The organism is Sphingobium sp. AS12 (assembly GCF_019097845.1).
GTDB lineage: Bacteria > Pseudomonadota > Alphaproteobacteria > Sphingomonadales > Sphingomonadaceae > Sphingobium.
The window spans coordinates 229,109-320,252 of the sequence record NZ_JAHRGM010000056.1; the positions used below are offsets into that span (position 1 = coordinate 229,109).

At 61.5% G+C, this 91,144-nt stretch carries 95 protein-coding genes (1 of these 95 only partly in view); 50 read left to right on the forward strand and 45 right to left on the reverse strand.

Going from position 1 to position 91,144, the window contains the following annotated elements:
- From KRZ98_RS19225 to KRZ98_RS19245, 5 genes are all read right to left on the reverse strand, one after another.
- Positions 1-149: the beginning of a hypothetical protein gene (locus KRZ98_RS19225; protein ID WP_279727753.1), read on the reverse strand. 289 nt of this gene lie to the left of the window's left edge; only the first 149 of its 438 coding nucleotides appear in the window; the start codon lies at positions 147-149; its stop codon lies off the left edge, out of view.
- A gap of 480 nt (positions 150-629) precedes the next feature.
- Entirely contained in the window at positions 630-1,580 is a 951-nt protein-coding gene (locus KRZ98_RS19230; protein WP_066768575.1) for a hypothetical protein, read from the reverse strand.
- The gene (locus tag KRZ98_RS19235) at positions 1,577-1,786 is read right to left on the reverse strand and encodes a hypothetical protein (RefSeq protein ID WP_253204227.1); all 210 of its coding nucleotides are present in this window, start codon (positions 1,784-1,786) and stop codon (positions 1,577-1,579) included. Before KRZ98_RS19235 ends, KRZ98_RS19230 begins: the two co-directional genes overlap by 4 nt.
- 20 nt (positions 1,787-1,806) lie before the next feature.
- Positions 1,807-3,117: a hypothetical protein gene (locus KRZ98_RS19240; RefSeq protein WP_253204228.1), complete on the reverse strand. Its 1,311-nt coding sequence runs from the start codon at positions 3,115-3,117 to the stop codon at positions 1,807-1,809.
- Positions 3,118-4,320, reverse strand: a complete 1,203-nt coding sequence (locus KRZ98_RS19245; protein WP_216313469.1) for an ATP-binding protein — start codon at positions 4,318-4,320, stop codon at positions 3,118-3,120.
- Between the two features lie 372 nt (positions 4,321-4,692).
- Between KRZ98_RS19245 and KRZ98_RS19250 the strand changes: the two genes are divergently transcribed.
- On the forward strand, positions 4,693-6,081 hold the full coding sequence (locus tag KRZ98_RS19250) for a DUF6880 family protein (protein WP_066768565.1): 1,389 nt from the start codon (positions 4,693-4,695) through the stop codon (positions 6,079-6,081).
- Positions 6,082-6,101: 20 nt separating this feature from the next.
- Here KRZ98_RS19250 and KRZ98_RS19255 read toward each other — a convergent pair whose 3' ends face one another.
- From KRZ98_RS19255 to KRZ98_RS19275, 5 genes are all read right to left on the reverse strand, one after another.
- Positions 6,102-7,181 (reverse strand): hypothetical protein, encoded by a 1,080-nt coding sequence (locus tag KRZ98_RS19255; protein ID WP_066768563.1) that lies wholly within the window; start codon positions 7,179-7,181, stop codon positions 6,102-6,104.
- A 16-nt stretch (positions 7,182-7,197) separates the two neighbouring features.
- Positions 7,198-7,659: a hypothetical protein gene (locus KRZ98_RS19260; RefSeq protein WP_066768561.1), complete on the reverse strand. Its 462-nt coding sequence runs from the start codon at positions 7,657-7,659 to the stop codon at positions 7,198-7,200.
- Between the two features lie 166 nt (positions 7,660-7,825).
- Complete coding sequence (locus tag KRZ98_RS19265; protein WP_254798698.1) at positions 7,826-8,368, reverse strand: hypothetical protein; 543 nt, start codon at positions 8,366-8,368, stop codon at positions 7,826-7,828.
- Entirely contained in the window at positions 8,358-8,741 is a 384-nt protein-coding gene (locus KRZ98_RS19270) for a hypothetical protein (RefSeq protein ID WP_066768557.1), read from the reverse strand. Before KRZ98_RS19270 ends, KRZ98_RS19265 begins: the two co-directional genes overlap by 11 nt.
- Positions 8,742-8,781: 40 nt before the next feature.
- Positions 8,782-9,381, reverse strand: a complete 600-nt coding sequence (locus KRZ98_RS19275) for a hypothetical protein (RefSeq protein ID WP_217674956.1) — start codon at positions 9,379-9,381, stop codon at positions 8,782-8,784.
- Between the two features lie 144 nt (positions 9,382-9,525).
- Here KRZ98_RS19275 and KRZ98_RS19280 point away from each other — a divergent pair, with 144 nt between their 5' ends.
- From KRZ98_RS19280 to KRZ98_RS19295, 4 genes are read left to right on the forward strand one after another with little or no spacing between them, the layout of a single operon-like run.
- On the forward strand, positions 9,526-9,798 hold the full coding sequence (locus KRZ98_RS19280; protein ID WP_217674957.1) for a hypothetical protein: 273 nt from the start codon (positions 9,526-9,528) through the stop codon (positions 9,796-9,798).
- A 19-nt stretch (positions 9,799-9,817) separates the two neighbouring features.
- Entirely contained in the window at positions 9,818-11,050 is a 1,233-nt protein-coding gene (locus KRZ98_RS19285; protein WP_048578767.1) for a site-specific integrase, read from the forward strand.
- Complete coding sequence (locus tag KRZ98_RS19290) at positions 11,047-12,405, forward strand: tyrosine-type recombinase/integrase (RefSeq protein ID WP_048578766.1); 1,359 nt, start codon at positions 11,047-11,049, stop codon at positions 12,403-12,405. The genes KRZ98_RS19285 and KRZ98_RS19290 overlap by 4 nt, the downstream gene beginning before the upstream one ends.
- The gene (locus tag KRZ98_RS19295; protein WP_048578765.1) at positions 12,402-13,406 is read left to right on the forward strand and encodes a tyrosine-type recombinase/integrase; all 1,005 of its coding nucleotides are present in this window, start codon (positions 12,402-12,404) and stop codon (positions 13,404-13,406) included. Before KRZ98_RS19290 ends, KRZ98_RS19295 begins: the two co-directional genes overlap by 4 nt.
- Position 13,407: 1 nt before the next feature.
- Here the strand turns inward: KRZ98_RS19295 and KRZ98_RS19300 are convergent, their stop codons facing one another.
- From KRZ98_RS19300 to KRZ98_RS19355, 12 genes are all read right to left on the reverse strand, one after another.
- Positions 13,408-13,911: a hypothetical protein gene (locus tag KRZ98_RS19300; protein WP_217674958.1), complete on the reverse strand. Its 504-nt coding sequence runs from the start codon at positions 13,909-13,911 to the stop codon at positions 13,408-13,410.
- Between the two features lie 237 nt (positions 13,912-14,148).
- Entirely contained in the window at positions 14,149-14,562 is a 414-nt protein-coding gene (locus KRZ98_RS19305; protein WP_066768553.1) for a type II toxin-antitoxin system VapC family toxin, read from the reverse strand.
- A complete protein-coding gene (locus KRZ98_RS19310; RefSeq protein ID WP_066768550.1) occupies positions 14,559-14,825 on the reverse strand; it encodes an antitoxin in 267 nt (88 codons plus the stop codon). The genes KRZ98_RS19305 and KRZ98_RS19310 overlap by 4 nt, the downstream gene beginning before the upstream one ends.
- 100 nt (positions 14,826-14,925) lie before the next feature.
- Positions 14,926-15,702, reverse strand: coding sequence for a PRTRC system ThiF family protein (locus KRZ98_RS19315; RefSeq protein WP_066768548.1), 777 nt, complete (start codon positions 15,700-15,702; stop codon positions 14,926-14,928).
- Positions 15,692-16,351 carry a PRTRC system protein A gene (locus KRZ98_RS19320; RefSeq protein WP_066768543.1) on the reverse strand — a complete coding sequence of 220 codons (660 nt, stop codon included), beginning with the start codon at positions 16,349-16,351 and terminating at the stop codon, positions 15,692-15,694. The genes KRZ98_RS19315 and KRZ98_RS19320 overlap by 11 nt, the downstream gene beginning before the upstream one ends.
- Complete coding sequence (locus KRZ98_RS19325; RefSeq protein ID WP_066768541.1) at positions 16,348-17,184, reverse strand: PRTRC system protein B; 837 nt, start codon at positions 17,182-17,184, stop codon at positions 16,348-16,350. Before KRZ98_RS19325 ends, KRZ98_RS19320 begins: the two co-directional genes overlap by 4 nt.
- Before the next feature lie 8 nt (positions 17,185-17,192).
- Positions 17,193-18,023, reverse strand: coding sequence for a hypothetical protein (locus KRZ98_RS19330; RefSeq protein ID WP_082733577.1), 831 nt, complete (start codon positions 18,021-18,023; stop codon positions 17,193-17,195).
- Between the two features lie 339 nt (positions 18,024-18,362).
- Positions 18,363-18,569 carry a PRTRC system protein C gene (locus KRZ98_RS19335; protein WP_066768529.1) on the reverse strand — a complete coding sequence of 69 codons (207 nt, stop codon included), beginning with the start codon at positions 18,567-18,569 and terminating at the stop codon, positions 18,363-18,365.
- Positions 18,570-18,614: 45 nt separating this feature from the next.
- Positions 18,615-19,040 carry a PRTRC system protein E gene (locus KRZ98_RS19340; RefSeq protein ID WP_066768525.1) on the reverse strand — a complete coding sequence of 142 codons (426 nt, stop codon included), beginning with the start codon at positions 19,038-19,040 and terminating at the stop codon, positions 18,615-18,617.
- 35 nt (positions 19,041-19,075) lie between these two features.
- Complete coding sequence (locus KRZ98_RS19345; protein ID WP_082733575.1) at positions 19,076-20,767, reverse strand: PRTRC system ParB family protein; 1,692 nt, start codon at positions 20,765-20,767, stop codon at positions 19,076-19,078.
- Positions 20,764-20,979: a hypothetical protein gene (locus tag KRZ98_RS19350; RefSeq protein WP_088184949.1), complete on the reverse strand. Its 216-nt coding sequence runs from the start codon at positions 20,977-20,979 to the stop codon at positions 20,764-20,766. The genes KRZ98_RS19345 and KRZ98_RS19350 overlap by 4 nt, the downstream gene beginning before the upstream one ends.
- A gap of 88 nt (positions 20,980-21,067) precedes the next feature.
- Entirely contained in the window at positions 21,068-22,264 is a 1,197-nt protein-coding gene (locus KRZ98_RS19355) for a hypothetical protein (protein WP_066768521.1), read from the reverse strand.
- Between the two features lie 187 nt (positions 22,265-22,451).
- Here KRZ98_RS19355 and KRZ98_RS19360 point away from each other — a divergent pair, with 187 nt between their 5' ends.
- From KRZ98_RS19360 to KRZ98_RS19370, 3 genes are all read left to right on the forward strand, one after another.
- Positions 22,452-24,182: an ABC transporter ATP-binding protein gene (locus tag KRZ98_RS19360; RefSeq protein WP_066768519.1), complete on the forward strand. Its 1,731-nt coding sequence runs from the start codon at positions 22,452-22,454 to the stop codon at positions 24,180-24,182.
- 127 nt (positions 24,183-24,309) lie between these two features.
- Entirely contained in the window at positions 24,310-24,534 is a 225-nt protein-coding gene (locus KRZ98_RS19365; RefSeq protein ID WP_253204230.1) for a hypothetical protein, read from the forward strand.
- On the forward strand, positions 24,524-25,075 hold the full coding sequence (locus tag KRZ98_RS19370) for a type II toxin-antitoxin system VapC family toxin (protein WP_253204231.1): 552 nt from the start codon (positions 24,524-24,526) through the stop codon (positions 25,073-25,075). Before KRZ98_RS19365 ends, KRZ98_RS19370 begins: the two co-directional genes overlap by 11 nt.
- A 21-nt stretch (positions 25,076-25,096) precedes the next feature.
- Here the strand turns inward: KRZ98_RS19370 and KRZ98_RS24465 are convergent, their stop codons facing one another.
- On the reverse strand, positions 25,097-25,222 hold the full coding sequence (locus KRZ98_RS24465; RefSeq protein ID WP_269454166.1) for a hypothetical protein: 126 nt from the start codon (positions 25,220-25,222) through the stop codon (positions 25,097-25,099).
- Between the two features lie 155 nt (positions 25,223-25,377).
- Here KRZ98_RS24465 and KRZ98_RS19375 point away from each other — a divergent pair, with 155 nt between their 5' ends.
- Positions 25,378-28,965 carry a DEAD/DEAH box helicase gene (locus KRZ98_RS19375; RefSeq protein WP_066768510.1) on the forward strand — a complete coding sequence of 1,196 codons (3,588 nt, stop codon included), beginning with the start codon at positions 25,378-25,380 and terminating at the stop codon, positions 28,963-28,965.
- Between the two features lie 120 nt (positions 28,966-29,085).
- Here KRZ98_RS19375 and KRZ98_RS19380 read toward each other — a convergent pair whose 3' ends face one another.
- The 3 genes from KRZ98_RS19380 to KRZ98_RS19390 form a co-directional block, all read right to left on the reverse strand.
- Complete coding sequence (locus tag KRZ98_RS19380; protein WP_066768507.1) at positions 29,086-29,781, reverse strand: hypothetical protein; 696 nt, start codon at positions 29,779-29,781, stop codon at positions 29,086-29,088.
- A 103-nt stretch (positions 29,782-29,884) separates the two neighbouring features.
- A complete protein-coding gene (locus KRZ98_RS19385) occupies positions 29,885-30,520 on the reverse strand; it encodes a hypothetical protein (RefSeq protein WP_088184955.1) in 636 nt (211 codons plus the stop codon).
- Positions 30,513-30,998, reverse strand: coding sequence for a hypothetical protein (locus KRZ98_RS19390; RefSeq protein ID WP_066766189.1), 486 nt, complete (start codon positions 30,996-30,998; stop codon positions 30,513-30,515). Before KRZ98_RS19390 ends, KRZ98_RS19385 begins: the two co-directional genes overlap by 8 nt.
- Positions 30,999-31,147: 149 nt before the next feature.
- Here KRZ98_RS19390 and KRZ98_RS19395 point away from each other — a divergent pair, with 149 nt between their 5' ends.
- Positions 31,148-31,957: a MucR family transcriptional regulator gene (locus KRZ98_RS19395; RefSeq protein WP_231736638.1), complete on the forward strand. Its 810-nt coding sequence runs from the start codon at positions 31,148-31,150 to the stop codon at positions 31,955-31,957.
- A gap of 47 nt (positions 31,958-32,004) precedes the next feature.
- Here the strand turns inward: KRZ98_RS19395 and KRZ98_RS24670 are convergent, their stop codons facing one another.
- The 3 genes from KRZ98_RS24670 to KRZ98_RS19410 form a co-directional block, all read right to left on the reverse strand.
- Complete coding sequence (locus KRZ98_RS24670; RefSeq protein ID WP_082733483.1) at positions 32,005-32,169, reverse strand: type II toxin-antitoxin system RelE/ParE family toxin; 165 nt, start codon at positions 32,167-32,169, stop codon at positions 32,005-32,007.
- A 65-nt stretch (positions 32,170-32,234) separates the two neighbouring features.
- Entirely contained in the window at positions 32,235-32,420 is a 186-nt protein-coding gene (locus KRZ98_RS19405; RefSeq protein WP_066766188.1) for a hypothetical protein, read from the reverse strand.
- Positions 32,421-32,541: 121 nt separating this feature from the next.
- Positions 32,542-33,432: a LysR family transcriptional regulator gene (locus tag KRZ98_RS19410; protein WP_066766185.1), complete on the reverse strand. Its 891-nt coding sequence runs from the start codon at positions 33,430-33,432 to the stop codon at positions 32,542-32,544.
- A 91-nt stretch (positions 33,433-33,523) separates the two neighbouring features.
- Between KRZ98_RS19410 and KRZ98_RS19415 the strand changes: the two genes are divergently transcribed.
- The gene (locus tag KRZ98_RS19415) at positions 33,524-34,495 is read left to right on the forward strand and encodes an NAD-dependent epimerase/dehydratase family protein (protein WP_066766192.1); all 972 of its coding nucleotides are present in this window, start codon (positions 33,524-33,526) and stop codon (positions 34,493-34,495) included.
- 22 nt (positions 34,496-34,517) lie between these two features.
- On the opposite strand, the gene KRZ98_RS19420 is transcribed toward KRZ98_RS19415, so the two are convergent.
- Both KRZ98_RS19420 and KRZ98_RS19425 read right to left on the reverse strand, forming a co-directional pair.
- On the reverse strand, positions 34,518-35,432 hold the full coding sequence (locus KRZ98_RS19420; protein ID WP_066766183.1) for a helix-turn-helix domain-containing GNAT family N-acetyltransferase: 915 nt from the start codon (positions 35,430-35,432) through the stop codon (positions 34,518-34,520).
- Positions 35,433-35,524: 92 nt separating this feature from the next.
- Positions 35,525-36,433: an AraC family transcriptional regulator gene (locus tag KRZ98_RS19425; RefSeq protein WP_066766181.1), complete on the reverse strand. Its 909-nt coding sequence runs from the start codon at positions 36,431-36,433 to the stop codon at positions 35,525-35,527.
- Positions 36,434-36,582: 149 nt separating this feature from the next.
- Between KRZ98_RS19425 and KRZ98_RS19430 the strand changes: the two genes are divergently transcribed.
- Together KRZ98_RS19430 and KRZ98_RS19435 are read left to right on the forward strand one after the other, a co-directional pair.
- Entirely contained in the window at positions 36,583-37,620 is a 1,038-nt protein-coding gene (locus KRZ98_RS19430) for an aldo/keto reductase (RefSeq protein WP_066766179.1), read from the forward strand.
- Complete coding sequence (locus tag KRZ98_RS19435) at positions 37,617-38,363, forward strand: SDR family oxidoreductase (protein ID WP_231736634.1); 747 nt, start codon at positions 37,617-37,619, stop codon at positions 38,361-38,363. Before KRZ98_RS19430 ends, KRZ98_RS19435 begins: the two co-directional genes overlap by 4 nt.
- Positions 38,364-38,835: 472 nt before the next feature.
- Here the strand turns inward: KRZ98_RS19435 and KRZ98_RS19440 are convergent, their stop codons facing one another.
- The 4 genes from KRZ98_RS19440 to KRZ98_RS19455 all read right to left on the reverse strand — a co-directional run bounded on the left by KRZ98_RS19440 (position 38,836) and on the right by KRZ98_RS19455 (position 45,873).
- On the reverse strand, positions 38,836-40,536 hold the full coding sequence (locus KRZ98_RS19440) for an IS66 family transposase (protein WP_066766177.1): 1,701 nt from the start codon (positions 40,534-40,536) through the stop codon (positions 38,836-38,838).
- A 120-nt stretch (positions 40,537-40,656) separates the two neighbouring features.
- Complete coding sequence (gene tnpB, locus KRZ98_RS19445; protein ID WP_066766176.1) at positions 40,657-41,004, reverse strand: IS66 family insertion sequence element accessory protein TnpB; 348 nt, start codon at positions 41,002-41,004, stop codon at positions 40,657-40,659.
- Complete coding sequence (locus KRZ98_RS19450) at positions 41,001-41,372, reverse strand: transposase (protein ID WP_066766175.1); 372 nt, start codon at positions 41,370-41,372, stop codon at positions 41,001-41,003. Before KRZ98_RS19450 ends, tnpB begins: the two co-directional genes overlap by 4 nt.
- Before the next feature lie 349 nt (positions 41,373-41,721).
- Entirely contained in the window at positions 41,722-45,873 is a 4,152-nt protein-coding gene (locus KRZ98_RS19455; protein ID WP_367303970.1) for a strawberry notch-like NTP hydrolase domain-containing protein, read from the reverse strand.
- Here KRZ98_RS19455 and KRZ98_RS24290 point away from each other — a divergent pair.
- Both KRZ98_RS24290 and KRZ98_RS19460 read left to right on the forward strand, forming a co-directional pair.
- The gene (locus tag KRZ98_RS24290; RefSeq protein WP_231736485.1) at positions 45,872-46,069 is read left to right on the forward strand and encodes a hypothetical protein; all 198 of its coding nucleotides are present in this window, start codon (positions 45,872-45,874) and stop codon (positions 46,067-46,069) included. The two genes, KRZ98_RS19455 and KRZ98_RS24290, sit on opposite strands and share 2 nt — an antisense overlap.
- A 63-nt stretch (positions 46,070-46,132) precedes the next feature.
- Complete coding sequence (locus KRZ98_RS19460; protein ID WP_216313476.1) at positions 46,133-46,798, forward strand: UPF0149 family protein; 666 nt, start codon at positions 46,133-46,135, stop codon at positions 46,796-46,798.
- Positions 46,799-46,850: 52 nt separating this feature from the next.
- Here the strand turns inward: KRZ98_RS19460 and KRZ98_RS19465 are convergent, their stop codons facing one another.
- Entirely contained in the window at positions 46,851-48,851 is a 2,001-nt protein-coding gene (locus KRZ98_RS19465; protein WP_254914503.1) for a ParB/RepB/Spo0J family partition protein, read from the reverse strand.
- A 165-nt stretch (positions 48,852-49,016) separates the two neighbouring features.
- Here KRZ98_RS19465 and KRZ98_RS19470 point away from each other — a divergent pair, with 165 nt between their 5' ends.
- Complete coding sequence (locus KRZ98_RS19470) at positions 49,017-49,292, forward strand: HU family DNA-binding protein (protein ID WP_066764236.1); 276 nt, start codon at positions 49,017-49,019, stop codon at positions 49,290-49,292.
- 53 nt (positions 49,293-49,345) lie between these two features.
- On the opposite strand, the gene KRZ98_RS24675 is transcribed toward KRZ98_RS19470, so the two are convergent.
- Together KRZ98_RS24675 and KRZ98_RS19480 are read right to left on the reverse strand one after the other, a co-directional pair.
- A complete protein-coding gene (locus tag KRZ98_RS24675) occupies positions 49,346-49,894 on the reverse strand; it encodes a toprim domain-containing protein (protein WP_231736484.1) in 549 nt (182 codons plus the stop codon).
- Positions 49,895-50,253: 359 nt separating this feature from the next.
- Positions 50,254-50,739, reverse strand: a complete 486-nt coding sequence (locus KRZ98_RS19480; protein ID WP_066764232.1) for a sigma factor-like helix-turn-helix DNA-binding protein — start codon at positions 50,737-50,739, stop codon at positions 50,254-50,256.
- Between the two features lie 371 nt (positions 50,740-51,110).
- On the opposite strand from KRZ98_RS19480, the gene KRZ98_RS19485 reads away from it, so the two are divergent.
- The 12 genes from KRZ98_RS19485 to KRZ98_RS19540 all read left to right on the forward strand — a co-directional run bounded on the left by KRZ98_RS19485 (position 51,111) and on the right by KRZ98_RS19540 (position 63,434).
- Positions 51,111-51,662, forward strand: a complete 552-nt coding sequence (locus tag KRZ98_RS19485; RefSeq protein ID WP_197421479.1) for a helix-turn-helix transcriptional regulator — start codon at positions 51,111-51,113, stop codon at positions 51,660-51,662.
- 61 nt (positions 51,663-51,723) lie between these two features.
- Complete coding sequence (locus KRZ98_RS19490; protein WP_066764229.1) at positions 51,724-52,068, forward strand: hypothetical protein; 345 nt, start codon at positions 51,724-51,726, stop codon at positions 52,066-52,068.
- A gap of 89 nt (positions 52,069-52,157) precedes the next feature.
- Positions 52,158-52,562, forward strand: a complete 405-nt coding sequence (locus KRZ98_RS19495) for a hypothetical protein (protein WP_231736482.1) — start codon at positions 52,158-52,160, stop codon at positions 52,560-52,562.
- Complete coding sequence (locus KRZ98_RS19500) at positions 52,505-53,134, forward strand: RadC family protein (RefSeq protein ID WP_197421478.1); 630 nt, start codon at positions 52,505-52,507, stop codon at positions 53,132-53,134. Before KRZ98_RS19495 ends, KRZ98_RS19500 begins: the two co-directional genes overlap by 58 nt.
- Before the next feature lie 204 nt (positions 53,135-53,338).
- Positions 53,339-53,956: an AbrB/MazE/SpoVT family DNA-binding domain-containing protein gene (locus tag KRZ98_RS19505; protein WP_197421477.1), complete on the forward strand. Its 618-nt coding sequence runs from the start codon at positions 53,339-53,341 to the stop codon at positions 53,954-53,956.
- Entirely contained in the window at positions 53,949-54,350 is a 402-nt protein-coding gene (locus KRZ98_RS19510) for a type II toxin-antitoxin system VapC family toxin (protein WP_253204234.1), read from the forward strand. Before KRZ98_RS19505 ends, KRZ98_RS19510 begins: the two co-directional genes overlap by 8 nt.
- 44 nt (positions 54,351-54,394) lie before the next feature.
- A complete protein-coding gene (locus KRZ98_RS19515; protein ID WP_066764223.1) occupies positions 54,395-55,345 on the forward strand; it encodes a nucleotidyltransferase domain-containing protein in 951 nt (316 codons plus the stop codon).
- Between the two features lie 195 nt (positions 55,346-55,540).
- Entirely contained in the window at positions 55,541-56,659 is a 1,119-nt protein-coding gene (locus KRZ98_RS19520; RefSeq protein ID WP_066764221.1) for a Fic family protein, read from the forward strand.
- Between the two features lie 321 nt (positions 56,660-56,980).
- The gene (locus KRZ98_RS19525; protein ID WP_066764219.1) at positions 56,981-57,547 is read left to right on the forward strand and encodes an RNA polymerase sigma factor; all 567 of its coding nucleotides are present in this window, start codon (positions 56,981-56,983) and stop codon (positions 57,545-57,547) included.
- Positions 57,544-58,653 (forward strand): FecR domain-containing protein, encoded by a 1,110-nt coding sequence (locus tag KRZ98_RS19530; RefSeq protein ID WP_082733412.1) that lies wholly within the window; start codon positions 57,544-57,546, stop codon positions 58,651-58,653. The genes KRZ98_RS19525 and KRZ98_RS19530 overlap by 4 nt, the downstream gene beginning before the upstream one ends.
- Entirely contained in the window at positions 58,635-61,310 is a 2,676-nt protein-coding gene (locus KRZ98_RS19535) for a TonB-dependent receptor (protein WP_066764214.1), read from the forward strand. Before KRZ98_RS19530 ends, KRZ98_RS19535 begins: the two co-directional genes overlap by 19 nt.
- Complete coding sequence (locus tag KRZ98_RS19540) at positions 61,311-63,434, forward strand: Atxe2 family lasso peptide isopeptidase (protein ID WP_082733411.1); 2,124 nt, start codon at positions 61,311-61,313, stop codon at positions 63,432-63,434. It abuts the gene before it with no gap.
- 30 nt (positions 63,435-63,464) lie between these two features.
- Here KRZ98_RS19540 and KRZ98_RS19545 read toward each other — a convergent pair whose 3' ends face one another.
- The 6 genes from KRZ98_RS19545 to KRZ98_RS19570 all read right to left on the reverse strand — a co-directional run bounded on the left by KRZ98_RS19545 (position 63,465) and on the right by KRZ98_RS19570 (position 67,890).
- Entirely contained in the window at positions 63,465-65,213 is a 1,749-nt protein-coding gene (locus tag KRZ98_RS19545; protein ID WP_216313481.1) for an asparagine synthetase B family protein, read from the reverse strand.
- A gap of 2 nt (positions 65,214-65,215) precedes the next feature.
- Positions 65,216-65,890, reverse strand: coding sequence for a lasso peptide biosynthesis B2 protein (locus tag KRZ98_RS19550; RefSeq protein ID WP_082733409.1), 675 nt, complete (start codon positions 65,888-65,890; stop codon positions 65,216-65,218).
- 57 nt (positions 65,891-65,947) lie between these two features.
- Positions 65,948-66,082, reverse strand: a complete 135-nt coding sequence (locus KRZ98_RS19555; RefSeq protein ID WP_156448003.1) for a benenodin family lasso peptide — start codon at positions 66,080-66,082, stop codon at positions 65,948-65,950.
- Between the two features lie 175 nt (positions 66,083-66,257).
- Positions 66,258-66,872 carry a GntR family transcriptional regulator gene (locus KRZ98_RS19560; protein ID WP_066764208.1) on the reverse strand — a complete coding sequence of 205 codons (615 nt, stop codon included), beginning with the start codon at positions 66,870-66,872 and terminating at the stop codon, positions 66,258-66,260.
- Between the two features lie 18 nt (positions 66,873-66,890).
- Positions 66,891-67,301, reverse strand: a complete 411-nt coding sequence (locus KRZ98_RS19565; RefSeq protein ID WP_066764206.1) for a helix-turn-helix domain-containing protein — start codon at positions 67,299-67,301, stop codon at positions 66,891-66,893.
- A gap of 151 nt (positions 67,302-67,452) precedes the next feature.
- Positions 67,453-67,890 carry a hypothetical protein gene (locus KRZ98_RS19570; protein WP_066764204.1) on the reverse strand — a complete coding sequence of 146 codons (438 nt, stop codon included), beginning with the start codon at positions 67,888-67,890 and terminating at the stop codon, positions 67,453-67,455.
- 400 nt (positions 67,891-68,290) lie between these two features.
- On the opposite strand from KRZ98_RS19570, the gene KRZ98_RS19575 reads away from it, so the two are divergent.
- The 22 genes from KRZ98_RS19575 to KRZ98_RS19680 all read left to right on the forward strand — a co-directional run bounded on the left by KRZ98_RS19575 (position 68,291) and on the right by KRZ98_RS19680 (position 89,973).
- The gene (locus KRZ98_RS19575; protein WP_066764243.1) at positions 68,291-69,040 is read left to right on the forward strand and encodes a DsbC family protein; all 750 of its coding nucleotides are present in this window, start codon (positions 68,291-68,293) and stop codon (positions 69,038-69,040) included.
- A 196-nt stretch (positions 69,041-69,236) separates the two neighbouring features.
- A complete protein-coding gene (locus KRZ98_RS19580) occupies positions 69,237-69,551 on the forward strand; it encodes a hypothetical protein (protein ID WP_197421474.1) in 315 nt (104 codons plus the stop codon).
- Positions 69,552-69,681: 130 nt separating this feature from the next.
- Positions 69,682-69,948 (forward strand): type IV conjugative transfer system protein TraL, encoded by a 267-nt coding sequence (locus KRZ98_RS19585; protein ID WP_066764200.1) that lies wholly within the window; start codon positions 69,682-69,684, stop codon positions 69,946-69,948.
- A gap of 5 nt (positions 69,949-69,953) precedes the next feature.
- Positions 69,954-70,589: a TraE/TraK family type IV conjugative transfer system protein gene (locus tag KRZ98_RS19590; RefSeq protein WP_066764198.1), complete on the forward strand. Its 636-nt coding sequence runs from the start codon at positions 69,954-69,956 to the stop codon at positions 70,587-70,589.
- A 13-nt stretch (positions 70,590-70,602) separates the two neighbouring features.
- On the forward strand, positions 70,603-71,349 hold the full coding sequence (locus tag KRZ98_RS19595) for a type-F conjugative transfer system secretin TraK (protein WP_066764241.1): 747 nt from the start codon (positions 70,603-70,605) through the stop codon (positions 71,347-71,349).
- Positions 71,346-72,680 carry a TraB/VirB10 family protein gene (locus KRZ98_RS19600; RefSeq protein WP_066764197.1) on the forward strand — a complete coding sequence of 445 codons (1,335 nt, stop codon included), beginning with the start codon at positions 71,346-71,348 and terminating at the stop codon, positions 72,678-72,680. The genes KRZ98_RS19595 and KRZ98_RS19600 overlap by 4 nt, the downstream gene beginning before the upstream one ends.
- Before the next feature lie 23 nt (positions 72,681-72,703).
- Positions 72,704-73,351 (forward strand): TraV family lipoprotein, encoded by a 648-nt coding sequence (locus KRZ98_RS19605; protein ID WP_066764192.1) that lies wholly within the window; start codon positions 72,704-72,706, stop codon positions 73,349-73,351.
- A complete protein-coding gene (locus KRZ98_RS19610; protein WP_066764190.1) occupies positions 73,348-75,870 on the forward strand; it encodes a TraC family protein in 2,523 nt (840 codons plus the stop codon). The genes KRZ98_RS19605 and KRZ98_RS19610 overlap by 4 nt, the downstream gene beginning before the upstream one ends.
- Positions 75,867-76,196: a hypothetical protein gene (locus KRZ98_RS19615; RefSeq protein ID WP_066764188.1), complete on the forward strand. Its 330-nt coding sequence runs from the start codon at positions 75,867-75,869 to the stop codon at positions 76,194-76,196. Before KRZ98_RS19610 ends, KRZ98_RS19615 begins: the two co-directional genes overlap by 4 nt.
- Positions 76,193-76,603 carry a hypothetical protein gene (locus KRZ98_RS19620; RefSeq protein WP_066764185.1) on the forward strand — a complete coding sequence of 137 codons (411 nt, stop codon included), beginning with the start codon at positions 76,193-76,195 and terminating at the stop codon, positions 76,601-76,603. The genes KRZ98_RS19615 and KRZ98_RS19620 overlap by 4 nt, the downstream gene beginning before the upstream one ends.
- Complete coding sequence (locus tag KRZ98_RS19625) at positions 76,600-76,836, forward strand: hypothetical protein (protein ID WP_066764182.1); 237 nt, start codon at positions 76,600-76,602, stop codon at positions 76,834-76,836. Before KRZ98_RS19620 ends, KRZ98_RS19625 begins: the two co-directional genes overlap by 4 nt.
- Positions 76,837-76,876: 40 nt before the next feature.
- Positions 76,877-77,485 (forward strand): conjugal transfer protein TraW, encoded by a 609-nt coding sequence (locus tag KRZ98_RS19630; protein WP_066764180.1) that lies wholly within the window; start codon positions 76,877-76,879, stop codon positions 77,483-77,485.
- The gene (locus KRZ98_RS19635) at positions 77,482-78,495 is read left to right on the forward strand and encodes a TraU family protein (RefSeq protein ID WP_066764178.1); all 1,014 of its coding nucleotides are present in this window, start codon (positions 77,482-77,484) and stop codon (positions 78,493-78,495) included. Before KRZ98_RS19630 ends, KRZ98_RS19635 begins: the two co-directional genes overlap by 4 nt.
- A 137-nt stretch (positions 78,496-78,632) precedes the next feature.
- Entirely contained in the window at positions 78,633-78,818 is a 186-nt protein-coding gene (locus KRZ98_RS19640) for a hypothetical protein (protein ID WP_253204236.1), read from the forward strand.
- On the forward strand, positions 78,815-80,746 hold the full coding sequence (locus KRZ98_RS19645) for a hypothetical protein (protein ID WP_066764177.1): 1,932 nt from the start codon (positions 78,815-78,817) through the stop codon (positions 80,744-80,746). Before KRZ98_RS19640 ends, KRZ98_RS19645 begins: the two co-directional genes overlap by 4 nt.
- A gap of 23 nt (positions 80,747-80,769) precedes the next feature.
- A complete protein-coding gene (gene traN, locus KRZ98_RS19650) occupies positions 80,770-81,837 on the forward strand; it encodes a conjugal transfer protein TraN (RefSeq protein ID WP_231736480.1) in 1,068 nt (355 codons plus the stop codon).
- Positions 81,809-82,699, forward strand: coding sequence for a type-F conjugative transfer system pilin assembly protein TrbC (locus KRZ98_RS19655; RefSeq protein ID WP_082733406.1), 891 nt, complete (start codon positions 81,809-81,811; stop codon positions 82,697-82,699). The genes traN and KRZ98_RS19655 overlap by 29 nt, the downstream gene beginning before the upstream one ends.
- Complete coding sequence (locus tag KRZ98_RS19660) at positions 82,671-83,267, forward strand: S26 family signal peptidase (protein ID WP_066764172.1); 597 nt, start codon at positions 82,671-82,673, stop codon at positions 83,265-83,267. The genes KRZ98_RS19655 and KRZ98_RS19660 overlap by 29 nt, the downstream gene beginning before the upstream one ends.
- Positions 83,264-84,151, forward strand: coding sequence for a conjugal transfer protein TraF (locus KRZ98_RS19665; protein ID WP_066764171.1), 888 nt, complete (start codon positions 83,264-83,266; stop codon positions 84,149-84,151). The genes KRZ98_RS19660 and KRZ98_RS19665 overlap by 4 nt, the downstream gene beginning before the upstream one ends.
- A 14-nt stretch (positions 84,152-84,165) precedes the next feature.
- Entirely contained in the window at positions 84,166-84,750 is a 585-nt protein-coding gene (locus tag KRZ98_RS19670; protein ID WP_231736479.1) for a hypothetical protein, read from the forward strand.
- A 46-nt stretch (positions 84,751-84,796) separates the two neighbouring features.
- On the forward strand, positions 84,797-86,221 hold the full coding sequence (locus tag KRZ98_RS19675; RefSeq protein WP_066764167.1) for a conjugal transfer protein TraH: 1,425 nt from the start codon (positions 84,797-84,799) through the stop codon (positions 86,219-86,221).
- 8 nt (positions 86,222-86,229) lie between these two features.
- Entirely contained in the window at positions 86,230-89,973 is a 3,744-nt protein-coding gene (locus KRZ98_RS19680) for a conjugal transfer protein TraG N-terminal domain-containing protein (protein ID WP_216313483.1), read from the forward strand.
- 2 nt (positions 89,974-89,975) lie between these two features.
- On the opposite strand, the gene KRZ98_RS19685 is transcribed toward KRZ98_RS19680, so the two are convergent.
- Complete coding sequence (locus KRZ98_RS19685; protein WP_066764166.1) at positions 89,976-90,368, reverse strand: hypothetical protein; 393 nt, start codon at positions 90,366-90,368, stop codon at positions 89,976-89,978.
- Positions 90,369-91,144: the final 776 nt, after the last annotated feature.

Genomic DNA, 91,144 nt, shown 5'->3' on the forward strand with positions numbered 1-91,144 from the left:
AGATCGGGCACGATCGGCGCGGGTCGATCTGCCTGGAGGAAGGCCTCGAACTCCTGCCGCTCTTCAATGGTCTCCAGGATTACGGGATAATAGCGCCCGAGTGGCAGGCTGGTAGACGCAAAGGCCAGGGGAACATCGATCAGCAGCACATCGGGCAGAGTCGCGATAGCCCGTGTATAAAGATGTCGGTTTATCGCGAGATCGTCAGAAAGACGCATCGGGGGATGGACAACTCATAACCAGCGGGAAAGCCTTAGCTGCATGCTCTTCACCCAGATCCGAAATCTCCCATGGCCTCGAAGCACAAGCTGAATTGAGGCGGGCCGACTTTCCGGTTCGACGTCGAATTCGCCGGCCTGGCGGGCGGACGTACCTCGACGGGTAGACGGCAGATCATCCTCGGTAAAAAGGCTGGCTTGCCGCGCGTCAGACATCAGGGGTCAATCCCATGTTCCAGCCCGTTCCCTCTATCAAGATATTGCAGTCGGCGCGTCCGGATACTGCAAGGCTAAGGGATAGAATGATTCAACGCAAATGACAGCCTTCACACCGATCATGCCAGGGACAAGGCATGGTGAATATCATTGAAATGCGCCGTTTCCCGCTCACCAGCGGTCGGGGCCGATACATCAGTTAGCCTCTCTGACCTCGTCCAGGTCGTTGGCAATATTTGAAGCGTATGCCAGCCCCGCGTTGAAGCGTTCGATCCATGTCTGGATATGTGATCGCTGCTCGATCGGGACGGCTGCTGCGGCCCGCTGGAACTCGAGAAGATCGAGGGGCGCGCTGGCAATGATCGAATCGATCTCGGCGACATCGAGCAGCCTCTCGTTGCGGATGAACGCGGTCATCGATCCGGGACGCTTTTTCGTCGATTTGCGCCACAGCCCTTCGACGGTTCGAAGCCGCGGTGCGGCGCGCGCTTCAAGCAGAACGATGAGGCGCAACTCCTCGCGCGTCAGCGCGCGGACCTCTGAAATCTGCATGGCCGCGCAGAAGAAACATGAGCTTTTATAGAAACTTGGCAGGCCAGCATCCGCGATAATGCGCTCGCAATCCTCGCGAGTGAAACCCCACTCCCGAAGAGGATATCTGTACTCATAGAGGTCCGAGATATTCCCTTCGCGATGGGCGTAGCGCTGATTGTCACGCGTTGAGCAGTCGTAGCCGATCAGGCGGGTGACCTTATGCCCGTTCGCCCAGGCATGCTGTGCCGGAGGCCAGGCCTTAACCCATTTATCCTGGGGCGAGATTTTATGACGGGCACTGCAGCTATGCTGGCCGAAGCTGATCGACGGCAATGTGCCATTCGTCAAACAGGCGTCGAGCAGCGACGTATAGGGCGGCCAATGTTTGAAGAAGCGGGCCTGATACTCGACGATCTCGTTGGGAACACCATGATCGTCCATCCACTGACGGAAGACGGGGATGAGCCGTCGCGTATGAGGCTGCTCGGGCATCGCAGCCAGCAACGTCATGTCCGGGATTTCGCCGCGACGGACAAGCTCGATGATCATCGCGGTGGAGTTGGTGCCCGCGCCCCATGCCGCGACGACGGGCGCGCACTTACCCGCGCTCATGCGACCATGGCCAGCCAGCGGTCCGGCCAGGCCGGCGGTCGCATCGTAACCTTGAATGCCTGCAGGGGCGCAATGCCATGCACGACATAATGCGGCACGCCGGTCGCACGTCGCAGTTGCTGTGCCGTTCTGAGGGCATGATCGAAGGAACATAAACGGCCGCGAAACGGCGACAACCGGGCGGGCAGATCGGGCAGCGGCATCATGGCCTCCATGCGAGACAGGGTCAGGCGGCGAACGGAAGATCGGCATCGACCGCTGCAGCGGGCTCGAGCGCAAGCAGGCTCTGAAGCGTCACAGGCGTTCGCTTTGCCCGGCGGGTTCTGGGGCCTCGGGCGGGCCTCGCCGGATCGTTGAACCGGCAGCCGATACGCGCGGCGTGCTTGCCGATAACGGCGGGATCGCGGCCAAGCGCCTGGGCGACATCGACCATCGACACGCCATGGGTCCAGGCATTACGGATCGCCCTGTCCTCCGCAGGGATGAACGCGCGCATGAAGCCGTGCGTGAGGCCCATCCGATTGGCATGGTAGAGGACGGCGCGCGCACCGCGACCCAGATTTTCGGCAATTGCACGTGTCGGCACCTTGCCGTAGTCCGCTCGCAGCCGGGCTTCTTCCTCGGCCGTCCAGACAGGGCCCTGCCGGAACCCATCCCGATGGACATGGGTGCCACGCAAACCCAGCGCTTCCGCACGCCATCTGATCGAGTGCGAAGTGCGCCCAAGACGCTCGCGCAGCGGCGTCAGGCTCTTGCCGGTCGCATAGGCGTGGCGGAGGAACTCGTCTTCCTCGGTGATCCAGGGACGGCCCCAGCCCCTACCGTAACCCAGTTTGCGAAGGCGCTGCCCGAGGCTGCGGCTGTTCCGGGACGGGAAACCTTCAGCCGTCAGAACCTGCACGATGGCAACATAGCGTGCACCGGTGGCCGCCAGTTCGAGCGCGCGCGTCATTTCCGCGTCGCTCCAGTCGCCCGGCTGGCAGGCATGACGTAGTCCCAATGCCGAAGCGCGCGAAATGACGCCGGCAAAGGGACGGCCGATCAGGCTGGCAATCTGGGCGACGGGAACGCCGTTCTCGTACCCGGCGCGCAGTTGTGCGTCCTCCCAGCCACCGTAAGGCGGGGATCCGGGCTCGGACAGGTCGAGCAAGCGTGCGCGCGCATAAAGCGCATTCACGCCCCGCCCGAGCCGTGTCGCCAGCATCGCAGTCGGCTCTTGCGCGTAGCATCGCGTCAGTTCCTGGTCGTCCCAGCCGCTCCATGAACGCCTCGAGTTCCGGCGCAGACCAAGATCATGGATACGCGTGGCGACGCCTGCTCGGGGCCTGCCGAGCATGGCCGCGATCTCGTCGATCGTGCGATCTTGGGCGAAGGCGTCGCGCAAGCGCGCTGTTTCATCGGGAAGCCACGCGTCGGCGCGAAACGCCACTTCGGCAAGCGGCGCTGCGTCGAGCGCCGTCGGGCGAGGAATGAAGGGAACGAGTTCAACAATATCCGCGTCGAGATCGAAAGACGGCTGGGGCATGGCGATCTCCATTCACACAAGGCCAACGACGGGCGTGTCGACGACGCGCAGCCGCAGCCGCGCCGACAGACGCGCAATCCGCGTGTTCCCGCGGGGCATGGTGTCGGACGCGCCGATGGCAGCAAGCAGGTCGAGCCCGGCGTCGATGTCGTTGGCCGGCAGCGCCAGATGACGGGCAAGATCGTCCGCGGTCGTGGCATTGGGTGCGATATGCCCCAGGGCGCCGATAATGCGTGCGGCAGCCGGAGCGGCGGGGTCGATGAGGAAGGCGTCGAGCGCACGTTGGCCGCGCATGACCATCGATTTCGCTCGTGCCGGTGTAACTTCGCGCAGGGCGTCGAGGTCTAGCAGGCTGCGGCTTTCGTCGGGGTCGAGATCGGCGGCGGCGACCAGATCGGGCGTTCGCCCGATATGCGGGGTGATGGTGGGATCTATCTTCGCCAGCACAGGCGTTGCCGCCAGCGCAGGACCGAAGGCGAAAAACTCGCCGGGTGGAAGCTGGCGCAGAAGCGCAGCCTGGTCGCTCCCGAAGCCGAGCAGATCGGCGGCGCGCGCGACATCACGGTCGAAGACGTTGAGGCCGATCAGGTGATTGTGCAGTTCGGAGACCACGGAACTGGCGAGCTTGGCAAGGCGCTGGGTGGCGACGATCGTGCCGATGCCGCGCTTGCGACCTCGGGCGCACATGTCGGTGAGCGTGGCGACGCCGAGGCGGCGGGTCTCGGCATCGCGCGCAGAGGCGGCCATGTGCGGCGCGAGCAGATGCGCCTCGTCGATGCAGACCAGCACCGTGTTGCCCCAATGCTCGCGCGGCGCCGAAAGCAGCCCGGCGAAAAAGGCGGCGGACTTCTCGATGCGATGATCCGGCTCCAGGTCGTTCAGATCAAGGTGCAGCGCAATCCGATGCTGGCGGGTCCGCAGCGCCAACCCGGTCAGGCCATCATTGGCATAGTCGCGGGCTATGACGGTGGTCGCGCCGATATGGGCTGCAAGGTTGGCGAACTCGCCTTCCGGGTCGATGATGATCGTGGTGAGATAATCGAAGGCTTCCTCGACGATCCGGCGCAGCGTCTGGCTCTTGCCAGCGCCGGATGATCCCTGGATGAGACAGCGCCCGGACATGAGCTTGCCGAGATCGAGTTCGAGCTGGCCGGTCGAGCAATGGCCGAGCGGGACGCGGGCGTCGCGCGTAAAATTGCTGGAGGCGACGTTCATCGGGCGTACTCCTTCACCGGCCGCCCAAGACGGCTATTCATGTGGAGTGTGGCGGGAACCATCATGGCGATCTCCTTCCGGGGCTGTCCGAATTGACCCTCGCTTCCATTCACCCCCTTCCCTCCGGTCGGATTGCATGGCGGACAGATTTACGTTCCGGTTTTCAGACGCATGCCGTTGCGGCAAATAGACGGGCATGCCTGATTCTCCGGATTCGAAACTGAACCAACTGCTTCGTCGCTTGCCTGACTGGATACGCCGCGATCTCGCTTCCACAGACGCTTCACGCCGAGCGCGTGCGGAAGACTCGCTGCACGCCATGCTGATGCCTCTGATCGCCGCCGAGCGCGCGGCGGGGAAAGACGCAGGTTGATGGCAGCAAGCGGGAAGGCCTCGCGCAGTTCGACCAGGCTGACGCTCGAAAATCTGGAGAGCCTGGGCGCGGCCCGGCTGGCGCGGCTGGTGCTGAACCAGGCCGAGGCCGATCCGATCTTTGCGCGTGCCGCGCGGATGGAACTGGCGGCAAAGGATGACAGCGGCGCGCTGGCGCATGAGATCGAGAAGCGCTTGAAGACCATCCGTAGGTCGCGCAGTTTCATCGAATGGGACAAGGTGCGGCCGCTCGCCCAGGAGCTCGACCAGCTGCGCGCCAGCATAACAGGACCGCTGGCCGAAGCATCGGCGGCTCGGGCGATCGATCTCATGCGCCTGTTCCTCAGCCTTGCCGAGCCAGTGTTCGAACGCGCCGATGACAGCAGCGGTACTTTGGGCGTCGTGTTTCGGCAGGGCGGCGAAGATCTGGGAAAAATCTGGTGCCGCGCCGGAGCGCCGGAACCAGCAATCCTCGCTGATGATATACTCACGCTGATCGAGAGCGACGGCTATGGCGTGTTCGATGAGTTGCCTGAGGCCGCCTCGCCTGCGCTGGGCAAGGAGGGCCGGGCGGCATTGCGACAGCTGCTATTGGACCGTCAGGAGACGCTGACGGGAACGGAACGGCGCAGCTTCGACTATAAGGCCGGTTGGCTCCTGCCCAAACTCGCCGACCTCGATGACGATGTCGATGCCTATATCGCCACGGTCGATCCTGAGCGGCGTAACGCGCTGCTCAATGCGAAGGTCGCTGAGCGACTGATCGCGCATGGACGCGCCGAGGAAGCGCTCGGCTGGATCGATGCGCCGACCGAACGCGGGCATAACGAGCGTGAGCTTTCCGACCTCAGGCTACGCGCTTTCATCGCCTTGGGCCGCAGGGAAGACGCGCAGGCGCAGCGCAAGGCGATTTTCGATCGCTGGCTGGATGAGACAGCGCTGCGCGACTGGCTTAAGTACCTGCCCGATTTCGAGGATCTCGACGCAGAGCAGCAGGCGCTCGATCAGGCAATGGCGTTCGATCCGAGCGTTAGCGCGCTCGCATTTCTGGTCGAATGGCCGGATCTAAAGCGCGCCGGCCAACTGATCCGGGCTCGGATCGATCGGCTGGACCCGCGGGCCTATGAGGTCCTGCGGCCCTGCGCCGAGGCCCTGTCGTCGAGCGATCCGGTTGCTGCCACCCTTCTTTACCGCAGACTGGTCACTGGCGTGCTCGATCGCGGCGCTTCAAAATATTACGCCTATGCCGTGCGGGATTTCGTGGCTGCGGGCAAGCTTGTGGACGGCGTTGATGGCGGGTCAGATACCATGTGCCATACTGACTGGGTTGATTTTCTGCGCAAGAGCCATGGGCGCAAAATGGGCTTTTGGAGCCAGATTCCAGCCTGAGGGATGATACCCGGCCAGTTCTACCAGTCGTGGACCGGTAGGACATCAAGGCTGCCTGCGTCGCAATCGAGCAGGACGAAACGGAAACCCCGATCGCGGCCGAACGCGATCAGCCGCAGCAGGTCCTCCGGCAATTGCGCGCGGCATTCCTCAGCCAGTTCGCGTGTCGGCACGAACCAGCCATAGACCGAGGCGGCAATATCGATCGGACGCTCGCTTGGTGGCCAGGACGCCCATTTGTCGAGGCGGTCGGCGGTCTGAAAGGTCAGATGGGCGGTCGACAGGACGCAATAGGTTCCGGTTTCGGGGAGTTGCGGGATGCGAAGGGGAATTATCGGCGGTTCCAACGTCACGCGATCGGTTGAACAGCTCTCATGCCCATGATCGTCGAAATAGGTCTCGATGATATCCCTGTCTGAAAGACTATGCGGATCCCTGTTGTCGCCGATCTCCCTCCACCATTCGCGGCAATAGGCAGCGACTTGTGCGTCAAGCGCCTTCGCATCGAGAGCGACATGCAGGTTCGTGCCGTGCCGGTGTTCGATGACCGCGACATGGACATCGGTCGGCCAGGGCAAGGGCGCGGCCGACAGCCGTCTCTCGGCGTGGGCAATGTCCCAGATCAGCGCATTGGAGCCGTCGGCGGTGAGACCGGCCGGCGTCTCCAACGCGGCGCGTGCTCGTGCCAACAGCGCGAGATGTTCGGGCCGACCGACGGGCACAGGGGCCTTTACGGATGCCCCCTTCCGGACGGCGGCGCGCTCACCCCCGGGGACGTCCCGGTGGGCGCTATCGGTTCGGATGTCAGGATGGCGCGGATCCGACCAGTCGATCGTGTCGACGATCCACTGCGGCACGAAATCCCAGTCGAAGGAGAAGGGAGAGCTCTCCTGAGCCTTGTACCAGGCGGCATCGACCGCATCTGTCCAACCTACGACCATCAGGCGCAGTCCAGACGTGCCAAGAACGTCGAAGGTTTTGCGGATTGCCAGCGCTCGTTCGATCGCGTGAGGTTCGGCATCGGGGCGGTCGCGCAACTCAAGGACCGCTTCCCACAAACAAGCAGCCGCTTCGAGATGGGATAGCGTGTAATGGTTCATGGATAGGGTCCCTGTGTTAGGCCGCACGGCGATCGGCACCTAGGTGGAGACCGAGGTCGGGAGGCATCAGCACGTCGATGCGGGGAGCGATGGCATCGAAGGCCGCGTTGAGATCGATGGTCGCGAACCGATGAACGGCACTTCCCGGATCATGATCGAGAAGAAGGGCGAGCGGTGCCAGGTGGGTCATCATCTCGGGAAATACCGAGCGCAGGATTATGCCTTCGACGCGCCTGCCGACGAGGTTGAGCCGGGCGGCAAGACCGCAGGGGACGGCAAGGTTCCGCTCGAACCAGCGATCGGGCGCCATCGTGTCGGCGATCCGGGTACAGGGCAGACGAGTGGTCGGGGTCTGGACCTGCAGGATGGCGACACGATGCCGGCGCGCGGGATTGACCTCATCCAGCGGGACCAGTGCGCGATAACAATAACGGGGAGCCGATCCGGTTATACGCGTCCGTGAAGCGATGATGTCCATCGGAGAATCTCCTGTGGTGAGGGAATGGCGGCATTCTGCCGCCCGGCTTCCTCACCAATTCCCCCTCTCCTTTTGCGACCATGTCCCTGCGAGGTCCCACCCTCTGACGGGCGCGGGCCCAACGCGGTGCCGGATGGCTAGAGACCGGAAGGCCGGATAGCCGGGATCATGGGGCGGATGTCGCGCTCCAATTGTCGTAAAGAGGCTTGTCGCCAGGGTGCCACGGTCCTGCGCGCCAGATCCTGCCGTTATAGCTGATTCGGGCTACGACCCTGTCGCCGATGGCGAGCTCGCCCTCGGGGAATTCGCTGGCGCCCAGACCGCTGTGATCGCGCCGACCGCAATAGCAGTGCGAGGCGTCGGCCCAATCGCGTGCCGCAATATCGGGAAATCCCGGCTGGCGCACTACCAGCGGCATCCTGCCGCGATCACTGCCTGCTCTACCAAGGGCGCGCAGGATGTGGCCCGCATAGGTAGCAACCGATGCCCAGTAGGCAGCCGTGAATGCCTTGCGCCGATCCCAGCTTTGCCGGGACTTCGACCGTGCGTCCTGCCGAAGATCACGAAGCAGCCATGCAAGGACTGTCCGTATATCGGGATCAATAGCAGCGAGAACACGGGCAGCTGGAAGGGCCAGGACAGGATTGCGGACTTCGGCCCGGGTCGATCTGGGCGCGTGCCGTTCATTCCCGGCCGGATCAGTGGTCATCGTCCGTCGGTCCGGATAGAAGGATGACTGCGATCGACGGTTTGCTCGTCAGCTCTTCGGAGCGACTGTCGTAGGCGCGTGTGTCGCCATGGCCGATCGTGAAGATATCGAAGACGGGTGTCGGCGCGCCGCGCGCATCGGGCACGGTGGCGGCTGCATCATGATATTGGATATCGACGAAGCGAGCCGGCCCGCCCGTGACATAGGGCCCGAAATAGAAGGTTATGCGCCTTCCTTCGCTGGTTCTAGCCGAAAGGGTGAACCCGCCGTCAGGGATGTCTATGGGCAAGGTCGGAACGGCGTTGAAGGCCGCGAAACCGATCGCCTGCGCGTCGCCGGCGGTCATGACAGGCAAAGAGGTGATGTCGTTCATCTGAGTTTCCATTGTGATCGGATGCAAGGGTCAGGAGATGTCAGGCGGCTATCGCGTGATGCTGCGGGATGGCGGCTGCGAACCGACGCAGCATGATGGTCATGGCCTTTCGCAAATGAGCCTTGTTGGTGATGACCGTCTCGGGAACCAGCGGTTCGCCCTGCGGTGTCATGAAGCCCAATGCGGGGGTTCCGTTACGCAGTTCCACAACGATTCGGTGCCCGCGAGGCTCGGCTGGTCCTGCAGAGCGCGTCACGAACTCGCCAAGGCGCCCCGAGAGGCCCTGAGCGATTTTGGTCCAGCGGATATGCCCGCTGGCCATCATCTCACCGTCGCCCAATCCACGATCGAGCCAGGCGCGGAACTGCACACGCTGCTGGATCGGCGAATTGCGCGTGCGCTCCATCGTTCGGCAGAGTGGCAGCAGGCTGGCATGGCCATCGATCCAGGCAAGATCATCGCCTTCTGCCATCACCAGCAAATCGTCAGGCTCGACCCCGGCAAGCAGAGCGCGCAACTGATCGGAGGGTTTCGCAATCTCGGCGGAAAGACCCGCTTGCCATAGATGGAAGCCACGCGCAGCAGCGGCGATGATGATCTTTCCCGCCTGATGCCCATCCTGCGCCTGCAGCATTTCCATCAAGCCCCTGGAGGCATCGGATGCGATGGTCGCGCCGATGATCAAAATGCGCTTCGACCAACGGCTGGGGCGCGGTCCGTCCGTCGGGAGCGGCCAACTGCTGGGAAGGGGTCTTGAAAGCGCGGGATGTAGAGGAAACGCCAATTGTTCTGCCTTACGCGCGGCGGCAGCGTAGGCGCGCCTCGCCGCATCGAACAGATCATCGAAACAGCCACCGCCGTCACGGAAACCCTGAGCATAGGCGGGCGATATCTCACCTTGTCGAGTGGAAAAATCCCGAGGCGGCCAGCCTGCATGTGCTGCATATTATCGCGAGGTTGGAATAATGCGAAGGAAGTCAGCTATGCACGAGAATTACGCCGTTTTCTAACCGCGTTGCTGCGCATTATTTTTGTTGCGAACGTCTCCGGTGTCTGAAACGACCGAGGAGACAAACGTGCTGAATATCCATGATGAGCTGATCGCTGACCTGTCCAGATCTTTGACCGAGAAGCGCTACAATCCAGTGGCTGCCCAGAACAATGTTCTCTACGCGTCCGAATTTCTGATTTATCTTTCGGAGATTGATCTGCCGATTGAGGTTGTGACCCCGTCACATGTCGATCAGTATATTCGGTATGCGACTGAGTGCTTCGAAGCCAAATATGGTCGGTATCCTTCGCCACGATGGGATAGGCTTCCCCGAACAGCGATTTGTAAAATCCTCAGCCTTGCACAGGGGCAATGGCCGCCGCAGTCAGAAGTTGCGGAGGAGTCCGCCAAGCTGCACGGTGATTTAGCTAATGGCTACAGAAGATGGATGGAAGACGAACGAGGATTTACCGATCAAACCGTTCGAGGAAATATGTGGGAAGCAAGAACCTTCCTTAAATGGCAATTGGACCGGGGGTCGGATAATAGCGTCTTATCGTTGAGTGTAAGTGACATAGACGCATATATGGACATGCGTAGCTCCAATATGAGCCGTAAATCGATTTCAGGAATTGCGGCGCGGCTCCGCTCGTTGCTCCGATACCTGTATCAAGCAAGGCTTGTTTTGACCGATCTTGCTCCCCTTGTCATCGGGCCGAGCATCTATGCCTATGAGGGCGTACCTTCGATAATCGATAGCACCCAGATCAGGGCCGTCCTGGAAGAAACTGCGAAGGACAAGTCGCCCCGGGGTTTGCGCGATTATGCCATACTCCAAATCCTGGCCACATATGGGCTCAGGGATCGTGAAATTGTTAGAATCTCAATAGATGACTTGGATTGGCGAGCGGCGACATTGCGCGTTAGCCACCGGAAAACAGGAACATTTTCTATTCTCCCACTATCCGATGCGGTCGGAGAGGCTTTAATCGAATATCTGCGGCATGGACGCCCGCAAGTAGAATCACGCAATATATTTGTTCTGGCGTTGGCGCCCTACACCCCGATGACGACTGTTTACAACGTGGCGTCGAGGCGATTGGCGGCGGCAGGCGTCCATCTGCCCGGCAGGCGAGGGCCGCATGTCTTTCGGCACGCGCGCGCGACCGAGTTGCTTCGCGCTTCGGTTCCGCAAAAGATCATTGGGGATCTGCTTGGGCATCGGTCGGTCGAATCCTCAAATACCTACCTCAAGCTTGCGACTGAGGATCTCAGGGGGGTGGCGCTTGAAGTACCGGGATCGGGGGTGCGGTCATGAGCGCGTGGCTGGATACCGACGATACAGTGGCCGAGGAATTTCTGAAGACGCGCAAATTGACGGAGAAGCGCTTCAGAGCTTATCGGTCCGTTATCCGCAGCTTTGAGCGAGTATCTCAAAGGCATCAGGCGTTAAGCCGCGAGATGCTCTCCGAATGGATGAGGGAGCGTAAGGTAAACTTTTGGCCGAAGTCGTCCCAGGTACAGGAAATACATATCGTCGACGACTTCATCGATTATCTGCTTAAACGTGGCCTGATTGACAAAAATCCCATTGCTGACCTTCGGTTAAAACATGGTGCAAGGGGCAATAGACCAGTGTGGCGGGCTATTGCGTCTCCAAATCCGGATGATGCCCTCGTGGCGCTTCGTCGGCCGGCTCCCTTCGGGAGCTTCTTGGGCGATTTTATGCAGAACCATGTGACGCTGATGCGCAATCGTGGTTACAAATACACGACAGAGGCGGACCTTCTGCTCAGATTTGATCGCTTTCTTCAGGCTAGTCCGCATTTGGCGGGAGAGAGTATTGAGAAGATGGTAGCCGCATGGGCGGCCGCCAAGCGCACACCGCATCACGCTGCACAATGCCAAAAAGCGGAGCGGATGCTCACCAAGGCCCGATATCGCATCGATGCAAAGATGCTCCCAAGACCGTGCGATCCGCGAGTTGGGCAACAGGTCGCGCGGATTTATCGGAAACCTCATATTCTCAGCCCTGGTGACGTACGGTTGATGCTCGACGTGTCACGCTCCTACTCGACGCGGACGTTTTCCTACCGTCCGCTATGTGCGCGGCACATGATAATTCTGGCCTATTGTGCTGGATTGCGCCGCGGGGAGATTGCCAGGCTGAATCTCGGCGACGTGGACTTCAATTCCGGGACGATCACGATCCGGGACACGAAGTTCTACAAGACCAGAATTCTACCTTTGTCCGACAGCGCCTTGAGCGAGCTGGGCGCTTTTGTCGACGCGAGACGAGGCGCCGGCGCCTCGCAAGATCCGCAGTCTGCGCTGTTCTGGCATGATCATCCGAGTGGCCGCCACAGCTCGTATATGGTCTCCAAAATGATCACCGAAGTCATGCGCCAAGCCGGGCTTAAACCTCTTTCTGGGAGGGCGGGGCCACGCGTTCATGATCTTCGGCACTCAATGGTCGTGAACCGGATTCTCGAATGGTACAGAACCGGCGTAAATCCTCAGGAAAGGCTGCGCTTCCTTTCCACCTATATGGGCCACCGCGACATCAATTCCACGCTGGTCTACATAACCGTCACGCGCGATCTCCTGCACGAAGCGAACGAGCGCTTCCGCGCCATTGGCATCCGATGCCTTAACCTGGAGGTGGCGTCATGAAAAAGGGCGATCCCTTTCCGACGTTGTTGCGAGCGTTCTTCCAGGAGTGGCTGGCTGAGCAACGCAACGCATCGATCCACACGATCCGGTCTTATCGGGATACCTGGAGGCTGTTGCTCCGATTCGTTGCAGAACGAAAGAAGAGCGTGGTCGCGCGGCTGACCTTGGCTGATATTTCAGCCAGCGAGGTGCGGGCGTTTCTCAATCATGCCGAGAATGAACGCAAAGGCACGATCGGCACACGCAATTGCCGGCTCTCCGCAATCCGTAGCTTTTTCAGCTTCGTATCGGGCAAGGACCCCGAGTTGATTGTTCATTGTGCGGAAGTTCTTGCGGTGCCGGTGAAACGGGAACCCACCTCTGCCCCGTTCTACCTCGAACCTAACGAGGTCGAGGCCATTCTTGCACAGCCTGACCGGTCAACTCTCGCGGGGCTTCGCGACCATGTGCTGCTTTCGTTTCTTTATAACACGGGAGCGCGTATCCAGGAGGCGCTGGACCTATGCCCAGACGCAATCCGGTTGGACGCCCCTAATTTCGTGCGGCTCTATGGGAAGGGCCAGAAGGAACGCATCTGCCCGCTTTGGCCGGAAACGGTCATGCTGCTCGAAACGCTGCTGGCAAGGCAGCCTCGAGCGCCCCATGAACGTATCTTCGTCAACCGCTATGGCGAGCCCTTGGGCGCCTCAGGGGTGCGGTTCAAGCTCGCCGCCTATGTGAAGGAAGCAGCGAAAACCGTACCGACCCTGCGATCGAAGCATATAACCCCGCACAGTTTTCGGCACGCGACGGCAGTTCATCTTGTTGCTGCCGGGGTCGATATCACTGTCATCCGCAGTTGGCTTGGCCACGTCAGCCTCGACACGACTAACCACTACGCCCAGGCCGATTTGGAAACGAAGCGCAAGGCGCTGGAGCGGGTTGGCGTTCCAGTAACAGGCACCGCTACTCCTTCGTGGAAACGAGAGGCCAGTTTGATGGAGTGGCTGGACACCCTGTAAATTAATGCGAAGGAGCGTGGCAAAATATGGCGGTTTTGCACTTATGTCCCGCGCTCCTTCGCATTATTACAACCTCGCGATAATATGCGTTATGCCCAGCTGCGCATAAGGCATACCAACCGTTTGCGTAACGGACGGCGGCGTTCCAATCATAGCCGTGTAGATCGCGCCCGTTCAGAATTGCCTGGTCACATGGCTGTTCGCTGCCTTTGGCGACACGGTTCTCGATACAGGCAAAGTTTGCCCGCTGTCTGTCGCGCTCGGCTTCCTTGCGGATCGTGTCGTTGAACGGACGCAGCGCCGCAACCCGCGCCCGGCTCCGCGCCATGCGTTCGTCAAGCGGCGCATGGGACGGCAGGTCCGGATAATCCGTCCATACCGACGCCAGTATCTGGGCATGATCTGCACGGCGGCCATGTGCGATCCAGCAAGCCGCGTCTGCGGGGTCAAAGGCACCAACGTCGGCCGTCACAACACAAGGCCCGGCGGAAACGGCGCGGTGCATTCTCCGGTCGATAGCTGCGGGCTGCAAGACCGACTATGCCGACGGTGGTGGTACGGAGTGAGCATAAGGGCGATCTCCCTGGGATCACCCCCTATCTTTCCCCTTCTCCTTCGTGTCCGCTCGCGAGGCGAAGCTTGTCGGCAGAGCGTGATCCGGCCCTTCACGGCATGATCGCGCTCGACCGTAAATCAGCTCGGTCGTAGTTGACCGGATGGTGGTAGAGTTAACCCGCGCCGGTTACGCTTGCGGCTCGAGCCAGTTCTCGATCTTAAGGCCCCGGATACGCCGGAATTCATCGACATTGGCGGTAACCAGTATAGCGCTGACAGCATAAGCATGCGCGGCGATGAGCAGGTCGTTTGGGCCGATGGGGCAGCCCGCCGCCTCCAGTTCGGCACGGATGCCGCCATATTCGGCATCGCCGGGAACATCGAACGGCAGAATTTCAATACCGGCAAGGATCGCCTCGACCTGCGCGAGCAGCTTTGCCGAGCCTTTCTTAGCGCAGCCGTAGCGCAATTCTGCCGCAGTGATCACGCTGATGCACAGACGGTCGCTGCCAACTTTGACGATCTTCTCGAATACGCGCCCCTGCGGGTTGCGAACGAGGTCCGACACGATGTTCGTGTCGAGCATGTAGCGTGTGCTCACAAATCGACATCCTTGAGCGGCAGCAGCGTCGCGTCGAGATCCTCGGGAAAATCATCGTCAGGGGCGAGCGGCGCAAGTGCCTTGAGGATATCGACCAGATTGGCTCTGGGTTCAGGTTCGATGATGAGCTTGTCGCCCTCTTTGTGGATGAGAACGCGGCTCCCGGAAAACTCGAACTCCGCCGGGATGCGTACGGCCTGGCTGCGGTTGTTGCGAAACAGCTTCGCCTCGCGAACGACACTGGTGGAAATGGGTTGAGCCATCGGGCGCGCCTCCTTGCATATGCCATGTATATACCAAAAGCCGTCACCGGCCACAATGACCTATGATGCGGCGCGATTTATGGACGCGAGCGAGCATCATTTAGTGCCGACGGCAACCTGCGACGCCATGCATCAGCGGGATGGCGACGGTTTGGCCGATGGCAAGATTGATGAAGGCGCCCGCATGTCCGATCGACCCGCGCCCTAGAAGATCGAACAGCAGGGCAAGCGCGTGGCTTGCCAGGACACGATTGACGAAAAGCGATTGGCGTTCGAGGGCCTCGGCGACCGAACAGGATGGGGCATCGTCTTCGGCAACAGCCTCGTCCGCCAGTTCCGGAAAGGTTTCGAGCACGGTCGGAAGGCGGTCAGTACGTTTGTCAGTCGAGTTACCTGGGCAACCGATCAGATACTGCCCGTCGCTCGCACGATTGCCGAGGTCCATCCAGTAAGCGGGGCTGCTATGGCCATTCTCCAGCGCCGCCCCCAGCGTACGCCGCGCCGAAGCGGTATCGACACAGGTGATGAGGATATCGGCGCCTTCGATCCCGATCGCGTCAGGTGCGCGACCGTGCACTGCCTTCCAGGAAAGCCCATGCGCGAGGTTGATGCGTTCGGTCAGTGTGTGGGCCTTCGAGTTGCCAATGTCACAGCGATAGAAGGGCTGGCGACCGAGATTCGCCTCGGTCACGATATCGTCGTCGACGACGGTGACGTCGAGAGACCGGGTCGAGATCGCGCGGAGCGCGGTGTCGAGCGAGGCGAGTCCCATGAGCATCTGGGCGCCGTTCCCGCCGCAGCCCACCAGCAGGACACGAATAGCCCGATTCTCGAAGTCAGCGTGTAGATAGTGACGCGCGCGGATATCAGCTTGCATGACCATCTCCAGAGAAGGGGCTGCGCGGCAGCGGCAGGAACATCCCCCCTGCGCAAAGACGCGAGGCAGCGAGGGGACTACCGGCGTGATCAAGCCGACCGAAGACAAGCGAGATTTTGGTTGAATGTGCATCATCGACGTCGTCGGTGGCGCTGAAGAAGGCCGGTCCTGCCGCGTGACTATGAATATCACAGATCAGGTGCCAGTCGGATCGCAGGATCGGCGGGTGATAGACGAGACGCGAGGGCGTCGCCTCGTCGATTATCGGGAACTCGACTGAGAATTCCCGCGTGACCGCGTTCCAGAGGATAAACGCCGCGGACTCATTGGGTAACGCCCCACGTAGATGTTCCAATATGCGCTTGAGCAGTTCACCGGGAATCAGTCCGCACCGCAGGTCGGCCCTCGGTGTGCCGGCGCTGCCATAAGGGAGGTAGGCCGAGATTGGCGGTGTGACCCAGGCATCGAGCGCGAGCCACGGTCGGCGCAGGATCAGCATGACGCCGTCGTGGCCGACCAAAAGTCCATGACCGGCACGCGCTGTCCGAAGCGCTTCGATAGCCGGCGATCGGCCTTGCGACGGGACGGGATAGCAGGGCATCGCGGCAAGCAGCGCAGCGGCTGTCGGGTCATCGGTGAGCGAAGTCATCGCCGGTTCCAGCGGGCGATCAAGGCTCCGACGGTTACAGGGTCTGGCGCAGTGCGCCGTACGTTTGGTCCTGGCTGCCGGCGCCCGGCGAAACTGAGAGGCTTGAGACGGCCGACCGGGAAGCACTTCGCGCCGCGCGCGGCGAGGTCGTCCCAGAGCCGGATGAGTCCTCCCTTGCCGGTAACAGTGCGTTCCTGCCCGGGATTAGGATGCGTCGACCAGCTTTCGAATACAGCGCGCTCAAAGTCCGGGATGGAGGCGATGCTAAGCGATCCGGGCCTGGGGATATTGCCCCAGCATAGCTGTCCGCCGACGAACACATTAAGAATAGGTGAGTGCAACAACCGCGTCTCGGCCGTCGGGCGTGCATTCGTCGGCAGGGCGTAGACGCCGAGGCCCGATCGGGTGGCGACGAACAGATGCGCGGGATAGGGCACAGGTACGATGTTCCTTTCGTGCAGGACACGGAGCCCGTCAGGCGGAGATGATAGTGCGAACCAGGCCGGGCGCACCTGCGGGGGAACCCACCAAGCGAGCATATCGGCGTGCGCGACCAGTATGTTGTCGGGAAGAAGCTCGGGCGCCACGCTCCGTCCAAGCGCTTCGGTCCATTGCCGCAAATGCGCGCGGGTAAGTGGCACACCGGCCGCGATTGTCGGATGGTCTTCGTGGGTCTGGTCGACCGCATGGATGCTGGCGAAGGCGCAAGCGTCCTGTGTCGACGCGCCATAGGCTTGAGGGATTCGGGATCCCTGGCTCCGGTAGAGCAGGATGGCGTTTGTCAGGATCATGCCGCCGCTCGTCGCTTCAAAATGCGTGCTGTGGTCGGGCATAAGGAGCCTCACAATGTAGTTGGATCGAGCCGGATCAGGTCCTGGGCGGCAACGAGAAACTGCGCGCCGAGCCGCAGGGAGGTGAACCAGTCGTCGATGCGATCGGCGTGCGGCAGCGGAAAGATCCCTGCGATGTCCATGAAGCCCATCTCCATGCCGTTACGGGCAATGTCGTCGAGTTCACGGGCGAATTGCTCGAAGGGCACGAGCGTCAACGGCGGCAGAGAGGAACATTCCTCATAGCCCGGGATGTAATCCTGGATGATCTCGAAATCGCAGTTCCAGGCATTGCGTGCGCTCTCAAGACCCCCGAGCGCCTTGGATGTCCGTCCGAGTGCGTTCAGCCTGCGGCGTAGCGCGCCCGGCAGTCGCTTCGATGGCGCCGCATTGGCTGCGATCATCCACGCAGGCCGCCGAGCGTTCATCTCCGAGGGCAGCACCATATTTTCGAGATCGTCGGCATCTGCGCCGTGATAAGCGATCAGGCTCTGGCGGGCAGCGTCGTCTTCGGTTTCGCCATCCCAATAGTACATCGCGATCTCGTCGAAGAGGAATGGGTAGCCGTAGATGGGCAATACTCGGCCAAGGTTCCGTTCCAGCGCCCGATAAGCAGCGGCGCGCCAGGCAACAGGCGCATCTCCGGTTTCGATCCAGCCGAGATCGATCTGCCCCAGGCTCTCACAGATAATGGCAATCGCGGGTGGACCGCCCTGCTCGCCGCCTTGAAGGACGACGACGCGCAGATCGACCAGATCAACGGAATTGAGGACGTCGAGCACGGTAGCGTCGAAGACTCGCTCGATATGCCGACGCGCGGCCGGACGGGTGAGCGTCCGCATCGTTTTTTCGAGCGACAGAGCCCACCGGCCGACCAGTTCGTGATGGGGACCCAGCGGCTGGTCGAAGAGAACGGGAACGTCAGTAGAGAGCACGACCGACGTGCCGGCGAGGTCAGCCGAGCGGCGGCAGACGCAGAGCGGATGGGGGTTGGAGGGGCTCTCGGACTTCGCCCGGACCGCTATCCGGGGGGAGCGCGATCTTGGCGTGGAGGGTCCGGCTCGCGGCGCTGCAGGCAGGCCGGGTAAAGCTGGGCGTGTCGCCATCGTCAGCCTCGATCCATTGGCACAATGTCCTGTGCTGTGTGGGCGGTATAGGGGTTCCGGCACGCCGCGCCATGGTCAGCCCTTGGTGCCGACGGCACGGCGATATTCGGTGATATGGGCGCCCCCAATAATGCCGGTATCGACCATCTCAGCGTTGAGGATCGCCGGGTAGAGCGTGGCATGATAGGTACGCAGGGCGTTGCGGTCGTCGGCGAGATGGGGCGGCACCGGCAGGTCGATGCCGTCATATCGATAGGCCCGGGTGAGATGATTGATCTGCATGGCAAGCCTCGTTGGCAATGGTGTTGGAAAAATCGGGCGGCTGTCTCACCAGAGGCTGGCGGGTTCCTCGGCCGTGGCGTCGGCTGGCGGATTATTCGCTGCTGATGCTTTCACGGGCGTGGCAGGCACGGCCTGTTTGGCCGCCGCGGTGTTCGGCTTCGCGGCTTGCGCAGCGGCGGTCCGCGCAAGCTCGGCCGCCTGGCGTTGCTCGGCGATCTGGTCGGCGAGTGTTTTGCGCGAGGCCATAAGCTGCCCCAATGCGCCATCTGCGCCTCGTCCGAGTTCCGCATCGATTTCTGCGGCGCTCGCCGTGATCGAGATCGGGCGGGCCTCGCCGGCTTCGAGATTTTGGGCCACCCCTGCCACCTTGCGGGGCATAATGGTTAGAGTGACGGTGTCGTCGGGGCCTGCGACGAGATCGAAGCCGAGCGAATAGTGGCTTAGCAGCGGAAGCAGGCTGGTAATCAGCATGATATCTGTCCTTCTCGTGAAAATGCAAAAGCAGATCAGGCGGCGAGCTTTGAGGGCACCGCAGGAGCGGCGTCGCCCGGAGGTGGTCCATATCGTCCATCGAGCGTCATGCAGCTCGGCAGGCGTCCCGCCCATTTGAAGCCGATGGCGCCGAGCATACCGGCGATGAGGTCGGACTTTTTGCCCCCCAGCCGTTTGGCGAACGCCTTTTCGCCCATATGCGCGATCAGGCCGCATTCGCGAGCGATGAACCTCAGTTCATCCTTGGTGTATCGCTCAAGAAAAGCCTTATCGACCTGCCAGATGGCGCGCAGATCCACGTCGAAGGCGCGCGCGAGGTCGGCAACATGTTCGAAATTTACCACGTCCTTGGCATAGGCCGCGCCGATCGCCGACAATATGGTGGCTGCCTGCGCTTTCTCGAGTTCGCCGATCACCGTGATTTTGGCGCGATAATCGAGGCCGGGGAATGCGGCGTCGACCAGCAGGCCCGAGCGCGCCTTGAGGGTTTCCGCCTTGATCTGCGGCAACGTGCCCGACATCGCGGCAACCAGGATCGCACTCTGGGCATGCGCGCTATTGCCCGCAAGCGCCCTTGCAACCGCAGTGCGCCACATCGCTTCGCGCAGTTCGACGGTACGGTCTGCGATCGATTTGGCGGTGACAGTCGATTTGGACGCCGTCGGCGCGCTATTCGCTTTGCCAGCCGCGACGGACGGGGCAGATGCGACCATCCGGCTTCTTACTGGAGAGCCGGTCCCATCGCCTGACATCTCCTTGCCGTCGCCCCTAGCTTCATTGATGACGTCGTCCTGCTCTTCATCGTCAGCGTCATCGTCTGCATCATCATCTTTCACACGGCGCGCCGCCGCCCGCGCGGCCTTGTCGGCGCGTTCCTGTTCCTCGAAGCGGAGCATTTCCGCCGACTGGGTCTTGAGTTCGAAGCATGCCGCGTTGGTGCAGTGGCCATCGTCGATATGGGTCTCGAAGAGCGCCCGCTGCGTTGCCGAATTGAACGGGCAGGTCATGCATTCGCTCTTGTCGAAACTGGCGCTGGCGAGAACCTGCGTGACGCGCATCAGCAGGTCGCGTGTCTTGCTCACGTCCAGGCCGGAGCTCAGGATCGTATCGAGCGCCTTGTCCTGCTTGTCAGCGGGCACGGCGGCGAGCAGTTCGGCATGGCCGACCTTGATCCGGCGTTCGTCGAGCGCGCGCTTGACGGTATCGGAGAGGTTACCCAGAGCAAGACGGCGGTCGAGCTTGGCTTTCGACCAGCCGAGCCGGCGCGCGGCTTCGGCCCGATCGTCCTGGCAGGCCGCGAGCACGCGCACGGCGGCATCGGCCTGCTCGGTTTCCGATGCGTCGTCGCGCACGTCGTTTTCGTCGATCGCTGCCTCAAGGGCTTCCTGATCGGTCATCTCTCGGATGACGACGGGAATTTCGCCCTCAGGCCCGAAGGCTTCCAAGGCCGCCCGGTAGCGACGCCCGCCTGCGACGATGAGATAGCTGTCGCTCGCATCCTTGGTCGGACGAACCAGTATCGGCTGGAGCATTCCGCGCAGGCGCAGCGACGCGACGAGCTCGTCATGCTTCCTGCTATCGAAATAACGGCGGGGATTATATCCAACGGAGATGTTAGCGAGTGGCAAAGTCGTGATGGGTGGGGGCGATGCGGCGATGAGGGCAGAGAGCCCTGTTCCCAGACGCTGGGTGCGATTGCGGGTCATGAGTCGGACCGAACGGTGGCGGAACGGCTGAGGCCGGGAATGCGCGGGTTGTCGTAAACGCTGTTTACGGACATTTGCAGCGCCTGCTGGCGGGCGCTGAACCAGGTCGAGGCGGTGACCGCGTAGGTCTGGCTGGCAAAGTGCTCGCCGTCGCTGAAGAAGGCGACGTCCACGGCAAAATCATTCAGGCAAACATCGGATTGGGCGCGCATCGCCTTATCCTTTCATGAGCGATAGCCGTCCCGGTCGGAGACCGGAGCGGGCGTTGGAGGTAAAATTCGGCAAATCCGAAGCCAGGCGTCAGAGCGCCTGTTCGAGCAGCTTCCTGGCCTTGCCCTCGAGTTCGAGGCGGCTGTCCTGATGGGGTTTTGAACGTGCCACAGCGGTGATGCCTTGCACGAAATCGTACAGGCTTTCCGGGGGATGCCCCTCCTCCGCCATTACCGTCTGGATGATCTTCGTCGTCTCGGCCTTGGTGAAGCCGCGGCGGCGCAGGAAAGTATCGCGGTCCTCATCCTTGCGCGCGACGATGCGTTCCCGCGCGGCCTTGATCCCGGTGATAAAATGCTGCGGCGAGGAGTTCGCGAAATGCTCGAGCGCGGGCGCAGCCTGGTGAGAGAAACGGGCGGCCGCGAATTTCGAGTGACGGATGTTCACCTCCTCGAAATTCTCGACGCCCCACAGGCACCTATTGGCGCAAACGCCTCGTAGGTAGAAGGTCGCGATGCCGAGCGTTTTGGAGCCGACCTCGGAGTTCCACGCGTAAAATCCGCGAAAATAGAGATCGGGATCGCCGTTGGGCAGCTTACCAGCCTCGATCGGGTGCGTGTCGTCGACCAGAAATACGAACACATCCCTGTCCGAGGCGTAGAGCGTCGTCGTATCCCTGGTGATGTCGACGAAGGGGTTATAGGTCATACTGCCCCACTGGATCGTTCCGGGCACCTTCCAGCGTGTGTCACCGACACCGTCGCCGGCGAAAGCCATGATCGCCTGCACGAGTTCATGGTCGAAAATACGGCCATACTCGCTGCCCGTGGCGGCGCGCAGTTCGGTGCGGCCATCGTCGGTCTGAAGCAGTTTCACCTGTTCGCCGCGATGGGTGATGAGGCCGTGTTGCAGGTTGATCCCGGCCAGAGCGGCGGGAAGCTGACGTAGATAGGAGGCCGGCGCACCGACGAGGCTGGATATCTGGCCGAAGGACCAGTTGGTCGGTGCGACAGGCCGTCCATCCCCCGGCGCGATCAGCATCAGCCGTTCGGGATTGTCGCTCCTGGCTTCGACCCGGATCGCGCGACTTTCGACGATGCGCGTGGTCGAGTGATCGGCGCGGGCGCGAACGCTGTCATAAAGACTGGAAAGCGAGAGAAATTTCTCGTCATCGGGCCGTGAGAACCATTCCGAGGATACGCGGCCGCTGCGGCCACCGCGCGACACATCGATGCGATAGGGTGCGGACACGGGGGGCGTGTCATTCAAGCGGGCAAGGCTCGCCATGGGAACCATCTCCTGGAGCTAGAGGGGCAACGGGCCGATCCACGTTTCCCGTCACATTCCTGCCCCTCCCTTCCCTTTCCGACATCTTGGGATCCTGCCTTCGCAATGACCTGATTTGGCGCTAAGATAGCGGCCGCGTTCCAATCCTCCTTCTGGCTCATCCATCGATCGCCAGGAGGCCTAACTAGTGACGACGTTCGGAATATTGACCCGGCTGACACGGCTGATGCTGTCTGCGGGCCTGGGTGCAAGGCGAAGCATGGTACAGGCGTCCGGCCTGGAAGCCGTCGTGATCGTGATGGGCGTCGTAGGCCCCTATGCGCTGAAGCTGTTGATCGACGCGCTGGACGGACCGACGGGATCGCCCCTGCAGTTGCTCCTCACCATCCTGCTGTTCGTGGGATGCTGGGCCGGTGCTTCCATCGTCGAAACGGCCAGGCTCGCCTGCACCGCGGAAATGGTCGAGGCGCTGACCCGGCACTTCACGACTCGGGCGCTTGCCGCCGCCTTGCCGGAGATCACGGCGGCGCGGGACAGTCAGAGCGGGCGGCTACCCGGCATGCTGGAGCGGCTGCCCTATAGCCTGACGCTGGTCGTGGAAGGATTGATCTGGCGGCTCGGGCCGGTCTTGCTGCAGGCTATCGCCAGTCTTGCGGTGATCGCCAGCCTGATCCAGCCTCGTTATGTGCTGGTACTGACGCTTACGCTTCTGGGATTCGTCGGGGCGACCTGGATCGGGGCCAGACGCCACCGCGCGCACGCGGACGCGACCAATGCGGCGGCATCGCATGTGTCCCGCACGATCGGTGACATCGTCCGCAATGCCCGCCGCGTGGTGCTCAACGGCGCTCTGAATCGTGAACTGCGTTATGCCGGCGATATATTGAGGGCGAAACGACAGGCCACCGCTGGCATGTACCGTTCGCTGACCCTCATGGCGGCGCTGCAGTTCTGCAGTGTCGGCGTCGGACTTGTGGCGCTGTTGATGCTTGCCGGCCTTGATGTGGGCAAGGGACGCATGACCGCAGGCGACTTCGTCCTGTTGCAGACCTATGCTTTTAGGCTGACGGTTCCGCTGAGCGCGCTGGGTTATATCCTCGCGCAGGCTGGTGTCGCAATCGCCAACATCCGCGACGTCCTGGCATTCACGAACGCCAGTGTCGTGCCGAGCACCCCGCAGCCCGGTCCCACAGGTGCTGCGGATCTGACGGTCGAAGACGTCAGCTTCTGCTACGGCGACAACATGCCGGGTATTATCGGCATTTCGCTTTTTATCCCGGCGGGCCGCTTCGTCGCGATCGTTGGCCCGAACGGCTCAGGCAAATCTACCCTTGCACAGATGCTGGCCGGCGTGCTCACGCCTGGCTCGGGGAAAGTCGAGATTGCAGGGGTCGATATCGCGATGATCCCGTGGGGGGAGCGCCACCGTTATATTCTCTATGCACCGCAGTTCATCGGCCTGTTCAACCGATCATTGCGGGAGAACATCCTCTATCCCCCGGCGAACCAGTCGATCAGAGAGGTCGGGGAACTGCTTCACGTTTGGCGTTTCTACGAGCCGGGGAGACCGATCGACTTCGAGATGGAACTTGGGGAACAAGGCGAGCGTCTGTCGGGAGGCCAGATACAGAAGCTGGAGCTTGCCCGGCTGACGGGGGTGGAAGTGCCGGTCCTTATCCTCGATGAAAGCACGTCCGCGCTCGATCCGTCCAGTGAGGCGAGTGTGATTACGAGATTGCGGAGCCGGGCCAGGAGCGCGACGACGTTGATCATGATCACCCATCGCCTCGCCACAGCGAAGGCCGCCGATCAGGTTCTCTTCATGCGCAGCGGGCGACTGGTTTGCAGCGGAACGCATGGTGAATTGATGCAGCGATGCGCCTCCTACCAAGCTCTCTGGCGCGCTCCGCAAGTATGAGCTTAGCCGGCGCCTGTCCCGATCACATCTTGCATATTTTACAAATTGGCGTATCTGTTTAACGCAAAGGAGTTTCCCGATGGCGACGAGACACGAAGATCATCTGTCCCAGCGACATGAAGCAGTCGTGGCTGCCGCGAAGGCGGCAGGCTTGCTTTCGGGCACGAACAGCGCGGTCGGCGCCCGGGTCCCGCGCGAACTCATCGATCGTGCCAAGATGCGCAGCGGCATCGCCTCTACCACCGATCTCGTCGAATATGCGCTCGCCAAAGTGGCGCTGGAAGATGATTTCGGGGCCAGGCTGGTGAGCCGGAAGGGCTCGGTCCCGGCAGATATCGCGCTTGGGATTTGATCGCAAAGCGTCGCTGCGCCGGATCAAGCCGCAGCGATCGGCAGCAAAGCTGGCCCGGCGGCGCGAAGAGGAACTGCCGCTTGTTCATAAAGCAACTGTCGTAGGCCGAGAGCTTCTGCTCGACACCTGCGTCTATATCGATGTGCTTCAGGGCAAGACGCCTGCGCAAGCGGATCGGTTGCTGGAAAACCGGATCGTTAATCACTCCTGTGTAGCGCTGGGCGAAATGACCCATCTGATGGGCGCGCTCGATCCGGCGGACAAGCGCACGGCTTCGGTTCTCAAGACGCTGGGACGGACAATCGATGATATTCCCGAACATCGTCTGACCGTACCTTCCTCGCGGGTGTTCGCCGAGGCGGGCATGTTGGCAGGATTGGTAACGCGCCTGTCAGGCCAGGCCCATTCGATCGCGCTGCTGAACGATGCTGTGCTGTTTCTTCAGGCCGCTGCGATGGGCTGTGATTTGCTGACCGGTAACCGACGCGATTTTGATTTTATGGATCAACTCGTGCCCGGAACGGGCGTCATCCTGTACTGACTGGTGGATGACCGACAACATTTACCCCGCTTCGCCCTGCAAAACGGCATAGACGTCCTCAGTGTTCAGGCGTGCGATCTGATCGGCTTCATCCCAGAAATGGGTTTCGGCACTTAGCCGTGCGGCGATCCAGAGCCCGGTTTCCAACCTGCGTCCTGTGCCGATGGCTGTCGATAACCCAGGCGGCGAAGACTCAAATCGGATCCTCCTGATCCCTTCGGTACCATATTGACTTGCGGTCGCCCGCCGGGTCGAACGACATAGGGCGGATTTCTGCAATGGATCATCAAGGGGACTGAAGTTTGAGTGCAGAAAAGGCTCGCCCCCATTTTCAAAATTCGATCGCGCAACTCGAGACTATTTTCCGGACCTCTCAGTCGGACCCGGAGATCCTTCGTCTTCTTGACCATGAGCTGAGTTTTCGTACGACGGATCGGGCAGCGCGCTTGCGCGCCGGCATTGCAAACGCCCTTGCGACGGAGCCGGCGAGCAAAGCGCCACCTGGCAAAGCACCCGAGCGCTCCGAGGCGCGATCTTCGCGCCAGCCGAGCACGGCCCCTGACCCGTTCGCTGGCAAAGCAGCGCCATCCTCTATTGCATCTTTGCCGCCCATTCTGGCGTTTGGCGATTTGCCTTCTGTCGCAACGCCGGACCATGACAATATGGCAGCCGGCATGCTCGCAGCCTGGACCGCTTTGGAAGCACTGTCGCCCCAGACCTATAGAAGGCCTGAAGACCTTGCTTCCGGCGATCGCAGCTGTGTCGCCGATCTCTCGCGAGGGCAGGTTCCTTGGGGCAAGGGTGAACGGTCGCGCCCCAAGCGGCAGCTCTATTATCAGGTGATCCTCGGCGCGATCCCGATGGATCGTGCGACCGAAGATCTGGTCAAGGCCTTCGGCGCAGATGAAGAGCGGAGCACGCGGCAGCGGGAGAAGGCCGCGATCGGCGCGGTCCTGGTTGACAAGAACGGCGTCCTCCTTGAGGACAACAGCATCTCGGTCTCAAGCTTCGCCTGGGCGCTTCCCTTGGCGCTCAAGCTGAAGCTGGGCGCGCTCGGTGCATGGCCTCGCATCGAGCCGCGGATCATCGGGGCGCTCGAGAATATCCTGCGCCGAACAGACGATGCCGGAAACCCGGTCCCTTTGGATCTCGCGACGATCGACCAGGCGCACCGCTGGCTCGTTGCCCAGTTCGGCCTTCCCGCTGTTCTCGTAGAGCCGCCGAGCTTTGCCTTGCGGGTGTTCCACTATTTCAAAGCGAGAAATCCGCCCGAAGTCTCGCTACTCAATTCCTTTTTCATGGGCGACCTTTCGAAGGCGGTCGATCTGTGCGCGAAGGGAGAGCTACCCGGCGGCCTTCGTCAGTATCTGGGTATGGATGCGCCCAGCAGGACGATCGACCTGTTCTCGGACACCGACGCGCTCGAAGCGGCCGTGGCACCGGCCAGGACGCCCGCGGCGCGCTGGCCGAGCCCTGGTGGGCATCCCCTGGTCCTGCTGCAGCAGGCCGCTGTCAATCTCGCCCGTTCGGCACTGGCCGACGGCGGAGGCGTGATCGCCGTTAATGGTCCTCCTGGAACCGGGAAGACCACCCTGCTTCGCGACATCGTTGCCGCAACCGTACTCGATCGCGCGATGGCGATGGCGTCGTTCGACGACCCTGCAAAGGCCTTTACGCCTTCAGGAGAGCGACAGGCGTTCGGTCCCAAAGCCTTCTTTCATCTCTATGTGCTGGACCCGTCGCTCAAGGGACATGAAATGCTGGTCGCCTCCAGCAACAACAAGGCGGTGGAGAATGTCAGTCGTGAGCTTCCGGCAGCCAAGGCCGTTGGCCGTTCGACCGACGACATAAGCTATTTCAAGTCCATCAGCGACCTCGTCTACAGCCCCCGTGCGTCGACCGAGGACGACGATGGTCCCGCCGTTCCGATGGAGCCCGCTGACACCTGGGGCCTGATCGCGGCCGTGCTGGGCAACGCGCGCAACCGCGCTGCCTTTCAGCAGAGCTTCTGGTGGCATGAGGACTGGGGGTTTCGCACCTATCTCAAGGCCGCCAAGGGGGACCCGGTCGTTCAGGAGATCAAGGATCCAGAGACCGGCAAGATCATCGAGCGCCGCACCCCGCCGGTTGTGCTCGCCGAGCAGCCGCCCTCGCCCGCATTCGCCTTGAGAAACTGGTACAAGGCGCGCGACCGCCTGCTCACACTCAAACAGACGGTAGACGGGCGATTGGCGGCGCTGGAAGCCGTCCGGATTCTCTGCGTTCGGCTGGCGGAAACCCGAAAGGCGATCGCGAGGGACGAAGCGGAACTCGCGCAGACGCGCTCGCGTCGTCCGGACCTTGAGGCCGACCGCGCCAATCGGCAGATCGACGTTGAGAACGCCGCGCGCGTCCATGGCGAGCGGAGCGCCGCGATTGCGGCACATCGCACCGAACGGCCCGTCTTCTTCTCACGCTTGTTCCGCACGGCCCGATGGGCGGCCTGGACCTCCACCCAGGCACCTCTGGTCGCGGCCCAGGCGCAAGCCCGGACAGCCCTACGCGCCGTCGAACGTGCGTTCGCTGAGGCTGACGCCGCCCTTGCCGCTCTGGATCAGGATATCGCCGGACGCGAAACAAGGCTCGCCGCGCCGCGGGCGGTGGCGACGCAATTGGCAAGCGAGATCGACCGCCATCGTCCTGAATTGGGCGACCGCATCATCGACGACGCCTTCTTCGCACGAGGCCATGAGGCGTCGAACCTTGAGGCGCCCTGGATCAACGACGCCGTCCACCGTCTCCGCGAAGACCTCTTCATCGCCGCACTGGACGTGCACAAGGCCTTCATCGACGCCTCGGCGCAAAAGATGCTGCACAATCTCAGCGTCCTGATGGACTTCTTTTCCAGGGGAGCGCCCCAGGATCCGGCGAAAAAGGCGCTGCTTAGGGACCTATGGTCGACCCTGTTCCTGGTCGTACCGGTCATTTCCACGACTTTCGCCTCGGTCGAGCGCATGCTGGGCGACCTGCCGGTCGGCAGCATAGGCTGGCTGTTGATAGACGAAGCGGGACAGGCGCTGCCCCAGGCGGCCGTCGGCGCGATCCTGCGCGCACGCCGCGCGATCATGGTCGGAGATCCGTTGCAGATACCGCCCGTCGTGGCCTTGCCCGAGCGCCTGAATGCCGAGATTTGCCGACACTTCCGGGTCGACAAGCCAATCTGGGCGGCCCCGGAAGCGTCCGCCCAGACGCTCGCGGATCGGGCATCCCCCTATCAGGCTGCATTCCGTTCGGACCAGGGCTCCCGCCGGGTTGGTATTCCGCTGCTCGTTCACCGCCGTTGCCAGGAACCGATGTTCGGCATCTCCAACAGGATCGCCTATGACGGCCAGATGGTCCATGCGCCGGGCCCTCGCCAGAGTGCGATCGGCCGGGCGCTGGGTCCTTCCCGATGGGTCGACATCGACGGCGAGGCGGACTCCAAATGGTCTCCCGACGAAGGCGAGCAGGTCATCTCGCTCATTCGGCGTATCATCGACGCCGGCATCACCTGCCCGGACCTGTTCGTCATCACCCCTTTCCGCATTGTGGCCCAGGAGATGCGTCGCCGTTTGGAGAAAGAGAGGGCGATGTTCGCCGCGGCCGGGGTCAACATCCGGGAATGGTCCAACGACCGGATCGGGACCATTCATACGGTTCAGGGACGGGAGGCGGAGGCGGTCATTCTGGTTCTGGGCGCGCCGAAGGCCTCACAAAATGGCGCGCGCAACTGGGCGGCTGGCACACCGAATATCCTCAATGTCGCCGCTTCGCGAGCCAAGCAGCATCTTTATGTCGTCGGGTCTCATGGCGCCTGGTCCGGCGTGGGTCATGCCCGGGAACTCGCAGCCCTGCCGCGCGAGCGACCCTGACGCTCGGTTTACACCGTCGGTTGGCGGTTTGCCGCACGCTTCTTTGCGCGGACTTGTAACGGTATGCGCCCGACGAGGACGATGCGCAGGCCGCGATTCCAGGCGGTCGCTCCAAGCCGGTCAGACAGCTTGCCATTCGTATAGCAGGTGGTCATCGGGGCTATATTCCGAACCGATAGCGATCCTGACCAGGCGCCCGTCGCAAGCAAAGGCGGATGCACGCGGAAAGGACAGGTAGGAACGGCCGTCGAGGATCAGGTCGCCGGATCGCACCTTGGTGATCTCACGGATCGTGCCGATCAGGCGATGGCCGGCCGGGGCATCGACCAGTTTCAGTCGGTCGCCCGCTTTGACGCGCTTCTTGAACGCCCCCAGAGACAGAACCATGTCGACAGGGTTGCGTATGCCTCGGTGTCTGGCGAGCGCCGCCCAATAGGCCTGGCCGATGCGGACCTCGCAATAGAAGCTGCACGACCAGAAATCCTGCAACGGATTGGTGCGCGTGAACCCGAACCTTTCCATCTGATCACGGACCTCGACGATGAAGGCGTTCTGCGCATCGCGGCCAGTGAGATCGGCCGGTGTATCGAGGACCTCCGCGATGATCTTGCGCCCCCCGGAGAACTTTTCCGTGCGGATGGTAAACGTCGCTTCGGCGAAATCTTGTGCAAGATGGCTTTCGATCCGCGAGGCGAGTGAAGCCAGTGCTTCGCCGACGCGATAGAGATCGCCTTCATAATGGAAGTTACCACGTTCGTCATGGCTGGTCTGGCTGTACAGGCGCGCGGGCACGCCCGGCGCGGGGGCGTCGGTCATCGATAATATCCTTGCGGGTTGCGGAATGGTGGGGCGAGACAGCGATTGTTCGCTGAAGGCGATGTTAGAGGCCTGCGGACGGGGTTTGATCGGGATCCGGCGATCAGGAGTTGGCAGGACGCATGTCAGCCGGCTCGGCAGCATGTCGGGCGGTGACCCAGTCGAAATAGCCCAGACGGGTATCGTCATTGGCCACTTCGTCTTTCCAGTCGGACAGGGGATGGACCGGATCTTCGATCCAGGGATCGCGATGAGTGGCGGGGCGGAGCGCCCTCGATAGCCCTTCGCTCGTGGCGCCATATTCAATTCCATCGACGAAGATGGCGCACCATCCACCACCGATGCCGTCGGCGCGCGAGCGCGAACAGCTATAGCTCCATTCAAACCCAATTGGGGCTTCAGATAGAGTCAGCGGGCAGCAGCGTTGAACCAGGCGCGCAATCGCGTCCGGCTGGAAATCCGTATCGCCAAAGATCGATACCAGACATGTCTCCGCGCCGCTGATCTCGATGTCCGCGCCGAATATGGGAAAGTTCGGATCGTCGAATATCTCGAGCAGGCCGTTGAACGGATTGCCGAGGTCAGTCGGCGGAAAGGACGCGAGAAACTCGGCGGTGGGTTCGCCTGGCGCCGCCTTGTCACCGAGATCAGCGGCATGTTGCCACGCTTCCTCGATAAGCGCGCTCTCCGCCGCGGTGCAGGTGAACGAGAAGGAACCCTGGACATAATAGTCAGCCATGGACGGTCTCCACTGCTTCGCAATCGACAGGATCGTCGTCGATGATCGTCAATGGCGGCGGATTGAAATTCGCACGGGCATATTCAGCCTCGATCGCTTCCATCGATCCGAGTTCGCGAATCCGTTCGATCGAAAAGATCAGCGTGTCTTGCTCGGTGGTGAAGAAGGTCTCTGGTTCGCCAGGCCCGAAGCAGATTTCACGGTCTGACGGGAAGCTTCCACTGTAGCCGGCCCGCCAGCGAACATAGGATAGCCCAAGCGACCGGCAACATTGCTCGATCTCGTCGAAGCGCCCTGCGGCGACCTCATGATCCATCAGGTATAACGGGCCGGTTACCGGTAGGTCGGAGGGATCGAATGGGGTGCCGTCCCAGTCGATGGCGGGATTATCGTCAACGATCGCAGATATAAGTTCGGGGTACCGGCTGCGGGACAGGACCCCGCCGATCTGGATATGGGCGGACACGCGGTTGGCCATGAGCTGTCTTTCGCAAAATCGAGACCATTTATTCGATCTCGTCTCTGCCCTCCCCTCTCCCTCTCCCATTGCTGCTGTTCAATTTGCAACGGCAGCCGGTACAAGCGATATACATTGCCGGCTTGTGGTCATCGGCGCTTCGCGCTTAGATGTTCGGCAACGTTTTTGTGCCAGAGGCGTCCATCTCTTTCTTCCTCGATCTGGAGTTTTCCATGTCCGATGCCATCGAACCTGATTTCACCGCGATGACGGTCCAACTACTGAGCGCCTATTTCGCGAACAATCAGGTACCGGCCTCCGATATTTCGGGAATCATCGAAACAACCCGCACGGCGCTCGAGCGCAAGGCCGCCGTAGCAACGCCCGCGGAACCGGATCATGTCCCGGCCGTATCGATCCGCAAGAGCCTCGCTTCGCGCGACCACATTATCAGCTTGATCGACGGCAAGCCCTATAAGAGCCTGAAGCGCCATATCGGCAGGCATGGTCTCACCCCTGCCGAATATCGGGAACGCTACAGTCTGGCGAAGGACTATCCGATGGTCGCGCCGGGCTATTCCGAGCAGCGCCGCGAGGTTGCGCAGCGGCTTGGGCTTGGTCGCAAGAAGGTAGATGCCAGTGACGTTCCTGTCGCCGCTGAACCTGAGACGCCCGTTGCGGCCGCTCCGGCCAAGCGCGGTCGCAAGGCTTCAGTAGCGACAACGGATAGTCCGGCAGTCGAGACAGCGAGCGAGAAAGCGGCCAAAGGTAAGGCCGGCCGCAAGCCGCGAGCCAAGCCCGGCACAGAAAGTGTGGCGAAAGCCCCTGCCCCGGCACCGGCTGTCAAAGCCAACAGAGCCTCGAAAGCCGCGGGTGCCAAGCAGGACAGCAAACCGAAAACCGCCAAGCGAGTGATCAAAGCGAAGGCATCTGAACCTGCGGCGGAAATTGCACCCGAAGCGGAACCCGCAAGCGTTTGAAGCAACCGGCACGGGTGAGGTCCGGAAATTTGACCTCGCCCGTCCGCTCAGTTCCTGAAAATGAGCGATGCGTAATCGCTGGCGCCGTGCAGGATGTGGATATTGGTGACCCGTGCGCCATCGACCCGGTAAAAGATCAGATAATTTCCGTGCAGTCGACGGCGAGGACCTTGTCTCTCGAAGGCGGGGAGGATTGGAATCCGTTCAGGCATGGCGTCCAGATCAAGGCATACGGTTCGTACTTCTCTGATGAAACTGATTGATAGCTGGCCTCAAGCTAGGCTTGGCATTGCACATGGTGCCGGTCAGATTCCTCAGCAATGGACCACCAGCCAATTCCCATGGCGGCTTTGGGCAGGATAGCGCTGATGATCCGTTCGATTTCGTTGAGCCGCAAGATGACGTCATCGGAATAACCGAGACGGCGCGGGACGCGGCTCACAGGATCGTAGTTCGACGTCATAGCGTCATGCGACGAGATGTCAGCAGCGCCTGGCAGGTCGCCTGCAGCTCGACTTGATGGTCGGCCTTCTATGTGGCCGAGGTGGCCCTGAGCAGATCAATATGAGCTGCTGTGGCCCGGTTCACGCAGCGATCCTGCTCATCCCTTCGACGAGGGCGTCGAACACGACCCGGCAACGGACATTGTCGCGCAGGTCTTCGTGCATGACGATCCAGGTCTCCAGATCGAGACGGAAGGTCTCCGGAAGTACGCGCACCAGATCGGGTTCGCGGGCGGCGAGGATCACCTGGCAGATACCGATGCCGAAGCCGGCGCGGATGGCGGCCAATTGGGCCACGTCACTATCGACCCTGAGAGCGAAGGCATCTCGGTTCAGCGCCGGATAGCGCTCGACCGCCGCCCGTATGGCAGGAGTTTCCACATCGTAGCCGATCAGGTCGTGGGCTCGCAGGTCGTCCAGGGCCCGGGGAATCCCTCGGCTGTCCAGATAGTCGCGACGGGCGTGCAGGCCGACGGCGATGGAGCCGATGCGTTGCGCGACCAGGGCCTGTTGCTCGGGCCGAACCATTCGAACCGCAATATCCGCCTTGCGCTGCAGCAGATCGTCGAGCGCATTGGACGGGGACAACTCCAGGGTCAGGCCGGGATGAGCCTGGCGCAGACGCGACAGCAGGGGAGGCAGATGATGCACCGCGACGGCCTCGCTGGCGCTGATCCGCACCGTGCCACGAACTTCGCCGCCGCGACCGCCCTCGGCCGTGCGCAGCAAGGTCGATGAAACGGCGGCCAGACTCTCGGCCATGGGCCTCAGTTCCAGCGCCGCGTCGGTCGGCGACAGGCCGCGGGGCGTGCGCAGGAACAGTCTTGTTGCCAACGCGGCTTCCAGAGCGTCGATGTGGCGGGCGATGCTGGGCTGGGTCATGCCCAGCGCCCGGGCCGCGCCCGACAGGGACCCCTCCCGCAGCACGGCGTGGAAGGTGCGATAGAGGTTCCAGTCTGGTTCTCGGCTCATCTGTTTTCGTATAGCGGGTAGAGCGTTTTCCGCAATTTCGTTCGGAGCAAGACGCGCCCATCCTGTCTTCATCGAACGGATGGAGGCGAAGATGAAGAACAGAACGGCGTTGGTCCTGGGGGCCACGGGCGGGATCGGCGGCGAGGTCGCGACGCGCCTGCTGGAGGCCGGATGGTGGGTGCGCGCCCTCAATCGTGATCCGGCCGGCGCGCGGGGCGATCCGAGGATCGCCTGGATCAAGGGCGACGCCTTGTCGGCGGCGGACGTTGCGGCCGCAGCCGAAGGCGCTTCCCTGATCGTCCATGCGGTCAATCCGCCGGGCTATCGCAACTGGAACACCCAGGTGCTGCCGATGCTGGATAACACCATCGCCGCCGCCGAATTGGGTGCGGCGCGGATCCTGTTGCCGGGCACGGTCTACAACTATGGTCGCGATGTCTTCCCCGATATCGCCGAGGATGCGCCGCAGAACGCCCGGACGCGCAAAGGCCGCATCCGCGTCGAGATGGAGCAGCGGCTGAAGGCGGCGGCCGATCGCGGCTGGGCCAAGGTGCTGATCGTTCGCGCCGGCGACTTCTTCGGACCCCGGGCCGCCAACAACTGGTTCAGCCAGGGCCTGGTCAAGCCGGGCGCGCGTCCGCGCGTCATCACCTATCCGGGCAAGCCGGGCGTTGGACACCAATGGGCCTATCTGCCCGACGTGGCCGAGATCATGGTGCGGTTGGCAGAGCATGACGGGTTGGCCGACTTCGCCACCTTCCATATGGAGGGCCATTGGGACGCTGACGGAAGCCGGATGACCGACGCCATCCGCAAGGCCCTGGCCGCGCCCGATCTGCCGATCCGCCGCCTGCCCTGGTCGATGATGCAATTGGCTGCGCCCTTCGTGCCGCTGATGCGCGAGCTGGTCGAGATGAAATACCTCTGGAAGCGGCCGACCCGCCTCGGGAACGGCCGGCTCGAAGGGCTGATCGGACCCGAACCGCGCACCCCGCTGGACGAGGCGGTGCACACCACGCTGTCGGCGATCGGCTGTGTGGACATTGAAGCCGTAGATGGGTGAGGCTCCGGGGCCAGCGGCGAACCTATTCCGCCAGACTTAGCCGCCACGTCTCTCCCTGAACCGGCTCCCCGAATTCGTGGTGAACCTGGGTGGCGATGCATTCGAACCCCTGGCGTGCGTAGATACGGCGGGCGGCGTCCAGCACGGTGTGGGTCCAGAGGGTGATCCCGTCGTATCCCGTCTCGCGCGCGAACGCGACACAGGTGCGTACCAGCGCATCGCCGATCCCTCGCCGACGCGCGAACGGTTCCACATGCAGCAGGCGCAAACGGGCCTGCCCGTCACCCTCGTCGGTGAGGAACACTGCCCCGGCCATGACGCCGGCCAGATCGGCGACCCAGCATTGTTCCCGCTCGGGATTGAAGTGGAGCAGGAACCTGGCCGTCGTTTCGGCCTCCAGCCTCTCCAGTTCACGACCCCAGCCGTGACTCGCCGCGTACAGGATGGATTGCCGCGCCGCGACCTGACTGACCTCGCCGATGCGAGCCGGTCGAATGATGAAATCCAGGGGCGCTTGCGGGTCGAGCAGCAGCCGCGCCTTGGTCAGCGCCTGTACCAGATCATCCCGCTCCACTGGGCTGAGGCGGCTGAGGTCGTAGGCGACGGCGGCGCGCTGCCGTTGGTCGATCAGATCGAAGGCGGCACGTCCTGTCCCGGTCAGCCGGATCGGGCGAGTACGGGCATCGCCTTCGAGGCGATCACGCAGGATCCATTCCCGACCCTCGAACCGGGCGATCATCCGGCTCAGATACCCACGATCAAGGCCCAGTTCAGTCTGCAGGGTGTTCGCTGGAACTGGCTCCAGCCGCGCGATCTCGAACAGCAGCCGGGCCTCCGCCAGGTTCGCATCGGTGTCCAGGAAACGGGCGTCGATGGCGCCCACATGCCGGGTGAAGAAGCGGTTGAAGGTGCGGATGGCGTCTATCGCGGTGTCCATAAGCCCTCTCACCGCATATTGTTGACTGAGTCAACTGCTGAGTTTTCAGGTGCAGGATGAGACGTGAAGGGGGGAGCCGTCCCCACGCCGGTTCATAGCTCGACCGCCGCCCGCACGCCTGACCGGATCGCCACGCCGTCGCGGCCGGGCGGCTCGCCGAACAGGCGGCGATAGTCGCGGCTGAACTGGGACGGGCTTTCATAGCCGATCGAAAAGCCGATGGCGGCGATCTCGGCCGTGTCGGCCAGCACCATGCGGCGTGCAGCCTGAAGCCGGACCTGTTTCTGGAACTGGATCGGCGACATCGTCGTGGCGGCCTTGAAGTGGCGATGCAGTCCGGCGACGCTCATCCCCGCCAATGCCGCCAGATCGGGAATCCGGATCGGCTCGGCATAATGGTCCCTGATCCAGGCGACGGCCCGCGCCACCCGCGCCATGCGGCTGTCGGCCAGGCCGATCTGACGCAACATGGGTCCATGCTCGCCCTGCAGCAGCCGCCAGACGATCTCACGTCGGATGAGCGGCCCGATCACGGCCAGATCTCTCGGGCTGTCGATCAGATCGAACAGGCGCGCGAGCGGATCGAGCAAGGTCGCATCCAGTCGCCCGACGGCCATGGTGGTCAAGGTCTTTATCGGCGCCACGACGCCGTCCTCGGGCTGATCGAGCAACAGATCGGCGACCATCGCCGGATCGACCGCCAGGCTGAACGCCATATAGGGCCGCTCCGGACTGGCCTCGACCACCTGGGCTGTCACCGGCAGGTCCATGGAGGCGACCAGACACTTGCCCGCATCGTAGCGAAACACGCATTCTCCGAGCAGGCTGACTTTGGCTCCTTGCAGCACGGCGGAAAAAGATGCGCGATAGAGGGAGTGCAGCAACCCTGTGGGCCGGTCGCTGACCATGAGGGTTAAGCCGTCCAGCGGCGGCTCGCGGCCCCATCTCGCCCAATGACGGGCGAGGGCCTCGATCAGGCGGTCATGAGCGGGATCGGACATGTCGCCATCCTTAGCGCCCGTCGGCCTCAACGCCAGCGGCGATCAAGGCGATTGAGATAATCGGGCAAGAGATTGCGACGATCGGCGTCGCCCCCCGGGGTGCGCCGCCCTATCTGACGGACACATACCGACGACGAGGAGTTTGCCCCATGCGTTATCGTTCCCTTGGCCCGAGCGGCCTGTTCGTCTCCGAACTCTGTCTCGGGACCATGACCTTCGGCGGCAGCGAGGGGATGTGGGGCCAGATCGGCCAGTTGCGTCAGGAGGAGGCGGACGCCGTGGTCAAGGCGGCCGTCGAGGCGGGCGTCAACTTCATCGACACCGCCAACGTCTATGCCGGCGGGACGAGCGAACGCATACTCGGCCAGTCGATCCGCAACCTCGGCCTCGCCCGCGAAGATCTGGTGATCGCCACCAAGGTGATGGGGCCGATGGGCGATGGGCCTAATGCGCGGGGGGCCTCGCGCAAACATGTGCTGGACCAGTGCAAGGCGAGCCTGGACCGGCTCCAGCTCGACCATATCGACCTCTATCAGATTCACGGTTTCGATGCGGCGACTCCGATCGTCGAGACGCTCGAGGCGCTCGATACGCTCGTGCGGCAGGAGCACGTCCGCTACATCGGCCTGTCCAACTGGGCGGCCTGGCAGATCGTCAAGGCGATCGGCGTCGCCGAGGCCCGCAATGTGGCGCCGATCCTGTCGCTGCAAGCCTATTACACCTTGGCCGGCCGCGGCCTGGAACGGGAGATCGCCCCGATGCTCAAGGCCGAGGGGCTGGGATTGATGGTGTGGAGCCCGCTTGCCGGGGGTTTTCTGTCGGGCAAATACAGCCGCGAGGACGAGACGACCGGCGAGGGCCGCCGCGCGACTTTTGACTTCCCACCGGTGGACCGGGAGCGAGGGTATGGCGTGATCGACGCCATGCGACCGATCGCTGAAGCCTACGGCGTCAGCGTCGCGCAGATCGCTTTGGCCTGGCTGCTGCATCAGGACGTCGTCACCAGCGTGATCGTCGGGGCCAGGCGGCCGGAGCAACTCGACGACAATCTGGCCGCCGTCGATGTGCGGTTGTCCGCGCAAGATTTGGCGACCCTCGATGAGGCAAGCGCCTTGCAGCCGGAATATCCCGGCTGGATGCTGGAACGCCAGGGCGCCTATCGCGCCCATATGACTGGGCAGAGATGATGTCTCCGCGCTTCGCCGGAAAGCGTGTGCTCATCACGGGCGGCACCAGCGGCATGGGCTTGGCCGGAGCCAGGCGGATCGTCCGTGAAGGCGGATCAGTGATCGTCACCGGCCTCGACAGAGGGCGCGTCGAGGCGGCGAGACAGGCGTTGGCGAACGACGCCATCGCGCTGACGAACGACGCCGCTGATCCGGCTGCTGTCGCCGCCCTTGTCGAGACAGTGCGGGCGGCCGGGTCCCTTGACGGCCTGTGGCTGAACGCGGGCTACGCAGCGCTCGGGGCGATAGAGGATGTGGATGCCGCGACCTTCGACGCGATGATGGCCGCCAATGTGCGGGGGCCCATGCTCCAGCTCGCCGGCCTGTCGGCCTGGCTCAATCCCGGCGCCTCCGTCGTCGTCACCGCCTCCAGCTCCGCCTATGAAGGCGCGGCGCTGACCAGTCTTTACGCGGCGACCAAGGGCGCGGTCATCGCCATGGCGCGCAACTGGGCGCGCGCGCTCGCGCCGCGCGGTATCCGTGCCAACGTCCTCGTACCGGGACCCATCGACACCAACTTCCGGCATTTTCTCCCCGATGAGGCGCGAACCTCGTTCGAAAACTTCGTGCTCGGCCAGGTTCCGCTGAGTCGCGCCGGAACCTCCGATGAGGCCGCCGCCGTGGCGCTGTTCCTGCTGTCCGAGGATTCCGCCTTTGTTACCGGCAGCCAATACGCCGTCGATGGCGGGATGATGATGCGGTGATCGGGGCAAAGGCGCCACAGCAAACCAAGGGAGGCGTTGGGCCATCCCGACGCTCCGGGGCAACTGGCTGGATACGTTCATCTTCAACGCTGTGCTAAAGGATCGGGGCCTATCCAGAAGGCTTTACTGGCGAGCCGCGCCCGGTTTGTGATGTTTGTCGAGACGGTCAAGCACGCCTTTCGGCGCGACCATCGATTTCCCTCCGGCTTCTCCGATCTCGAGGGCAGTGCTGAATGCGTTGTCGATCCTGGAGCCCGACTTTACCGCTGTGATGGAAACGGTTGATCGCTGTAAAGTCCAGGGGAAGCTTAACGACCTCCCGAGCCTTGAATTTCGGGATAAGCACGTCGTCGCGGGCGCGGACTGCGGTGGTCCAGCCTCGCCAGAAAAGATCGAGACCCTGGACTTTTGGAGTACGCATCCGATAGCAGCCGCGGCGCTCCCGTAACCAGGTCGCCCCGTTGACGATGGTTCAGGCGGCGAGTTCCTCGGCCACCTGCTGCTGAGCTGCCTTCCAGTTCCACGGCAGGAGTTCGTGAAGGCGGTTCTGGGGGATGTCAGCGATCCGGGCGAGGACGTCAGTGAACCAGGCGAGCGGATCAACTTCGTTGAGCCGGGCCGTGCCGAACAGGCTGAACATCATCGCCGCGCGCTGGCCGCCGCGGTCCGAGCCCACGAACAACCAGGCTTTTCTTCCCCGGGCCACGCTGCGCAGCTGGCGCTCCGCGGCGTTGTTCGAGAGACATATCCGGCCATCGGCGAGGAAGGTGGTGAAGCCTGCCCAGTCGTTCTGAAGGTAGGCGATGGCCTTGGCCACGGCATCGTGACGAGAGAGCTTGCTGCGCGTTTCGTGCATCCAGGCCTCCAGTTCGGCAACGATCGGAGCGGACAGCTCCTGGCGAACGGCCAGGCGCTCGGCGGCAGGCTTGCCGTTGATGCCGCGCTCGATGGCAAAGAGCCGATCGATGATCTCCAGCGCCTCGGTTGCCAGCGGCGAGATGAGCGGCGCAGTGCCTTTTCTCTTGCGCTTGAGCTGCTGTCTGAGGTCGACGAGCTTGAAGAATTCCCGGCGTGCATGAACCCAGCAATTTGCGCGCGTCATGGGCTTATCGGCCCAGCCTTCCTCGAACAGGGCATTGAAGCCGGCATACCTGTCGACCTGGAGAATACCGGTATAGCCGGCCAGGTGGGCGCGAGGATGCTCGCCCCTGCGATCGCTGGAGTAGTAGCACAGCGCCACCGGCGGCGCCGGCCCGCCGAACGGGCGATCGTCGCGCACATAGTCCCAGATCCGCGCCACGCTGGTTTTCAACTTTGCCAACAGCGGAATGGTGGTGTCATCGGCATGCAGGCGCTCTGCTGCAAGCCCGTGCGCCTCCAGCAGCAGGAACAGGGGTTTCACCGCCACGCAGATCGCGCCGATCTGATCCGCGAGCGTCGAGAGGCTCAAGGGGATGCCCTCGGCCTCGAGCCGGTCACGCTGGCTGTTGAGAGGCTGGTGCAGACCGTACTTCTGGAAGGCCAGGTTCGCCAGGAAGTGCGGCCCGAACATCCCGCGCGGCGTCACGTGGAAGGGCGCTGGTGGCTGGCTGATCTTCTCGCACTTACGGCACGAGACCTTCTCCCGGACCGTCTGGATCACCTTGTGGCGGGCCGGTATTCTCTCGAGCGTTTCGGTGATCACCGGGGGCAGATGGCTAAGATCGTCCGAGCCGCAGCACGGGCAAAGCTCTGGCGCTGGGATGACGACCTTCTCGCGCGGAACGTCGGCCGGGAAGTCGCGGCGGGTGGACCGCTTGCGGGTGAACGCTGCGACCGCGGTGGTCTTGTCGGCGGCAATCTGGCCAAGCAGCTCAGCCTCGCTGGCATTGGCCTCGAGTTCCTCGAAGGTGAGTTCGAGCTGACCCAGCAGGCGCCGGCTGCGCTCGGAGCTCGCGCCGTATTTGTCGCGGCGCATCTTCTCGTTCATCAGCTCGAGGTGGGCGTTGCGGGCCAGCAGATCAGCGTTGATTGCCCAGACTTTGGCAACCCGTGCTTCGGCCTCGAGCAATCTGGCCTGGGCCTGTTCCTGAACGATGGCGACCTCAGCCTCCGCCTTATCGGCCCGTTCCTGAACGAGCGCAAACTCAGCGCGAAGCTGGATGAGATCGTCGGACGGGTCGCTTGCAGGCATGCTTTTTTATAACACGAACCTGCCGCAAACCCCAGGATTTAAGCCAGTTTTCCCGCGTATTTTGTCTCACCAATGCGCCCGGACAGGCGGGATTTCTCGCACCTTGATTGACGCGGTGGATCAGCCGACCTGGGTTGGGCGCCAGGTCTCCTGGGGGTTACGCCAGTCTATACCCTCGAGCAGGCAGGCCATCGCCGATGCCGAGATGGCCACCGTTCCGTCCTTTGCGGCGGGCCAGACAAAACGTCCTCTTTCCAAACGCTTCGCGAATAATGACATCCCGAGGCCGTCATGCCACAGAATTTTGCAAAGCGCCCCGCTCCGCCCGCGGAAGACGTACAGGTCGCCAGCATGGACATCCTTTTTCAAGGCCTCCTGAACCTGCAAAGCGAGCGACCGCATGCCCTTGCGCATGTCAGTATGGCCTAACGCGAGCCAGACCTTGCCTCCGCTCGGGACCGGGATCATCGGATCAGCGCCTTCAGAACAGCCGCGGCCATGCCGGGCGGCGCCGATGCGTAGATGTTCACGCGCCGCCCACCAGGCAGATCCACCACAACAGCCGGCGGCGACGGTAACGGCTTGCTGCCTCCGTCATCAAGGACGACGGCTTCGACGAAGCCGACCTGCGCCGACGCCGCAGCGCCCGCCACCCCAGCCTCCAGGCACGCCTTACGGCGCCAGGTGTAAACCAGCGCCGTCGATACGTCATACTGGCGGGCTACACGCGCCACGCAGGCGCCAGGAGAAAAGGCCTCCGCCAGAATCTTCGCCCGCTCGTCCTCGCCCCAGCGCCGCCGACGCTCAGGCCCGCCGAAAACCGTGATCTGACCCACAAAAACCGCTCCTACGACCGCGCTCAAGAGCGACCTTAAGAGCGGTCTGTCACGTCCCGGGCAAGGCGACGCTCAACGGATGCGTACCTTTTGGAGGGCGTCAACCGCAAAGCTTCAGGAGGTCGCGTCGGAGTCCTGAGTTACCGCAGGCGGCCAAGCCATAATTCCGCTGCCGGCGATAATCGGGAAAAGAGCCGTCAGCATCGCCGCGAGATCGCTCGCGCCTGGCACGATGCCGCCATCTTCAATTGCGAAAGCGTGTGGCCTTTCACCGGCGGATGCGAGGTCAACCTGTGAGAAGAAGTCAGTATCTGTCGGGTGGTTGAGATGCGGCTCCGCTCTACGGCGTTCAAACGTCCGTGGCAATCTTCTCAAGAATGGCGCACGCATTGTCGGGCGGCAGAAACAGTCTGGTCTTGAAGCTCAGGACCTCGCTGAACGCACCGCAGAACTTGAGCCAGTTGCGATGCTCGGGCGCATAGTCGCGAATTTCTAGACGCCGGCTGTTGTTGACCGTCACCGTGACGAGCCTCGCTCCCTTTAATCCCGGGATTAGAACACCGCCAGCAACCTCCGCGCCGCGCAGTACTTCGCCGGGAGAGAGGCTTGTCGCATTCACAGCCAATACAAATTCCGACTGGAGCCGCCCGAGAGCACGCGGGTGGATGATACGACCGAGGATGGTCGTATCGGCGCCATCGTCGATCCGCCAGACACGGACATCGTCCCCTGGCAGCTTGTGCCAGACCGGCAGGAGAAGGCCGGTTGCTACATGGACCGCTTCGGTGTCGACCTTCGTCAATGCATCGAGACATTCGGCCTCCCATAGATCGCGAAATCGATCGTGCTCAATCCGCTTCCAGCGGCTGAGTGCCAGTTCAGCCTCGCTGATCCGCGAAGATCCGGTCGGGCGTTCAAGCGACACCATCGGGATGACACGGCCCTCTTCGTCGGTGATCGACCAGGACGGCACGCCCAGCGCGACGTGGCCGGAACGAGTGTTGTGCAGAAAGGTGACGCCGTCGGTGTTGCCCCAGATCCGCATCAGGCGATCCCAACCGGTGACGCGCGGTTTCAGGTGAAGTTCGAGGTGGAGCAGTCGCGTCTCGGCGCCGGTTCTCGGGTCGACACGCAGGCACTGGTCGGCGAGCGTCACGATCCTCTCGGCCCGGATGGTCTCAACGCCGACATCGAGGGTCCCAGCCTCACGTGCCGCATCGGCGCGGGCCTGGATAAGACCCATATATTCCTCGAAGATCGCGTTCTGCACAGCGATGCGCAGCGCCAACAAACGGTTGAGCCAGCGCTGGATCGGCGGCAACCGTTCCAGCAGCACGGCATGATCGTCGACCAGCTTGAGGCCGGTCATGTCCTGGAAGGCGGCCAGCGTCACGCTGGCGAGCTTGCCGCCGTGCAGGAGACGATACCATTGCGCCAGCGCCTCGCGCGCCAGGTCGCTTTCGAGATTGTCACTCGGGTCGAACAGGCCCTGCCCGCCGGTCTGGCGTTGCCCGCGTGTCAGGGCGCCCAGACTGTCGAGCCGCCGCGCGATGGTGGAGATGGCGCGGCGCTCGCCCTTGCAGTCGGTCACCACCGGGCGAAATATCGGCGGCACGGTCTGGTTGGTCCGGTGGCTGCGTCCGAGCCCCTGGATCGCCACGTCAGCCCGCCACCCCGGCTCCAGAAGAAAATGGATGCGCCGCCTGTCGCCAGCTTTGGAAGCCCGATCTGCATGATAGGAGCGGCCCGTGCCGCCAGCGGAGCTGAACACCAGGATCGGCTTGACCCCGTCCATAAACAGACTGGTCTCGACAAGATTGGCGCGGGCGCTGCGGCGTTCGATCGCCTGGCACCCGTCGGGCTTGACGACGAGGCGGCGAGAGCGGCCGGTGACCTCGGCGACGCGGTCGGTCCCGAAATGGGCGATCAGCGTGTCGAGCGCGGCGGGCACAGGAGGCAGGGCGCAGAGCTGCTCGATCAGTTCGTCCCGCGCGGCGATCGCCTCCTGACTGAGCACCGGCTGGCCATCGGCATCGAGCATCGGCTCGGACCGATCAGCGCCATCAGTGCTCCGGAAAACACGCATCTGCTGGACTGGAAAGGCGTGACGAAGATATTCGACAAGGATCTCGAGCGGAGACACCTCCAGCGAGAGGTTGGCACGCTCCTCGGGCGACAGTTCGGCAAGGCGCCGCTCGAGAATGGCTTCCGCCGTCGTGACCAGCTGGATCACCGCAACATGGCCCCGCGCGATTTCCTGCTCGATCTCGGGCAGCAAGCTGGGCATTTTCATGGCTACCAAAAGGGCGAGCCAGAATCGCTGTTTTGAACTTTCGAACCGGCTCAACGCCGATCCCTTGGCGCGCGAATTGAGCGTGGCGCCCGACACGCGATCTACGATGTTGGTCGCCTTGAGCACCGCATCGAGATGGCGATGCACGATGGCCCAGGAATCGGCAAATGTGTCGTAGATCGCTGTCTGATCAGGCGTGAGCTTGTGGATCAGTGGTGCATATTCGACGCCCGCGAAGCTCAACGCTCGGGCGGTATAGAGCCCCATGGCTTTGAGGTCGCGGGCCACGATCTCCAGAGCCGCCACGCCACCTTCTTCCATGGAGGACAGGAAGATATCGCGATCCGCAAAGGCTGTGCCCGGTCCCCACAGGCCGAGACGGGAAGCATAGCTCAGATTTTCCGGCTTTGTCGCGCCGGTCGCGGACACATAGAGTATGCAGGCACGTGGAAGGGCGTTTTGCAGGCGAACACCGGCAAGTCCCTGCTCGGACCCGCGCGCCGTGCCGAACTCGGTTTCGGTGCCGGCGGCATTGCCCATCTCGTGGGACTCGTCGAACACCAGCAGCCCCTCGAAATCATCGCCCGCCCAAGCGATGATCTGCTGCAGACGCGATTGCCGATCATGGCGCGCAGAGCGCAGCGACGCGTAGGTCAGGAACAGGATTCCGCTTGTCATGGTGATCGGGCTTCCGGGCGGAAAACTGTCGATCGGCTGAATGTCTATCGGCAGGCCGCCCAGCGCGGCGTGGTCTCGTCTCGCATCTTCTAACAAAGCTGTACCGCGGCTAACCCATATTGCCTTGCGATGTCCCTGGTTCCAGCGATCGCGGATGCAGGCTGCGACTTCACGGCCCTTGCCCACGCCGGTGCCGTCGCCGATGAAGAAGCCGGTCCGGTAGATGTGCCCTGCGGCATTGTCCTCGAGGCGGTCACCTGCACCGTTGGGGAGGAAACGTCCGGGCAGGTCGCGCGAAAAAGCATCGCCCGCCAGAATGACGGTTTCAAGCTGGGCATCGGACAGGGCCGCCACCGCGCGCTGCTGAAGCATGGGACGGTGGGTCGGTGCCGGCGGCGCGATCGAGGCCATGGCGATGGATTCGACCAGATCGTCGGGATGCGGCGTTGCCCCCTCGATCGCGATCCGCGCCAGGCGCCAGGGGGAATAGAGACCGACCGGGGCGCCCGGCGGGAGCGGCACGTCGAGAATATGGTAATCGAGCGGCTGTGCCATGTCGCCTTGCGCGGCAATGCGGGAGGGCGGCGCCAACTGGCGGGTGGCGGTTCGCGCGAACACGGCGTTCGGTGATGGGCGTGGCGTGGGTGTGGGGCGCGGCATTGTAATCGGCGTGGCGGGCGGTGGTAGTTCAGCCGGATCGAGTCGGCTCGGAATGGTCAGCACGATATTCAGCGCCGCATCGATCGTATCGGCGGCATGCCGTTCCGGGTCTCCAGTCCAACCCTTGTCGAACACAAGCAGGCGCACATCGATGCTCGTCCCATGCTTGGCATAGGGATTGCCGCCTATGGTGATCTCGACGCGCGGTGGCGTCAGCTCGGACACCATCGTATAGCCAAGCGCCGCCGTCCCATCGGCTGCGAAACTCGGCGGCATGATCGCGACGCAGCGGCCAGCGGGGGCAAGCCTGGCGAGCGCGGCGCGCAGGTGACGGGCTCCTGCATGGCGATCGACGCCGCGCCCAGCGCTTCGGCTGAAAGGCGGATTGATCAGGACCAGCGTCGGTCGCGCCATGGCCGACAACAGGTTGTCGATATTCTCCCCATCATGGCGCGTGACGGGCTGATCGAAGATGCGCGCAAGCAGGTCGGCCCTGCCGGGGTCGAATTCATTAAGGAGCAACCGGGCGCCGATGCGCCTTGCGTGGACGGCGAGCATCCCGGTCCCCGCGGACGGTTCGAGCACGATGTCTTCGGGCCGTGCCTGGGCGGCCAGGCCCGCCAACCAGGCAAGCGTTCCCGGCGTACTGAATTGCTGGAGATCGACCTGGCGTTCGGACCGGTAGGTCTGGGTCGGTAGGCCGCGTTCGAATGCACGCAGGCTAGCGCAAATGTCCTGCGCCGAGTCGCTCTGGAGTAGCGCGCATTCTGCGTCAGCGAGCAGCATCACCTGCGCGGCTTCCAGGGCGTCATAGGCGTCCCGCATCGACCAAGCGCCATCGGCATCGTCGGCGCCGAACGCTTCGATCATGAGCTTTTTGATTGCCAGTCGCGTGACGGCACCGGTAGGCCGCAAACGCTGGGCGATCGATTTCGCGACGTCGTGCAACCGCGATGGCATATCAGCTGTCGGCGAGGGGGCGAACTGGAAAAGATTCATGGACACCTCAATGGACTATGAAAAACGCGTACGTCCCTTTCCCCTCTCCCCATCAAGCATGGCGTGAGCATCCCGGCACAACGCGTTCGCTAGCCGGTGACGGCATCGCGCCCGGGCGCTAGAAGAAGCCATGGCTTCCTCGCTCGACTATCTCGATGAACTCGATCGCCTGCTGCTCGACCAGGGCGAGGATTGCATGCTGTTGACCCAACTGGATGGATTCCTGGCCGGGATCATCGTCAGTCCCGAGCTGATCAGTCCCGGGCAATGGCTGAAACTCATCTGGGCCGGCGACGACGGCAAGGGTGTTCTCCGGTTCGACGACGTCGGCGGGATGCAGCATTTCATAGATCTGGTGATGCACCACTATCACGCGATCCTGACATCGCTGGCTCGACCGGGCGAGTATGAACCGGTGTTGGAAATCGATACGCGATCCGACGAGACCCTGTGGGAAATGTGGGTCGAGGGTTTCGGACAGGCGATGGACATCGCTCCGGCTGGCTGGCAGCGCATATTGACGGATGATGATCCCGGATGCCGGGCAGCGATCGAAGGCCTCCGGATGCTGCGTGCTTTTGCCGACGGCTCGACGCAACTCACGCGCGTGCAAGAGGATCGCTGGGACGCGGAAGCGCCCGACCTCATCCCTGTCTGGGTGGACATGCTGCACCAATGGCGGTTGGAGAATGATCCGAGCCGACCTGCAACGATCGGGCGCCAGAAGATTGGCCGCAATGATCCCTGCCCTTGCGGATCTGGACGCAAATATAAGAAATGCTGCGGCCTGAACTGAAACGGAGCGCTGTGATCGGGGCCGAAACGACAGGCTCCGGCCCTGCGGGCGGTCAGGCCGCCTTAGCGAATCCGTCTTCGCCGTCGCCTCCGGAGTCGGCGGGCGTATAGGTCTGCTCCTGGGCTCCAGTCACATCCGGCAAGTCCTGATCGACATCGCGCGGCGCAGCGTCGAAACGCATCGCATCAGGAAGCCATGAAAGCGCGCGTTGCTGAACTTCCGGTTCCATGATGACGTGTCCGCCGAAGAGCCGTTCGGCGGATGCGGCGAGATCATGCTTCTTCGATCCGGAATAGCGCAGGCGCAGTTCATCGCCGCCGATCTCCTCGAATAACGCGAGAATACCCGGCTTGGTCAGCTTGTCGAAGAAGGTGAGCGCAGTCGGGCGCCACCAGGCGGCGACATCAATGCCGAGCTTGTGACCCAGATGATCGATAAAGCTCGCGCCCTCGCCGCCATCCGGAACAGCGCAAAGCGTGCGGGCGATCACACAGCCGAGCCAGACTCCCCGCGCGTCGTCCGGGAGCGCGCAGAAAGCATCATACCGCTCCTCGATGGTGTTACGGCCAACCCAGCTGCGATCGAGCGATTCATCCAGCCTGACCCATTCGGCTGTGGCAGCCGTCTCCGGCTTGAAGTCGACGATGAGCGGCGAGGGGATTAAGGCGTGCAGGTCACTCGGCATGCCGGAACTCGGCATCCGGCACTGCTCATCCGCCATGATGAAAGTGCCGAGATCGAGCGCGAAACCCGGATCGCTCGCGACATGGAGCGCGAGCAACTGGGTCTTCATCATCGCCATCATATCGTAAAGCCGCTGGCTGATCATCGGTCGCGTATCATCAGTGACCGCCCCCTCCTGCACCTGCGCTTGTGTGTCACCCTCGCCGCCGTCCGCCATACCCTCGCCCACCGTTTCATCGGCAGGGGCGACGTAAAGCTGGTGATGGATTTGCGGGCGGCCATCGGGTGCGAGCACGACATAGGCAAGTGCGGACGCTTTCTGCTCAGCGTCGTACCGTGGGGCGCGGTCGACGATAGTCGTCAGTTCGGCGCGCAGTCGCTGCTCGTCCTCGCCATCGGGTTCTTTGCCCTCCTGGTCCGGATCGCCTTCGATTTCGGCGATCTGCGCTTCGATCTCCAGCTTGCGGGCCTCCTGCTCGAGCGTCAGCGGCTCCTGCGCGCCGGTCAGAGGTTGCAGGGCATAAGTCTCCATATACGGAATGCGGGGACCAGCGACGACGCGTACCTCGCCCAGCCCTTCACGTGTCCGGATGGCCTCGGCTTCGGCGAGCAGTTTCCTGTCCGCCAGTTCATCGAGGATATGCGTGTCGACCCAGCGTTCGTCGGCCGCGGTAGAGAAGAGGTCGGCGTCCTCGACGCGGCCGCCCGCGGCGATATAGGCACCGCGCCCAATCAGCAGCGCCTTGGGCTCGTCCGCGCGATAGCTGTAATTTTTGAGCAGCCGCCGGATCTCGTTGACGTTATCGCGCGACCAGGTCCCTCGCACGGCCTCCCAGACCGCTGTCTGGCGAGCTGTATCGGCGGTCGTCGCATAGGCCTTAGCAATATCGAGCGTGATCTCTTCGGCTTCGAGCGCGGCGAAGATGGGACCTGCGAGATTGGCGAGGCGGAGCCGCCCCAGCACGAACCGCTCCTCGATACCGAAGCGCCTGGCGATATCTGCAGGGGTGCGCCCCTCGACTTCGATCAGGTCGCGGAAGGCCAAGCAATCTTCAGCAGGGGACATGGCCAGGCGATCGAAATTTTCAACCAGGCTGATCTCGCGCCCATCCCTGGCGTTGGACAGGATGAGAACCGGGACTTGATGATCGGCTGGCAGCGTTCCCTTCTCGATCAGCCGATGAATGGCGTCGAGCCGGCGGCCGCCGGCGGTAACCCGATAATGCCCCTTTTTGCGCGCCACGGGGATGGCGACCAGGTTCTGTACAAGGCCGTGGCTGGCGATGCTGGTTTCCAGTTCGGCATCGGCGCGCGCATCGGTCCGCTTGCGGACATTGACCGGCGACTTGGCGAGATTGGCGGCGGGCACAAGGATGGGTGTTGTGGTCATTCGTCAAAGCTCCACAGAAGCGGCCCGGGCATCGAACCGCGCACCTTACTCATCCCCCTTTCCCTTTCGTTTCCGTTTTGGCTCGTGACGACAGGCAGGCGCAAAGCTATGAACCGTAGCTTCGTAATTTTAAGGAGGAAGTTTATGAACAATTCCGAACTCGCCGAGGCACTTACGGCTGCGCACGAATTGACGAAGGCCGATGCGCGCAAGCTCGTCGATGCGGTATTTGGGGCCATCGCCGACGCAGCAGCCAAAGGGGAGGAAATCTCGCTGAACGGCTTTGGCAAGTTCAAGGTCAAGGACACGCCGGCGCGCGACGGACGCAATCCGGCGACCGGGGAAACCATCACCATCAAGGCGTCGAAGAAGCTGACATTCACGCCCGCCAAGGCGGTGAAGGATCGCCTGAACGGCTAAACGAAGCGCTGCCAATGCTGTCGCCGGCAGGGCAGCACCCTCTTGCATGGATATCAGGCAACGCGTTCCCGTGCTTCCAGCACATCTGCCCAGTCATTACAGGGTGCCGGCGGCCAAGGGCTGACGATCTCAAGGCCTGGTCGATTATAGGCGAGATGGGCGAGGCGATTGGCTTTCCATCCGGCCGCATCCCGGTCGAACAGCAGAACGAGGCGTTTCAGCCCGCTGGGCAGCAGGACATGCGCGGCGCGTTCGGCGCCGAGTGTCGCCCAGACGGGAATGCGGTGAAGGCGCATCGCGGCGAGCGCCGTTTCGACCCCTTCAGCGAGGCCAAGAACTGTGGTCGCGGCGGCAAGTTGCACTGCCCCGCGACCCGGCCGTCCAAGCATCAACCGCGGATCCGACAGATCATCCGCCTTTAAGCCGGTCGTCGGATCGAGGAAGGTTCGGTGGACAGCGACGATCCGACGCCTTTCGCGGATCGCTGCAATCATCGCCGGACGGAATACGACTGCATGGCCACGTCCCAGCGGCGTACGCGCATTGTAGCGCAGATCGTGCCAGGGCGGTGAGAGGAAACGGCTGGCGAGATAAGCTTGCACGGGAGTGCCCATAATAGATTTGGATGCCTCCCAAACCCGCAGGCTAGGCCCGGGCCTGGGCCAGTCGATGTACAATTTGCATGGCGAAGCCGAGATCGGCCGCTCGGGAAGCGCAAGGTGCAGGCGCCGGATCGCCCGCAGGACGTCTATGGTGTCGCAACCCGCAAAGCATTTGAACAGCAATGTCTCGCGGCCCACACGGATCGACAGGCTGGGATTATGGTCATCATGAGCCGGACACAGACACAGGCCGCGGTCATTTCGCCATGTTCCTCCCAGCTGGCGGCACAGGTTTGCGCCCTGGAACTCGAGTTGGAGACCTTCCATCGTCGCACGCTCAGCCGCTGAGCCCTTTTTTTTCATGTCTCATCGAGAGCCAGCGACAGTGCCAGAAGCGCCGCCGCCAACTCGCGCTGGACCTCAGCAACGTCGAGATCGAGTCTGGCGGCTATTGCCGCATAGGTGAGGCCCTCGACGCAATGGGCGAGATAGATGACGCGTCTTTGTTGCGGCAGCTCCGCAAGGGCGGTGCGCAACTTCGCCTCTTGCTTCGCATCGCTGGAGTCCAAGGCGTGCTGCTCGACCCAAATCCATCCCCTGACCCACACGCCATGAGGGGTCTCCTCGACACGGGTTTCGTCGGCGTCGATGCGCAGCACGGGCGCACCTTCCAGCCTGGCCCTGGCGACTGCAATTGCTGGATGGCCGGCATCGCCCAGTCGATCGGCAACGGCCGTAAGACGACGAAGAAGCGGCGCGGCTTTGCCGCGAGACCAGGACCAAGTCCCGCCGAACAGATGGGCTTTGAGATCTTGAAGTAGCGAAACTATCTTGGAATTGTGCATGGTGGTTCATTCCTGCCGGATACTACCTGCCCCGTCCCACCCCCTCCTTTCCCAAGCCATGTGGTCCGGGCGTCGTGCTCTTCGTCGTCGTCGCATCTTAAAGGGATTCTCGAGCGCCCGCGTTCGTCACCCCTTTGCGGCTCGGGCGATGGAACCGATATCCATCCATTGGACGCCGCGAGGACCGTCGGAGCCATTGCTCGATTGGTTTGCGAAATATCCTGTCAAACGGGACGCCGCGCAGCTATGTTTTAGAAAGGTTTTTACTTGAAACAGAATGGAGGCGCTCGGAGGCTGCCAGGAGATTGATTGAAGAGGAGGGAGAGGACGCAGCTTGCGATCGCCGTAAATCGGCGAAGGGGGAACCGCCCTTGAACGAGGACGACTATTCGGAGATATTCGAGCGGCTGAGCCCTCGAAAGGGCGATTGCCTGCGAGAGGCCGCTAAAGGCAGCTCCTCGAAAGAGATCGGACGTGCTTTGGGTATCTCACCCAACACGGTCAACAATCACATCCTGGAAATCCGCAGGCAGCTGGGCAATGTGTCGAAGTGGAAAGCGGCACAACTTTTCGTGTCATGGGAAGCCCGCAAGGGGGGGCAAAATATACCCCCCCAATCAATGGTTATTCCCGATAACCCGAATCCCATGCCAACTGGTCCCACCGAAACCCAGGCGGACGACCAGGCGACGCAAGGAGAAGCGGAGGATTTTTTCGCGAATGAACAAAAGCCCTATGGCGTTCGCGACCCACGCTTTTCCTTGCTCGATATTGTACCGTACCGCGTAGCCGGGAGGCAACGTAATGAGCTGAGTGGACCTTACATACTGATCGTTTTCGCGATCCTCACCACATTGATGCTCTTTGCCGTAGGCGCCGGGTTTTCCTTGCTGTTGGCGCTCAACGGCCTCGTGAAGAAATAGAGCAGCAATCCAGAAAATCCATCTACGTGACCTGCTCCGAGCGGAGCGGGAAGGAGAAACCATGCGCGCTCAACGCCAATCCATCGCCAAACATGTAGCCGAACGGCTGTTCGCCGCCGAAGAGGCCATCGATATCGCAGCTGCCCGTATTGCCGAACTAAATGTGGCGCTACCACTTGCACGGCTGGATGCTCGCCTCTCGGCCATGATCGGCCAGAATGCTATTCAAAGCTCGGCTTCGGCGATGTTGCTCGTTGCCGAGACGCGCGAAAAGATCGTCACGACCCATGCCAATCTCAAGCAGGCGAGTGATGCGATCGGGTTACCGGAGACCAGCTATGGCGACCTACTCAAGGTGGCATCGGCGGAACACCGGCCTGAGGGACAACATCTTCGTGCGGTGTGAGGCATGTGCCGAGGGAAATTGACGAACCGTTACATTTATTGTTCCCTCAGCCCATGACGAGACAAGTCCTGTTCCTGGCATTTCTGCTGTTGAGCAGCGCCTTTGCCTTCCGAAGGGGTGACCAACCCGAAAAGATCGGTGCGGTCACCCTTTTACTAGGCGCAAGCCTGACGGTTCTTGTCGCTTCCCCGCTCGGTACCCGCTTTCAGAATGTCGAAGCCGGCATTCTCGTGATCGACATATCGATACTGGGCATTTTCCTATGGCTTTCAATTCAAAGCACCCGTTTTTGGCCGATCTGGATCGCAGCGATACTGGGCGCGGAAGTTGTCGTCCATGTTGCGCTCGCGATTGCGCCCGAAGTTGTTCCCCGAGCCTATATGCACGGTCTGGCGTTATGGGGCTGGTTTGCTCAACTGGCACTCGTGATCGCGACATGGCGGCACCGGAGGCGACTGAAGCGCCTGGGTGCCGACGCGCCCTGGAAGAGCTGATCAGCCTTACCTCTCCCGCGCGCGCCCAAGAATTCTCTGAGCGTCTCTTCGCACGCTTTGGGTCACTCGGCGACGCAGTATCGGCGCGTTCGGCAGAGCGGATCGAATTATTGGAGGATTCGCTCGAGATCGAACAAACCTTCCGCTGCTTCAGGCGGGCGATGACCCAGATGCTCAGGGGGCGACTCATGCAGCGGCCCATATTGTCCAGCGATGAGCATGTGCTGGATTATCTGCGCGGCCGTATGGCCTATGAACCGATCGAGCAGCTACGGGTCTTGTTCCTCAACGCAAACAATGAGTTGATTGCGGACGAGGTGCTGGGCGTGGGAACAGTCTCAGCCGTGCACTCATGGCCGCGCGAAATCCTCAAGCGCTGCCTCGATCTCGAAGCGACGGCGATTTTGCTGGTCCATAATCATCCATCCGGCTGCCCGAGGCCATCAAGGTCAGATCGAGAGTTGACAGAAAGGATCGCAAAGGCAGCAAAATGTCTCGACGTCGTCGTCCATGATCATCTGGTCGTGGCCCGCAATGGTACGACGAGTTTTCGGAAAGCTGGTTATCTATGATCGGCGCGAACCACCTTCCTGGTATCGCTTGGATGAGCGGGGGTCCCGCTGGCATCTCGAGCACGGCCCCAGAGGCGGTTCGTGCTCCCTGCATCGATGACTTCGATGGGTAACCGAGGCGAAGACGCTTGGCCGTCGGCGTGCCGGGTGACGGCGTGTCGGGCCTTTCTGAAGATGGCGGCTATCCTCGACAGGACATTGGGGATGAAGCTGTCGTCGAACCCTTATCTGGCATATCTGCTCGAAATTTATATCGCGGGGATCGACGGCGAAAGAATATACCCTGCCTGCTTTTCGCCTGAACATGCATCATCGACCGCGCATCGTCGTTCCGCCCGCCTGGAGCAATGGGGGGCCGTTGTGCGCGAGGACGATTCCATGGACGGCCGATGCAACGATCTCAGGCTCTCCCATCCCACGAAGCAGGCTCTGGAAGGCGCAATCGATTTGCTGATCGGGCAATGCCTCAGCCTGAGTTCGGAAATCGGCGCGTCTGGAAAATCTGGCAGCTTGATGCCGATCGTGGAGATGAGGTACGATCAGCATGTTGGTACCATTCAGGATTTTGGTGACATGACCATCTTGCGCGGCAAGGTTATTGCGGGAGGGCGCATAGCCCTTCCTGCCGATATCCGCCGTTCGCTCGGCCTGCAGAACGGCGATACCGTCCTTTTCGAGGTCAATGGCGACGAAGTGCGTATTCGTCCTGCCCGCTCCGCACTTCGACGAGTACAGGAGCGTTTACGTGCCTTTGCGCCCAAAGAGGGGCTTGTTTCGGAGGAGTTAATTGCTGAGCGACGGGCCGAGGCGGTACGTGACTGATGTCGATGCAAAGGCCGTTTTTGTTCTGGATGCCTCGGCTCTTCTGTGCCTCCTGTTTGGCGAACCGGGAGCGGACCGAGTGGAAATGCGATTGACTGGTGCGCTGGTGTCGGTGGTGAACTACCATGAAGTGCTGGCAAAGCTCATCGATCGCGGCGTAGATGCCGCTGAAGCTCAGATGATGCTGGCCGAACTTGATATCGACGTTGTGCCCGCCGATCGTGATCAGGCTGACGTTGGTGGAAAGCTGCGTTCCGAAACGCGCGACCTCGGTCTGTCTCTTGGCGGCCGGTCCTGTCTGGCACTAGCGCTGTGTCGAAACGCTACTGCTGTAAGCGCCGATCGGGCATGGAAAGCGCTAAACATCGGCGTGGTCGTTGAACTGTTGCGATGAGCGGCTTGTAAGACGGTGAAAAGCGGGAATGAGAGAATGAACTGATGCGTACTGACCTCAATCATCTGCCCGCCGCCAAGCAGCGCGAACTCGACCGCGTTGTGGAAATGCTGTTTCAAGGCTTTCGTGAGGCGACGCAGGAAGCGAAAGGCCGGCGCAAGTCTTCCCGGATTCTCAAGGTCATCCTGTTTGGATCCTATGCCAGGGGTGATTGGGTCGATGCTCCCTTCGACGCGAACCAGTTCACATCGGATTACGATATCCTGGTCATCGTCAACCAGAAGGAATTGACGGACGGCGCTCTTTATTGGGAAGAAACGGAGCAACGCCTGTTCGACGCGCATCAGGTTGAGAAAATCATCCGCACGCCGGTGAACTTCATCGTGCATACTCTGCAACAGGTGAATGACGGCCTATCCCACGGACGGCCGTTATTTACCGAGATCGCCAAGGATGGCTTGATCCTATACCAGTCCGACGATCGGCCGCTCGCAAACCCCAAACCCAAGACGCCTGAACAGGCGTATATTATGGCGAAGGAATATTTCGAGGATTTATTTCCTGGGGCAATGTGGCGGTTTGAACTGGCCAAAATTAGCCTTGCCAATAATCGGTTCAGCGATGCCGCTTTTGATTTTCACCAGACGACTGAGAAACTATATAAATGCGTTTTAGCAACGCTCACATTCTATGTTCCTCGCAGCACGAATGTCGTGTTTCTCAGGGGCATGGCAGAAGGGCTTGATAGACGGCTATTTGACGCCTGGCCTCGCGCGATCCATGCCGATCGCGCCATGTTCCAGAAACTGAAGGACGGGTATCGCAAAGGCAAGTATTCAAGGCATTTTGATATTTCATCCGAAGAGCTTGAATGGCTCATTGGAAAAATAGAAATCCTCGGCTCCATTGTGCATGAGGTCTGTTCGGAACACATTAAAAACTTGAAACTCGACGCGGAAAAATCAGAAAATTCAAAACAGCCTCCCTATAAATAGCAATGTAAATCGATTGGCAACGCGCATGCCTATTCAGTATTCATGCTTCTGATGAGCTATTCACCCACAGGCCGACCTTTGTTCCCATCTTGGAATGCGGCGGTTACTGGTCATATTCACCGCATGCTATGCGGCGAATGTTCTTGCTCTTTGCAGTGAATGCCTTCTATAATCACCGCCAAAGGCACGGTGATTATGACATATATCCACGAACTGCCAGGCTGGCCGGATTTGCGCTGGAGCGCCGAGACGCTTGCTCAGCCACTCGCTGCCGTGCGCCATCGTCAAGGACGGTTGATCGGCCACATGGAAGCACTCGGTTTCTCCTTACGCAAGGAGGCCGTGTTGCAAACCTTGACCGAAGATGTCCTCAAATCAAGCGAGATTGAAGGCGAGGTGCTGGACAGGCAACAGGTGCGTTCATCCATTGCCCGCCGCCTCGGCATGGACATCTCTGGCCTGGTCGAGACTGATCGAAGCGTTGAAGGCGTCGTGGAAATGATGCTTGATGCTACTCAAAACTATACGCAGTCGCTGACTGCGGAACGGCTGTTTAACTGGCACGCGGCACTGTTCCCAACGGGGCGCAGCGGCATGAGCCGCATCACCGTCGGATCATGGCGCACCGCCGAAGGTGGCGCAATGCAGGTGGTCTCGGGCCCTATCGGCCGCGAGCGCATTCACTATGAGGCGCCGATATCGGCGCGTCTGGACGCGGAAATGACGCGCTTTCTCGACTGGTTCGAAACAGCTACGCCTGATCCCGTTCTGAAAGCCGGGATTGCGCATCTGTGGTTTGTCACCATCCATCCTTTTGATGACGGAAACGGGCGCATCGCACGCGCCATCGCTGATCTTGCTCTTGCACGTGCGGAGGGAACCCCGCAACGCTTCTACAGCATGTCCGCGCAGATCCGTATCGAGCGTAAAGCTTATTACGACATGCTGGAATCGACACAGAAGGGCAGTTTGGACATCACGCCTTGGCTGTTGTGGTTCATTGATTGTCTCGATCGCGCTTTTCATGGTGCTGAGTTCATTCTCGCCAATGTGATGCGCAAAGCCCGGTTCTGGGAAGCAGTTCAGGGGCAGCCGCTGAACGACCGTCAACGCAAGGTCATCAACCGGCTGCTGGACGGCTTTGAAGGCAAGCTCACCAATGCCAAATGGGCGACCATTACGAAAGCCTCGTCGGACACGGCCTTGCGCGACATCAACGATTTGCTCCGACGCGGTATCCTCGCGAAAGACTCCGCCGGTGGTCGCAGTACGAGCTATTCACTCGTTCCGGAACCGACCGGTGATGCAGGATAAATTTCATGTCCGCGTACGACTGGATCTTGCTGGTGAAGCCAGACATTTTCTCGCGCTGTGTCGAACACCCGAGGTAGAGATGGAACGTACTGATAGGACAAAAATACCGGGAGCTTGATTGAGTCCTGCTCTCACGGCATAGTACCAATGCGGGCTGGAATCTGGCAGCCGCCCGCAGGATTTTCCTGTCAGGTATCTCGAAGCTCGACATACGGGTCGAGCGCCGGTTGCGTCGTTGGGCGACAACTCGGCTCACCTCACATCGCTTCTCCCTTGCAATTGCGAGGACGGCGCTGCCACGTCGTGAGGAACCGTGATTTCATGTCGTCTGAGAATTTCAATCTGCCACAAGGCCTGAGAGACGATGTCGCTCAGAAAAAACAAAGAGCCGGAATGGCGGACGTGCAACAGATATACGAAACCGAGGCGCCGCGGCTGCAGCGCTATTTTCAAACCCGCTTACGCTCGCGGGATGACGCCTGCGATCTCGTACAGGAATCCTTTGTCCGCCTGGTCGGTTGCATGGCCAGAACCAGCCTTCCACGACCGGCAGCCTATCTCCAGCGCATCGCCCGAAATCTTCTGCTGGATCGGTATAAGCGCCTCGAGACCCGGCTCCTGGCGTTTCATGTGCCGATCGGCGAAGATTTCGAAGTGGCAGTCGCGCCGGATCAGGCCGCACGCATCGAGGCCGAAGACGTGATGCGGATTTACAGGCGCGCCCTTGAGGAGCTACCCCAACGGACGCGAGAGATATTCCTGGCTCATCGGGTGGATGAACTGACATACCGGGAGATCGCGGAAAGCATGGGAATTTCAATCCCGACTGTGCAATATCATGTCGCCCGCGCGCTGGCCCATATCGACGCAGCTCTGGAACAGGAATGATGGAAGACACAGATCCGCCGCGTCGGCATGGACAACTCAGGGAAGAGGCAGCCGACTGGTTCGCTATCATGCGTAACCCGGAGGATGCAGAAATCAGACGCAAAGAGTTCGAAGCATGGCTGGCGCGCGGCGCGCTTCACCGCGCCGCCTACAACCGGATTGCCGAAGCCTACAGCATCGGAAAGCGTTTGAAGCACCCTCCAGATGATGATGCCCTCACTTCCAATGCTGCGCCTGGCGACGATTTCCGGCAGAGCCAGCCACGGACCAAGACGAAAAGACGCGCGCTGCTTATATTGGCTATGATCGGCGCCGTTGCCCTTGTTGCGCAATGGGCTGCAGGTTCGCCGGGTGATGAGATTAAACACCACTCGCTTGCCATTAGTTCGGCACTTGGCACATCCGATGATCCTGCGCAGCTGAAGATTGCTACAGCCACCGGCGAAATCCGATCGTTTCGTCTTGATGACGGTTCTGTCGTCGCGCTCGATACGAACAGCCTGGTACTGGTGGATTTTGACGCCCGGCGAAGAAATCTTCGCTTGCTGCGCGGGCGCGCCCGTTTCACCGTCGCCCACGAGCGGCGGCCGTTTGCGGTTCATGCCGGCCGCGGAACAGTGACAGCACATGGAACGGTTTTTGACGTCACTCTCCTTCCGAACAACCGTATTGTCGTGCGACTAATGAGAGGTGCCGTTGACGTTACGGCAGACGGCCCCGCGAGGGAGCGTGCACTGCCGACGGTTCGACTATCTCCAGGCCAGCAGGTCGAACTACGCGATGCTCCTACACCCCTAGCCCTCGAGGTCGTCAAGGCACAGGCCAATGACAGTGAATGGCCTGCCGGATTGAAGGAATATAGGAATGTTCGCCTCGGAGACCTGTTCGCGGAGGCCAATCGCTATGCTGACATTCCCCTGGTGGGAGCAACACCCGATATAGAAGATGTTCGGGTCTCGGGAAATTTCCGTATCACGGACAGCGCGCGACTGGCACGCAATCTGGGGGACGTGCTGAGGCTGGCAGTCATTAGTGGACCTAACTCGATTGCCTTGGCCCGGCGGTGCCCTGCCCTTCCGAAAGGAAATTGTCGCCCGCCATCATAATCGGCTCTCTTTGCTCGTCGTTGCCCACAATGGAACCGGTCTCGAACGAGGCCGGAATGAAGTTGGGGGTAACGATGAAAGAGTTCGGACGGTGGGCAGTCGGTTCGATGTTCGCGCCTGCGCTAATGGGCATGGCAACACCAGCGTTAGCTGCACCAGAACAAAAGCTTGAATGGAATCTCGGACGGCAGGACCTCGACGGCGCGTTACGCGCCATCGGGCGTTCTAGCCGCCGTGAAATCATCTTTCGCCCCGAGGAGGTGAAGGGGTGGCAAGCTCCACCGCTCAACGGGACCTATACTGCGCTTGAAGCGGTCGAGACGGTACTTAGAGGCACCCGATTGACAGCGGTGGAACGCGATGGGACCATCCTCATTCGGCAGCGATTTTCAGCGGCATCAGATGAGGCCGTGACCTCGGGTGAGAATATTGTCGTCACCGGGTCACGAATTCGCGGGGCACCTTCGACGTCACCCGTCACCATAATCACGCGGAATGACGCCCAACAACTGGGTCATATGGATCTCGGACAGGTAGTGCGCGACCTTCCGCAGAATTTCGCTGGCGGACAGAACCCGACAATCGCAGCTGGCGGGCAAGGCGGTTTCACGAATGTATCCGGTTCATCCGCGCTGAATCTGCGTGGCCTTGGACCCGATGCATCCTTGACCTTGATCAATGGTCACCGTGTCGCATTCGACGCAATTAGTCAGGGAATCGACATCTCCGCCATCCCTCTTGCCGCTATTGAACGGCTTGACGTTGTCGCAGATGGCGCCTCCGCGCTTTATGGCTCTGATGCTGTGGCAGGTGTCGCCAACGTAGTTTTAAGGCGCAGTGTAGACGGGGTAGAAACATCCGCGAGGTTCGGCACCGCAACGGATGGTGGCGCTGCCACCCAGCAATATAATATTGTAGGCGGCTCTTCATGGCGCTCCGGCGGGTTCATGATCGCGGCTGACTATCAGGATTCAACAGAAATTTCCGCGCAGCAGCGATCCTACACCAGCAACGTGGCACCCGATACGACGCTGATACCCTCGCAAGATCAGATCAGTTTGGTCATGGCCGGCCATCAGTCGATCACGGAGTCGATCGGCTTCGAAATAGATGCCCACTACATGCGTCGCTCCACATCGCGCTGCCTAATTGGTGTCGTAGCTACAAGTTGCGCGGCACAGGGCAGCGTCGTCAAATCGACAGCTGACGGCTGGTCAGTTTCGCCAGCGTTGAAAGCTCATCTGCCGTTTGGCTGGGACATCCGCCTCTCCGGAACCTATAGCAGAAGCGATACCGACGTGGTGACGCGAATCTTTTCTGCCGGAACTGAAATTGTTCGCGCGTTACCGAATTATAGCAACGAACTGAAATCGATCGAATTGGGAGCAGAGGGTGCTTTGTTTGCTTTGCCCGGGGGCGAAGCAAGGCTGGCCGTTGGATTGGGTTTTCGCTCCAACAATTTGGCGGTGGACTCGCGTCGCATTGCCGCAGGGGTAGAAAGCACAACCGAGGCTGTATCCGAGAATCGCAAGGTCGGCTTTGCCTATGGCGAGCTATTCTTGCCGCTGATATCGTCTGGAAATGCTGTGCCATTTGTCGATAAGCTGCATCTGATTGGCGCACTTCGCTATGAGGACCACCAAGATATTGATCGAGTAGCTACGCCGAAGATCGGAATGGTGTATTCGCCCATTCGTGGTCTTGAGTTTAAGGGAAACTGGGGGCGATCATTCAAGGCACCCAACCTTTACCAGACGGCTATGCTTAGCAACGCGCAGTTGTTGTCGGCCTCGGAGTTCGACCCCACTCCATCAAATGGCTTCCCCGTCCTCTATCTTTTCGGAGGCAATAAGGACCTGAAACCGGAACGCGCAACGACGTGGAGCGTGTCAGTTGCACTAACTCCCGAAGCTATGGAAGGATTCAAGGCCGAGGTCTCGTATTTTAATACCCGTTATTATAACCGCGTCGGGTCTCCGATCGTGGAATTCACCAGACTTTTCGATTCCGCATACAATCAGTATACACGACTGGACCCAACAGCCGCCGAAGTGCTGGATGCCGTTAACGGCATAACCGGGGTCTTTCAGAATTTCACAGATGGAGCATTCGACCCATCGTCAGTGTCAGCGATCGTCCAGGATTATCTACAAAATATATCCGTCCAGAAGCTGGAAGGCGTGGATTTCTCTGCAGCGTATACGCACGATTTCCAACAATATGGCAGGGCAACGCTCAATGGCTCAGCCAGCTACTTGAACAGTACGCGCGAGGTTATACCCGGCCTCCCTCTCGTCGAACAGGCAGGGATAATCTTTACACCGCCACATTGGCGGGCGCGCATTAATGCAAACTGGCAGAAAGACAATGTCGACCTTTCCGCTACGGTGAACTATGTCGGCGAAACAAATGATAATCGGTTCGAGCCAACGGTAACCGTGGGTTCATTTACGACGGTCGACGCCGTCGCGACGATCCGCAGCAATTCCGGCAGTGGCATATTTGCCAATGTCGAATGGCAAGTAGGGATGCAGAATCTCTTCAACACCAAGCCCCCAACAATTAGGGCCAACCGTGCAGCGCAGGTTCTGGTAGATTCTGTAAATCACTCTCTTTACGGTCGAACGGCCAGCATCACCTTGCGTAAGAGCTGGTAAATGAGCCGTGCACTGCATGCCGCATGCACAATTGCGGTCTTGGGAGCATCTCTTTTCTCAGCTGCGGCACGGGCCGAACAATCCTGCGCCTCCCTGTTGCCGAATGAGGATATGGACGAGGCGCACCGACCGGTTACGCCAGAAGCGTTGGCGGCATTGCGCGATATTGGGCCAGCGCCACGCCCGGATCGGACCCGCTCCCTTTTTTCGCTGTCACCTGATGGTCGCCAGATCGCGTTTCAGCTTCACCAGGGAAATCCTCCGGAAAACCGTTATTGCGTGGGCATTGTGGTGATGTCGGCAGCGCACCCGGCCCGGCCTGACCTTATCGATGTCAGCCATGAACTCATCCTTGATTCTCCTGCACGGTATAGCTGGGCGTCTTTTCATATTGGGGCACCCTTGCCGACCGCACCGCGCTGGTCACCGGACGGGCGATCAATTTTCTATCTGAAGCGGATCGATGGAAGTACGCAGATATGGAAGGCCGATCTCGCGAACGGGACGGTTGTGCAGTTCACTCACGCCAGTGTGGATGTCGATGATTTCCAGATCTCGTCCGATGGACGCAAGATCAATTATGTAATTCGCCCTGGGGTGAAGGCCAACAGCGCAGCGATCGACCGGGAAGCCCTGACAGGATGGCGCTATGATGAGCGCGCATTTCCAGTGCGGGGCGCTCGCCCGCAAACACCAGGGTCGGACCGTGTTTATGTCGTAGTTGACCTCAAGACGGGCATAGAAATGCCGGCCAGCCAGACGGCGACCAACGACTTCACGCAGCCCGATCCGAATGAGAGCCTAATAGATTTAACGATTAATCGAGCGGGCGACAGCGCCTTCGGCGAACGGATTGACGCCTCCGGTTTCCCGCAGGATTTTCGTATCGTTGTAGAAACGCGGGCGGGCCGTCGTCACCCATGCTTGCTTGAGGAATGCCGCATAGGCTGGTTGGCACCATTATGGTGGGCGCCGGATGGACGGAAGGTTCGGTTCTTTCGGCGAGAAGGCTGGGCCAATAGCCTGACCGCCGTCTACGAGTGGTTTCCAGGAAGCAGAAAGGTCCAGCGTCTACTGCTGACCAGCGACTATCTGGTCGAATGTCAGCCAATAGGCGATGACTTGGCCTGCCTGCGCGAGCGTTCAAGAGAACCAAGGCATTTCGTTAGATTTGACCTCGATCACAAGACGGAAAAACGGATTTTCGATCCGAACCCGGAGTTTTCACACTTGGCCATGGGGCATGTCGAACGGATGAACTGGCGCAATAGCACAGGCATCCCATTTTATGGCGATTTGGTTTATCCGGTCGGATACTCCGAGGGAAACCATTATCCTTTGATCATCGTTCAATATCGAACCAAAGGCTTTCTCCGCGGGGGAATCGGTGACGAATTTCCAATTCAGCCTTTTGCCAATAGAGGGTATTTCGTTCTTAGTGTCGATAATCTGACGTATGAGGATATCGTCGGTAAACAGGCAAATGCTGAAACCTTGGTCTCGGTATTCAATCGCGATTTCGCAGGACGCAGGAACATCCTTTCTGCCATCGAAGTCGCAACTCGCTCTTTGATCGACCGTGGACTTATCGATCCGCAGAGGATTGGAATTACCGGTCTGAGCGATGGATGCACAACCGTGCAATTCGCAGCTATTCATTCCGCGCTGTTCTCCGCCGGCTCCGTATCCGGCTGTGGGTGGGAGCCCATTCAAGATGCATTCCTGGGACCCATAGTGGCGCAGTCTTATCACGAGGCCGGGTGGCCGCGATTAATCGATAAAGATCCTGACTTTTGGAGCCATATATCTTTACTAAATCAAGCAGGGCACGTGAAGTTCCCAATATTATATCAGGCCGCAGACAACGAATATCTTGCGATGCTTGCGGGGTTCACGGCCATCAGGCAGGCTGGAATCCCTAGCGATATGTTCATTTATCCGAATGAGGATCACATAAAATGGCAGCCGGCGCATAGGCTAGCGGTATATCGTCGCAATTTAGCCTGGTTCGACTTGTGGCTGAACGATACGAAGTCAGCGGCCGTCGACGTGAGTAAAGAAGCGGCTGATTGGATAGCGATGAAACGCAAATGGCTATCAAGGTCCTCCTCGTCCGATTTTTAAGCGCACTACACTCCTATAATGTGCGTGCTGTTATGCCGCAGACCAGGTCCTCACCCACGCCTCGGTATCAAGAAGCGCCATGATCCGGGGACAATCGGAGGCGTCAACTTTTTGGCCGGGGCGTAAGGCCTGCTCAATTGTGTAGCGGTCAAGCAGGCCATGCTTCGAAAGCAGCCCATCAAGCAAGCGTTCCGCAATAGAAGATCGATGCATGTTTATGAATTGCGCAACGAAGCCGTCAGGCCCCCCCTTCCCCAATCGACGGAGAACTGCCGGGGGTAACGCATTAGAAAATGCTTTCCTTGCAATTGCACGATCACGCCCCCCTTCAACCGCCCACCAACTCGGCACACTCAAGCAAAATTCCATCACAGGTTGAGACAGTAGTGGACTGATCATCGGAACCGAAAGATTCTTGTCTCGGTGCTCGATATGATGGAGCGCCCGTAATATCTGGGCAACGTGCCCCTTCTTGCCAACCGATGTAGACTCGGGTGGAGAAAACCAGGGATGTTCGATAGGCTGCCCACACTCGGAGTTCAGGAAGTCTCGATGCAAATATTTTTCCGCCATTTGCCAAGGCAGGCCCGAGGCAAATTTCCGAGGAATACGCACGGCTTCTGCGATAACCTCCCAAATGCTTGCGCCAGTAATTTGACAAATATCGCGGACAGTCGGAATCAACGCAATTGATAATCCTTGATCCCTATACCGATCAACAAGCGGTCGGGCAGAATGGGTTGAATAAAATACGTTGTCTCCGCCAGCTCCTACAAAAAAGCTATCCGCTCCGGCACTGGCAGCAGCCTCTCGTACTATCTTATTATATGCTTGCTCATGGGATTTCCCAGACGGAATTGGAATAGCTACGGCAGTCGATTCGCTAATGTTGATGTCCGCGTCAAGATAGGACGATTCGATGAGCTTCGCGCCGATCGCGGTACAGACGTCCCTAGCGTAGAACCGTTCATCACCGGCCGGATCGTCGGTAACGGCAGTCATGCATGTGACTTCGATACCAGTGCGAGCCAAGCATTCCGCCACAATGGACGAATCTAGCCCGCCAGAGAGGCCTACCAAAGGGCGGGAATAGCAGGAAGTCCATGTTTTTATCGTCGAACTGACGAGTTGAAAAAGATCTGTTGCACATTGCTGGGAATTTGCGTGACGGTCGGTCGCGACATAATCCCAAGGGCTCCAGAATAGGGATTGCGCGACCCCTCCCGCGCCGATCGTTAGCATGCATCCGCCCTGAAGTTGGCAAATGCCGGACAGCCCTGTCTCCGCTGTGGGAAGCTGAACATGGTACAAAGATTTTCCCACAAATCGCCAATTTACAGATGGGCGAACAAATCCTGCGCCGATCAGAGTCGACACATCAGATGCACAAGCAATCATTTTGCCGATCGCAGTGTAATAGCAAGGAATCGCGCCCGAAGGATCGCGCAGAATTTTCACATTGCTTGATCGATCTGCCAGTGCGACATATGCGCCCCAATAGTCATCGCGAAGCGATCTGATCGGATCTTCTAAAATATCGATAATCTGATTATCGTCAAACCGGGTAATCTTTTTCGAATTTTCGCGCCGAGAAAACAATGTCCCCACTATCGCACCACTTCCTGCCGGCAGTCGAAGAATAGTCTCCGGTTCATCGGAAAATAGGGTGATGTGATCACCGCGATAGACTTCTCGAAGCCCCGTGTCGGCAGCAATCTGCTTCAAAATTTGCTCACTTTCGCCGATTTGAGCAAAGGCGAGAATCAGGTACCGCGACACTGTCAGGCTACCAATATCGGCGTGAACATTTGAGCGCGATCTGGACTCTCATTGACAACCACGTTGCCGTCCTGAACCCAACAATGTGCCGCGAAGGGCGTGGCCTGGACGCCAATGACAAGCACCGGAGAAAGTCCGTATTTCCGACAGATGGTCACGAGAGCCAGAGATCGAGGCAGGCAACGATCGTGACTACCTAAAATCAGATCGGAAAATCGAAAAGCATGCACCAATCGAACAAGATCGCGCCGCGACGCCTTTTTCATCCCACAGGAAGACGGACGCCGAATGCTTTTGATTCTATCTATCAGGCTTGAAAAAGGCTGATGACGCACACGCCATGTCCAAATCAAACGGCTTGCGATCGCACAGACAGCGAGTGGAATGGAAGGAAATCGGCCGTCAGGGTCAACCTCGACTTCCGGTGGTGGAAGGGATGCAAATTTGATGTTGAGCCTTTGCGGGAGATCCGCAGTTTCTACCAGGAACCCTTGTGCGACAAGGTGCTGCAGTATCGGCACATCGTCGAAAGATGGCGGACGGCCATCAAGCCAGCGCGAAAAGGGTTCCACGAACCGCTCTGGTAACGCAAAATAACGGCCAATGCGTGCATCTAGGAATATGATGGCGCCAGCACTTTTGCAAAAGCAAAGATCGTCACGGAGCATGAATGGCATCTTTGTTTCCTGGATGAAGGGCACGCGCGCCGGAGTTGACCCACGTGCCCTCGCACATCAGTCGTCCGTAAGACCGGGTTGATTTTGCAGACCGCCGATTCCGTCATTGTATCTGTTGCCAGATCCCTTGGTCTCCTCGACCACAAGGCCGAGGTCGATCAGGTCGGTGTCCGAATGGTTGTCGCGTTCCATACTTACCTCCTTCTTAGATATGCTGCGAAGTTGCAGCTCCAACAGAGTAAAGCAGGAAATGCATGATCAGCGATCTTATAAGGTCGCGCGCGCGCGACTAACTGGTACTACTTCTCCAACAGACCCTTTTCTGCGACGATCGTACCGTGTAACCATTTGATTTTATTCGACGTGACTATGAAGAGATTGCTTCCCATATCCTGCTCACGCGGCGAATCCTTCGCCGGTGATAGGCCCAGAGAACCTCGAAACGGTCGGGACCTTGACCGGAAGCGGTCGCGATCCTGACCGCTTCGAGTTCTTCTGTCAGGTTGCCCAACACCCGAACTTCTCCGAGGCGGGCGATATGGAGTCGCTCCGTTGCCGATTTAAGCGCCCTTCTATGTTCATGATCACCGCAAGCCTGTGCGATCGCCAGAAACAGGTTCGTCGCAGCCCTCGCGAGTACCTGTCCATCGACTTCCGTCCCGGCATAAGATTTTGCGTCGAAATCAATGGCCAGACGGTTTGCCTTGAGTATCAGGCGTACCAGGTGACCGTGCCAGCGGTAGAGATCGCATAAGGCATCGGTTGTGATCGCCGGCAAACGATAGCCACCGCCAAAAGCAATCTCTAGCATATGCTCGCCGACCAGGCGCTGCGCCGCGTCCCTGAGTGGCGACACGGATACGCCATATTCGGCGGCCAGCGCTCTCTCGTTGATAATACTGCCGGACGCAAACCGTCCGGCCATGATATCGGCCTTGAGGAGCAGATATGCCCTTTCGGCCAGGACGGGCTCGGGAGACATGCCGGAGTCCGACGTTCATCAAGCTGGCCATATGGCGGCAGCGCCGCCCCTTGAAGCGAGCCGTGCGACAGCCGTTGCCTGATGACGGCTCACGACGTCAAGAATGTCGCGTTCCAGATCCCACAGGTCATCCTGGAGAAGAAGTTCGTTAGGTATTGGCATCTTGTGCTCCACTGCGAAGAGGAAAATAAACAGGTGAGACGCCGTCATCCGTAGCGCATGCGCGCAGCGGATATGGTCTTCAAGCGAGGCCGTGCCGGCCCCGCCCTCGAGTTCGCGGATCCAGCGTTCGGTGCGGCCGACAGATTTTCCGAGGCTGCGCTGGGAAATTCGGTCTCTGCGCCGCCACCGTTCGACGAGCTTTCCAGAAAGCTCCTTGATCGATGAGAATATGTCACGATCGATCGCTTGGGGACTTTGAAGCGTCATCTGCAGGTCTCCCTGTCAGCGGCTCAAAAGTCCAAGTCACATCGCCTATGCGTGGCAATTTGTTGTAAATAAAACCGATCGTCAAGACACAGATCATTGCGCATGCGAGACCAATTTCTGGCAGCCGCTCGAAATTATCCAGCGTACGCGACTATCGGGGAGAACGACGGGCAGAACGCCCGGTCTTGAGGGGCATTTCGCGGAAAGATTGGATGACCTTGATGTCTTCGGCTTCCTGCATGTGGATCAGGGCCGACAGGTAGAGTCTCCAGACCTGTGGCAAAGGATGGATGGCCTCCGACCTACCTGCGGCTTCGACAATCTCATCGACGAGGCGTGAGAGGGTGTTGGAGGTACCGACATGTCGAACTTTACGTCCGCCAAGACGGTCCAGCTTCGGGTCAACCAATTCCGCGATGAGATCGTCCGCCGCACATTGATGGAGAAGATCGACGGCAATGAACAATGTTGTTCCATAAGGCAGAAAATCTCCGGCGAGATGACATAGCCGGCAATGGCATTGCAGGAACAGATGGATGCCCTCGTCGGACAGTTGAAGCTTGTAGGCCCTGGACTGCTGACTCCCCATAGTCGTTCTCCCGGCGCAGGCAGCGATTCTTTCGCGGTCGATATGCCTGCGAGGTTATCGACTCTGCGCGAAGTGAGCGATCCCGAGACAAGGAACAGAAGGTGAAACCGGAAATATACTTCCGGTTTGCGGAAGTGAATTTCCGATAACCGGAACTGAAGTGCCTTAAACCGGAAGTGAGATTCCTCCTCCCTTGTGCGGGGAAGGGATTTTTCGCCACTCAAGACCGTGTCGAGACGGAAGCAAGGGCGAGAATTACCGAGTGATCGGCAGCCTGTGCCCGCCTCATCCCCACCCAGGGAGAATTGCGGTTATGACCAGAAAGCATTCCAGTCGCACAGCGATGCTCGTCGCTCTCTTGACGGGTATTATGCCCCTCCATGGTGCGGCGGCGCAAGGCATGTCGCCAGAAAGGCACGAACCTGCCCGAAGCACACAGGGCTCGGCCCCGCTGCACGAGGCTGCCGCCGAAGCCCAGGTGAAACTGCAGCAGACCTTCACGAACCTGCAGTTCGAGGATTTCGGTCCCGCTCCGGTCGAGGGACCGATCTATCAGGCTATAGCGGGCGGAAAGATCGTCTATTATGCGCCACGGAGCGAACATCTGCTGTTCGCGACGGTCTATGACCGCAACGGCGTCAATCTAACCGCGCTGGCGCAGGAACAGGGTGCAACGCGGCGGCTGAAGGCAATCGATCCTGGCAAAGCGCTGGCGATCGGCCCTGCAGATGCCCCCACCGTCATCGAATTCACCGATCCCGATTGCCCCTATTGCCAGGCGCTCGATCGTTTCTGGAGCGCCAAGGCGGCGGAGGGCAAGCCGGTGAGGCGGCTCATCTTCTTCGTCAGCGGCATTCACCCGACCGCCGCCGCCAAGGCGGAACATATTCTCTGCTCGCCCGATCGCGAGGCGGCGTTCAAGGACGCCTATTCCGGTCAGGCTCCGCCGGTGCTGCGGCAATGCGCTGTCGGCCATGACAAAGTGGCTGAGGACGCCGAACTGGTCGCCAAGGTCGGCATCTCGGGGACACCGACGCTGATCGCCGACGGCAAGCTTATTTCAGGCTTCCAGCAGGCTGAACTCGAGGCGTTTCTCGACCGGCACGCGAAGTCGGCACCGGCAAAGGCTGTGTCCGATGTGCAGCGCTGATCTGAAGCGCGCCGTCGAGGCGACGCACATTTTCATTCCGGAGGGCATCCGGCCCGGCCTCAACGGTGCCGGCCGAATGAATCAGGATGCCGGCGGCGGCGGGCTCATGGAGCCGTCCACCGACGCCCCGGCCGACACCGATCCTCTTTCGATGCCGGCAGGCTTTCGTTGGACGGCTCCTTTTTGGAGCAGTGATATGATGCGTACACTCGGCAACAAGGCCCTGGCGGTGGCCAATTTCGGCCTCCCTTTCGGGGCGATGGCCCTGATCGGTGGTCCGGTCCATGCCTTCTCGGCGCCGGCCCAGGGCGATCTCGGCTACGATATCTACGATATCGTCGTGAACCAGGGCGTGAAGGGTCCGATGGGATTTGTGGGCGGTGTCGCCGCCTTCCTGTTCGGCGTCTCGCGCCTCTTCTCGAACATCATGATCGGCATCCCGACCATCGTCGCGGCCGTCTGCCTCATCAAGGCGGACTCCATTCTCCAGACTTTCGGGATGGTCGTCTGAGACGCGCGGCAGGACTGCGCCCCGGCTGACCGGGGACATGCAGCCTATGCCGCCGCCAAGCTGGGGATCGATGGTCGGTCCCCGGAAACCGGCACCTTCACAGGTGTCATGAAGCAGGAGGAGAAGGGCAATGGACGAACGCCTTCCGCAATATCTGCATCGGCCGGTCCAGATTCTTTGGTTCGGATCGGACGAGTTCCTGCTCGCGACCTCGAGCGTTTTCGTGGCCGCGATCGTAGGCGGACTTGTCGGCTGGGCGCTCATCGCCGCCCTTCTCCTTTTCATCCCGTGGAAGCGGACCAAGCCCAGGGGCTATTTGCCCCATCTCGCCTGGCGCTGGGGCCTTGTGTCCTTCCCCCACTATCCGGGTCCCACGCAGACCCGGTTCTTCGAGTAAGCGCCATGGGCATCTTCAAGCGCAAGGACCGGGGCGATGACCCCTTGCTGGGCAAGCCGGCAAGCTATGGCATCCATCGCTATCTGCAAGGCTCAGCGAACCTTTTCGAGGAGAACCGGCTGCTCAAGGTCGCGATCGCCGGCATGTTCGGTGTTACCGCGGTCCTGGGCGTGGTGATCTACACGACGAACCAGAATACCCGCACCATCATCGTGCCGTTCGGCGCCACAGGCGATCTTCATGTCTCCGGGAACAAGCCGTCCGAGGCCTATATCGTCTCGATGACGCGCAACGTCGTCGCACTGTCGGGAACATGGTCGGCCTATTCGGCGGACCGGCAGTTCCAGGAGCTGCTCGGCCTCGTCCACCCGTCCGCTTACGGCGCAATGCGCGACAGCCTGAACGTCATACTCGACGAACTGGCGAACAATCCGACGCTGTCGATCGCCACCTATATCCGGGGCGATCAGCCGGTCCGCTGGACCGCCCATGAGATCGTCGTGCCAATAGAGAAGGTGCGGGTCATCGGCGGCGTAATCCGCAAATTCCGGGGCATTTTGCGCATCGGCTACGGCATCGAAAATGGCCGTTTCTGGCTGACGCGCCTTTCAGAGGAGCAGTTCGATGCCGAAACTCGCTGACCGCGAGATGCCGATGCGCCGCGCCCTGACGCTTTCCCTGCTGCTTGCGGCGGTGCCCGCAACGGCGCAGACGATCCATGCGCTTCCTGATCAGACCAGCCATATTCGCCTGTCCAACCGCGACATCAATCATGTCGTGTGCGAGGGCGGCGAGATCGAGGACATCAAATTCTCCGCCGAGAAGGGCCTTGCCGTGGAAAAGGGCGGCCCTGACGCCTGGATCAAGTTCCTCGCCCGTGAGATCGACGATGCCGGTCAGGTGACGCGCACTTATGTGACGCAACCTTCAGAATTCTTCGTGCATTGCAACGGCGCCACCTATCCGCTCTATGCCGAGCCAGCCGAGATCCCGGCCCAGACGGTAGTGCTTGTGCTCGGCGCCCGGCAACGCGCCCAGACCAATAGCGCGTTGATGGCTGCGTTGGCCGATGAGGACCGCGCCGTTTCCATCACCATGGCGCTGCTGGACGATCGCATCCCCGCCTCGTTCAGCGAGGTCGCGCCATCGGCCGGCTCGCTCAGCATTGCGGCGGCCCCAGACCTGTCGATCATCGAACAACGCCGTATCGCCGTCGAGGGCGCCGGGCTTTCAGCTTCCCAATATCATGTGCGATCCACCGCCGCGGTGACTCTGGACGAGCGCCAGCTCGTCGATCCTGCGCTTGGGGAGCGCATCTTCTCGGTCACCCTGGACCGGGTCCGCCTCGACGCAGGTGAAACGGCGCGTCTCGTCGTCGTGCGCCGGGGAGCCGGGCAATGAACGGCGAGATGGACAAAGATCAGGCAGAGGGACCGGAAAGCCTGTCGCCCTACCAGGCGCATCTTGCCGCGCAGAATGCGCGCGACGAAGAGACAGCCATGCGCCGTCCCGCCACGGCCTTGCCTGACTGGAAGGCGCTATGGGGCAGGCTGTCGGCAAAGCAGAAGCTGCGCGCGCGCCAGTTCCTTGTCGGCGTCGCGGTCGGTGCGCTGGGGATCGGTCTCTATGTCGCTTCGGGCAGCCAGGAGGAGATCAAGCCTGCCAATCCCGCATCCTCGCTAAACATGGGCGCAGGGCTGCGCGGCGACAGTCTCGAGGTGAAGCTGCGGGGCGACCTCAAGAAGGTCCTCGATGGCCAGCAGCTTCTGGGCGACCGGGTCAGCGCGATCGAGGAAGGCAAGGTCGTCCCCGGATCACGGACCCCCGGCGGCAAGGTGCGGGAAGGTATCGATGGCGATCTGCCGCCTGCCCTGCCGGACAGCGTGCCCGCTCTCCCCTATCCCCCGGAAACCGGCGACATCAGCGCGGATGCCGACAAGCTTCCTGCGCCGCCCACCGGTCCGGTTGCGCCGCCTGCTCCGCCCGCGCCGCCGGTGGAAAAGACGATCGGCGCGATCGGGTCGGCGACCGGGCAGGTGGTGGCTCAGGGCGCGGTCGACAATTCCGCCTCATCCAAAAAAAAGAATCGGACGATCTATTTACCGCCTGGTTTCATGAAAGCACGACTGCTGACCGGGATCGACGCGCTGGCGAGCCGGGACGCGACCAGTAATCCCGAACCCATCATCGCTCGGGTGCAGGCGCCCGCCGTCCTGCCAAATGAGGTGAAGGCAAACCTTGCCGGATGCTTCGTCGTCGGCAACGCCACGGGCAGCCTCGCCAAGGAACGGGTCGAGGTCCAGCTCGTGTCCCTCTCCTGCGTAGATTTCGACGAACATTCCATCGTCGATCAGCCGGTCAAAGGCTTCTTCGTCGATACCGATGGCAAGAAGGGCCTATCGGGCAAGGTGGTGACACGGGCGGGTGCGACGCTGGCGCGCGCCTTCATCGCGGGCACCATCAGCGGCATATCGCAATCGGTCGAAAGCACCTTCGGCAATACCTCGACTTCAGCTCTGGGGACAGTTCGCACGCTTGATGCGGGCGACGCGGCGAAGACCGGCATCGCCGGTGGGTTTTCCAAATCCTCGGACAAGCTCACCGATTTCTATCTCGATCTCGCCCGCCAGGCTGGTCCCATCGTCGAAGTGGGCGCCGCCAAGGATGTGGTCGTGGTGATCCAGGAGGGGGCGACCCTCGAAATCAAACCCGGCGCAGGAGCGAAGTTCTGATGCGCCCAGCGACAGGAGATACCATGCCACGCCAGCTTCACTCCCGCATCACTATCTGCTGGCGCACGACGCGCGCGATATCGCTGATCGCGCTGCCGCTGTTCGGGCTTTCGGGCTGCGCCACCGTGGGATCGGTAATGTCGCCCTACAGCGAGAAATTCTCCTGCAAGAACAGCGACCACGGCCAGTGCATTCATCCGGACCAGGCCTATGCCGACGCCGTCGCAGGCCGCGCCTCAAAATCCGATCCCGCCGTCACCAACGATCGCAAGCTGCTTGGCCCGGATGCGAAGGGCCGAGCGCGGACGACGGGCAGGCGTGATGGCGGAGCCGGAGCGCCACCGGCTCCTGCGACGGCATCGAGCCCGCACAATGTCGGCACGCTGATCGAGGGACCTGGCTCACCGATGCTGCGCCCCTCGCGCACGATCCGGACATTGATCCTGCCCTATGCCGACAAGCAGCGGCCAGACCGCCTCTACATGGCGCGCTATGTCTATTCGATCATGGATCGGCCGGCCTGGGTCGTGGGCGACTATCTCGTCGAACCGGGTGGCAGGACGCCGGCACCGCCGGTGCTGCGCACGACACGCGAGTCCGCGCCTGACGCCGTGGCTGCGCCGAGCGGGGAAGCCATCCCGCTGGCCGTCGATCGGGAGAACCGGCCATGACCGCTGGGCCCGCCGACAAAAATCTCAGCTACCAGCGCCTGCGTGCCGCCGTGACCCGCGATGCCTATTCGGATTTCCTGCCGATGGTCGCGTGGGTGGAGGAGGAGGAAGCCTTCCTGTGCATCGACGATGGCTGGGGCCAGGCCTGGGAGCTTGTTCCGTCGGCCTATATGTTCGCTCATGTGCAACAGGCGTTGCTCGGGCTGCTCAATATCCATTTCCCCGAAGGCACGGTCCTTCAGCTCATCACCTTCGCAGATCCGCTGATCGATCCGGCGCTCGACGCCTATCTCGACCTCAAGGTGCGGCCGGACCCGCTGGTCCAGGCCTCGGCCCGGCGCACAGCCGATTATCTGCGCAGCGGAACCAGGGGGCTCGATGCGCTGCATTCGATCCCGGTGCGTGATTTCCGGCTATTTCTCTCTATCAAGACGCGGGGCAGTCTCGGCGCTGACCTGCGCCGGCAAGTCGAGGAGCAACTGGCGAAGATGGGTATCCGGCGCCTGCCGCCGGACGAACTGGTGAGCTTCTATCGGCGGATCTTCAACGGTGTGTTCGCGCCGGCCCCAGGGGTCTTCCTCAGCGAAAGCATCGGTGGCATGCCCGCGCCTTCGATTGCCCGGCAGATTATCGAGGCCGGCCCAGACCTCTGCTTCGAGGGCCCGGAGGTGTTCCTCGGCAATCAGGTCGCGCGGTGCCTGACGCCAAAGGCGCCTGCACGCCGGATCACCGCCGAGCGGGCCAATCGCCTCTTGGGCGGGATGCGCGGAAGCGCCGAAGACAGCGATCAGATCGGCGGGCCGTTCCTCTACTGTCTCTCGGTGCTCTTCGATCAGTCGCAGTTCGAGATCCACAAGCGCGCGCAGATCCTTTCGGCGCAAAAGGCCGCCGGCAGCTTCGCGGTCGAGGTCGGCAAGCAGATCGAGGAGATCGGCTGGATTCTCGATGAAGCGTCGAACAGCCGGTTCGTTTCGGTGATCCCGACGATGTGGGTGTTCGGCCGCGACAGCGCGCAGGCGCGGGAAATGGCGGCCCGCGCCAAGCGGCTGTGGGAATCCGAACCCCTGCCCTTCATGGTGCAGGAGGAGAGTTATCTGCTCCCGGTCTTGCTGGCCGCCAGCCTGCCCTTCGGCCTCTACCCGGAAAAGCGGACCTTGAAGCTGCTGGAGCGGGATTTCCGCATGCCGGTCAAGGCCGCAACCTTGATGGCGCCCGTGCAGACCGATTTTCGCGGCGGCGGCCGCCCTGCCCTGCTCTATGTCGGACGAAAGGGGCAGCTCATCACGCTCGATCTCTTCGATCCGCGGATCAACAATTACAATTTTATCGTTTCGGCTGAGAGCGGCGCGGGCAAGAGCTTCCTGCTCAATAATCTGTGCCAACAATATTATGCGCAAGGCGCGCTCATCCGGATCATCGATATCGGCGGCTCCTATCGCAAGCTCTGCACGCTCTGTTCCGGGCGCTATATCGATATCGGCGAGGAGCGTCTGGTCCTCAACCCCTTTGACATGGGACTCGCGCTCGACGGCGAGGACAAGCAGTCGGCGATCGCCATGGCGGTCGCGATCGTCGCGGAAATGGCCAATGCCTCGACCCGCAAGCCCGTCACCACGTCGGAATGGAATCTCCTCAAGTCCGCCGTGCAATGGACCGTCGACAGCGGTCGGGGCGTGGACGGCATCGATGCGGTGCGCGACTGGCTCGGCCGCTATCCCGACAATGCAGCCTCCGACCTCGATCGGGTCGACCATCTCGTGCCGGTCGCGCGCGAACTGGCGTTCAACCTGCGCGATTTCGGGTCGCAGGGCGCCTATGGCCATTTCTTCAACGGCCCCTCAACTTTCGACATCTCCCGCGACGAGTTCGTGGTGCTGGAACTCGAGCGCTTGAAGGCGCTCCCGGACCTCTTCAATGTGATCGTGATGGTGGTGGTAAACGCCGTTACCCAGGAACTCTATCTCTCGGCGCGCGACAAGCCCCGCTTCGTGTTGTGCGACGAAGCTGCGCAATTCATGACCCGCAGCGACGGACAGGATCTCTCACGCCTCGCCGAAGCGTTCGGCCAGGGCTATCGCCGCGCGCGCAAATATCAGGGCAGTTTCGGCATCGTGCTGCAGAGCATGAACGATCTCATGCTCTTCGGCGGCACGGGCCAGGTGATCCTCGAAAATGCCGCGACCAAATTCCTGCTGCAGGGCTCGACCTACGACAAGGCGGTCGACAACAAGATCCTCGACTATTCGGGGTTCGTTCTCGATCTGCTGAAATCGGTCCGCAACGCCAAGCCCAATTACAGCGAGGTGTTCATCGACAGTCCGCTGGGCCTGGGTATCGCCCGCCTCGTGGTCGATCCCTTCAGCTACTGGATCAACACGTCTGCGCCCAATGAGGTCGCCGCTTTCGAAGCATTGGTGCGGGCCGGCCGCAACCCCCTGGAGGCGGTGTGCGAATTGGCCGGTGTCGATCCGGTCGAGGTGCTGGGCTCTGCGAGCGTTCGGGATTGGAGGCCGGCATGACGCACAAGGCACTCCCCCATCCCGACCAGCTGGCGCTCGACTGGGAAAATGATCCGGCGATCGAGGCGTTGATCGAAGCGCGCGTTGCCAAACGCGCCGAAGCGGCCGCCTTCCAGTGGCGGCTGCGCCTGGTGGGCATTGAAACCTGCATGATGGGCAGCCTCGTCATCGCGGCCGGCCTCGCGCTCGACCAGCCGCCACTTCAGACCATTCGCACAGGGCTTATCGTCGCCGCTGCCTGCTTTGCGAGCGGGATGCTGCTCATCGGCCTGTCGGGCGCATGCGGGATGCTTCTCACGCGCTTGTCGCGGTGGAGGCGCAAATGATCGACAGGATCGAACCCTTCACCCCAAAAATGATCGATGACATCGGCGCGATCTGCCGTTGCCAGCGCTATCCTGGAGAGAATCAGAATGATTTTCTGGGTCGCGCGATCCTTGCGCTTCACGAGACCCATGGCGAGTGCGCGCGCAGCCTTGAGACGGCTGACAAGCTGATAGCCGGTTTTCTGAAGGACTCTCGGCGCGTCCCCGTTCTGGGTTCCGTTATGCAGACCTGCTGCGCGGTCGTGCCGCTCATTCCGTTCATGTTTCTGCTCGGCCGTCCTGTCGTCATCTACGCTTTGTGGCTTGGCATCGTCTGCCTTGGGCCTGTCGTCGCAGAAGCCGGGTGCAAGCTGTTCTGTCGTCTGCGCCCGGTTCGTTCCGAACCGGCGGAGGTCGAACCGGTATGAACGGCATCTTCTCATCCACACCCGCGCCGGGACCGATTCGCCTCATGGTCGGCAGCCAGGGTCTGTTGCTGGTGCAGTCCTTCATCGCGTGGCAGCTGCCCGCCGTGCCGAACCTGTTCCGTATACTCGTCGGGATCACGGAAATCGTCGCCATGGCAGCCCTGATCGGCGCCGCGGTCGGCGAGGATCGCGAAAGTTCTCAGCTTTATTGGAGACGGCGCCATGGTCGCTAGATCGCAGCATCGGCATTTCGGTCGCTGCCTCTCCCTGTCCATGCTGGCTGCGATCGCGACGACGGTGAGCTCGCTGATGCCCTCGGCGGGCATGGCGGCGACCAGCAAGATCGGACGCGTCTGGCCCATCGCCGAGCCGGACGCCCTGAGCGAGATCGAGGGTCGGGCCGCTCATGTTCCCGACATGAAGAGTGCCTTCGGGCCGCGCCAGAACTGGTCGGCCATGAAAGCAGCGACGCTCGGGATCGCCCATGTCGACCAGAACCGCACGGTGGTGCCCTTCTATACCCTCGATCAGGATATCCGGCTTGCCGACGGCAAGCTGCTCTACGCCAAGGGCTATAGCTTCAATCCCCTTGCCTATGTGTCGCTCCCGCAGCGGCTCATCGTGGTCCACCCCCGTGATCTCGCCTGGGCGTTGCGGACCGCCAGGCCGGCGGATTTCATTCTGCTGGCGGCTGGGACTCCCGGCGATGGCGATGCGATTACGCTCGGCGAACGTCATGGCCGGGCGCTGTTCCTACTCGAAGAGCGCGTCAAGGTGCGGCTGGAACTGACGGTCGCACCGGTGATCGTCGCGCAGGCCGGGCAGAAGTTGGTGCTGACCGAAGTCGATCGGAGCGAATCCAAGCGGAGAACCGCGCGATGAAACAGGTATCGCTCCGCAGACTGCTGGCGCTGGGCTGCGCCTTTGCCGCCTTGGCGGTCGCGGCTCCCGCCCATGCCTCCAAATGCGAGGCCGGCACGGTATTCAATCCGATCACCAAGGTGCGCTGGAACTGCATTTTCCCGATCACGATCGGCGGGGTGAAGGTCGGTCCGAGCGATCCGCTGGGCAAGGCGCTCGATGCCCAGTCCGCCTCCAAGCCGCTATGCGCCTGCCGCAAGGGCGTGACCTTCTGGTTTGGCGTCAAGGTCAGCTTCTGGTCGCCCAATCGGATGGTCGATGTCGTGACCGAACCGGGCTGCATGATGGCGCTCGGCGCCGACATCATGCCGACCGGCGGCAGGCTCCAGGGGAGCCAGAGCAGCATTTCCGACGGCACCAATACCGCCAAGATGTTCGCGCAAATGCACTACTATATCGCGCCGGTCTGGAAGATGCTCGACATGTTCACGGACTTGCCCTGCATCGAGGATGACGGCTTCGATGTGGCGCTGATCACCGAAGTGCTGCCGACCTGGCAATCGGCGACCCTGGGTGCGATCATCCAGCCCGAGGCGATCCTGTTCGGCAATCCGGCAGCGGGCCTTGCCTGCATGGCCGACAGCGCCGCAGCCGCCGCCGGCAAGGTCGTCGATCCGCTCTTCTGGTGCATGGGCTCCTGGGGCGCCACCTATCCGGTGGCGGGCGATATCCATTTCGGGGACAGTGTCGAGGCCTGGGCGGGGCTCGCCGCGCGCGGAGTCTTCATGATGGGACGTCTCGGCGCTCTCACCGTCAGTTCTGCCGATGGCTGCTCCTTCATTCCCCAGCCGGTCTGGACCAAGAGCCGCTACAAGTTCCACCTCATGGAGCCGGTCAAGGGCGGCCAATGCGTCAATGTCGGGCGACCAGGCGCGCTCTGGACCAGCGCAAAGCACGCGCCGGGCAAGGACAATGCCCAGTTCATGCTGTTCGAGAAGACGATCTGCTGCGCCGGGGTCTCCACGCCATGAGCAACCCGTCTCGCCAAACCCGCGCCAGATCGTCTGGGATCAGCCGATCGCCTGTCCGTCACCTCAAGGAGTCAGACGTCTCTTGCGCGGCTAGACCGGCGCCGCATAGCCCCCGCGGCGCCGGTCGGGCGGTCGGCGTGGCCACCACAACCAACGATGATGCGGCACCCCCCTCCCCGCCGCATGTCGTCGTGGCCACGCTGACCGTTTTTGAAGGACAGGCAGTGTTTCGGGCGGAACTGCCCCGCCCGGTTCCAGCCATCCTGTTGTTCCGGCTGCGGCGCGGATCCCGCCGGATCATACCGAGCGATATCCGGCCATGAGGAAAAGATTGCTGCTCCTTATGGCGGGGTTCAGCTTGCCATTGCCGCTTCATGCCCAGACCGCGGAGGAACGCGCCCGTGCCGCGGCGCAAGCCGCCAGGGCAAAGAGCGCGGACAGCGATGCGCTGCTCGGCAATTATGTGCAGCCGGGCCTTGGCGGAAAGGCGATCACCACGGTGAATTCCTCGCAGGCGTTCACGCCTAAACTTGCCTGCCAGAAAAGCGCCACGTTACTCGAACTGCTCGCGCAGCCCAATGCCACCGGCGATATCGGGACGCTGAGCATTTCGCGGGACCGCGATCTAGACGGCAGCTTCGATGAGGCGATGACGGTACCTGTTCCCGTCTCGGGTATCTGCGCCAACGGGATCATCTCCTGTACGCCGGGTACCTGGAACGCCTGCCGCTTCTTCCGCTGGGATGTTGCGGGGGCGGGATCGCTCAAGCTCAGCGAGATCGAGCTGACCGATCTTGCCGGCTGTTACTGCGTCAACAACAGCTGCGGCAACAACCTGGTCTGGGGCAATATGGCCTCGGTGCTGAAAGACCTGGGTGGCGGCGTGGTCGGCGCGCTCACCACGGCCGATCCACGGATCGGCATCGCGCAGGCCTCCGTCGATGGCCCGGTGATCCGCTATACGGGTGCGCAGACCACATCCTGCGCTGCGGAGCCGCAGATCGGCGCGACGGCGTACAAGGCCAATCCCGGCGCCATCGCCGGCGACGCCTATGCCGCAGCGCAGACAAGCAGCGTGTTCCAGGCTCTTTCCGCGTCTTCGACCGGCACTGGCACGTCGCAGCTGCGCCGAAGCTGCACCATCACCCGGCAGATTGCACAGGAAGAGATGACCGCCGAGAAGATCATCGATCGCGTGTCCGGCGGCTACGCGACCTATGCGGCAACTCCGAACAGCCGGACCTTCGTCATGGGCTCCCCCACCGACAACAGCCTCTCTGGCGGATCCTGCACCCTCATCGATTTTCATATGACGCTGAGGGTCAAGGACACTGAAAGGCTGCAGCAAGTTCTATTGACCCGCTTTGGCGGCGACGACTGGGCGCAGATACGAGTCGATGGCGAATTGGTCGGCTCGGGTCCGGAAGGCTGGACCGGAACCGGACTGCCGCCGGGCAAATGCGAGAAGAAGGGCGCCTTCTATGTCTATCCCAATCTCGATCTCACATCGAAGATGCCCCTGGGTGATCACGATATCTGGCTTCGCGTTGCGGTGGCTGATGGCGGCGAAGCCTACGCTTCGATCGAGGCGAAAGTCGACGCCGGCTGCAAGACGAGCGAGCAGCTTGTCGACACCTGTTCGGGCTATGCCGCAAATGATGCCTGCCGCCTCGGCGATGAAGAGGTCGATGGCGTCGTCACCTACCGCAACGGCACCAAGACGGGACTTACCCCCCTGCCCCAGACCCGGTTGATCGGCACTGGCGCCTGCACGACCTCGATCAGCCGCGATTTCTTTGATCGCCGGCGCAATTATGCCTGCACGATCGACCAGGGCACCGCCGCACAGCCCGATCTATCGCGCGGCGCCTATATCATCGACCATTCGACAGAGACGCTGCTGGCCGATCGGGTGAGGGATGCCGATGGCGGCTATAGCCTTACCACTCGCAATTTCGCCCTTCCGGTGGCCGGCAGCGTCAATGCCTGCGAGCCCATCTGCAAGACCCGCAAGGCGCAAGCCAATAGCGCCGCGGCCCCGGACGGCGTGACCGGTTCGAAACAGACGAACCCGACCGGCTGGGACACTTTCTATCACGCCTGCCAGGACAGTAATGTCTGCCCCGCCGGCGAGGGCGAGGAGCTGGTGCAGGGTTGCGGCTGCATTGATGATTTTCCCGAAGCGGTGGTGATGATGCAGACCGTCCGCCTCGGCGGCGCGGACATGGTCTGCACGAGTGCGGTGCGATGATGCAGCCACGCCCCCATCTCTTAATGTTCCTGCTTGTCGCGGCGAGCCTGGCGCTGTTCCCGGCGACTGCCATGGCCCAGCAATTATGCGCGGTTGATTTGAACGGCAATGGCGATGCGGCCGACGACGGCGAAACGGCGAGCTGTCACCTGACCGGTTCAGGCGGATGGATGTGTCGGATCGGCGAAACGCGCTGCGAGGCGGATCCGGCCGGGACGATGCACTGCCCACTCGGCGATCACTATGCCTGCGCCGTACCGGCAAGCGGCGGCGCGCCAAGCTGCTCGGCCAATGCCTGCATCGACACCAGCGCCAATCCTGTCGTCGAGGATCCGCCGGTCGATGATCCGGGAGTCGACGCAGATGGCGCCGTCGATGCCGACGGCAATTGCCTCGGCACGATCGAGATCTTCTCCGGACGCGCCGCGCGCTGTCGCCCCGCGGGTCTCAGCACCAGCTTTCAGAATTGCTGCAAGGACAAGGGCAAGATCGTCAAGGACGGCATGGGCGGTTCGATCTCGTCGATTACGACCAAGATCGCGGTCGCCAAGGGCGTCTTCACCGGCATGAAGGCCGCGTATACCGCCTTCAAGGCCGGCGCGACGGCGAGCCAGGCCGCCAGTGCTGGCGCCAACGCAATCATCGTCGGCATCGATCCGACATCGATCGCGATCAGCCTGGCCGTCAATTTCATGATCGAGGTGCTGCTCCAGGGCTGCGACCAACAGGACATGGAAGTGGGCATGCTGCGCGGCTCGGGCATGTGCCATGAAGTGGGCAGCTATTGCTCCTCGAAGATACTGGGCATCTGTGTGCAGAAGGCCCAGGGCCATTGCTGCTTCAACACCAAGCTTGGCCGTATCATCCAGGAACAGGGTCGGCCTCAACTCAAAGCCTTCAGTGCAATTGGCTGGGGCACACCCAAGGAACCCTATTGCCGGGGATTTACGCCAGAAGAATTCCAGGCGCTCGACTTCAGCAAAATGGACCTCTCCGAATATTATGCGGAAATCGAGGCACGCGCCCAATTCGAAATCCAGATCGATATGAAGGACAAGATCGATGCCCATATGCAGACGATCAGCAACTAGCCGCGCCCTGCTTCTGGCGGCTCTCACGTTCAACCCCGCATCGGTGCGTGCAAGTGAACCGCGGGCTGTAGCCGATCAGCCGACAAGCGAAAATGCGCGTGCGCGCATCCAGGACCAGGGCGAGGCAGCTATGGAGCGCGTGAAGCGGGCTGCCGCCAAGGCCAAGGCTTCAACGAAAGCTTCGCCCGTTCTGCCCTCAAAAGCCGACGCTGGCGCGGAGCGACGCGCCTTCGAGGGTATCAACAGGCGCAAGCAGGACCCCGCCATGGCGAAACGGGTGGAGGCCGACGTCGCGGCAGCACGCGACGCACTGGCCATCGAGCGCGAGAACGCCAGCCGTCGTGTCGCGCAGGCCCTGGGCCTCGAACCGCCCGAAGAAGCGGCACTCGCCGGCGTCGTCTCCGGAGCTGGCGCGAAACGCTGGGTTCCGGTGCTGTTCGTGTCGTCCTCCATGCCGGTCGAAACGCTGCGCACCTATGCAGGGCAACTCGAGCGGGCCGGGGGTGTCATGGCCTTCCGGGGCATGCCGGGCGGGATGCGGCAGGTTGGGCCGATAGCGAAATTGTCGGCCGCCATTTTGCGGCGCGACCCCGGCTGCGAAGGCCCGGCCTGCGCGATGCGCGACGTGCAGCTCATCGTCGATCCGCTGGTGTTCCGGCAGCATGGCGTCACCCAGGTGCCCGCGCTGGCAATGATCCCGGGTGATCCGACCCTGCCCTACTGTGAACGCAACGAGGCCAGCCCGCGTGCCGCGCATATCGTCCTGGGCGATGCCGCCCTTTCCGGACTGCTCGAGGAATATGGCCGCTTGGGCGGCAAAGAGGAGGTGCGAGATGCTCTTGCTCAGTTGGCGGGCCGGTAACCGGCTCTGGCGCGAACTCAAGGATTTGCCGCTCCGGGCAGCCGTGGCGCTGGGCGCAAGCGGCCTGGGGCAGCCGGCGCGGCCTGCACAGCTTCTCAAAGCCTATGGGCTCGTGCTGCCGATCGGTCTCTTCGCCTGGTGGGTGATGCCGCAGATCACGCTCGTTATGACGCCGTCGATCGACGCCTGGGTGGTGCACCGTTCCCCTGGCGTTGTTGAGCGCGGCGATCTCGTGTCCTTCACGCTCTCCGACCCGGTGGCGGGCCCGGCCCCCGTCTCCGTCACCAAATATGCACTGTGCCTGCCCGGAGACCGGATCGTCATGATCGAAAGGCCCGCCAGCTTGGGCGGGGGCCGGAATGGCTGGTATTATTGCAATGGCGAGTTGATGGGCATGAGCAAACCTGCCGCACGCAGCGGCAAGGCGCTTGACCATTGGCTGCCGGAAAGCGCGCGCATTCCCGAGGGGATGATCTTCGTCGGCTCGCGTCATCCTGACGGGTATGACAGCCGCTATTATGGCCCGGTGGCGATCGAGCGGCTCTCTCGCATGGAGAAACTGCTATGAAGCGCTTGTTCTCCATGGGTGCGGTCCTGCTCATGTCCGCCGGTCCCGCATGCGCCCAAGCGACATCTGCGCCCACAACCGATTATGCGGCACGGGGTTATTGGTGGTACGAGACGCCCAAATCCGGCCCTGCCGAAGAAGCGCAAGATGACGCCGTTCCAAAGCCCCTCATCCCGCCGATGGTCGAGTTGGCCAAATGGTCGCCGCCCAGGATCGCGAAGCTCATCGTGGAGCAGCGCGACTATGCCGCAACCGTCCTCACGATCGACGCGGTCGCCGATTTCTGGCGCCTGCAGGACTTCGCCCGGCGTAAGGCCCGTGCCTTTGCCGGCGTCACCCAGCTGGCCATGCTCACCCATCCGCAGCTCAATGCCAGAGCGGCCAATCCGATGGTCGGCGAAGCGCGCGATGTGCTGGGCGCGCAGAAGGATCAGATCCGCCGCCAGTATCTGCGGGCGCACGCCGGAGAGTTCGCGCTCGTCATGTTTGCCCGCGAGACCTGCGGCTATTGCAAGGTGCAATGGCCGATCGTCCAGCGGTTCCAGGATGACATGGGCTGGCAGGTAAGCCTGATGGACCTTGATCGCCGGCCTGAGATGGGACAGCGTTTCGGGGTCGAAGTGACGCCGACCACCATGGTCATCCGCCGGGGCAGTTCCCAGCGCATGGTGATCGCCGCGGGCGTCGAGACGTATCCCAATCTCGCGCAGATGGCCTATCAGGCCGTACGGCTGCTGAGCGGTGATATCCGGCCAGAGCAATGGCTGACCGGCGCTGGCGAGGAAGACGGGTTCTTCGACGCGCTGGCCAATGGCCCTGTCTCCTCGACCGATCCGCGCGTGATCGGCGGCGATCTCATCGATGCACGGGCCTCCAGGCCATGAGGCGCCTGGTCCGCATGCTGGTCTCCGGCCCCCTCCTGCTCGCGCCATCGGCATTGCTGCCGGCCACCGCCCTCGCGCAGCAGAAAGACCGGGACGCCGCGCGGCAGGCCGCCATTCATCCGGTGTCGACAGCTGCGGACATGCGACTTTGGCTTTCGCGCGTGCCGGTCACGCGCGATTTTCCGCCCGATTTCGAACCCATGCTGCGCGGTCAGGCATCGCTCTATGTGATCGAAATGAGCACCGCGCTAGGTTGCCTGCCGTGCGGCGACCTATGGTCAAAGCTTCTGGCATTCCGTGGTCGCTACGGCTGGCAGGTCCGAACACTTGGGACAGAGGAAGCGACGCTGCGCTCGGGTCGTCTCGGCCTTCCCTGGGTCGGCAACCCCGTCGCCTGGGTGCGGCCGCTGGTCGATCCGGGTCGCATGGTGCCGATCGCGATCGGTACCGATCACGGCGCCAATATCGCGCGCAACACCTGGCTGGCCGCCCGGATGCTGTCCGGAACCCGGGCAGCCGTCGGCGTGCGCGCCATGTCGAAATTTACCGGAATTGTCGGCGTGAGGGCGCCGGTCTCTTCCGATCGGAAAATACGCTGATCTTGTGGGGGCTGTGTCGTCAACTTTTCCCATCAGGAAATCTGTCATGGTCCGTCTTGTACGCCGTCCCCTTCTTGCTCTCTGCCTGATTGCAGCGTCCTGCGGCCAGGCGGTGCCCGCTCATGCCCAAAGCTGGGCTGAAAGCTGGTTTGACAATGTCACCTACACTTCGCCGGGTAGCTTCGAGGATCAGACCCGCGGCTATGTGACCGCGGGCGGAATGTCGGGCCGTGTCGACGTCCATGACGACTATCTCATGAGTCTGACGCTTCCCAAGGTGAAGGCCGGCTGCGGCGGCATCGACATGTTCTTAGGCGGCATGTCGTTCCTCGACCCCGACTATCTCGTCCAGAAGCTGGAGACGATCCTGCAGGCCGCGCCGGCCGTCGCCTTCCAGTATCTTCTCGAAACGCTCGACGAGAAGATGGGAAATATAATTTCAAAGATGGAGGCGGCCACCAATTACCTGAACTCGATCCAGGTGAACGACTGCCGCCTTGCCAATCGCATGGTGCAAATCGCCAAAGGCGACGACAACATGTCGGGGATCGTCGAGGAGATGACCGGCTACAAGTCGATCCGCGAGGGCTATGCCAATAGCTGGCAGCAGAGCCGCGAGAAAATCCAGTCGAACAAGGGCAACCCGACCGAGGATCTCAAGGACGCACTCGCCAATTGCCCGGCCGAGGTCACGGACATCTTCAAGACCGGCTCGCTTCTAGCGCATGCCGCCGCGCGGGTGGGTGCATCCGACTGGGCGGGCGTGATGCGGGCCCGCGTCGGCGATGTCTATATGCGCTGGGACGCCAACGACAAGGTGCCGATCTTTTCGGCTATTCCCGCCTGTCCGCGCCAGGATACCGAAAGCGCCGATGACTTCCTGACGGGGCGTGTTCCGACCCGCGCGCTCAACATCCCTGCGACTGGCGCGGATTGTTCGGTGAACGGTGCGGGGCGCGGCGCGCTCATATTGGCGCGCGAGCGGATGGAGGCGATCTCTGTCAAGATCCGGACGCGCGCTGCGCTCACCGTCGAGGAAAAGCAGTTCGTCGCCAATGTCCGGACACTGCCGGTCTATCGCCTGCTCGAATGGGGCGTGCGGCAGGGCCTCACCGACAGCGTGATCGCCGATACGGACGAACTGGTGGCTCTCACCCTCGCTTATCAGATGCTGAACGACCTCACCCGCTCGATCGACTTCGCGCTGCAGAATGCCGAGCGCGGCGCGACCACGGCGGGCGCCGCGGATGCCGAGAATAACAACTTATGCCAGACCCGCATTCTGACCAAGGGCATCGAGCAGCTGCGCGAGTTGCGTGACGAGGTGCTTCGCCAACGTGCACAGATGCGCCAATCCTACATGGCCGCGATGAGCCAGGCGAACCTGTCGGCTAACTATGCCGGGGTTGTCCGCCAGCGCGACCGCGATGCCCGCGACGCCGCGGGCGCCAACGCCAATCGCAACCGGTGAGGCGAGCCATGCGTCATCTTATCCGCCTGGCATGCGTCCTTCTGGGATGTCTGGGCGCAACACCCGCGTTGGCCATCGATGCCAGTTACCACACATGGGACGGCTTTTCCGAAACCGTCGACGCGTTCCACCTCGTAGCGATGATCTTCGGCGATCCGCGCTACGAGACGCTGGTTGTCATCATCGCGGTGGTCGGCATCGCATTTGGCGCTGTTATCGCCAGCATCAAGGGTTCCGGCATGGGCCTTGTCGCCTTCGGCTTCCAGATGCTGGTCGGCATCGGCCTGTTTGCCGGCATGATCGCTACCACCGGCACTGTCCACATCTATGATCGGGTGCGCAACGCCTATCAGCCGGTGGGCGATGTCCCCAACCTGATCGTCCTTGTAGCTGGCGTCACCAACCTGATGGAACGCGCACTTGCCGAAACCATCGACGACAACACGACCGACCCCAATGCCAAGCTGGAGTTCGGCGCGGGTGGCCATGCGTTCGATCTGTTTCTGAACGCGGTTAGCCCACGCAGCCCGATCGTCGATACTTTCCTCGACGCGACGGTGAAGGATTATGTGCGTCAATGCTATCCGGTGGCGCGTGTGTCGCCGGCCTATGGCGTCGACGACGATCAGCTTTTCCGGACGTCGACCGACCTGCCCGCCTCGTTTGCGGCAATGGCCGGCCCCGCCACCTTCTCGACCGTGTTCACGGCGAGTGACAAGGCCGGGACGACGATGAGCTGCGATGCGGCCTGGGGCTATATTGCCGACCGTCTCTCGGACGCCACATTGTTCGACGCCTATAGCGACCAAATCTGCGCCCGCACCGGCTTCGACGTGGCCCAGGCGAGCCAGCGCGATCGCTGCCGTCAGCAGATCGAAGGGCTGGGCGACATGATGCTGGGCCAGTCGATGAGCCGGCAGAAGTTCCTCACCAACGTCCTGCTCGGCCAGACCGTGGGCGACGTCCTGTTCGAGGATTCGCCGGCGGCGACCGCGCGAGTCATGGCGAACCGCGCCGTCGAGTCCAACGGCCTCGCCACCCTATCCACTGCCAACGAGTGGATGCCGACCATCCGCGCGTCAGTCTTCGCGATCATGCTCATGATGATGCCGATCGCGCTGCTGTTCATCCTGACGCCGATCAACCTGCGGGTCGCCAGCTTCGCGCTGGGGCTGTTCGTGTTCGTTGCGCTGTGGGGTGTGATCGATGCCGGCATATACCAGCTGACCCTCGGCCGGGCGATGGACGTGCTTGCCGAACTGCGCGCGACCAACGTCGCAGCCGATAGCTGGATCCTGGCACCGTCGGCCGCGATGAAGGCGCTGGCCATCTTCGGTTCGTTCCGTACGGCTGCTGCCGGCCTCGCCGGCGCTTTCGTGTTCACGGTGTTCCGCTTCTCGGGCAATATGTTCACGGCCTTCACCTCGGGCATGCTGGGTGTCCAGGGCCAGGGCAGCATGGCGGCCGCGACGGTAGGAACCAGCGAGGGCTATGCCTCGGCGCTGGAAGCGCAGGCATCGGCTAGTGGCACCACGGCGCGGCGATCGACGTCGTCCGGGTTCGGCGACTTTGGTGAACGCAGCAGCTTTGGTCTGGACCGAAGCTTTGCTTCGGCCGGATCGGTGCTTGGCGAACATGGTGGTGGGGCAGCGGGAACGGCGGCCTTTGGCCTGGGTCGTACAGACGCCGCGCGGGAGCTGGGCGGCCTCTCCCCTGCCCTCGACGGGCGGGATCTGAGCGATCCCGCGACTTCCCGCGCGATCCGCAGCAACGCCGCGACGTCTGCCATTCACAATTTTGCCCAGGGCGACGCGCTGCGCAAGCTCGGCACCACCTACTTTGGGGAAGGCCAGACCGGCGAGCGTGCCTTTGCTGCCTTCGCGCAGAACATGGTGCAGTGGAAAGCGTTCGGGGACAGCCAAGCGTACGACATGATGCAGTCGGGTGCGCAGCGGCACTTCGAGCGCGGCGGTTATGACGCGAAGGATGCCGCACTCAAGGCGTCGACTGTGATCGGCCAGGCAAGCGCCGATCCAACCTTCGCCAAGCTGACCGCCAACGCCTTCGATCAGGAGCAGATGCTGCGTAATGACCTGACTGCCGCGCAGACCCAGGTCGGCACGATGGAAGGCCGGCGCGACTATGCCGGTGAAAGGGTTACTGCCATCGAGCGGAGCAATGTCGCAACCGAGCAGGCGCAGCGCACCGGCGGCAATCAGGGGCAACGGCAGGCTGCGGCCATGCTTGGCCTTTCGGTCACTGAAACCAGCCGGCGCATCGGGTTCATCAATGCGCTCTCGGGTGAGGCGCGATCGACGGCGATCACCCAGATCTCGCGTTCTACCGGGCGCAATGAGGCACAGGTCCTGCGCGCGCTGGAGAGTTACAATGCCGCAGTCCAGGTCGGTACGGCCGACGGAGCGAGCGCGGAAGCCGCGCGGGAGGGCACGAGTGTCTACGGCCGCACGCGTGAAGCGGCGGGTTACGACTTTGCCGAGCGGTCCGGGAAGCTCGACGCCCAGCGCGAGATTGGTCCGGATGGGGTTCGCGGCAATGCCCAGATCAGCGAGCGGCGGCGTCAGGCGGATAATGCAGGCTTTGCCGAGGGTGCCGCGGCCGCTGGCGTCTCGGTCCGCGAAGCGGCACGTCTCGATTCCTTCATCCGCGCGCTGGCGGGCACTGCCGGAAACCAGGTCGACATGGCGGAAGGCGGCGCGGAGGGCATCGTCGATCGGGCGCGCAATGAGCGATTGACAGGAATAGTCAACAAGGAGCGGCTCACCCGCACCCAAGCGTTGTTGCGCGCGCATGGGATCGAGATGTCGAAGCGCCAGATTGCAATGGACCAGAATGGGGACATCGGCCTAAACCTGACTCCGGAGCTCGCGGCGCAGATGTGGCGGGGCGGGCTCATCAATGAGAGCCAGCTCGGCGCCATCGCCAATGGCGGGCATGCCCGGTTTAGCTTCGCGCACAATGATCTGCTCGTCTCCAGCAGCACCGGGTTCAGCCAGTCTGCGCGAAACGACACGAGTACGCGGTTCGAAGCCGGCAAACAGGCGGGCCCGGACACGATCGAGCATTTTCTGGGCAGCGGGGCGCAAGGCCAGACCGCCATGGCTAACTGGTTGCGCGGCGGGTTCGAGATGGATCGGCAGGGCAACTGGCGGTTGAAACCGCAGGTCGCCGATACGCTGGAGCGCGATGTCACTGCGATCATGGTGCAAACCGGGTGGCAAAGATCGCTTTCTCGAAATGCAGAACATCAGACGGGCGATACTCAGGGCGTTTCTGGCGACCTTACTGCTACCGCATCACGGGGGATTAGTTCAGGTGGGAAAGAGGGCGAAGAAAAAGGTGGCGCCAAAGGTAGTGCCGTCGGTTCGCTAACGGGCAAGTTGAGTGCGGACATAACGGATCGCGGAATCGCTTCAGTTTCGGCTCGCTCGTCGATCGACATCGTGAATTACGATGTTCGGGAGGCAATTGCCTCCGCAGAGAAAACGGCTGCCCGCTCCGGTCGCCCGGAGGAGACTTTTGCGAAACACTTGAGTGAGCAAGTGTTTGGCAATGACGGCTTGCGCAACCGCTATCTGAGGCAGGCGGATGCGGGCCGTGGCACAGTCGATGTAACGGGTCCAATCACATCGATGGAGCAGTCTTCGATCCTTAGTTCCGGACGACTGCTGTTCGATCGGGATAACGGAATGGCCGATGGCAATCCCAGCTTCAAGGAGCGGCGGGATCCATGATTTTAGTCCTGAATAACGCCGATATGTCGCAGATGTATGTCACCCGACCGAGCATCAGATGGATCTGTATAGGGATCAATCAATGGCCGTCGCGACGGCGGTCCTGGCGTTATCACCCATTCGCCGCATGCGACCTTGGCTTTGAGGAAGCTATATCCCAGAACCGCTACTACCGTGATCGGATTGAAGACAAAGATCAGCAGCACCATGACATTGACAAGGTAGATGTTCAGCCGGTCGTAGGGGATGGTGATCATAAGCTCGAGGCATATCCAGTAGAGCAGCGTCAGAGCCCAGGTCAGTTTTGCATACCATGGACGCCAGAACCAGTCCGCAGCGCGCGGCGACGGCGGGGCCGCCTGCTTTGTCGTTTCGATGTGATCAACATCCTGCATTCGCAGAGCCCTTCCAGAGAAGAAAATAGCACAGCTTCGCTGGGCATGAAATCGGCCGACAATCAGTATGGTGGCCCGCCTTTACGGGGGAATCCATCCAGATCCCCTCCCCTTCGTTCTTTCCACCCTCACCCCGCCCCGATTTGCAGTCGGGGCTTGAAATGCAGGCGGGTTCAGCGACGGAACGCGAGCCCCGATGAGTAAGAAGCGGCGATCTTCGAATATGCTACCCCAGCTCTCGCCAAGAGCGGACGCAGCTATTCTGCGTCTTGCCAGGCTTCTGGGTCGCCAGCTTGCGCGCGGACTCGATGAGGAGCAGAAGGAACGCGAAAAGCGCGCCCAGAAGCCGTCTGAAGCTTCAGACTGATTGTCTGAACACGGCGAACGGGATTGCAAGCACCTCCTTTCGATATGACTGGTGCGGCCATGCGAGCCAGGCGCCGCGTGCTCGTGAGTGTATGGATTGCACGACGTTGCGGTCAGCACGGCCTATGAAACGCTCGGCATATCAGATTTTTGGACGAGGTCGCGGGATAGGTGAAGACAGGAGATGCGGGTGGGAGTCTGGCAGGAATATGCCCGCTCCGCCTATAAAAGAGCCTCACTCCTCCATAGCCGAATGAGCTACGTCTCCCAGTTTCCCATCAGATAAGACCGTATGTCCGTTTCGTGAAAGAGGTTGGTTCGCCCTACACTGGTGCTCCGAGGGTTGCTCGGGTGGGCCGAGCCTATCCTCACACGAGGAGGACGAACCGTGGAACATTCTACAGAAGTTT

Bases quoted from the DNA above. Each gene is read 5' to 3' on its own strand.
- KRZ98_RS19230 (WP_066768575.1), bottom strand. From the start codon at position 1,580: ATGAGCGCGGGTAAGTGCGCGCCCGTCGTCGCGGCATGGGGCGCGGGC.
- KRZ98_RS19235 (WP_253204227.1), bottom strand. From the start codon at position 1,786: ATGATGCCGCTGCCCGATCTGCCCGCCCGGTTGTCGCCGTTTCGCGGC.
- KRZ98_RS19240 (WP_253204228.1), bottom strand. From the start codon at position 3,117: ATGGAGATCGCCATGCCCCAGCCGTCTTTCGATCTCGACGCGGATATT.
- KRZ98_RS19245 (WP_216313469.1), bottom strand. From the start codon at position 4,320: ATGAACGTCGCCTCCAGCAATTTTACGCGCGACGCCCGCGTCCCGCTC.
- KRZ98_RS19250 (WP_066768565.1), top strand. From the start codon at position 4,693: ATGGCAGCAAGCGGGAAGGCCTCGCGCAGTTCGACCAGGCTGACGCTC.
- KRZ98_RS19255 (WP_066768563.1), bottom strand. From the start codon at position 7,181: ATGAACCATTACACGCTATCCCATCTCGAAGCGGCTGCTTGTTTGTGG.
- KRZ98_RS19260 (WP_066768561.1), bottom strand. From the start codon at position 7,659: ATGGACATCATCGCTTCACGGACGCGTATAACCGGATCGGCTCCCCGT.
- KRZ98_RS19265 (WP_254798698.1), bottom strand. From the start codon at position 8,368: ATGACCACTGATCCGGCCGGGAATGAACGGCACGCGCCCAGATCGACC.
- KRZ98_RS19270 (WP_066768557.1), bottom strand. From the start codon at position 8,741: ATGAACGACATCACCTCTTTGCCTGTCATGACCGCCGGCGACGCGCAG.
- KRZ98_RS19275 (WP_217674956.1), bottom strand. From the start codon at position 9,381: ATGGAAATGCTGCAGGCGCAGGATGGGCATCAGGCGGGAAAGATCATC.
- KRZ98_RS19290 (WP_048578766.1), top strand. From the start codon at position 11,047: ATGAGCGCGTGGCTGGATACCGACGATACAGTGGCCGAGGAATTTCTG.
- KRZ98_RS19295 (WP_048578765.1), top strand. From the start codon at position 12,402: ATGAAAAAGGGCGATCCCTTTCCGACGTTGTTGCGAGCGTTCTTCCAG.
- KRZ98_RS19300 (WP_217674958.1), bottom strand. From the start codon at position 13,911: ATGCACCGCGCCGTTTCCGCCGGGCCTTGTGTTGTGACGGCCGACGTT.
- KRZ98_RS19310 (WP_066768550.1), bottom strand. From the start codon at position 14,825: ATGGCTCAACCCATTTCCACCAGTGTCGTTCGCGAGGCGAAGCTGTTT.
- KRZ98_RS19315 (WP_066768548.1), bottom strand. From the start codon at position 15,702: ATGCAAGCTGATATCCGCGCGCGTCACTATCTACACGCTGACTTCGAG.
- KRZ98_RS19320 (WP_066768543.1), bottom strand. From the start codon at position 16,351: ATGACTTCGCTCACCGATGACCCGACAGCCGCTGCGCTGCTTGCCGCG.
- KRZ98_RS19325 (WP_066768541.1), bottom strand. From the start codon at position 17,184: ATGCCCGACCACAGCACGCATTTTGAAGCGACGAGCGGCGGCATGATC.
- KRZ98_RS19330 (WP_082733577.1), bottom strand. From the start codon at position 18,023: ATGCGGACGCTCACCCGTCCGGCCGCGCGTCGGCATATCGAGCGAGTC.
- KRZ98_RS19335 (WP_066768529.1), bottom strand. From the start codon at position 18,569: ATGCAGATCAATCATCTCACCCGGGCCTATCGATATGACGGCATCGAC.
- KRZ98_RS19340 (WP_066768525.1), bottom strand. From the start codon at position 19,040: ATGCTGATTACCAGCCTGCTTCCGCTGCTAAGCCACTATTCGCTCGGC.
- KRZ98_RS19345 (WP_082733575.1), bottom strand. From the start codon at position 20,767: ATGACCCGCAATCGCACCCAGCGTCTGGGAACAGGGCTCTCTGCCCTC.
- KRZ98_RS19350 (WP_088184949.1), bottom strand. From the start codon at position 20,979: ATGCGCGCCCAATCCGATGTTTGCCTGAATGATTTTGCCGTGGACGTC.
- KRZ98_RS19355 (WP_066768521.1), bottom strand. From the start codon at position 22,264: ATGGCGAGCCTTGCCCGCTTGAATGACACGCCCCCCGTGTCCGCACCC.
- KRZ98_RS19380 (WP_066768507.1), bottom strand. From the start codon at position 29,781: ATGACCGACGCCCCCGCGCCGGGCGTGCCCGCGCGCCTGTACAGCCAG.
- KRZ98_RS19385 (WP_088184955.1), bottom strand. From the start codon at position 30,520: ATGGCTGACTATTATGTCCAGGGTTCCTTCTCGTTCACCTGCACCGCG.
- KRZ98_RS19390 (WP_066766189.1), bottom strand. From the start codon at position 30,998: ATGGCCAACCGCGTGTCCGCCCATATCCAGATCGGCGGGGTCCTGTCC.
- KRZ98_RS19395 (WP_231736638.1), top strand. From the start codon at position 31,148: ATGTTCGGCAACGTTTTTGTGCCAGAGGCGTCCATCTCTTTCTTCCTC.
- KRZ98_RS24670 (WP_082733483.1), bottom strand. From the start codon at position 32,169: ATGCCTGAACGGATTCCAATCCTCCCCGCCTTCGAGAGACAAGGTCCT.
- KRZ98_RS19405 (WP_066766188.1), bottom strand. From the start codon at position 32,420: ATGACGTCGAACTACGATCCTGTGAGCCGCGTCCCGCGCCGTCTCGGT.
- KRZ98_RS19410 (WP_066766185.1), bottom strand. From the start codon at position 33,432: ATGAGCCGAGAACCAGACTGGAACCTCTATCGCACCTTCCACGCCGTG.
- KRZ98_RS19415 (WP_066766192.1), top strand. From the start codon at position 33,524: ATGAAGAACAGAACGGCGTTGGTCCTGGGGGCCACGGGCGGGATCGGC.
- KRZ98_RS19420 (WP_066766183.1), bottom strand. From the start codon at position 35,432: ATGGACACCGCGATAGACGCCATCCGCACCTTCAACCGCTTCTTCACC.
- KRZ98_RS19425 (WP_066766181.1), bottom strand. From the start codon at position 36,433: ATGTCCGATCCCGCTCATGACCGCCTGATCGAGGCCCTCGCCCGTCAT.
- KRZ98_RS19430 (WP_066766179.1), top strand. From the start codon at position 36,583: ATGCGTTATCGTTCCCTTGGCCCGAGCGGCCTGTTCGTCTCCGAACTC.
- KRZ98_RS19435 (WP_231736634.1), top strand. From the start codon at position 37,617: ATGATGTCTCCGCGCTTCGCCGGAAAGCGTGTGCTCATCACGGGCGGC.
- KRZ98_RS19440 (WP_066766177.1), bottom strand. From the start codon at position 40,536: ATGCCTGCAAGCGACCCGTCCGACGATCTCATCCAGCTTCGCGCTGAG.
- tnpB (WP_066766176.1), bottom strand. From the start codon at position 41,004: ATGATCCCGGTCCCGAGCGGAGGCAAGGTCTGGCTCGCGTTAGGCCAT.
- KRZ98_RS24290 (WP_231736485.1), top strand. From the start codon at position 45,872: ATGAGCTTTTTGATTGCCAGTCGCGTGACGGCACCGGTAGGCCGCAAA.
- KRZ98_RS19455 (WP_367303970.1), bottom strand. From the start codon at position 45,873: ATGATCGAAGCGTTCGGCGCCGACGATGCCGATGGCGCTTGGTCGATG.
- KRZ98_RS19460 (WP_216313476.1), top strand. From the start codon at position 46,133: ATGGCTTCCTCGCTCGACTATCTCGATGAACTCGATCGCCTGCTGCTC.
- KRZ98_RS19470 (WP_066764236.1), top strand. From the start codon at position 49,017: ATGAACAATTCCGAACTCGCCGAGGCACTTACGGCTGCGCACGAATTG.
- KRZ98_RS19480 (WP_066764232.1), bottom strand. From the start codon at position 50,739: ATGCACAATTCCAAGATAGTTTCGCTACTTCAAGATCTCAAAGCCCAT.
- KRZ98_RS19490 (WP_066764229.1), top strand. From the start codon at position 51,724: ATGCGCGCTCAACGCCAATCCATCGCCAAACATGTAGCCGAACGGCTG.
- KRZ98_RS19500 (WP_197421478.1), top strand. From the start codon at position 52,505: ATGGCGGCACCGGAGGCGACTGAAGCGCCTGGGTGCCGACGCGCCCTG.
- KRZ98_RS19505 (WP_197421477.1), top strand. From the start codon at position 53,339: ATGAAGCTGTCGTCGAACCCTTATCTGGCATATCTGCTCGAAATTTAT.
- KRZ98_RS19515 (WP_066764223.1), top strand. From the start codon at position 54,395: ATGCGTACTGACCTCAATCATCTGCCCGCCGCCAAGCAGCGCGAACTC.
- KRZ98_RS19520 (WP_066764221.1), top strand. From the start codon at position 55,541: ATGACATATATCCACGAACTGCCAGGCTGGCCGGATTTGCGCTGGAGC.
- KRZ98_RS19525 (WP_066764219.1), top strand. From the start codon at position 56,981: ATGTCGTCTGAGAATTTCAATCTGCCACAAGGCCTGAGAGACGATGTC.
- KRZ98_RS19530 (WP_082733412.1), top strand. From the start codon at position 57,544: ATGATGGAAGACACAGATCCGCCGCGTCGGCATGGACAACTCAGGGAA.
- KRZ98_RS19540 (WP_082733411.1), top strand. From the start codon at position 61,311: ATGAGCCGTGCACTGCATGCCGCATGCACAATTGCGGTCTTGGGAGCA.
- KRZ98_RS19550 (WP_082733409.1), bottom strand. From the start codon at position 65,890: ATGCCATTCATGCTCCGTGACGATCTTTGCTTTTGCAAAAGTGCTGGC.
- KRZ98_RS19555 (WP_156448003.1), bottom strand. From the start codon at position 66,082: ATGGAACGCGACAACCATTCGGACACCGACCTGATCGACCTCGGCCTT.
- KRZ98_RS19560 (WP_066764208.1), bottom strand. From the start codon at position 66,872: ATGTCTCCCGAGCCCGTCCTGGCCGAAAGGGCATATCTGCTCCTCAAG.
- KRZ98_RS19565 (WP_066764206.1), bottom strand. From the start codon at position 67,301: ATGACGCTTCAAAGTCCCCAAGCGATCGATCGTGACATATTCTCATCG.
- KRZ98_RS19570 (WP_066764204.1), bottom strand. From the start codon at position 67,890: ATGGGGAGTCAGCAGTCCAGGGCCTACAAGCTTCAACTGTCCGACGAG.
- KRZ98_RS19575 (WP_066764243.1), top strand. From the start codon at position 68,291: ATGTCGCCAGAAAGGCACGAACCTGCCCGAAGCACACAGGGCTCGGCC.
- KRZ98_RS19580 (WP_197421474.1), top strand. From the start codon at position 69,237: ATGATGCGTACACTCGGCAACAAGGCCCTGGCGGTGGCCAATTTCGGC.
- KRZ98_RS19585 (WP_066764200.1), top strand. From the start codon at position 69,682: ATGGACGAACGCCTTCCGCAATATCTGCATCGGCCGGTCCAGATTCTT.
- KRZ98_RS19590 (WP_066764198.1), top strand. From the start codon at position 69,954: ATGGGCATCTTCAAGCGCAAGGACCGGGGCGATGACCCCTTGCTGGGC.
- KRZ98_RS19595 (WP_066764241.1), top strand. From the start codon at position 70,603: ATGCGCCGCGCCCTGACGCTTTCCCTGCTGCTTGCGGCGGTGCCCGCA.
- KRZ98_RS19600 (WP_066764197.1), top strand. From the start codon at position 71,346: ATGAACGGCGAGATGGACAAAGATCAGGCAGAGGGACCGGAAAGCCTG.
- KRZ98_RS19605 (WP_066764192.1), top strand. From the start codon at position 72,704: ATGCCACGCCAGCTTCACTCCCGCATCACTATCTGCTGGCGCACGACG.
- KRZ98_RS19610 (WP_066764190.1), top strand. From the start codon at position 73,348: ATGACCGCTGGGCCCGCCGACAAAAATCTCAGCTACCAGCGCCTGCGT.
- KRZ98_RS19615 (WP_066764188.1), top strand. From the start codon at position 75,867: ATGACGCACAAGGCACTCCCCCATCCCGACCAGCTGGCGCTCGACTGG.
- KRZ98_RS19620 (WP_066764185.1), top strand. From the start codon at position 76,193: ATGATCGACAGGATCGAACCCTTCACCCCAAAAATGATCGATGACATC.
- KRZ98_RS19625 (WP_066764182.1), top strand. From the start codon at position 76,600: ATGAACGGCATCTTCTCATCCACACCCGCGCCGGGACCGATTCGCCTC.
- KRZ98_RS19630 (WP_066764180.1), top strand. From the start codon at position 76,877: ATGCTGGCTGCGATCGCGACGACGGTGAGCTCGCTGATGCCCTCGGCG.
- KRZ98_RS19635 (WP_066764178.1), top strand. From the start codon at position 77,482: ATGAAACAGGTATCGCTCCGCAGACTGCTGGCGCTGGGCTGCGCCTTT.
- KRZ98_RS19645 (WP_066764177.1), top strand. From the start codon at position 78,815: ATGAGGAAAAGATTGCTGCTCCTTATGGCGGGGTTCAGCTTGCCATTG.
- traN (WP_231736480.1), top strand. From the start codon at position 80,770: ATGTTCCTGCTTGTCGCGGCGAGCCTGGCGCTGTTCCCGGCGACTGCC.
- KRZ98_RS19655 (WP_082733406.1), top strand. From the start codon at position 81,809: ATGCCCATATGCAGACGATCAGCAACTAGCCGCGCCCTGCTTCTGGCG.
- KRZ98_RS19660 (WP_066764172.1), top strand. From the start codon at position 82,671: ATGCTCTTGCTCAGTTGGCGGGCCGGTAACCGGCTCTGGCGCGAACTC.
- KRZ98_RS19665 (WP_066764171.1), top strand. From the start codon at position 83,264: ATGAAGCGCTTGTTCTCCATGGGTGCGGTCCTGCTCATGTCCGCCGGT.
- KRZ98_RS19670 (WP_231736479.1), top strand. From the start codon at position 84,166: ATGCTGGTCTCCGGCCCCCTCCTGCTCGCGCCATCGGCATTGCTGCCG.
- KRZ98_RS19675 (WP_066764167.1), top strand. From the start codon at position 84,797: ATGGTCCGTCTTGTACGCCGTCCCCTTCTTGCTCTCTGCCTGATTGCA.
- KRZ98_RS19680 (WP_216313483.1), top strand. From the start codon at position 86,230: ATGCGTCATCTTATCCGCCTGGCATGCGTCCTTCTGGGATGTCTGGGC.
- KRZ98_RS19685 (WP_066764166.1), bottom strand. From the start codon at position 90,368: ATGCAGGATGTTGATCACATCGAAACGACAAAGCAGGCGGCCCCGCCG.